The sequence below is a fragment of the Allobosea sp. CS1GBMeth4 genome, from assembly GCF_900185715.1.
GTDB lineage: Bacteria > Pseudomonadota > Alphaproteobacteria > Rhizobiales > Beijerinckiaceae > Allobosea.
On the sequence record NZ_FYAS01000003.1, the window covers coordinates 56,828 to 164,780 of the forward strand.

The following is a 107,953-nucleotide window of genomic DNA, read 5'->3' on the forward strand; positions in this document are numbered from 1 at the left end:
CGGCGGTCTCCTCCGGCTCGGCGCTCGCGAGAGCGCCCAGAACCAGGCGGGCCGTGGCGCGGCCGATGCGAGGATCGTCCTCGAGCGGATCCTGGTTGAGGAAGTCTGTCATGGCCGTTTCAATCGCCCTTGATAGCGCTGCGAGAAGACGTCGGTGAACCGCGCCTCGTCGCTGGCGGCCTGGGCGACCAGGTCCGTCGTTTCGCCAAAGCGCTTCTGTTGCCTGTTGATCCGGTGCAGGGCTGCTGCGACCGTCCTCAGTGCTCCCCCATGCCTTGCGAAGATCAGCGCCAGTTTCGCATCCTCGATCCGGAAACTGGCGCGGTCATGCCGCCAGCGCCGCAACAGCTTCTGCCCTTCCGCGAGCGCCGCCTCGCTCCGCGGCCCTTCGATCGCCTCCAGCGCATTGCCGATCAGCAGCAGCTCGTCGAGCCGCCGGCCCAGCGCCGCGAGGCCGCCGGCGATGGCGGCATAGTCGAAGGGCTCCGGGCTCTGGTCGACCTGGCCGCGATTGGAGCCGGCGATGCGGCGGCTCGCCTCGACCAGCCGGTTCTCCCAGGGCGCCACCGCGCGCGAGCGGACCAGCGTCAACGGCTGCTCATGCGCCAAAGGCAGCAGGGCCAGGGCCCGGCCGATCGATTCCCGTTCCTCCTTGTTGAGGAATTTCGGCTCGGCCGGCAGACGCATCAGCGCGGCATAGACGCGCTCGCGCACGACGCCGTCCTCGTCCTCCTCCTCCTCCGGCTCGTCGTCCTCGCCGACCTCCTCCGGCTCGAGCTCGCCGAGCAGGGCCTGATGGTCGAGCCAGGCGATCAGCGCCTCCTCCGGGTTCTCCGAGGGCTGGCGCGCCATGAGCGTGTCGATCGAAGCCGGCGCCATGAAGTCGCGGCGCCCGACGCTGCCGCGTTCCTCGCGGATGAGGGCCCCGAAGCGCTCGGCGAAGCGGGCGAAGCTCCAGGTCTCGCCATGCAGCAGGGCGAAGCTCCAGAGCGCGACGAGATCGTCCGGATCGAACTCGCGCTGCCGCTCGCGCCGGCCGCTGGCATTGAGGAAGGCCTCGCGCTGGCGGATCAGGTCGGCGAAGGCGAGCAGGGGCAGGTGGCGCCGGCGCCAGGCCCGCATGAACCGCGCCGGCTCCTGGACCGCCCGCTTCAACCCGTCCTCGTCGAAGGCGGGCAGCGCGAACACCGCGTCGAGCGCCGTGCGCAGCGCAGCGAGCCCGCCTTCGCCGCGCTCGTCCGCTTCGGCGGCGAAGAGAAAATCGGCGAGGCCGAGCGCGCGCCTGATCCGGCTCCAGGAGAAGGAGCGGGTCTTCGCCTCCCCCTTGCCGCCGCCATAGGACAGCACGATCTCGGCCGCCGAGGCTTCGATGCTCGCGCCGGCGAGCTCGGCACGCACCGGGCTGCCCTGACGCAACGGCCGCAGCAGGATTCCGCTCTCGTCGAGCATGCAGCCGATGGCCGCGTCGCGGGCCGGCATGCGCGGATTGGCCGTCAGGGCGCCGAGCGCGAACAGCACCTGCAGCATGTCCCAGAGCGGCAGGTCGGCGTTCTCGGAGCTTCCCCCGGTGATCGCGAGGACGAACTTCTCCGTATCCCGCGCTGAAAACCGGCGCGAAGACGCAATCGTGCTGATCTCCGCGACCCGTGCCGGGTCTATCCCCCAATCCATATCTCAAATATCCGCATCGAACACCGGCGTCATCGCGACGAACGGAAGCCCAGCTTTCCCGCTCGCGCCGCACCGGCGCATATTGCTGCCGACCGCAAAGTAACAAGCCGCCCGGTCGATGTCGACCGGGCGGCGTTTCGTAAAGTTGCGCCTGGATTTATGGTTACCTCGCGGTTCCGCTGCGATCAGCGGGTCACAACCTTGCTGACGACCAGACGGTTGCCGGCGAAGGTGACCTGCCCGTTGAGGCCGATCAGTTCCAGCATCAGCCGGAAGTTGCGGGTCAGGCGGGCCGAATCAGCCGAGGTCGAGTAGAAGAAATCGGCGGAGGTCGTCGTCATCTGCGTCACGCGGTGGGCGCGGTAGCAGCCCCAGCGGACGATTTCGCTCTCGATCCGGTCGACTTCCGCGGCGGTGAACTCGCGCAGCTGAATGGCGAAGTCGGTCGGGAGGTTGCCGCAGCCGTCGCCGGCGGCCTGCGCGACCGGAGCGCCGCCACCGCCGCCGAGGACGATGCCGTCCTTGCCGACCGCCGCGCTGCCCCCCGCCGAGGGACGGGCGAAGCCCTCGAGCTTCTGGGCGATCGCCGCGCCGAGATCGGTGGCGAGGATGCGCGAATGGGTACCGACCGTCTCGAGCAGGCATTCGGCGCCGCAAGGGTTGGGCAGCGCCGGCAGCTGGAAGCCGCCGACCTCGAAGGCCGCGATGAACTGGCCGGAGCGCACGTTCAGCACGCGGCCGGCGATGCGGATCTCGGGAAAGCGGATGTCGGCGGCGACGGCGCGGCGCGCCGAGGCGTAGATCTGGTAGACCACCATGGCGTCCACCGGGGTCGAGACGGCGCGGGCGATCTCGATCAGCTCGGCGTCGCGACGGCGCACCCGGGTGGTCGGGGCAATGCCGAGCGCGAGGCTGGTCTCGTCATAGACCTGGAAGCCGCGGGTGTTCAGATACTCCGAAAGCTGGAGCTGAACCCGGTTGAAGATGCGGTTGTTGCGCGGAACCGTGTCCGGATCGGCGTCGTCCGACATCACCAGCAGGTTGATGCGGGAATTCGGCGATTGGGCGGCGGCGGCGGCTGCGAAGGACAGCAGCAACGCGAGGCCGAGCATGAGACGCTTGAACAAAGCCATGACGGTGACCCCTGGAACAGGCGGTTGATTCTGGAAGGCGGCAGGCTCAGCCAGTGATGGCGATGACCTCGACGCGGCGATTGACGGGCGAATAGGGGCTGCGCGGATTGCGCAGCATGTCCGGGCCAAAGCCATGCGCGACAAGGCGTCCGGATGCGATCTCGCCATAGGAGACCAGCCAGTCGCGCACCGCGGCCGCCCGGTCCTGCGACAGCTCGACATTGTGGTCGTAGCCGCCCTCGGCGCTGGTATGGCCGGCGATCAGGAAGCGCTGATCCAGCAGGACGGGATGCCGCAGCGCCAGCGCCAGGCGCAGCAGCGTGGCCTCCGCCCCGGAGCGCAGGGCCGCGGAATCGTTGTCGAAGAAGACGGTGACCTCGACGCGGCGGCTGAGGTCGATCTCGATGTCCTGGCCGTAGCCGCCGCGTGTCTGGACCCGGCGGCGGACCGGCGCGGCGCGGCGTGCCACGACGCGGCCGCCGCTGCCTCCGGGAGCCCGGTCGTGCGGCGCCAAGGAGCGCAGGATATTGGTCGCGGCCTGGTCGGTCTGAGCCGATGCCGGAACGACGCTCAGCAGCGGCAGCGACAAGACCAGTCCACCCAGCGCACGGCGGGACATCATCTGGGGAAGGTCGACATTGTCCTTGCGCTCATCTGCATTATTCATGGCCAGACCCCCTGTTTACCCTCTCTTCGCATAGTCCTGTAGCCTCGACAATGCGACGGCCGACCCGGATGAGGCGGTACGCAGCAATGGCGTTGCCCGAGCCTTGCCGCCGTCTGCCGCTTTTTCGCTCCAGGCCGTGTTTTTTCCGACGGGAGCCGGCGAAACCACGCGCCCCCCTCGCGCGCGGGTGCTATTCGCGACGGCTTCCGCACCGGTGTCGCGAAACCGGCTCAGGGCCGGCCAAGGGCAGGACAACGTGCCCCGCACACTCGTTCCATGAGGAGACCCGCAATGGGCTTCCAGCTCGACCAGACCGCCCGCCGGCGCCGCAATCGCCAGCGCCTCGCCATGGCGGCGCTCGCCATGATCGTCTCGGCCGGCGCGGCCCTTGCCCAGGCCGACCGCGACGGCGCCGCCGCGCCCGCGGCGGGCGAGGCGGCGCAGGGCCGCAGCGGAGCCGACGCGCCGAAGGTCGCCGAGCGGCCGCAATCGCTGAAGCTGGAATTCGCCTCGCGCACGGTCTCGCTCGGTGTCGCCCAGGCGGCGCGGGAGATCGTGACGACCCGCCAGATCCCGTTCGCGCCCGGCAGCTGGGAGGTTACGTCGGAGGCGCGCCGCGCCATCAGCCAATTGCGCGACGTCTTCCGCGGCAACGCCCCCAAGGGCGCGCCCTTCGCCATCCTGGTCTCGGGCGGCGACGAGGTGGTCAACTACCGCCGCGCCCGCGGCCTGCGCACGGCGCTGATCGAGATGCAGATCGAGGACGCCGCCAAGGTCGTGATCGCGGCCCGCGCCGCGGGCGAGGGCCAGGCCAGCGATGACGGCAAGGCGCGCGTCGACCTCGTCCCGCTCGACCCGGCTCGCTGCGGCGGCTGCGGCGACGTCCCGTTCCGGACGCTCGTCCTCGATACCGGCGTCCAGAAGCTGGTGCGCGCCACCGCCGAGGACGTGCTCGTTCCGGCCGCGCAGGTCGCCGGCAAGGAGACCGCTGACATCGCGACGGCGCCGCTGCCGCCGGTGCGCCAGCAGGCCGGGGAGAAGCCGGCGGAGCGGAGCCAGGCCGCGCGCCAGGCCCCGAAGCCGGCACTGGAGCGGCCATGGCAGCCGCGCCAGGAGGCCCGCACGGTCTGGACCGCGCCCGACGACTACGCGCAGCCGCGGCGCCGCGCCGTCCGCGGCAGCGGCCGCGGCGGCTGCCCGCTGCCGGACATCATCATCGACGACTATTATCCGGGCGGCCCGCTCGTCGGTTGCGACGGGGCCTACGGGCCGCGCCCGCGCTGGTGAGCGGCGAGCGGCTCAGACGATCTGGTTGAGGAGCGCGCTCTCGCCGCGCTCGAGCCGGCCGAGATTGTCGAGCAGGATGTCGACGACATTGCTCTCATAGGCGCGGGTCTCGCCCGCGCTATGCGGCGTCAACAGCACCTGCGGCAGCGCCCAGAGCGGCGAATCCGCCGGAAGCGGCTCCTCATGGACGCAGTCTATGCCGGCACCGGCGAGACGGCCGGCCTCGAGCGCGGCGATCAGGGCCGGCTCGTCGACGACACGGCCGCGCGCGACATTGATCAGGAAGGCGGACGGCTTCATCGCCGCGAGCGCGGCGGCATCGATCAGCCCTTCGGTCTCCGGCGTCAGCGGGCAGGTCAGCGCGACGAAATCGGCCTGCGCCAGCGCGCCGCGCAGCTCGGCCGGCGGCACGATCTGCTCGACATTGGGCTCGGCGCCCGGCCTGCGGCGCACGCCGATCACGCGCATGCCGAAAGCGGAGGCGAGCGCCGCGAGCCGCAGGCCGATGCGGCCGAGGCCGACGATGACCAGCGTGCGGCCCCCGAGCTCGTCCTCGCGGCGCGAGCGCTCGCCGATCATCGGCCGCCAGAACCGCCTGGCCTGGTTGTCGCGGGCGAGATGGAGCTGGCGCGCCAGGGCCAGGATCAGCGAGATCGCATGCTCGGCGACGGCGCGCTCATTGCCGCCCTGGGCGCTGGCGAGCCGGATGCCGGACGCAGCCAGCTTCTGCTTGTCGAACTGGTCGGTGCCGGCGCTGATCGACTGGATGAAGCGCAGCCTGCCGAGCCCCTCCAGCATGTCGTTGCGCCACAAGCCGGATACGACAAGCACATCGGCCTCGGACGCGCGGGCCCTGAGATCGTCCACCGTGCGGACCTCGAAGCTCGCCGCCTCGCCATTGCGGGCCAGATACTCGTCGCGCAGCTGATAGGCCGCATGGGCGAAGCCGATGGTGAGGGCTGACTGCTTCGGCCAAGGCTGCATGCGTCTTATCTCCGGTAGGGTGGGAATCGGCTGACGATAGCCCGGCGGCGGACGCCCGTCTCACGCCGATCCGCATGCACCGGCTGCGAGCGCCGCGGAGCGGGGCTCAGGCCGGCGCGAGCGCCTGCGCCAGACGGAGCCAGGCGGCCTCGCCGCCCGGCAGGCCGAAACGCAGGCGCGAGGGATCGTGCCGGAAGCGGCGGACATAGATCCCGGCGCGGCCGAGCCGCTCGAACAGGGCGGACGCCCGCGGCGTCTCGAGCAGGCGATAGAGCGCCGTGCCGCCGAGGATCCGGCCATGCGGAGCGAGAAGGGCGTCGAGCCGCACGCTGTCGGCTGCGCGCGCCGCGCCCGCGCTCGACAGCCATTGCGCATCGGCGAGGGCGAGAGCGCCGATATGCAGCGCCGGGCCCGCCACCGCCCAGGGGCCGAGCATCGCCTGCAAGGCCGCGGTCAGGCGCGGCTCGCCGACCGCGAAGCCGAGCCTGAGGCCGGCGAGCCCATAGGCCTTGCCGAAGGAGCGCAGCACGAGCGCCCCTTCCGGCAAGGCCGGCAGAAGGCTCGCCTGCGGCGCGAAATCGGCGAAGGCCTCGTCGACGACCAGCAGGCCTCCCCGCTTCGCGAGAGCGCCGGCGAGGCCGATCAGCCGCTCCAGCGGGACAACGCGACCATCGGGGTTGTTCGGGTTGACCAGCACGACGACGCTGGCGTCGCAGGCTTCAGCGAGATCGGCGATCTCGCGAACCTCGGCACCGGCCTTGCGCCAGGCCGGCGCATGCTCGCCATAGGTCGGCCCGAGGACGGCGACGCGCGCCTGCGGCACGAGGCGCGGCAGCAGCTCGATCAGGATCTGCGTCCCCGGCGCGGCGACGAGGCCACTTTGGGGAGGAATGCGATAGGCCTGGCGGGCGGCCGCGAGCAGCGCCGCTTCCTCGGCCCGGCCGGGCAGGCGCTGCCACAGGCTTAACGGCAGCTCCGGAAGCGGATAGGGGATCGGATTGATGCCGGTCGAGAGATCGATCCAGGGCTCGGGCGCCTGCGGGAACAGCGCCCTGGCCGTGGCGAGGTCGCCGCCGTGCCAGATCGCTTCCTTCGTCTCCCCGGCCGCCATGTCGCTCTCCGCCAGCCTGCCGCTCCTCCTCGCCGCCCTCCTGATCGAGGCGGCGATCGGCTATCCGGCGCGCCTGTTCGCATGGATCGGCCATCCCGTCACCTGGATCGGTGCGCTGATCGGCGGGCTCGACCGCGGACTCAACCGCGAGAGCATGAGCTTCGCGATGCGCCGGCTCACCGGAGTTCTCGCGCTCCTGATCCTGCTCGCTGCGACGCTCGCCGCCGCGCTCGTCCCCGTCGCCCTCTGCCGCCTCGCCGGGCCGCTCGCGCTGCTGCCGCTGGCGCTCCTGGCCTCGACCCTGCTGGCGCAGCGCAGCCTGCACGAACATGTCGCCCGCGTCGCCGAGGGGCTGGAGCAGGGCGGACTCGCCGGGGGACGCAGGGCGGTCGCGATGATCGTCGGGCGCGATCCTGACAGTCTCGACGAGGCCGGCGTGGCGCGGGCCGCGATCGAGAGCCTCGCCGAGAATTTTTCCGACGGGATCGTCGCGCCCGCCTTCTGGCTCGGCCTCGGCGGCCTGCCGGGCGGCGCGCTCTACAAGGCGATCAACACCGCCGATTCGATGATCGGCCATAGATCGCCGCGCCACCTCGCCTTCGGCTGGGCGGCGGCGCGGCTCGACGATCTCGCCAACCTGCCGGCCTCGCGGCTGACAGCGCTGCTGCTCATCGCCGCCGCGGCGTTCGACCATGAGGCCGATGCCGGCGGGGCTTGGCGCGCCGTGCGCCGCGACGCCCGCCACCATCGCTCGCTCAACGCCGGCTGGCCCGAGGCGGCGATGGCCGGCGCGCTCGGGCTCCGCCTCGCCGGCCCGCGCGTCTACGGCGCGGTCAGGGTCGAGGATGGCTGGATGGGCGACGGCAGAGCGGAAGCCATGGCGGCCGATATCCGGCGGGCGCTGTCGCTGTATCGGCGCGCCTGCCTGCTGCTCTGGGGGTTGGCGGCGGCCGGGAGTCTTTTCGCGCTCGCCCTCTAGAACTCGATCCCCTCCTGCGCCTTCACGCCGGCCGCGAAATGATGCTTCACCAGCGTCATTTCGGTGACGAGGTCTGCGGCCGCAACCAGCTCAGGCCTGGCGTTGCGGCCGGTGACGACGATGTGGAGATCGGGGCGGCGCGCTTGCAGCACCGCCAGCACCTCGGCCAGCGGCAGATAGTCGTAGCGCAGGGCGATGTTGAGTTCATCCAGCACCAGCAGCCGGATGCTGTCGTCGGCCATCAGTTCCTTCGCCTTGTCGAAGGCTCTCGTCGCGGCGGCGATGTCGCGGGCCTTGTCCTGCGTCTCCCAGGTGAAGCCCTCGCCCATGGCATGCCAGGAGACCTGGTCGCCGAAGGCTTCCAGCGCCTTGCGCTCGCCGGTCGACCAGGCGCCCTTGATGAACTGGACGACGCCGACGCGCCAGCCATGGCCCAGCGCCCGCAGCATCAGGCCGAAGCCGGCGGTCGATTTGCCCTTGCCCGGGCCAGTATTGACGATCAGCAGGCCCTTTTCCAGCGTCTTGCCGGCGACCTCGGCGTCCTGAACCGCCTTGCGCTTCGCCATCTTCGCCTTGTGACGGGCGGCGTCCTCGGCCTCGTCGGTCATCTTCACTTCACCTGCATGGGCAGCCCCGCGACCATGAAGACCACGCGCCCGGCCTGCGACGCAAGGCGCTGGTGCAGGCGCCCGGCCTCGTCGCGGAAGCGGCGGGCGAGGGCGTTGTCCGGCACAATGCCGAGGCCGACCTCGCTGGAGACCAGCACCAGCGGCGCGCTCGCGGCACGGCAGGCGGCGACGAGCTCGCCGGTCGCGATCGCGATATCGCGCTCGGCGAGCAGCAGATTGGTCAGCCAGAGCGTCAGGCAATCGACCAGGATGGCCTGCCCCGCCGGGACATTGCGGATCGCCTCGGGCAGCGCCACCGGCGCGTCGACCGTCTGCCAGTCGCGCGAGCGCCGGGCGCGGTGCTCGGCGATGCGGGCGCGCATCTCGTCGTCATAGGCCTGCGCCGTCGCGATATAGATCCAGGGCGGCGGCAGCGCCTCGATCAGCGCCTCGGCATGACGGCTCTTGCCGGAGCGGGCGCCGCCGAGGACGAGGGTGAGCGGGGGAAGGGGCATGGCGCAGTCTCCGCGTCATGCTCGGGCGCAGACCCGAGCATCTCTGTCAGGAGGTTCCCGGCTCTCCGCTTCGCTCCGGCCGAGAATGACGGCACTGCATTGCACAGCGCCTCGCGGATGGCTAATGATCATCGCCGACGGTGCCTCGGCGACGAGGTGAAAAGGGAACGCGGTGAAAGGCCGCGGCTGCCCCCGCAACTGTAAGCGGCGAGTTCCGCGCCATCGGCCACTGGTTCGACCGGGAAGGCGGCGCAGGATTTTGACCCGCGAGCCAGGAGACCTGCCGTCGTTCGATGTCGTCCAGCAGGCTGCCGGTGGGGTGGCCAAGGAGAACCTGATGAACACGGCTACCGTCACCAGCCAGGCCAGCGTCTCGGAGCGGGCGAAGGCCGTCGCCGCCGCGCTGATCCTCAGCTTCGTGCTGATCTACACCGTCGGCTTCGCCGCCTCGTCCACCGTCCACAACGCGGCGCACGACACCCGTCACGGCCTCGCCTTCCCCTGCCACTGACGGGGGAACCGACATGGTCACGCGTGTTCTCACGGTCAGCCTCCTGGCCGGGCTTCTGGCTGGGCTGCTGATCTCGGCGCTCCAGCACGTCACCACCACCCCCCTGATCCTCAAGGCCGAGACCTATGAGGCGGCGCTGCGGGCGCAAGCCGCGCCGATGCAGGCCGCCTTTGCCGGCGAGGCCCGCCTCCAGCTCGCGCACGGCCCGGCCGACCATGCCGGCGAGCATGAGTGGAAGCCACGGGACGGCTTGCAGCGCACCGCCTTCACCAGCCTGGTGACGATCGGCACCGCGATCGGCTTCGCCGCGCTCCTGCTCGCCGGGATGATCGCGGCGGACGAACGGATCGACCAGCGCCGGGCCCTGGCCTGGGCGGCCTGCGGCTTCTTCGCCTTCGGGCTCGCCCCGGCGATGGGGCTGGCACCGGAACTGCCGGGCGCCGCCGCGGCCGAACTGCAGCAGCGCCAGCTCTGGTGGCTGCTGACGGCGGTGGTCACGGCCGGAGCGCTGTTCGTCTTCCTGCGGGCAGAGGTCTCCTGGGCGCGGGCGCTCGCCGTGCTGGCGCTGCTGGTGCCGCATCTGATCGGCGCGCCGCATCCCGCCGCACCGGAAAGCCGGGTGCCGGCCGAGATCGCCGCGCATTTCGCCGCGCTCTCGCTCGCCGTCCAGGCCGCGCTCTGGCTCGCCACCGGCTTCGCCGTCGGCGTGCTCTGGCCCTGGGCCACACGCCGCAGCGCCGCGACCGCAGCGGCCTGACGCCTCGCGCGGTCGGAAACGGCCGCGCCAGAACAAGGAGGCGTCTCATGCCCGCAGGCGATCTCGCCCTTGCCACCGAGGCCCGGCAGCAGCCGGGCTGCACCATCCATGTCTGCACCGCCTGCCGACGCCAACGCGAGGACCTGCCGGAGGGTTACGACCAGCCGGGCCTCGCCCTGGCCGAAGCGCTGGGCGCGCGCATGACCGGCAGCGGCATCGCCGTCGTCCCGGTCGAGTGCCTCGCCGTCTGCAAGCGGCCCTGCACGATCGCGCTCGCGGCCGACGGCAAATGGACCTATCTGATCGGCGATCTCGACGCCGGTCTTCATCTCGACGAGATCGTCGGCGCGGCGGAGAGCTTCGCCGCCAGCGCCAACGGCATCGTTCCCTGGAAGGAAAGACCCGCCTCGTTCCGCAAGGGCGTGGTCGCGCGCGTGCCCCCTCTGCGCGCTTTCCGTTCGACCGGCATCGGTCGAACGACACGAATTCGCGCCCACGAGATTCTTTGAGCATGTTCCGCCCTTCGAGCGGAACATGCTCTCGGCCAAGAAGGATCAGACCGATGAACGCTCCGCAGACCACGGCGCTCGGCAAGGTGCCGTGCACGATCATCACCGGCTTCCTCGGCGCCGGCAAAACCACCCTGGTCCGTCATCTGCTCGAGAATGCCGGCGGCAGGCGCCTCGCCGTGCTGGTCAACGAGTTCGGCGATCTCGGCTTCGACGGCTCCTTCATCGCCGGCTGCGGCATCGAGGGCTGCACGAGCGAGGACATCGTCGAGCTGCCGAACGGCTGCATCTGCTGCACGGTCGCCGACGATTTCGTGCCGGCGCTGGAGAGCCTGCTCGACCGGCCGAACCCGCCGCAGCACATCCTGATCGAGACCTCCGGCCTCGCTCTGCCGAAGCCGCTGGTCAAGGCCTTCAACTGGCCGGCGATCCGCTCGCGCGTCACCGTCGACGGCGTCATCGCCGTGGTCGACGGTCCGGCGGTGGCCGAGGGCCAGTTCGCGGATGATCCCGAGGCGCTGAAGGCGCAGGCCGCTCAGGACCAGGCCGTCGATCACGACAACCCGCTGGAAGAGGTGTTCGAGGACCAGATCCTCTGCGCCGACCTGATCCTGATCAACAAGAGCGACCTCGTCGACGCGGACGGCCGCGAGCGGGTCAAGGCCGAGATCGGCCGGCACCTGCCGAGGGCGGTCAAGCTGGTCGAAACCGCCCATGGCAAGGTCGAGCCGGCGCTGATCATCGGGCTCGGCGCCGCGGCCGAGGCCGATCTTTCCGCCCGCCCCTCGCATCACGGCGAGGGCGAGGATCACGACCATGACGATTTCGACAGCGTGGCGCTGCCGCTGCCGCAGGCCGCCTCGCCGGAGGACCTCGTCGCCCGCCTCGCCCGGGCGGCCGAGGCCGACGGCGTGCTCCGCCTCAAGGGTTTCGCCGGCATCCCCGGGAAGCCGATGCGGCTCGTGGTGCAGGGCGTCGGACGGCGCATCGCGCATCATTTCGACCGGGCCTGGGGCGCGGAGGAAGCGCGCGACGGACGGCTCGTGGTGATCGGCCTCAAGGGTTTCGACCGCGCCGCCGTGGAAGCGGCCCTCGCCGAATAATGCCGCAATGCATCTTCTCCCGACCAGCGAGGTGAGGCTCGACGACGGCGAAGACGCCGTCGACCTCGCTCTGCCGCCGGGAGACCTCGTCGCGCTCTCCTTCAGCGACAGCGACCTTTCGGCGCTGGCGGCGGCCTATTCGTCATGGCCGGGCCTGCCAGCACAGGCGCCTCCCTCCCCCCTTGCGGGGAAGGGTATGGGGTTGGGGGGCGTTCCGCTTGGCGAGCGCTCACCTGGTCGTTCGCCCCCCACCCCTGCCCCTCCCCGCAAGGGGGAGGGGTTCGCAATTCGCCTCGTGCCGCTCCGGCGCTTCAGGCATCCGCTCTCGATCGACCTGCTGATCGAGAAGACCCTCGCCAGCTCGCGCTTCGTGCTGCTGCGCTGCCTCGGCGGGCTCGACTATCTCCGCTACGGCGTCGAGCAGATCGCCGGCGCCTGCCGGCAGCACGGCGTCGCGCTGGCGGTGCTGCCGGGCGACGACCGGGCGGATGAGCGACTGGCCGGCTACGGCACTGTGCCGGCAGAGCTCGCCGAGGAACTGCTCGGCTATTTCCACGCCGGCGGCGGTGCCGAGAACATGCGGCGGCTGCTGGGGCGCGTAGAGGGCTATCTGCAAGCGCAGCGCAACCCCTCATCCGCCTCGGCTTCGCCGAGCCACCTTCTCCCGCAAGGTGAGAAGGGCGGAGCGGCGACGTCAGCCCCCTTCTCCCCTTGCGGGAGAAGGGCGCGGCAGGGGGATGAGGGGTCGCGCGACGCCTCCGACCTCGCTCCCATCCCGCTCCTCACCCTCTTCGCCCTCGGCCCGAACGCCGCCCCCCGGCCCTGGCGCGAAGCGCTCGCGGCCCTGCCCGACGGCGCCCCGCTCGTTCCCGTCCTCGTCTACCGCTCCGGCGTCGCGGCCGGCGATACCGCGATGGTCGAGGCGATCGCGGCAGCTCTCGCCGAGCGTGGCCTCGCAGCCCTGCCCCTCGCCCTGACCAGCCTCAAGGACGAGAACGTCGCAACCGAGCTCGCCGCGCTGATCGCGGCACGCAAGCCCGCCCTGATCGTCTCCAGCACGGCCTTCTCGGCGCGCGATGGCGACGGCTTCGTGCTCGACGCCGCCGATTGCCCGATCCTGCAGGCCGTGCCGGTCGGCAGCGCCCGCGAGGCCTGGGAAGCCTCGCCGCGCGGGCTCTCCACCGCCGACCTCGCCATGCAGGCGGCCCTTCCCGAATTCGACGGCCGGCTCGGCGCCATCCCCGTCGCCTACAAGGAGGAGCGCGTCGAGCGCACCACCGGACTGCCGCTGCGCCGGTTCGCACCCGACGCCGACGGCATCGCAGCGCTGGCCGATCTCGCGGCGAACTGGGTCGCGCTCGGCCGCACGCCGCGGAGCGAGCGCCGGCTCGCTTTGGTGATGTCCGACTATCCCGCCCGCGGCGGCCGCGCCGGCTTCGCCGTCGGCCTCGACACGCAGGCGAGCGCGCTCGCGATCCGGGAGTTGCTCGGCCAGGCGGGGTATGATGTTGCGCAGGAACCTCCGTCGTTCCGGACACGCCGCGCCAGCGGCGCAGCTCCGGAATCCATCGAAGGGCTCCAGTGCTCTACGATGGATTCCGGCGCTCCGCTTGGCTCCGGCCGGAACGACGGCGTTGAATTGATGAAGGCGCTGACAAGCGGCCCCGCCGATTTCGCCGTCCCGCTCGCCAGCTACCGCGCCTGGCTCGCCACCATCCCGGCCAGCGCGCGCAATGCGCTCCTCGCGAGCCAAGGCGTGCCCGAAGCCGACCCCGCCTGCGACGGCGAGGCCTTTCGTTTCCGGCTCGTGCGCTTCGGCAAGCTCGCCATCGCGCTGCAGCCGCCGCGCGGCGCAGCGCCCGATCGCAAGGCGCGCTATCACGATCCCGATGCGCCGCCGGGCCACGGCTATCTCGCCTTCTATCTCGGCCTGCGCGAGGTCTTCCGCGCCGATGCGCTGATCCATCTCGGCACGCATGGCACCACCGAATGGCTGCCCGGCAAGGCGGTGGCGCTGTCTGCCGGCTGCTGGCCGCGGCTCGCGATCGGCTCGCTGCCGGTCGTCTATCCCTATGTCGTCGACGATCCCGGCGAGGCGGCGCCGGCCAAGCGCCGGCTCGGCGCCCTGACGCTCGGCCATCTGCCGCCGCCGCTGGCGAGCCATGACGCAGCGGGCGAGGCGGCTCTGCTGCGCGATCTGGTCGAGGAATACGCGCAGGCGCAGGTGCTCGACCCGCGCCGGGCCGGGCTGGTCGCGCGCGAGATCCTCGACCGGGCCGAGCGCTCCGGCCTCGCCGCGGCGAGCGGCGTCACGCCGGAGCAGGACATGCCGAGCGCGCTCGCGGCGCTCGACGCCCATCTCTGCGACCTCGCCGAGACCGCCTTCCGCGACGGGCTTCATGTCTTCGGCTCCTCCGCGGCCGACCCGGCGTCGGCCGAGAGCGAGCGCCGCAACCTGCTGAAGGCGCTCGATGCCGGCTTCGTGCCGCCCGGCCCGGCCGGCGCGCCGCATCGCGGCCGGCCCGACGTGCTGCCGAGCGGACGCAATCTCTCCACGCTCGACCCGCGCGCCCTGCCGACCCGTGCGGCCGCCAGGCTCGGCGCCAAGGCGGCACAGGCCGTCATCGCCCGCCATCTCCAGGACGAGGGCGACTATCCGCGCCGGATCGTGATGGATCTCTGGGCCTCGCCGACCCTGCGCTCGGGCGGCGAGGACATCGCCCATGCCCTGCATCTGATGGGCGTCGAGCCGGTCTGGGACCATGGCTCGGCGCGCGTGACCGGCTTCGCGATCATCCCGCAGGCCAAGCTCGCGGCGCCGCGCGCCGACGTCACCATCCGCATCTCCGGCGCCTTCCGCGACACATTCCCGGCGCAGATCGCCCTGCTCGACGGAGCGGCGCGCGCCGTCGCGGCGCTCGACGAGCCCGACGAGTGGAACGAACCGGCAGCGGCCCGCCGCCGCGGCGAGTCGGGCGCGCGCATCTTCGGCGCCGCCCCGGGCCGCTACGGCGCCGCCATGGCCGACCGCGCACTCGACGGCGACTGGCAGGCGCGCGCAGAGCTCGGCGACGCCTATCTCGCCGCGACCAGCCACGCCTATGGCGGGGCGGAGGGCGCGGCAGCGCCGGATAGCGGCTTTGCCGATCGCGTCGCGGAAGCCCAGGCCTTCGTCCATGTCAGCGACACGGCCGGACGCGACATCCTCGAGGCGACCAGCGCCGCCGATGCGATCGGCGGCTTCGTCGCGGCGATGCAGGCCAGGGGCGGCGAGGCGGCGCTCTACAGCCTCGACACCTCCGATCCCGACAGGCCGAGGGCACGCAGCCTTTCCGAGGACATGTCGCGCATCGTCCACGGCCGGCTCTGCCACCCCAGGTGGATCGAGAGCCATCTCGCGCATGGCTGGCGCGGCGCGGCCGAGCTCGCCGAGGCAGTCGATGCGCTCTTCGTCTATGCCGCCAGCACCGATGCGGTCCCGGACGCCCTGTTCGACGCGGTGTTCCAGGCCTATTGCGGCGACCCCACCACCTGGCGGGCGCTGGAGCAGGCGAATGCGCCGGCCGCCACCTCGATCCGCTCGCGCCTCACCGAGGCCCAAGAGCGCGGGCTCTGGCAGAGCCGGCTGAACTCGGCAGCGATGCTGACCGGAGAGGAGGTCGCCGAATGACCGTCCCGGTTCGCGAGACGATGCGGCGCGGCTGGTGCCCCGGCACCTTGCGGCCGATGCAGACGGGCGATGGCCTGCTGGTGCGCCTGCATCCGCCGCGCAACGCGCTGACGCCCGGCCAGCTCGCCGACATCGCCGGGCTCGCCGGCCGCTACGGGAACGGCCAGGTCGAGATCTCGAGCCGCGGCAAGCTGCAATTGCGCGGCATCCGCGCCGAGGCCCATCCGGCGCTGGTCGACGAGCTGCTGGCGGCAGGCCTCGTCGACGAAGCCGGGGGCGATGGCCCCAACAAGCTGGTGCTCGCCTCGCCGCTCGCCGGACGGGCGGCGGACGAGCTGGTCGACGCCGCCGTGCTGGCGGAGGCGGTCGAGCAAGCCGGCCGCGCCATCGCCGGGCTGCCGGCGAAAGTCTCGATCGCCGTCGACGGTGGCGGAGCTCTGGCGCTCGACGGCTTCGCCGTCGATCTGAGATTGCGGGCGATCTCGGCCGAGGCGGTCGGCTTCAGCCTGCCGGGCGGGCGCTGGCTCGGGCCGGTCGCCCTGGCCGAGGCGCCCGGGCGGGCAGCCCGGCTGCTCGGCGGCTTCGCGGCGATCTGCCGCCGCTCCGAGTTGGTGCGGCGCATGCGCGATCTCGAGCCGGACGCGCTGGCGGCGCTGGCCGATGCTTGCGGACTGCCGGCGCTGGCCGCACCCGCGCTCCGGGTACGGCCCGAACCCGTCGGCCTCGTTCGGGAGCGCGACGGCTGCGTCGCCCTGCTGGTCTCTCTTCCCTTCGGCCGCACGGATGCCGAGGGACTGGGCCGGATCGCCGATCTCGCCGACACGGCCGGCACGGACGAGATCAGGCTCTCGCCCTGGCGTGGGTTCGCTTTCTGCGGACTCTCCGCCGGTGCGGCGGACGCCCTGCGCGATGCCCTGCGGGGCGCAGGGCTCATCACCAAGGCCGGCGATCCGCGCCTCGCGGTCGCCGCCTGCTCCGGCGCACCGGCCTGCGCGCGCGGCGAGGTCCCGGCCCTGGCCGACGCCGCGCCGCTGACCGGCGCGCTCGCTGCGCTGCTGTCGGACGGGCTCTCGCTGCACGTGTCGGGATGCGTGAAGTCCTGTGCCCGGCCCGGCAGCGCCGATCTCACCCTGGTCGGCCGCGAGGGGCGCTACGAGGTGATCCTGGGCGGCGACACCCGCGCCGCCGCGACCGCCAGCCTCAGCCTCCCGGACCTTGTGCGCCGGCTCGAACCGGGTCAGGACATCCGCGCGCGCCTGGAAGCGGCACGCCACCACCAGCAGGTCGAACGTTGAACACGCGCCACGCCTATATCCGCGACGGAGCCGCGATCTACGAGCGCTCCTTCGCCATCATCCGGGCCGAATCCGACCTGTCGCGCTTTTCGGGGGCGGCGGAGCGGATCGTGGTGCGGATGATCCACGCCTGCGGCATGACCGACCTGCCGAAGGACGTGGCGATGTCGCCGGATTTCGCCGAGGTCGCCGAGGCGACGCTGGCGAAGGGCGCGCCGATCCTGTGCGACGCGCGCATGGTCGCCGACGGGATCACCCGCGCGCGCCTGCCGGCGAAGAACGCCGTGATCTGCACGCTTGCCGACGCGGCCGTGCCGCAGCTCGCCAGGGAGATGGGCACGACCCGCTCGGCCGCGGCGATGGAGCTGTGGCGCCCGCATCTCGACGGCAGCCTCGTCGTCATCGGCAACGCGCCGACCTCGCTGTTCCGCCTGCTCGACATGCTCGACGAGGGCGCGCCAAAGCCGGCGGCGGTGATCGGCATTCCCGTCGGCTTCGTCGGCGCGGCCGAATCGAAGGAAGCGCTGGCGCAGGACGGGCGCGTGCCCTTCCTCGTCGTTCATGGCCGGCGCGGCGGCTCGGCCATGGCGGCTGCGGCCGTCAACGCGCTGGCACAGGTGAAGGAATGAGCGGCGTGAGCGAACAGACGCCCCGCACCCTGCTCTACGGCGTCGGCCTCGGCCCGGGCGATCCCGACTATATGACCGTGCGCGCCCGCGACGTGATCCGCGAGGCCGACCGGCTCGTGCACTTCTGCAAGCGCGGCAAGCGCGGCAATGCCCGCGTCACCGCCGACGCCGTCATCGCGCCCGACCCGGCCCGCGAGATCGCGCTCGCCTTCCCGGTGACGATCGAGGTCCCGGTCGAGGACGAGGGCTATACCGGCCCGATCGCGGCTTTCTACGACGAAGCGGCCGAGCGGCTCGCCGGCGAGATGGCGCAAGGCCGCAGCGTCGCCGTGCTGTGCGACGGCGATCCGTTCTTCTACGGCTCCTTCATGCATCTGTGGCGCCGCCTGGCGCATCGCTTTCCGACCGAGGTGGTGCCGGGCGTGACCGGCATGGCCGGGGCCTGGGCCCGCGCGGACGCTCCGATCAGCTGGGGCGACGACGTGATGACGGTGGTGCCCGGCACGCTCGCCGAAGGCGAGCTGACGCGCCGGCTGGTCGATACGGACGCCGCCGTGATCATGAAGCTCGGCCGCAACCTGCCCAAGGTGCGCCGCGCCCTGCAGGCGGCGGGGCTGATCGAACGCGCGATCTATGTCGAGCGCGCCACCATGGCGGGCCAGGTGGTGACGCGCCTCGCCGACAAGAGCGACGACGAAGCGCCCTATTTCTCGATGATCCTCGTCCCCGGCGAAGGGCGGCGGCTGTGAGGGATATTCAACACGCAGTCGTTGTTCGAGAGAGCGATGACAGGCGCGACCCACCCGCTTCCCCCTTGCGGAAGAGGGCTGGGGTGAGGGCGCGCGCGACCCTTCCGCGTCATGGTCGGGCTTGTCCCGACCATCCACGTCTTCCTCCACGCGATGCGGCGTTCAAGATGTGGATGCTCGCCACAAGGGCGAGCATGACGGATAGACCTTTGCGACCCCTCATCCGGCCCTTCGGGCCACCTTCTCCCGCAAGGGGAGAAGGGAAGAGCGGAGCCCGCCCATGACCGGCTCGCTCGCCATCATCGGCCTCGGCCCGGGCGAGGCGCGCTATCTGACGCCCTCGGCACAGGCGGCGCTCGAGGCCGCCAGCGATCTCGTCGGCTACGGGCCCTATCTCGAGCGCGTGCCGGCGCGCGCCGGCCAGACCAAGCACGCCTCCGACAACCGCGTCGAGGTCGAGCGCGCGCGGCATGCGCTGGCGCTCGCAGCCGAGGGCAAGGCCGTCGCGGTCGTCTCGGGCGGCGATCCCGGCGTCTTCGCCATGGCGGCGGCGGTGTTCGAGGCGCTCGAAGCGGGGGAGCCGTCCTGGCGCAGGCTTCCGATCACGGTCGAGCCGGGCGTCACCGCGATGCTGGCGGCGGCGGCCAGGGCCGGCGCGCCGCTCGGCGGCGATTTCTGCGCGATCTCGCTCTCGGACAATCTCAAGCCCTGGGAGGTCGTCACGGCGCGGCTGCTGGCGGCGCTCACGGCCGATTTCGTGATCGCGCTCTACAACCCGATCTCGAAGGCGAGGCCCTGGCAGCTCGGCAGGGCGCTGGAGCTGGCCGCGACGATCCGCGCGCCGGAGACGCCGGTGATCTTCGCCCGCGCGGTCGGGCGGCCCGACGAGAGCTTGCGGATCCTCGGCCTCGCCGACGCCGTCGCTGCGGCCGGTAGCGCCGATATGGCGACCCTGGTGATGATCGGCGCCGCCGCGACGCGCCTGATCCCGCGCGAGGGAACGAGCCCGATCGTCTATACGCCGCGCTCGGTGACGAAGAGCCCCTGCGCCACCAGCCAGGGCAGGACCTGATCGATATGCTCGACGGTCTCGACATCGGGCTTGGGCGGCCGCTCGATCATGATCACCGGCAAGGAGAGGCGGCGCGCCGCGACGAGCTTGCCGAGGGTCATCGGCCCGCCGGCATTCTTGCTGACGAGGATTTCGATGCTCTCCTCGCGCATCAGCGCTTCCTCGGCGTCCGCCTCGAAGGGCCCGCGCTGCTGCAGCACCCTGGCGTGCGGCAGCGGCAGATCGCCGACCGGCTCGATCACCCGGATCAGATAATGGTGCTGCGGAGCGGCGAAGAAATGCGGCAGCTCGAGCCGGCCGATGGTCAGGAAGACGCGGCGCGGCGCGTCGCCGAGCGCCTCGACCGCGGCATCGATGTCGGGCACGCTCTTCCAGCGGTCGCCGGCCTGCGGCTTCCAGGATGCGCGCCTGATCGCGAGCAGCGGCACGCCTTCCGCCTTGCAGGCGGCCTGCGCGTGATAGGGCATGATCGCGGCGAAGGGATGGGTCGCGTCGATGACCGCCACGACGCGCTCCTCGACGAGATACTGCCTGAGACCGGCGATGCCGCCGAAACCGCCGGTGCGGGTCGGCAAGGACAGGGGGCGCGGATCGGACGTATGGCCCGCGAGCGAGATCACGGCGCGAATCTCGGGTGCCTGCTCAGCCAGGAGCTGATCGAGTGCTGCCGCTTCGCTGGTGCCGCCGAGGATGAGGACCGTCATGCAGCAGTTTTCGCCTGAAACGACCGAACTGTCGAGCAGGCCGGCCGGACCCTGGCTTTCGCTGGTCGGTCTCGGCGAGGACGGCCGGGCCGGTCTCTGCGCCGAGGCGCTGGCCGCGCTGGAGGGCGCCGAGATCGTCTTCGGCGGCGAGCGCCATCTCAAGCTGATCGGCGCCGTCCCGGGCGAGGCGCGGCCCTGGCCGCAGCCCTTCCGCAACGCGCTGCCGGCGATCCTGGCCGAGCGCGGCCGCGCCGTCTGCGTGCTCGCGACCAGCGACCCGTTCCATTATGGCATCGGCGCCGGGCTGACCAAGGCGGTCCCGGCGGCGGAGATGCGCGTCATCCCGCAGCTCTCCTCCTTCTCGATGGCCTGCACCCGCATGCGCTGGCCGCAGGAGGAATGCGGGCTGGTGTCGCTGCACGGCCGGGCGCTGCAGCGGATCATCCCTTTTCTGCAGCCGGGAGCGCGGGTGCTGGCGCTGTCCTGGGACGATTCGACGCCGCTCGCCGTCGCCCAGCTGATGAGCGCGCGCGGCTTCGGCGAGAGCGCGATCACCGTGCTGGAATCGCTCGGCGGCCCGAACGAGCGCATTCGCGAGGCGCACGCCGATTCCTTCGCACTCGACGGCATCGTGCCGCTCAACATGCTCGCGATCGAGGTCGTCGCCAGCCGCGACGCCCGCATCCTGCCGCTGGCGACCGGCCTGTCCGACGACTGGTTCGAGCATGACGGGCAGCTCACCAAGGCTGATATCCGCGCGATCACGCTCTCGGCCCTGGCGCCGCGGGCCGGGGAGCTGCTCTGGGACGTCGGGGCGGGCTCGGGCTCGGTCGGCATCGAATGGAGCCTGCGCCATCGCCACAACCGCGCCATCGCCTTCGAGGAACGGCCGGAGCGCGCCGCCCGCATCGCCCGCAACCGTCTGGCCCTCGGCGCGCCGCCGCTGGAGGTCGTCGACGGCAAGGCGCCGGAGAGCTTCGCCGGCAAGCCGTCCCCGGACGCCGTGTTCATCGGCGGCGGGCTGACCGATCCCGGCGTCTTCGAAGCCGCCTTCGCGGCGCTGAAGCCGCGCGGTCGGCTGGTGGCGAACGCGGTGACGATCGAGGGCGAGGCCAGGCTCGCCGCGCTGTTCTCGGCCCATGGCGGGAATCTGCGCCGCATCGGCGTCTCGCATCTCGACCCGATCGGCACGATGCATGGCTGGCGCGCCGCGATGGCGGTGACGCAATGGCGGGTGGTGAAGCCGTGAGGGTTGCCTCCCCTCCCCGTCATTCCGGGGCGCGGCAAAGCCGCGAGGCCGGAAGCCATGACCAAGGTCGCATTCATGGGTTCCGGGCTCAGGCCTGCGGCCTGCCCCGGAAAGACAGCCGCGAGGAGAGTGACGGATGACGACGATCGTCGTCGGCATCGGCCTGCGGCCCGGCACCTCCGAGGCGGATATCGAAGCCTGCCTGGCGCAGACGCTCGCCGCCGCCAACCTGCCCGGAGATGCGATCGGACGCCTCGCCACTCTGGCCTCGCGCCGCAACGAGCCGGGCCTTGCGGCCGTGGCACAGGCCCGTGAACTGACGCTCGTCGCCGTTCCCGACGAGGCGCTCGCCGGCTTCGAGGCCGCCTGCGCCACGCGCTCGACGCGGATATCCGGGCTCTACGGTGTCGGCTCGGTGGCGGAGGCGGCGGCGCTGGCCGCGGCCGGGCCGGGAGCAGAACTGATCCAGCCGCGCATCGCCACGGCCCGGGTCACCTGCGCGCTGGCGAGGAACCTCGGATGACCGTGCATTTCATCGGCGCCGGCCCCGGCGCGGTCGATCTCATCACCTTGCGCGGACGCGAGCTGATCGGCGCCTGCCCGGTCTGTCTCTACGCCGGCTCGCTGATCCCCAGGGCGATGCTCGGCTGGTGCCCACCGGGCGCGCGCATCGTCGACACTGCCCCGCTCGACCTCGACGCCATCATCGCCGAGATCGAGAGCGCGCACTCGCAGGGAAAGGACGTCGCGCGGCTGCATTCCGGCGACATCTCGATCTGGAGCGCGACGGGAGAACAGATGCGCCGGCTGGATCGGCTCGGCATCCCCTACGAGATCACGCCGGGCGTGCCGGCCTTCGCTGCGGCCGCCGCCGCGCTGAAACGCGAGCTGACCCTGCCCGGCGTCGTGCAGTCGCTGGTGCTGACGCGCACCTCCGGCCGTGCCTCGGCCATGCCCGAAACGGAAAAGCTCGCGACCTTCGCGGCCTCGGGCGCGACGCTCGCCATCCATCTCTCGATCCATGTGATCGAGCAGGTCGTCGCCGAGCTGACGCCTTTCTACGGCGCCGGCTGCCCGGTCGCGATCGTTTTCCGCGCGTCATGGCCGGAGGAGCGCATCCTGCGCGGGCGGCTCGCCGACATCGCCGACAAGGTGCGGGCGGCGGAGCTCGAGCGCACGGCGCTGATCCTGGTCGGCCCGGCGCTGGCGAGCTCCGACTTCGGTGAAAGCGCGCTCTACTCGGCCGGCTACGACCGCCGCTTCCGGCCGGGGGGCGGGATCTGATGATCAGCCGCCACTGCGAGCGAAGCGCCCAGGAGAACTCGCTCGACGGCCCCTGGATTGCTTCGTCGGCTACTCCTCCTCGCGTTGACGGGGAGGGCTGCCGATGACAGCCCGCGGACTCCTCGTCGCCGCGCCGCGCTCCGGCTCAGGCAAGACCACGATCACCCTCGGCCTGCAGCGGGCGCTCGCCCGCCGCGGCTTCAGGGTGCGCGGGCTGAAATGCGGGCCTGACTATATCGATCCCGCCTTCCACGCCGCGGCGACGGCTGCGCCGAGCGCCAATCTCGACAGCTATGCGATGCCCGACGCGCTGCTTCGCCAGATCGCGAGCGAAGCGGCCGGGACCGCGGACATCGTGATCGCCGAGGGCTCGATGGGGCTGTTCGACGGCGTGCCGGGTCCTGACGGCCATACCGGCGCCAGCGCCGACATCGCCGCCTTCATGGGATGGCCGGTCGCGCTCGTCGTCGACGTCTCCGGCCAGGCGCAGACGGCTGGAGCGGTGGCGCTCGGCTGCATGGCTTACGACCGGCGCATCCGCATCGCCGGCGTCATCCTCAACAAGGTGGCGAGCGAGCGCCATCGCCGGCTGGCGGCCGCCGGCATGGAGAAGATCGGCCTGCCGGTCCTCGGCGCGTTGCCGCGCGAAGCGAGCCTGATCCTGCCCGAGCGCCATCTCGGCCTGGTCCAGGCCGGCGAGACCGAGGACCTGCATCAGCGCCTCGATGCGCTGGCCGAGGCCGTCGCGGCGGCGGTCGATCTCGACGCCGTCATCGCAGCCGCCGGCGCTACTGATTTGCCGGCTTATGAACGGATGGCGACGGCGCTGCCGGCGCCCGGCAAGCGTCTCGCCATCGCCCGCGACGCCGCCTTCAGCTTCGTCTATCCGCATGTCGAAGCCGGCTGGCGAGCGCTAGGGGCGAAGCTCGTGCCGTTCTCGCCGCTCGCCGACGAGCCGCCCCCGGAGAGCTGCGACGCCTGCTGGCTGCCCGGAGGCTATCCCGAACTGCATGCCGGCCGGCTCGCAGCCGCCTCGCGCTTCCTCGGCGGCCTGCGCGATTTCGCCCGGACGCGCCCCGTCCACGGCGAGTGCGGCGGCTATATGGTGCTGGGCAGAAGCCTGATCGACGCGGACGGCGTCCGCCATGCCATGGCCGGGCTGCTCTCGGTCGAAACCAGCTTCGCCAGGCGCCGGATGAATCTCGGCTATCGCAACGCCGTGCTCGCCTCGGACGGCGCGCTCGGCCGCGCCGGAGACCGCCTGAGCGGACACGAATTCCACTACGCCACGGTGGTTTCGCCGGGCGAGGACCCGCCCTTCGCCATGGTCACCGATCCGCATGGCGCGGCGCCCGCGCCAGCCGGCAGCCGAAGCGGCCTGGTTTCGGGCTCCTTCTTCCACGCGATCGCGGTGCGGGACAGATGAGCCGCTCGCCGACCTCAGGCCGGGACCGACCGGTGCCCCCTGTCTTCGGCGACGGCTTCCGCGACACGCTCGCCGAGCTGATCGCCTGGCGCCGCGACGTCCGGTGCTTTCGCCGCGAGCCGGTGCCGGAGACGCTGCTGGCGACCCTGCTCGATCTGATGCGGCTTGCGCCCTCCGTCGGCCATTCGCAGCCCTGGCGCTGGCTGAGGATCGACGATCCCGATCAGCGCCTCGCGGTGCAGGCGAGCTTTTCCCGCTGCAATGCAGACGCCCTGGCCGAATACGAGGGCGAGCGGGCCGCGCTCTATGCCCGGCTCAAGCTCGAAGGTCTGCGCGAGGCGCCGGTGCAGTTCGCCGTATTCTGCGATCATGGCACGGCACAGGGCCACGGCCTCGGCCGACGGACCATGCCGGAGATGCTCGACTATTCGGTGGTGGCGGCGATCACGCAGTTCTGGCTCGCCGCCCGCGCGCATGGGCTCGGCGTAGGCTGGGTCTCGATCCTCGATCCGGCCGAGATCGCCGCGATCACCGGCGCAGCGCCGGAATGGAAGCTGATCGGCTATCTCTGCCTCGGCTATCCCGAGGAGGAGCACGACATTCCCGAACTCGTGCGTGCCGGCTGGGAAGGCGATCCGCGGCTGGCCGGACGGAGCTAGAGACCATTTTACCGATCAGATTGATTCAATCTGATCCGATCCGGCTCTAGGCCGACCGGCGGAGCGCGCCGCGCAGTGCGAGCGCCGTCGCGGTCGCCAGCAGCGCCGCCGTGCCGACCAGCCATGCCGCCGCCGGCCAGCCGAACGCCTCGATGATGCCTCCGACCGCCACCGGCCCGGCCACCTGGCCGAGATTGCTGCCCTGCATGAGCAGGCCGACGACGACCGGAGTCAGCGCCGCCGCCGGCGCCAGGACCGGCGCCGAAGCGAGCAGGGTCGCCGGGATCAGCCCGCCGACCAGCGAGAACAGCAGGCAGAGCAGATAGGTCGCGGCGTCCGGCAGCAGGCCGAGGAAGATGCCGACGGCCGAGAGCCCCATGACCAGATTCGCGCTGACGATCAGGCCCGGCCGCGAGACGCCGCGCGCCAGCAGCAGACCGGCCACGAGGTTGCCGATGATGTTGACGGCGCCGGCGAGCGCGCTGAGCTGGCCCGCGCTGGTGAAGGAGGCCTGCATGCGCTGCATCAGCAGCACCGGCAGGAAGCTGAACAGGGCGAAGAACATCAGCGCGTAGAGCACGAAGCAGAGCGCCAGCAACTGCGGACCGCGCGCCGAGAGCACGGTGCCGGCGTCCTCCGCAAGCCGGCCGGGAGACGGCCGGCGGCCGGCTTCGACCACGGGCACGGTCAGCGCGGCCAGCGCCATCGCCGCGACGGCGAGGCCGCCCGTGACCTGCCAGACGACGCGCCAATCGGCGAACCATGGCCCGGCGAGCATGGCGAGCGCCATGCCGGCCGGCATGAAGCAGCTCCACAGCGCCATGGCGATGTCGCGGCGCGCGGCACTGGCGACGCGCTGCAGGATCGCCGGCCCGGCGACGACGATCAGCAGGAAGCCGAGGCCCTCGACCACACGCGAGGCCAGCAGCAGCGGAAAGCCCGGCGCAGCCGCACCGAGGAAGGAGCCGACGCCGGCCGCCAGCAGGCCGAGCAGGAGGACGCGGCGCGCGCCGACGCCGACGGCGACCGTGCCGGCCGGGATGCCGCCGAGCATGCCGAGCACGGCGAAGATCGAGGCGAGCCAGCCGAGCGTCGCGAGATCGAGCCCGAACTCGGCCTGCAGCAAGGGCATCGCGATCGGCGCCTTGCCGACCTGCAGCGCGGCGACGATCCCCGCCGCCACGACGACGCCCACGGCGAGCCAGTCGGTTCGGGGCCGGGGCGAGTTTGCTCCGATGCCGAGCTGGGCATCCGGAGCGGAGGAGGCGGAATCCTGGCGATCGAGCATGAGACGTCCCGTGGCTATGTGCCGTGTCGAGATGGGGGCTCGGCACGATCGCTGGAACTGAGATAATTTGCATCGAGTCGATCAAGGAAACCGATCATGCTCGATGCCCTCACGCTCGATCAGATGCGCGTCTTCCTCGCCGTGGCCGAGGCGGGCAGCTTCCGTGCCGCCGCGGTGCGGCTGTCGCGGGTGCAGTCGGCGGTGAGCCACGCCATCGCCAATCTCGAGGCCGAGCTCGGCATCGCGCTGTTCGATCGGAGCGGCCACCGCCCGGCACTGACGCCGGAAGGGCAGGCGGTGCTCGCCAACATGCGCGAGATCCTGCTGCGCGTCGGCGCCTTGCGGGCACGTGCCCGCGGGCTCGGCGAGGGTGTCGAGATCGAGCTCGCCCTGACGATCGACGTGCTCTTCCCGCTGCCGCTCATCGGCGCGGCTCTCGCCGAGGTCCGCGCGCGCTATCCCTCGGTGTCGATCCGGGTCGCGGTCGAGCCGCTGGGCGGGCCGATCGCCGCGCTGCTGGCGCGGCGCAGCGCGCTGGCAATCACCGTCGGCGAGGATTTCCGCGATCCGCGCATCGCCGTCGAGGCGCTGATGGGCGTCGAGATGATCGCGGTCGTGGCGCCCGCCCATCCGCTCGCCAGGGCGGGAGATGGCGGAACGCTGACCCGCTCCGAGCTCGCCGAGCATCTGCAGATCGTCCAGATCGACCCGACGCCGCTTTCGGGCCAGCGCGATTTCGGCGTGCTCTCGCCGCAGACCTGCCGCGTCACCGGGCAGGACAGCAAGCATGCGATGATCCTGGCCGGGCTCGGCTGGGGCCGGCTGCCGCGCTGGCTGATCGAGCGTGACCTGGCCGAGGGCAGGCTGGTCAGGCTCGCGACCAGGGCGCTCGGCCGCCGCGCGCAGTTGCCGGCCGAGACCTATCTCGCCCACCGCCTCGACGAGGCGATGGGCCCGGCCGCGCGCGCCTTCGCCGAAGCGCTGCGGCGGCTCTGTGCGGAGGATTAGAGCGCGACCTTGAACGGCGCTTCGGTCCTGCTCTTGATCTCGTCGAGCGAGACGCCCTCGGCGAGCTCGATCAGCGTCATGCCGCCGCCGTTCTCGTCGATCGCGAAGACGCCGAGATCCGTGATCACCATATCGACGACGCCGGCGCCGGTGAGCGGCAGATCGCACTTCTTGAGCAGCTTCGGCGATTCCGAGCCGTCCTTGTTCTTGGCGACGTGCTCCATCACCACGACGACCTTCTTGACGCCGGCGACGAGGTCCATGGCGCCGCCCATGCCCTTCACCATCTTGCCGGGGATCATCCAGTTGGCGAGGTCGCCATTCTCCGCCACCTGCATGGCGCCGAGGATGGAGAGATCGATATGGCCGCCGCGGATCATGCCGAAGGAATCCGACGAGGAGAAATAGCTCGTCGTCGGCAATTCGGTGATGGTCTGCTTGCCGGCATTGATCAGGTCCGGGTCCTCCTCGCCCTCATAGGGGAAGGGCCCCATGCCGAGCATGCCGTTCTCCGACTGGAGCTGCACGCTCATGCCGGCGGGGATGTAGTTCGAGACGAGCGTCGGGATGCCGATGCCGAGATTGACGTAGAAGCCGTCCTTCAGCTCCTTGGCGGCGCGAGCGGCGATCTGTTCACGGGTCCAGGCCATGTGCGTGATCTCCTTCTCAGGCCGTTTCGCGCTTGCGCGTGGTGCGCTGCTCGATGCGCTTCACCGGATTGGCGACGTGCACGATGCGCTTCACGAAGATGCCGGGCGTGTGGATATGGTCGGGATCGATCTCGCCGGCCGGCACCAGATGCTCGACCTCGGCGACCGTGAAGCGGGAGGCGGTCGCCATCATCGGATTGAAGTTGCGGGCCGTCTTCCGGTAGACGAGGTTGCCCTCGGTATCGCCCTTCCAGGCGTGGACGATCGAGATGTCGGCGAAGAGGCCGCGCTCCATGATGTAGCGCTCGCCGTCGAACTCGCGCTCCTCCTTGCCCTCGGCGATCAGCGTGCCGACGCCGGTCTTGGTGAAGAAGGCCGGGATGCCGGCGCCGCCGGCGCGGATGCGCTCGGCCAGCGTGCCCTGCGGGTTGAACTCGAGTTCGAGCTGGCCGGAGAGGTACTGCTCGGCGAAGAGCTTGTTCTCGCCGACATAGGAGCTGATCATCTTCCTGATCTGGCGGGTCTCGAGCAGGACCCCGAGGCCGGCACCGTCGACGCCGGCATTGTTGGAGATGAAGGTCAGGTCCTTCGCCCCGGATTCGCGGATCGCCTCGATCAGCGTATCGGGAATGCCGCAGAGGCCGAAGCCGCCGGCCATGATGGTCATGCCGTCCTTGACGACGCCGGCGAGCGCCGCCCTGGCGTCGGGATAAACCTTCTTCATCGGGATGCCTTCGTCGCTGGAATTCGGTGAGGGAGAGCCCGGGAACAACTAGCCGAGCCCATGGTGCGGTTGCAACATGCCGACGCGCCCGCCGTCGCAGCGATGCAGCGCCTCGCGCCGGCCGAGACATGACAGCGCGGGCCGGCCGATGCTACCAAGCTGGCGTCCCGCATCCGGAGCCAAGCCCTTGCCCGCCTCCCGCTCCATCCTGCTGATCATCGGCGGCGGCATCGCCGCCTACAAGTGCCTGGAACTGATCCGGCGCCTGAAGGACCACGGCATCGCCTGCCGCTGCATCCTGACCAGGGCGGGCGAGCAGTTCGTCACGCCGCTCGCCGTCTCCTCGCTCGCCGGCGAGAAATGCTTCACCGACCTGTTCTCGCTGACCGACGAGGCCGATATCGGCCACATCGCCCTGTCGCGCTCTACTGACCTCGTGGTCGTGGCGCCCGCCACCGCCGACCTGATCGCCAAGATGGCGAACGGCCATGCCGACGATCTGGCGTCTACAGCGCTGCTGGCGACGGATAAACGCATCCTGATCGCCCCGGCGATGAATCCGAGGATGTGGGAGCATCCGGCGACGCGCCGCAACATGGCGACGCTGCAGAAGGACGGCGTCCTCGTCGTCGGCCCCAATTCAGGCGCCATGGCCGAGCGCGGCGAAAGCGGCCCCGGCCGCATGGCCGAGCCGCACGAGATCCTGGCCGCGATCGAACTGGCCCTCGCCGGCGAAGCCCGCCATCTTCCCTCGATCGGCTTCCTCGGCCGGCTGCCCGGCGGCGCCGCCACGGGGCCGGGGCCGCTCGCCGGCAAGCGCGTGCTGGTCACCTCCGGCCCGACGCACGAGCCGATCGATCCGGTGCGCTACATCGCCAACCGGTCCTCCGGCAAGCAGGGCCACGCCATCGCCGCCGCCGCCGCCGCGGCGGGCGCGGAGGTGACGCTGGTCTCCGGCCCTGTCTCCCTTCCCGATCCGGACGGGGTCTCCACCATCCATGTCGAGAGCGCCCGCGACATGCTGGCCGCGACGGAAGCGGCCCTGCCGGCCGATATCGCGATCTTCGCCGCCGCCGTCGCCGACTGGCGCACCGCCGACGCGGTCGGCCAGAAGATGAAGAAGGGCGGAGGCGGCCCGCCCCACCTCGCCCTGGTCGAGAATCCCGACATCCTCGCCACCATCGCCGCACGCGAGATCGACCGCCCGACCCTCGTCGTCGGCTTCGCCGCCGAAACCCAGAACGTCGTCGACTATGCCCGCGCCAAGCTGGCCAAGAAGGGCTGCGACCTGATCGTCGCCAACGATGTCGGCGGCACCGGCGTGATGGGCGGCGACGCCAACACCGTTCACCTGGTCAGCGCCGAGGCCGTCGAGACCTGGCCGACCCTGCCCAAGGCGGAGGTGGCGGCACGGCTGGTCGCGCATTTCGCCGAGCTGCTGGCGCAGAAGGGCTGAGACGATGGCGACGCTGCGCATCCAACGCCTGCCGCATGCGCGGGACCTGAATCTGCCTGCCTACGAGACGGCCGGCGCCGCCGGCCTCGACCTGCGCGCCGCTCTGTCCGACGGCCCGCTGGTGCTGGAGCCGGGCGCCCGCCTGCTGGTGCCGACCGGATTGGTGCTGGAGCTGCCGCCGGGCAGCGAGGGGCAGGTCAGGCCGCGCTCCGGGCTGGCGCTACGCCATGGCGTCACCGTGCTGAACGCCCCCGGCACGATCGACGCCGACTATCGTGGCGAGCTCAAGGTGCTGCTGGTCAACCTCGGCGAGGCGCCGTTCATCATCGGTCATGGCGACCGCATCGCCCAGCTCGTCGTCGCCCCGGTGCTGCAGGCGACCGTCCAGGCGGCCGAGGAGCTGACTGGCACCCGGCGCGGCAGCGGAGGCTTCGGCTCGACCGGGGTCAGCGATGCGGCACCGCGCCGGGCCGCAGGGGGCAAGGCATGATCCAGACCTCGCGCCGCAGCCTGCTCGCCGTCGCCGCCGTGGTCGACATCGCCCTGCATGCGCGCCCGGCGCCGGTCGCGGCCAAGGCGTTGGCGGCGCGGCACGAATTGCCGCCGCGCCATCTCGAAACCGTGCTGCAGGCCCTGGTCCGGGCCGGCATCCTCAAAGGCGTGCGCGGGCCGCGCGGCGGCTACGAGCTCGCCAAGGAACGCCGCCGCATCACCGCCGGTGAGATCGTGCGCGCCGCGATGCAGGCGAATGCCGACGAAACCCTGCCGCCGCTGCCGCGTTCCGCCCTGGTCGACGCCGTGATCGGGCCGACGATGCAGCGCGCCATGGACGCCTGGCTGGCCGCGCTCGACGCCGTCACCGTGGCCGATCTCTGCCGCGACGCCGAAGCGCGCGCCGCCACCGGCAAGACCGCGATCACCGCAGATTTCACGATATGATATGTAGATTTCTCTATTACTCGACATATTTCGTGATTTGATGCTAGGCTGACAGCGAGGTTCACGCCACACGGATCAGAAGCAGGGAGGGCCGCCATGGCCGATTCAGCGCAGAAGCCCGGTACCGCCCATGTCCCCGGCCGCGGCCGCGTCTACAATTCGATCACCGACACGATCGGCGACACGCCGCTGGTCCGCCTGAACCGGCTCCCGGCCGAGCGCGGCGTCAAGGCGACGATCCTGGCCAAGCTCGAATTCTTCAACCCGATCTCGAGCGTCAAGGACCGCATCGGCGTCGCGATGATCGACGCGCTCGAAGCCTCCGGGGCGCTCAAGCCGGGCGGCACGCTGATCGAGCCGACCTCGGGCAATACCGGGATCGCGCTCGCCTTCGTCGCCGCCGCGCGCGGCTACCGGCTGATCCTGGTGATGCCCGAGACGATGTCGCTGGAGCGACGCAAGATGCTGGCCTTCCTCGGCGCCGAGCTCGTGCTGACGCCCGGCCCCGGCGGCATGCGCGGCGCGGTCGCCAGGGCCGAGGAGCTCAAGAACGAGATTCCGGGCGCGATCATCCCGCAACAGTTCGAGAACCCGGCCAATCCCGCGATCCACCGCAAGACCACAGCCGAGGAGATCTGGAACGACACCGACGGCGCGGTCGACATCGTGATCTCCGGCGTCGGCACCGGCGGCACCATCACCGGCGTCGGCCAGGTCCTGAAGGCGAAGAAGCCGTCCGTGACGATGATCGCGGTCGAGCCCGAGGATTCGCCGGTCCTGTCCGGCGGCCAGCCCGGCCCGCACAAGATCCAGGGGATCGGCGCCGGCTTCGTGCCGGGGATCCTCGACCGCGGCATCATCGACGAGGTCGTCACCGTCGGCAACCAGACCGCCTTCGAGACCTCGCGCGCACTCGCCAAGGCCGAGGGCATCCCGGCCGGCATTTCCTCGGGCGCGGCGATCGCCGCGGCGCTCGAGGTCGGTGCGCGGGCGGAGAACGCCGGGAAGACCATCGTGGCGATCATCCCCTCCTTCGCCGAGCGCTATATTTCGAGCGCGCTGTTCGAAGGGCTGTGATCCCGGCCTCCGTGCAGATCGTCCGGCTGAGCGAGGCTCTGCCGGGCGATCTGTCCGCGCTGCAGGAGGAAGCGGCGGCCGAGGGCTACCGTTTCGTCGAGGGCGTGCTGGAGGAATGGGATGCCGGCCGCTATGCGGGCACCGACGAGCGCAGCGCCCTCTTCGCAGCCTATCGGAACGGGGCCCTGGCGGCGGTCGGAGCGGTGACGCCCGACCCGTACGATCCGGCTCCCGACCTCCTGCGCATCCGCCATGTCTATGTCCGGCCGGGCTGCCGGCGCGAGGGCGTCGGCCGTGTCCTCGCCGGCGCATTGATCCAGCAGGGCCTCGCGCTGGCCCCGCGGCTGTCGCTCAACGCCGCCGATGCCGGCGCCGCCGCATTCTGGGAAGCGATGGGTTTCCGCCCGGACAGCGGCGGCACACGCCGCAGTCATCTCCTGGCCCGCTAAAGCAGTTTTCGATCAGGTAGCAGCGCGCGAACCCTCGCTGCGAGGGAGCGCAGCGACGAAGCAATCCAGCGGCAGCAGGCCTCCTTCCGGATTGCTTCGCTGCGCTCGCAATGGCGATTCGGTCCGATCGACAGGCGCTCCAGGGCGCTCAGCGCCGGAGCGTGATGCGGTTGCCCCAGGGATCGGCGGCGGAGGCGGCGTCGCCGCCGGCGGCCGCCATGCGCCGGCTGAGGGCGGCATAGGCCTCCTCGTCGCGCGCGACCAGCTCGAAACTCGACAGGCCGGCCTCGCCCTCCCGGCGCGGCCCGGCGCCGCGGCTGTGCCAGACATTGGCGGCGATGTGGTGATGGTAGCCGCCGGACGCCAGGAAGCTCGCGCCCGGATAATGCACCATCACGTCGAAGCCGAGCGCGTCGCGGTAGAACTTTTCCGCCAGCGCCACATCGCCGACGCGCAGATGGATGTGGCCCATCACCGTGCCCTCCGGCATGCCCGCATAGGGCCGGCCGTCGCCCTCGCGCAGCAGGGCGTCGAGATCGAGCCGTTCGGTCGCCATGGCGATGCCGCCGCCGTCGCGGCGCGGCCATTCGGCGCGGCGACGATCGCGATAGATCTCGATGCCGTTGCCTTCGGGGTCGGAGAGATAGAGCGCCTCGCTGACGAGATGGTCCGAGGCGCCTTCCAGCGGCACCGATGTCTCGGCCGCGTGGCGCAGCCAGTTGCCGAGCTCGCGACGCGAGGGCAGCAGGATCGCCATGTGGAACAATCCGGCGGCGGAGGACGGGTGCTGCGCCCCGGCTTCGAGCGTCACCAGCGCCTCGCCTCCGGCGCCGAGCACGGCCCGGCGGGCGTCTTGGCCGATCACCGAGAGCCCGATCGCATCGCGATAGAAGGCCGTCAGTCCGGCGAGGTCGCGCACGCGCAGCGAGACCGCGCCGATATGAACGGGCGCATCGAGCGCCTCGTTGCGGCTCTGACGAGCGAGGGTCTCCGCGGTTTCCGACATGATCTGCTCCGGATCTGCGGCCGCACGGCCGCTCCCCGCTAGATGGCGCTTCCGCCGGCGCTTGTCTTCCCCAAGCGGGACAAGACCGGGATTGCACCGACGCAATCGCACGACGCATGGCTGGCCCGGCCATGCCGCCCCCCCGGATTCCGGGGGCACTGCTCAGGTGGTACGGCCGACTTCGCGCGCGACTTCCGAGAACGCGCGCATCCCGCCTTCCGGGCGGGTCGCGATCGACAGGAAGCGGGCGGCGAAGGCCAGCGAGTCGCGCTGGCTCGGGCTGAGCTGCCCGCAGCGCTGCCGGTCCGCCAGCCCGGCCTGCTCCGCCTCCGCCAGGGCGGCCTCGAGCTGCGCCTCGCTCAGCGCGCCCGACGCCACCAGCGAGCGCAGCACGGCCGTGAAGGCCAGCAGCACCCCTTCGAGCTGTAGATTGGCGACGTTCATCTCGTCCTCCACCAGCCAGCGCCGGGCCTGTCCGGCGCCGCCATCGTTGCACGCTTCGGCCGGTCTTGTGACCGGCCCCGAAGCAACCCGCCCGGCGGAAAATTGTTCGATGGCGGAGGCCGGCCCGGCGCGGCCGGAACCGCGCGGCGCCCGCAAGGACTCAAGCCGCCTGCGACTGCTCGGCGGCCGGCAGATAGGCGTTCTGGAAGGTCGTCATCACATGCGCGACCATGTTGCGGGCAACATGGAGCTGGTCGTCCTCGAAGGCGATCGCCCGCGGCGAGTTGAGTACGATCTCGTAGCTCGGGAAGTAGTCGACGAAGTCGAAGCGGCGGAAGAGCTCTTCCGCGACGGCGCGCAGCACCGATTTCGAGGCGCTGTTGGCGACGATCACGTCGGCGTCCTTGAAGGTCGCGCCGAACGGCACCGGCGAGACGGTGACGACGAAGCGCATCTCCGGATGGCAGTGCTCGCGGATCAGCCCGATCATGTCGAGCATGTCGGCCAGGGTGGCGTCGTAGCCGTAATCGACGAAACGGAAACGCTCCGGCATGCGCTGCAGCCAGTTCGGCCCCGGATGGGCGTTCATGGCGATGCCGGTCTGCGCGTCGAGCCAGGTCTCGGTCAGGCCGAGCGTGAAGAAGCACAGGCGCGCCTGCCTGATCGTCGCCGTCGCCTGGGCGAGGCGCTTGCGGTTGGCGAAGGCGCTGTCGCGGTCGAGCAGCTTCAGGCCGCTGGCATGCGGGTCGAACCATTGCCCGGGGGCGAGCTCGATCAGGCCGTCATCGGGGTAGCTTTCGCCGCGCAGGACGCGCTTCAGCTCATGCGCCATCGAGCGCACGGAGTATTTGTTGAGCGCGCCGCGGGAGAGTTCGCCGCGATTGGCGCCGCCACCCCGGCCGGTCTCCTCGTTCCAGGTCTCGAAATGCTCGGCCGGCACGCCATGGCCGTCGAGCAGCAGCGACAGGCCGCGCGCCATCAGGATGTTCTCGACCTCGCGCGCGAAGCACGACCCCATGGTGAAGATCGGCCAGGACGGATCGATCTGGAATTTCGGCTTGTGCTCGACCGAGAGATAGCCGCCGGTGGTCAGCCGCTCCCGGGCCATCTTCTCGGGCTTGCCCGAGATCCAGCCGCGCACCGGATTGGCGCGCATGATGGCGAGGGCGGTGCCGGCATCGTATTCGATCTTCATGACCGTCTCCTGGGTTCGGTGAAACCATTCGGGCTCGGTACGTCGCGGACTTCGCAAGTCAGGGCCCGCGGCGCTCGCCGGGGCCCGGAGAGCTCCGGGGCGCTTCCCTGCAGCCGGCGCGATCTCCGTCGCGCCGATCCTTGCCTCTCACATGCGGTGGGGGATGCCGTTGCGGTCGAGGAAACCGCGCATGCGGTCATAGGAGCCGGCATAGCTCCTCGCGAGCGCGTTCAGCGCCGCCTCCTGGTAGACGGCGCGCCAGCCGCCTTCGGCCAGCGCCGCCTCCGGCACGACGGGGATCTTCAGCGTCTCGGCGAGTTCCTGGCTGCGGGTGTCGTAGGCGACGAGCACGCCCGGGACGCCATGCGCGACGGCCGGCAAGACGCCATGGACGCGGTAGCCGACGGCGAGATCGAGCGAGCGGGCGAATTCGTCGTAGCGCTCGACGTCGAAGAAGGAGAACAGCTGGTTCTCGTAGATGCGCCGCATCGGCGAGTCGTCCGGGCCGTCCCACCACCCGGTCCTGACGAATTCGGCGACCGCCTTCTCCTTCGCCGCGGCGTCGCGCAGGAAGAAGGCCTTCTCCTCCTGCTCGCCATGCGAGGACATCACCATCTCGCTCTGGGCGTCGACCTTGAGCAGGGCGGCCTTCTGGTTGCGCAGATAGGCTTCGGGATCGGCGGTGTAGCTCTTGTCGGCCTCACGGCGCAGGCTGAAGGCGACCTTGCGGATCTCGCGCTGATCGGGGACCCGGATCCTGAGGTCGCGATTGCGCGTGCGGAAGATCGAGGGGCAGCCGACGACCTCGACATTGCGGATGCCGTTCTGGCGCAGGGTCTCGGCGCTGAAGGCGCCGCGCACGCCGATCGAGGCGCAGCGCTCGGCGACGATCGACCAGAAGCGCCTGGAGGGTTCGGGCAGCTCGATCCTGCGGTTCTGGCTGGCCTGCGCGCCGACGCCGATGGCGTAGACCGGCAGCTTGACCTTCTCCAGCACCTCGACGGCGCGGAACCATTCCATGTTCTCGTGGATGAAGTTCGAGCCGCGCACGAAGACGAAGTCGAACTCGCTGGCATAGCGCTCGATGTCGGCTTCCGTCGGGGACATGATCTTCATCGGCTCGAGATGCGCATAGCGCAGGAGCTTCAGCGTCGAATCGTAGACGATCATGTCGCCGATGTTGAAATAGTCGCTGAGCAGCTTCTCCATCGGCGCGCGATACCAGCGCACCTTGTCGTGCTCATGGACCTCGCCGGCGGGATAGATCACCAGCGCGCGCAGCTTGGTCTCGGTCGCGATCGGACGCAGGTTCGAGCCCGGGGCGAGCGTGCCTGTGGCTGCATCGGCGACCGCGACCGAGTGGGGACGCCCGGCGGGCAGGCGCGGCAGCGGGATCGTCAGTTCGGCGAGATCGGCCTCGCCGGTGACGATCGCGCCGGGATGGATGGTGGCGTAATCCTGCCCGTCCAGCATCAGCCTGAGCGCCGGCCAGCTCCGATCGGGCCGGCGCCCGACGGCGACGACGACCTCGCCGGTGGTGGCGCGCAGGATCCTGGTGGCGTTGTCGGCCGAGACCACCTGGCCGAGATCGAGCACGGGCGCGTTCATGACCCCTCCTTGACGAACTGCACCTTGAGACGGACCAGGTCACGATCGGGGCCGAGCTTGCAGTCGGCGACCTTCATCCTGGTCATGAAGAGATAGGCCTCGTCGCCGGTCGTCTCGAAATTGCGCGAGCGCGAGGCGGGATCGGCGAGCGCGCCATAGCCGTAGCGCAGCCGGTCGCTGCAGTTCCTGCTCCACATGGTCGGATGCACCATCAGCGTCTGCAGCGGCGACCAGCGGACGAGGTCGTCGGACCAGCTATAGGCGACGCGGCCGCCGGCGATGTTCTGGCCGGGGTCTGGCCCGAGATGGAAGAGGGCGAGCCATTTCCCGCTCGGCTCGTGCCGGGTCAGCGAACCGACTGTGGTCGGCAGCGGCTTCAGCGTCTGGCAGGGCCGCGCCTGGCTGAGATCGTCGCGATAGGGATCGACCGCGCGGATGGTGAAATCCTGGCCGTCGAAGGCGCGCCAGGAGGTCGGATCCTTGATGTTGGTCGACCGGAACAGGCAGACACCGTTCTTCTGCCCCTCGCCGCCGGTCGTCATGATCAGCGCGTACCAGGCGCCGTCCTTCTGGACGATGTTGGAGGGATTGAAGAAGCCGCGATGCCGGCCCTGGCCGACCTCCTGGGGAAAGCCGGGCGCCGCTACCAGCGCGCGCGGCTCGTCGGTCCTGAAGCTCAGGCCGCCATCGCTCGACCGGGCCGCGGTGACGACGTTGTACCAGCAGCTCATCGCATCCTTGAAGCGGCAGGCGCCGGGATGCTTGTCGGCATGGTATTCGGCGTGCACCAGCGCCTCGACATTGCGGCCATCGCCGGTCCAGGTCGCGGCGATCCAGCTCTTGTCGCTGAACTGGCTCGGATCGGCGCTGTTCCTCGCCTCGAAGGAGACCGCGCAGCTCTTGCGGATCGTGGCGAGGCTGCCGCCGATCAACGGCCGGCTGCGGTAATGGCTGGCGAAGGCGACGACCTCGCCCTTGCTGTCGCGGAAGGCGCGCAGCGGCGCGTCCGGCAGGTCCCATTCCTCGCAGCGCTCGCGCGCCCAGGAGACGACCGTCTCCTCCTTCGCGTCGGGCGCGATCTCCAGCCGATAGTTCGGCGCCCGGGTTTGCGCAGCCGCGGGCGCCGCCAGCAGCAGAGCGACGGGCAGCAGCCAGGCCCGGGCGAGGCGGGCGCTCCTCATGCCACCTTCCTTTCCGGCTCCTTGGCCGTGGGGGCAGGCGGGACCGGCGCGGCCGCCTGCGGCTGCACCATCTTGTGAGGGATCCTGTTCTCGCTGAGGAAGGCGCTCATCGCGCCGTAGACGCGGGCATAGGCCGCGTTGAAGCGGTCGAAGCGCGCCTGGTCCCAGTAGTCCTCGAGGCTGAACGGCGTGTCGCCGAAGACGTCGACGCTCGGGATCTGGAAGGTCTCGGCGAATTCGACGGTCCGACTGTCATAGGTGAAGTAGATCGCCGGCGTGCCGTTGGCGAGCGCCATCAGATTGCCGTGCAGCCGGTAGCCGAGGACGAGATCGAGCTTGCGGACGAGCTGCTCGTAATCGGCGACCACGTCCGAATAGAACATCCGGTCGCGGTAGAGCCCTTCCATGCGCTCGTCGAGATACCATTCTGCCGCCCAGCCGTTCTCGCGCAGGGCGGCCATGCCTTCCAGCTTCTGCTCGGGTGTGCCGAGGGCGAGCTTCTTCTCCTCGACCTCGCCCTGGGACATGAGGGTGACCTCGAAGCGCTCCGCCATCGCCTTCACCAGATCGCGGTGGAAGGTGAGATAGCGCTTGATGTCCTTGGCGTAGAGCTTGGAGACCTCGCGACGCAGCGTGACGCCGACCTGCTTGACCGCGTCGAGCGCCGGCAGGCGGATGGCGAGGTCGGGCCGGTTGCTGCGGAAGGCGGTCGGGCAGCCGATGATCCGGACGTTGCGGATGCCGAGCCCGTTCATCACCTCGGCCGAATAGGTGCCGCGCACCCCGAGCGAGGCGGTCGAGTCCGCGATCAGCCTGAGGACGGTCTTGCTGTCCTCGCTGAGCTCGAGCCTGCCGCTGACCGGCGCCTGCGCCCCGATGCCGAAGGCGATCACCGGCAGCTTCAGCCGGCGCAGCACCTCGGCGGTGCGGCTCCAGTCCATCTGGGCGTGCACATAGTTCGAGCCGCGCAGGAAGACATAGTCGAACTCGGCGTTGAACCGGTCGATCTGCGCCTGGTCGACGCTGGTGATCGGCAATTCCTCGATCGTCTCGAAATCGAGCAGCTTCAGCGAGGAATCGAAGACGAAGGCGTCGCCGATATTGTGGTAGTGGTCGATATGGCTCTGCAGCCGGGCGTGCTCGTACCAGCGCACATTGTCGTGGTCGTAGACCTCCCCCGACGGGCTCATCACGAGGATGCGGGCCATGGGTGCGTTCTCCCTTGTTATCTGCGCGCAGCTCACGCGATCATCGGCGCGGCGACGCGATTGGCCGAAGCCGGCGTGCCCCGCTCGGCGATCAGGCGCTGATAGAGCGCAAGATGCCGGTCGGCGCAGTCGACATGGCTGAGCGGCTTCCTGATGCCTGCGCGCAGGCGCTCCCAGAGCCCGGGCTCGCTCAATGCCCGGGTCATGCAGTCGACGAGATCCTCCGGGCTGCCGGAGCGGAAATGCAGGCCGTCGACCTCGTCGGTGATCTTCTCGGCCATGCCGCCGAGATTGCTGGAGAGGATCGGGCGGCCGTGGAAGAAGGCCTCCTGGATCACGATTGGCGAGTTCTCCCACCAGACCGAGGGCATCACCACCCAGTCGACCGAGCGCATCAGGTCGGGCATCTCGTGGTTCTGGAAGGCTCCGCAGAAGCGCACGCGCCGGCCGGCGGCCTCGACCAGCTCGGCGAATTTCTTCTTGTAGGCCTCCGGCTGCCGGTCGAGATTGCCGCCATAGACCAGCAGCACGCTGTCCTCGCCCCAGACCTGCTCCGGGATGCGGGTGACGGCGTCGAGCAGCACGTCCGCGCCCTTGTAGGGCGTGAGCTGGCCGAAATAGGCGAAGCGCGAGCGCCGTTTCTCGCCCTCCGGCAGGGGTCGCGGCGGCGCCGCCTCGGCGACGTCGATGCCGTTCTCGATCACCGAGAAGCGCTCGGCCGCGAGCCCCCATTGCTGGTAGCGCTCGGCCAGGAAGCGGCTCGGCGAGACGAAATGGTCGGCGAGATTGAGGATGCCCTTGATGAAGGTCTCCCGCGCCAGGAAGCGCGAGGGCGCGATGTCGGGGAAGCAGGCGTTGCAGTCGCTCGGCGAGGCCCGGTAGCAGAGCTTGAAGGCGCCGGTCTTCACCATCTGCCCGTGATGGTGGCAGATCGACAGATATTCGTGGAAGGTCACGACGATCAGCGCGTCCGGCAGCGTGTCGCGCACCGCGAACAGGCATTCGAGGCCGAGGCCGATGAAGTGGTGAAAATGCACCACATCCGGCTTGAGATCGCGCAGCACGCGCACGAAGTCGCGCTCGATCTCCTCGGTCGCCCGGTTCGACAGCAGGAAATGGTCGTAGTCCTCGGCGTAGTAGAGCAGTTCGCCGCCGCGCTGGCGCAGGCTCATCAGGGCCGTGCCGGCATGGCGCGGCGTCGGCGCGCCGACCCGGGCGAGATAGTGGGTGTCGACCTCCGGCCTGGCCTGGAAGCCCTTGTGCAGGTTGTAGGAGGCGATCTCGGCGCCACCGAGCGAGAAGGAGGGGTGGCCGTGCGAGACGACGAGGATACGCATGCTCATCCTCTCATGTTGGAAATGGCGAGGGCCCAGCGCCGGTCGAAGCTCGCGCGGTCGGCGAGGCTGATCAGCGCGCCGACATGCGGCCGGGACTCGGCGTCCTCGACGACATAGACCTCGACCTCCGGGACCCAGAGCGAGGGCACTCCGTTCATCCGGAGCTTCAGGCAGAGATCGAGGCCCTTCTCGCCGGTGGTGAAGTAGCCGCGCGAGAAGCCGTCCGCCTCGAGGAAGGCGTTGCGCGACATGACGCAGCATTCGGTGGCGCCGGCGGCGACCTCCATCGGCCCGAGGCTGCCGATCGCATCCAGCGGATAGCCGACGAAGCGATTGTAGACACGCCGTCCGGCGCCCTCGCCCTCGAGCCAGGCGCCGGCCCAGCGGATGGAATTGTCCTCGAACAGCAAGGTCGGGCTGGCGACGCAGTGCCCGCCGCGGCCGCGATAGGCGCGCTCGAGCCGCCCGAGCCAGCCGGGCATGCGGATCTGGGCCGCACCGGACAGCAGCGCCACCGTCTGGAACCGGCAGGCGCGCACGCCGGCTTCGAGCGCGTCGCACGTATCCTCGACGCCCTCGACCAGGACGAGCCGGAGCTGGAGCCCGTAGAAGCGCGCCAGCCGGCGCGCCTCGGCGCCGAGCCGGTCGAAGCTCTCGCCGGGAGCGGCGACCACGATCGGCAGCGACCTCACCTCCGGGTCGATCGCGAGCAGGGCGAACAGGCTGGAAAGCTCGCGCTGGCGCTGGTCGAGGCCGATCACCAGGCCCAGCGCCGCATCGGCGTTGAAGCTGCCGGTGTCATGCGTCTCGATCGCCCTGGGCGGCGCGATCTCGGCGGCCTGCAACGCCGGCGCGATCTGCTTCTCGACCACGGCCGCGGCGGTCGAGGAGCGCGGATCGAGCAGGCCGAAGACCCGCTCCAGCGCACGCCGCGCCGGGCTGCGCCCGGGCGCGAGCGGCAGGAAGGCCGGCCCATGCCCCGCGACCTCGAATTCGAGATAGAGCGGCTGGCCCGGCTCCGGCAGCAGCTTCGGGGCGAAGACGATGAAGCCGTGGCTGTTGCGCCGGCTCGCCATGGCCGGGCCGAAGCGCGGATCCTCGGCGAAGGCGGCGGTGACGTCCGGCCGCGCCGCCCGCGTCCAGATCTTGTCGACGGCGCAGGATTGCGTGCCGCTGCGCAGCATGACCTCGCCGGTGAGGCGATCGGGATCGAACAGCCAGCCGATCACGAGCACGCCGGAGCCCTCGACGATGGTGGCGTCGTCGATACCGGCGCGCACCGGCTGGTCGAGGAAGGAGACGGTGTCGCGCCCGTCGAAGCGCTGCGAGGCCTGCTTCAACTTCTCCGCGGTCGCCGGCGGCGCCGTGCCGCGCTGCAGCCCGTCGCGGAGATGGCCGGGTACGGTGATCTGCTCGAGCAGGACATGGCGGTCATAGACCTCGAGCGCGCGCCAGCCGTCATTGGCGCGGAAGAACAGCCGCTCGATCTCGCTGGGGTGGCGGATGACGCAGTCCTCCAGCAGCCCGAAGAAGCCGCGCGCGCCCTCGCCGAGATCGTCGCGCTCGAAGGTCCCGGCCTCCAGCACCGCCGGCGAGAGCCCGCCATGGGCGATCAGCAGCTTGGTCCGGCCGGCGGCGAAGTTGGAGGTCCAGCCCTGCAGGAAGATGCCGTCGTCGAGCGGCCCCATCACCTCGACGAAGCCGCCCGGCTTGGCCACCGATTGCAGCAGCATGCCGACGGCGCGCAGGCGCCGCGGATTCGGCTTGCCGGACAGGAGCACCTCGAGCAGGCCGTCGACGACGGTCGGGAAGGCATGGCCGGACTCGTCGGCGAGCATGCCGAGGAAGGTCTGCAGCGGCATCGGCTTCGGCGCGAGGATCAGCCGCAGCGGCCGTCCGGGCCGACCGAGCAGGATCGCGCCGGCACCGGCACGGTCCGGCGCGGGGGCGGGCGCCAGGCAGAGGAACCCGACCGCCTGCGTCGCGTCGGCCTGGGGCCGGCGCCAGGTCAGCGCCATGGTCTCGACCTTGTTGCGCGGATTGCCGTCGACCGCGACCGGCACCTTGCCGGGCAGCGCGTCGCAGGCGCTCATCACCAGGATCGCGTTCTCGCCCAGCGGGGTCCAGGCGACGGTCGGCGCCGGGCTGACCCTGGTCCGCTCGGGAATGATGACCTCGTTCATCGCTTCACCCGCCCATCAGAGTGACGGCCAGCGTGGCGAAGGAGAGCAGTGCCGCCAGGCCCGACAGGAAGCCGAGGACGACCGTGACCTGCCGAAGCGGCGCCTTGGCTTCCTTGCGGATCGCGACGAGCCGGTCGTCGAAGGCGCGCAGCGTCTGGTCGAAGCGCATCTGGAAGACATCGAGCTCGGCGAGCCGCGCCGCGATCGCGCCGTGTCCCTCGGCCTCTTCGGATTGCTTCGCCTGCGCCTCGCGCTGGCGGTGTTCCGTCAGGCGCTCACCGAGCTCGCCGACCTTGTCGAGCAGCTCCTTCTGGGTCAGCTGCGAGCGCCGCTGCAGCGCGATCAGCGCCTCGACCCGGTCGAAGAAGCGAGCGAGCGGCACTGCGATCGCCGCCTCCGCCGCGAGCTCGGCCGGCGGCGGCAGACGCAGCTCGAGCTCGGCGCCGGTGCTCGGCGAGACGCCGACGATGGTCAGCGCCTCGCGCGCCGCGGCCGTGCGGTCGTCGAGCTCCATCGCGAAGGCGTGCTTGCCGTCGCCGATGCCGTTGCGGCGCAGGTCGATGCGGCCCTGGTCGGCCACCGCCTCCTGCACCGTGACGCCGTCGCGCAGCAGGCGCACGGCGAGCCGCTCCTCGGGACGCGCCTCGTCCCAGATCCAGCCGTGCAGCCGGTTGCCGTCGAGCGCGTCGACGCGCCCGTTGAGCCGGGCCGGGGTAAGGCTCGCCTCGGGCACCGTTCCGTCCGGACTGTGCATCGTCGTCATGCCGGTCATGCCGCCTCCGCCAGCTTGAGTTGATCGAACAGGGCAAGATGCGCCTGCGCGCAGACCTCCATGCCGGGACTAGGCTCGATGCCGTCGACGAGGCGGCGCCAGAGCCCGTCCTCGCGCGCGGCCCGCTGCATCACCTGCGCGAGATGGCGCGGATCGCCCGGGCGGGCATGCAGCCCGTCGACGCCGTCGCGGACCATCTCGGCCATGCCGCCGATATTGCTGGCGATCACCGGCCGCAGCTGCTGGAAGGCTTCCTGGATGACGAGGGGCGCGTTCTCGTACCAGATAGAGGGCATCACCACCCAGTCGATCTCGGCCATCAGCGCCGGCATCTCGTCGCGGCGATAGGGCCCGCAATGCACCACCTCGGCGCCGGCTCCGGCCAGCGCCTCGTCCAGGGCGGAGATGAAAGCTTCGCTCTGGAACGGCGCGCCGCCATGGATGCGGAGCTCGAAACCGTCGGCGCCCTGCCCGCGCATGAGCTTCGCCGCTTCCAGCAGCGGCAGCACGCCCTTCCACGGGTTGAGGTTGCCGAAATAGCCGAAGCGGTTGCGGGCGCCATGGGTGTGCCGGTGCGGCACCGGGTTCCGGGCCGGGCGCGCATTGGCGACGACCTCGATCTTGTCGCCCGGCAGGCCCCAGTCGACATAGCGCTGACGCAGGAAACGGCTCGGCGCGACGAAGCGGTCGACGGCGGCGAGATGCGTCTTGAGGAAGCGCTCGCGCAGCAGGAAGCGGTCCGGCCCGATCTCCGGGAAGCAGCCATGGCAATTGGCGGGCGAGGCGCCGGGGCAGCGCTGGCGGTCGCTCGCCCGCAGCATCAGCCCGTCATGATGGCAGATCGGATAGTAGTCATGCAGTGTCATCACGATCGACGCCTGCGGCAGGAGCCGCCGCGCCAGCGCCAGGAACTCGGCGCCGATCAGCACGAGATGGTGGACGTGGACGACGTCCGGCCGGAACTCGGTCAGCAGCGCGCCGAGATCCTGCAAGGTGCCGTAATGATCGATCTGGCTGAGATGGAAGCGGTCGAAATGGCCGCTCCACAACAGCAGGTCGCCATCCGCGCCGGTGGCCTGGAAGGCGGTGCCGGGATGCGGCTCGCGGTGGACTGCGTTGGTCGCGCCGAGGAAGAGCACCTCGCAGCCCTCGGCGCGATAGGCTCTCGCCAGATCATGGGCAAAGATCTCGGTACCGCCGGGATGGAGATCCGGGTGATTATGGGCGACGACCAGGATGCGCCGGCTCATCGCGCGCCTCCCGGCTTCACCGCGACCAGCAGATCCTGGTAATGGGCGGCGTTCCGGCCGCGCCAATGGCCGGGGTCGAGCCGCTCCACGGCGAAGCCCGCTCGCGTCGCATGCTCGAGCAGGAAGCCGGCATCGATGCCGGCCGCGGCCAGGGGGGCCTCCTCGATCGCGTACCAGCCCGGCCCCTCGCCCCAGCGCCGGAATTTCAGGCGCTCCTGGCCGGTGATCTGCCCGTCGAGCGCGAAGGCGGTGAGGAAGAGACGTCCGCCCGGGGCCAGCAGCCGCGCCGCCTCGTCGAGATAGACCACGAGTTCGTCCGGCGGCAGGTGCGTCGCCACCGAGATCATGGTGATGAAGTCGAAGCTCTGGTTTGCGAAACCGAAGCGCACCTCGTTGCCCGGCAGCGAGCCCTGCGGGTTGTAGAGCGGATGGGCGATGTCGAGGCGCTGGAAACGAAAACGCGGATAGGCGGGCGTGATCGTCTGGGCGCACCAGAGGATGCCGTCCATCACCGGATCGACGCCGTCATAGCTGCCGCGTTCCGGGTCGAGATACTGCGTCAGCGGCACCGCCATGCGGCCGATGCCGCAGCCGATGTCGAAGACGCGCTCATGCGGCTGCAGCCTGCCGATGCGGACGAAATGGCCGAGGAACTCGGCGCCGATGGCGCGATAGTCGCCGTCGCCGACGAAGATCGAATCCGGCGGCGGGTGCGGCAGGAAGCGGTTCGTCTGGACATGGGCCATGAGCCAGGCGAGCTCGGGCGTCGCCGGCGCGGGGGCGGAAGCCGGATCCGGCATGGTCTGTCGCAAGGCCAGGGTCGCCGTCATGCCGCTGTCGCCCTCCTGAGATTGGCGCGGGAGAGAAGAAATTCGGGATCGGGACGCAGGCCCGGCGCCGGCACGGACTGCTGCTGCGGTGCCGGGTTGTCGACCGCCGCCATCAGCGCCGCGATCTCGCTGTCCCAGCGCCTGGTCTGGAGCCAGGAATTGTGCTGCGAGGCGACGCCGCGCGTGTAGTCGAGGCTCTTCGAGATCGACTGGCGCTCGAGGTGGTAGAGCTGGACGCTCGGGACATAGACCACGCCGAGTCCGGCGCGGGCGATCTTCAGGCAGAGATCGCTGTCCTCGTAATCGCCGATGACATAGGCGTCGTCGAAGCCGCCGATCTCCATGAACAGCGCCCGCGGCAGGACGATGCAGGCGCCGGTGACGCCGGGAACCGGGCGCTCGACATTGGCCGGAGCATAATGGCCCGGCATGCCCTTGAAGTAATGATGGTTGAGCCAGGTGCCTTTGCTGTCGCGCTTGAAGTAGAGGCCGGCATGCTGCAGCGAGCCGTCGTCATAGAGCAGCTTCGGGCCGACCGCGCCGGTGCGCCGATGCGGCTCGAGCCGCTGCAGCAGCGCCGGCAGCCAGCCTTCGCCGGTCGGGATCACGTCCGAATTGACGAAGGCGAGCGCTTGGCCGCGCGAGACCCGGGCGCCCGCGTTGCAAGCGGCCGAGAAGCCGCCATTGCGGCCCATCACCACGAGCTGCATCGGCAGGCCATAGGCGAGGAAGAGCCCGCCGAGCAGGTGGTGGACCTCGGCCTCGTGCTCGGGCGAATCGAGCACGTAGACCAGCTCGGCCTTCTCGGCGAACCAGCGATCGGCGGCGAAGGCCGAGACCTGGACGCGCAGGAAATCGTAGACGCGGTAGAGCGGAATCACCACCGAGACGGCCGGGCTGGCCGGCCCCTTGCCGAAGCTCCTCAGCCGCGGCTCCGGCAGGGTCTCGCGCAACGCCTGCTGGCATTCGGCCAATACCGGCGCGATGGTGCGTTCCAGCATCCGCGCATCGAGGTGCTGCGGCGGAATCGCGGCCAGAGCGCGGGCGCGGACCGCCGTCGCATCGACCGGCTGCACCGCCGGGCGCAGGAACAGGGAGGTGCCCGATTTCAGCCTGAGCTCCACCCGCGGCTGCAGCACGGGCGCGCCGGAAGCGTAGCCGGGCACGAACGCCGCAAAGCCGGTGGCCCGCTTCACATCGCCTGTGGATCCGGCCGGCAGCAGCGCCGGGAAGCGGTCGAGCCGCTCGAGTACCGCCATCGGCTCGCCCTCGGAGCGATGCAGCAGCATCTCGTCGAGCAGGCCGTCGGGATCGCGATACCAGCCGCCGAGCAGCAGGCCGGCGGGCGTCGTCACCGCGAGGTCGAGCTCGGCGGAAGTCAGGTCGTCATTGCGCCGGACGCTCTGGACCGGCAGCGGCAGCCGCCGCTGCATCTCGACCGCCAGCAGACGCCCCTGCTCCGAGAGGCCGGCGAGCTGCTCGACGAGCCAGCTGCGCAGGCCGTCGCGGCTGCTCGCCTTGCTGTTCCACCAGCGCCCGAGCGAGGGAACGTCCTGCCGGGCGGTCACGGTGCGAACGATGAGGCCGGCCTCGCTCTGCAGGATCAGCGTGCCGCCGGCCTGCGGCGGGAACTCGTCGACGATCAGGTGCAGGGCGCGATTGCCGGCGCGGTCGGCACGGCCGAGCCGCGGGCGGGCAGAGAGGCGCGACAGCCCGCCCGGATCGAGACGGTAGCAGGCGCGCACTCCGGTGAGGCGGCCCGGCACCGAGGATTCCAGCAGCACCTTGCCGTCGGCGAGCCTGGCGACGGGCGTAGCCGACGCCGGCTTGTGCGCGAGGATCAGCAGGAACTGGCGCAGGAATCCGAGATAGCCCGCACTCTCGCCCAAGCCGAACAGGCCGGGCCAATGGCCGACCAGCGCGTTCGCCAGCGTGCGGCGCGCATCCGGCGTGGCGTCGCGGAGGAGGTCCTCCGCATCGGCCATGCCGTGGACCAGATCCGGGTCGAAGCGGGCCGTGGTGTCGCCGGCGGGATTGTCGTCCGACAGCGTCGCGACGACCTCGCCGGGACCGCCATGACGGAAGGCGGCGACGGCGCGCAGGCGCCCGTCGCCGAGCGCGAGGACGACCGAGGCCGAGACGAGCCGCCTGTCACGCGCCGCGAGGGCGATGCGGGGCCGCGCGAGCACGGGCGTTTCGATGGTCCAGCTCAGCAGGAAGACCGAGCCGCTCAGCCTGGACAGATGCAGTTGCGGACTCAGACCGTCCGCCACCGACAAAGGCGCGAGAGAGAGCATGGGCGCTGTGTTCCGTGAGGACATGGGGCGGCGCCGGCCGGATGGGGCCGGCGCCGCGTTGCGTCAGGCGACCGTGAAGTAGGAGTTCGGATCGGCCTGGATGTCCTCGGCAGTGACGCCGACGATGGTCACGGTGTCGCCATGGCCGAGATCGACGACGGCATTGCCGTTGACGGTGACGGCGCGCGCCGCCACGTCGGCCGCGGAGCCGATGTCGGTGCCGTTGATGCCGTTGGCGATCTGCAGCAGATCCTGCCCGGCCTCGAAATCGAGCACGAGGTCGTTGCCGCCGCCGCCGTTGAAGACGAAGACGTCGTCGCCCGCGCGGCCGGCGAGAACGTCGTCGCCCGCGCCGCCGAACAGCAGATCCTCGCCCGCGCCGCCCTGGAGGATGTCGTTGCCGGCACCGCCCTGGAGGATGTCGCTGCCCGCGCCGCCCTGCAGGACGTCGTCGCCACGCCCGCCGAGCAGGACGTCGTCGCCGAGGCCGCCACGGAGCACGTCGTCACCGTTGCCGCCGGCCAGGACATCGTCACCCGCGCCGCCAGTGAGGACGTCCTCGCCATTGCCGCCGGAGAGGAAGTCGTCGCCATCGCCGCCGAGCAGGGCATCATCGCCATTGCCGCCGAAGAGGGCGTCGTCGCCCGCGCCACCGGAGAGGAAATCGTCGCCGCCATCACCGAAGATGATGTCGTCGCCGTCCTCACCGAAAGCCGTGTCGTCGCCGTTGCCGCTTCTGACGAAGTCATCGCCGGCGCCAGCATGGACCACGTCACTGAAGCGTGTCCCAATCAAGAAATCGTCGAATGCGCTGCCTTCGATCGTGGCCATTCGTCACCTCCTGGGTGGATCTGAGAGCACCGCCAGAATAATGGGCGTCGTTTGTCGCCTACTCTGGCTCGTGGTGCAGTTCTGACGGCGAACCAAAGCCCGCCATCGTTCGACGACCGGGAGAGTAGCCAATATATGTGTCGCATCAAGCAATCTATTATGACTTTTTTGCGATGCAGCAATATTTTTGTCTTTTAATCTCTTATTGCTTGCGTAATTATACAGCAAAGTTGCTATGACTTTCAAAGTATTTTGTTCGTGATAAGACTCTCTTCGTCTTCACCTTCTATTTTCGCGCGCTAGCCCGACAGATGAAGCTCAATCCTCCCGGAAGGCGCGGTTGAAGCTGTCGCGGAGCGGCGAGAGCAGGTAATCGGCGGCGAAGCGCCTGCCGTTGACGATCAGCACCTCGGCGGCCATGCCGGCGTGCAGGGTCACCTTATTCTCGCTCAGGCTCTCCGGCGTGATCTCGGCGCGGACGACGAAGAAGGCGTTGCCGGTTTTTTCATCGACCAGTTGGTCGGCTGCGACATAGCTGACCTTCGCCAGGAGCGGGGGCAGGAGCCGCGCGTTGAAGGCGGTGAGCCGGACCTGCGTCTCGGCGCCGACGCGGACCGAGTCGATGTCGCGGGGATCGACCTTGGCCTCGACGATCAGCGGCTCCTGCTCGGGCACGATGTCGAGGATCGCCTCGCCGGCGGCGACGACGCTGCCGGCGGTGCGCATGCGGATATTGGCGACGACGCCCTCCTGCGGCGCGGTCACGACCAGCCGGCGCAGCACGTCCTGCGCCTGGACGATGCGCTCGACCACCTCGGAGAGCTGGAGCTGGCTGTCCTGGAGCTCCTTGGCGATCTCGCTCTGGCGATCGAGGCTGATCGCCTTGATCTCGAGCTCGGCGCCGGCGACGGCCTGCTCGGCCTTGGCCTTGCGCGCCGCCATCTCGCCGGCGCGCCCGGTCAGCTCGCTCTGCCGCGTCTGCAGCTCGACGAGCTGGGAGCGCTTGGCGTAGCGCTTCTCGTAGAGGTCGGCGATCGTCCTCACCTCCTCGTCGATCAGCGTGCGCTGGTGGCGCACCGCGTCGATCTGCGCCTGCAACGCCTCGGCCTCGGCCTGATGCTGCTCGATGACGCGCTGCTGGATGCGGGTCTTGCCGTCATAGACCTGGGCGCGGGCGCGGAAGAGCGCACGCTCGGCCTTGACGACCTCGCGCGCGATCGGCGTGGGCGCCTTCTCGATATCGTCGGGAAAATCGATCTGGGCCGCGTCGCTCTGCTCGGCGCGCAGCCGGGCGAGCCGGGCCTCGAGGCCGACGCGCTTGCCTTCGAGCTGCTGCAGCTCGGCGCGGGCGCGGGCGTCCTCCAGCAGGAGCAGCGGCTCGTCCTTGACCACACGCTCGCCCTCGGCCTTGAGCAGGGTCTTGAGGATGCCGCCCTCGAGATGGCTGACGGTCTTGCGCCGGCTGTCGACGATCACGGTGCCCTGCGCGACGGCGGCGTTGTCGAGCCGGGCCGTCACCGCCCAGGCGCCGAAGCCGCCGAAGCCGATCGCGACGGCGGCCACGCCGGCGAGGATCAGGTTGCGCAGCGAAGGCATGCGCTCCTCGGGCTCGGCCTCGGCCTTCAGGGGCACGAGCGCGCGATCGGGCCGGCGCAGCATCGGCAGCTCGTTCATGCGCTCACCTCGCGGACCTGCGGAACCTGCTTCGCCGGATCGAGCTCGACGACGCCGCCGGGGGTGATCATGCCGGCGATGGCAGAGCGCGGGCCGAACTGGGCGACGCGGCCCTCGCGCAGCACCAGGATCTTGTCGACGACCTGCATCACCGAGGGGCGGTGCGCGATCAGGACCACGATCGCACCGCTCTCGCGCGCCGCCTGGATGGCACGGATCAGGCTCTGCTCGCCCTCGGCGTCGAGATTGGCGTTGGGCTCGTCGAGCACGATCAGGCGCGGCATGCCGTAGAGGGCCCGCGCCAGGCCGATGCGCTGGCGCTGACCGCCGGAGAGCTTGAAGTCGCTGTCGGCGACGTTGGTATCGTAGCCGAGCGGCAGACGGCCGATCAGCTCGTGCACGCCGGCGATCCGCGCCGCCTCGAGGATGGCGTGCGGGTCCGGCCTGCGCATGCGGGCGATGTTCTCGGCGATGGTGCCGTCGAGCAGCGAGACCGATTGCGGCAGGTAGCCGACCATGTCGCCGAAGGAGCCGCGCTCCCAGAGATAGGTGTTGTGGCCGTCGAGATAGACGCCGCCGACATTCGGCTTGAGCACGCCGACGAGCAGGCGCGCGAGCGTCGATTTGCCGGCTCCGGACGGCCCGATCAGACCGAGCACCTCCCCCGGAGCGAGCATGAAGGAGACGCCCTTGATCACCGTCTGCTCGCCACCTTTCGGGGCATAGACCAGCCGGTCGATGACGAGGTCGCCCTCCGTCGCCGGCGTCGGGACGCTCTGGCGCTGGGAGCTCTGCGACTGCAGCAGCTCGCGCACACGCTTCCACGCCGCAGCGGCCAGAACCCATTGCCGCCAGTCGGAGATCATCGAATCGAACGGCGCCAGCAGCCGGCCGAGCAGGATGCTCGCCGCCATCAGCGTGCCGGCCGTGACCTCGTGCTTGATGATCAGCACCGCACCCGTCGCATAGATGGCGAGCTGCATGGTCATGCGGCTGGAGCGGGTCACCGCCGCGACGAACTTGCCGCGACGCGTGCCGAGATCGAGATGCTCCAGCATGGCGATCTGCCTGGTGCGCCAGCGGCTGGACAGCGCCGGCAGCATGCCCATCGCCTCGATCGTCTCGGCATGGCGCAGGGTGGAGCTGATCTCGTTGATCGAGGCGACGCCCTCCTCGTTCGCCTCCTTCAGCGCGCGCCGGGTCAGCATGTCGGAGAGGACGCCGAGCAGCAGCAGGATCAGCAGCGAGGCGAGGCCGACGAGGCCGTAGATCCAGTGGAAGGCGAAGAGCACGGCGAGGAAGATCGGCGACCACATCGCCTCCAGCGGCGTCGCGATCGCCGAGCTCGCAACGAAATAGCGGATCTCGTTGAGGTCGCGGATCGCCTGCGTCGCCTGGCCGGATCCCTTTTCGAGCGAGGTCGCGACCGCCGCCTGCAGGGCGGGGAGGTTGAGCCGCCGCGCGAAGATGCTCGCCATCGCCTGGAAGGTGAGCGAGCGGATGAATTCGACCACCCCGTAGAGCGCCAGCCCTCCGACCGCGATCACGAGCAGCATGGTCAGCGTGTCGTAGCTGCGGCTGACGATGACGCGATCCTGGATCTGCATCATGAACAGCGGCACGGTCAGCAGCAGGATGTTCACGCACAGGCTGAGGAAGCCCGCATAGGCCAGCCCGCCGGCGAAAGCGCGCTGGAGCGTTCGAATCAGAACGTCGGCGGACTGGGTCGCAACCTTCATGCGGATCTCCGAATGGGGGCGGCCATCAGAAGGCGCCGAACGCGCCTGAGGCGACAAGGTGAGATGTTCGAGTTATTATGAGGGTGTCACACAACTCGTGTCTATATTATGACAGATGAGAGATTGTGAAATATAGGTATTTATCGAGAATATGGCAGAACGGTGCTATATTTCAAAATTTGAAACAGTTCATGACTATGCCGCAATCAATAAAAACTTAATCCCACCCCATTTGGGGTGGCATGTGCTTTGCGTATAGGCTATTCGTCAACCGAGGAGGCTCGGAGGGCTGACTGCTCATTTCGAGATCAGGCGGAGTAGGGAATGCATCTAAAACCCCATGACGGCGCTCGATTCCTAGGCAATGCCTTCAACGGAGATGCGCGCGACGGCGTGCGCGCTCTCGAACCCGAATCAGGTCCGGCCCGGGCGCCGGTGTCGCAGCTCGATCTCGCCCGGATGATCGAGCGGGTCAGCCGGCGCTTCCTCGACTATCTCAGGCTGGAGCTCAGCAAGCTCGGCGTCGACGACATCTCGCCGTCGCAAGTGATGGTGCTGTTCACGATCGGCTCGGGCGAGATCGCGGTGCGCGACCTGCTCGACCGCGGCCACTATGTCGGCTCGAACGCTTCCTACAATCTCAAGCAGCTGGTCGAGAGCGGCTATCTGGAGCGCGGGGCCTCGCCGCGTGACCGCCGCCTCGCCCGGATTTCGCTCTCGCCGAAGGGGCAGCTCCTCGTCGAGCGATTGAAGCTCCTCGACGAGACCAGCCAGTTCGGCCAGGGCCTCGACATCGACATCGAGGCCGACCTCCAGACCACCCACGACACCTTGCGCCGCCTCGAACAATGGTGGGGCGACGCGCTGCGTTACGGCGGGATCCTGCTGGCCTCATGCACGTCCTATTCGTTCATCGTTCAGGATCTGGTCAGTTCGCTCACCTGATCGCGCGCCTCGTCGCCGATGGCGGCGAGGTGACGCTGGTGACGGAGAGGCCCGAGCCCGAGCGCCCAGGAATCAGGCAGATCGCCTATGCCGTCGGCGAGCCGGCGACGGCGCATGCGACGCTGGCGGCGACCGACTATCATGTCCGCACCGGCGAGGCGGTCGCGGCGGAGCTGACGCGGCTGCGCCGGCACGACCGCCCCGACGCGATCGTCGGCCATGTCGGCTGGGGCGGCATGCTCTTCGCCAAGGACGCGATGCCGGGCGTGCCGCTGATCGGCTATTGCGAGTATTTCTACAACGCCGCCGGCTCGGATCTCGATTTCGACCCGGCCTTCACCGTGCCGGAGGCGGAGCGGCGCCGGATCCGCATGCGCAACGCCGCGCAGCTGGTGACGCTGCAGACGCTCGACTTCGCCTATGCGCCGACCCGCTGGCAGCAGCAGCAATACCCGCGCGCGCTGCAGCAGCGCATCGCGGTCTGCCATGACGGCATCGACGTCCAGCTCTGCCGGCCCGATGCGCAGGCGGCCTTCACCCTCCCGGACGGACGCGTGCTGCGCCCCGGCGATCCCGTGGTCACCTTCGCGGCCCGCGACCTCGACCCCTATCGCGGCTACCCGCAATTCATGCGGGCGGCGGCGCGGATCGCGGAGGCGCGGCCGGAGGCGCTGTTCGTCGCGGTGGGCGGCGATGGCGCCGGCTATGGCCGGCCGCGCCCCGATGGCCGGCTCTGGCGCGAGGTCATGCTCGAGGAGACCGGGCTCGGGGACCGGATCGTCCACCTCCCCTGGCTGGCCCATGCCGACCTGGTCAGGCTGTTCCAGGTCTCGGCCGCCCATGTCTATCTGAGCGTCCCCTTCGTGCTGTCCTGGTCGCTGCTGGAGGCGATGGCCTGCGGCGCGCTGATCGTCGGCTCGGCGACGCCGCCGGTCCAGGAGGTGGTCCGGCACGGCGTCAACGGTCTGCTCGCGCCCTTCTTCGACGAGGCGAGGCTGGCGAAGACGGTGATCGCGGCGCTCGACAGAGGGCCCGAACTGACGCCGCTGCGGACGGCCGCGCGCCAGACCGTCGCCGCACGCTACGAGCGGGAGGCCTGCGTCGATCGCCAGCTCGGCTTCATCGGCAGGCTCGTCGCCGATGACGATCTCCTGGCGGCGCAGTAGCGGGCGTTCCGATCCCGCCGGGTCCTCACGATCGCCAGCGGCGATCAGCGATCGAGACGAGTCGCTCCGCGGCGCAAGCTTTCAGCCTGTCGCCTCATAGGCCCAGCTGCCTTCGGTCGCGATCGCCGAACGGACCGAATTGGCCAGGAAGCAGTTCGCATGCGCGTCGTGATGCAACGCCTGCACGGCGGCCTCGTCCGGCGCCTGCGGGCCGCCGAAGACGACATGCGGCCTGAGCGTCACGGTCGCGACCCATTCCTTGCCCTCGGCGTTCTTCAGCATCACGCCCTCGGCGGCGTCGGCATAGCTGTCGATCCGGAAGCCGCGCAGCGCCGCCAGATTGAGGAACCAGAGCATGTGGCAGCTCGACAGGGCGGCGACGTAGGCCTCCTCCGGATCGACATTGGCCGGATCGGAGAAGGGCGCGCGCACCACATGCGGCGAGCTCGAGGCCGGCACCTCCAGGCCGCCGTCGAAGCGCCAGCGATGGGCACGGCTGTAGCGGTTGTCGACGAAGACCTCGTCGCCGCGCTGCCAGGTGATCGTCGCGCCATGCGTCGCCATCAGCTCTCTCCCTGTCCGGCGCAGGCCGCGAGCACGACCGCGCGCGTTGCCTGCAGATGTCCTTCGAGAATGGTCCCGGCCGCCGCCGCGTCGCCCGCCGCGACGGCGGCGATCAGCTGGCGGTGCTCGTCGGCCCAGCCCTGCTTGCGCGAGCGGGGCCCGAGCGCTTGCACGCTGAACCGGTCGATCGGCGCGCGCAGCTGGCGGAACAGGGCAAGGCTGCGCGGGCGCTGCGCCGGCCCGTAGAGCGCCTGGTGGAAGGCGATGTCCCCGGCGATCCAGCCGAGCCGGTCATCGGCATCGTCCAGCGCATCCTGCAACCGCTTCAGCTCGCGCAGCGAGCGCTGGTCGTGCCGGCCGAGCGCCCGCGCCAGCAAATCGCCCTCGATCATCAGCCTGAGATCGAACAGCTCGTCGATCTCCTCGGGCCGCGGCCGGCTGACCCGCGCGCCGCGATAATGCGCGACCTCGAGCAGGCCCTCGCTCTGCAACTGCGCCAGCGCCTCGCGCACCGGGATGCGGCTGACGCCGTATTCGGCGGCGATCTGCTCCTGGCGCAGAAGTTCGCCCGGACGCCACCGCCCGGCATCGATCGCCTCGCGCAGGCGCCCGGCAAGCGCGGACGCGGTCGTGGCCGGGGCGAGGCGGGCTGTCGTCATAGGATAATTGTATCCGAAATTCGGGCAGCCGCAAGCAGCCTCGGTTCGGCGCTGTTGTCAGGGCCTCGCCGGGCCCGCTACAAGCAGCCCGAACGAGAGGTTCGTTCGCGCATGACATTCGAGATCGCCGCCACACCGCGTGAGGCCGTCGACCGGCTGGAGCTGCTGTACGGCCAGGCGCGGACGGCGCTGCGCAACGATCTGCAGCGCTTCTTCCTGACGGCGCAGCCGCCGACCCCGGAGGAGCGGACGCTCTACCGCTACCCGATGCTGCGCGTCACCTACGAGCCGTCCAAGCTGCCGACGGCGACGCGGCGCGGTTATGCGAAATTCGCCATGCCCGGCGTCTACTCGACCACGGTGACGCAGCCGGCCGAGTTCCGCGCCTATCTGCTCGACCAGCTCCAGCCGCTGGTCGAGGATTATGGCGCGACGATCGAGACGGGCATCAGCAACCAGGAGATCCCCTACCCCTACGCACTCGACGGCGGCGACGAGCTCGGCCGCGGCACGGTCACAGCCGCAGAGCTCGCCCGGCATTTTCCGACGCCGCTGCTGGCGCTGGTCGGCGACGAGATCGCCGACGGCACGTTCGAGATCGTCGAGGGCGAGCCGCGGCCGCTCTCGCTGTTCGACGCCGTCCGGGTCGACTACTCGCTGCGGCGGCTGGTCCACTACACCGGTACGGACTGGCGCGCCGTGCAGCCCTGGGTGCTGCTGACCAACTACCACCGCTATGTCGACCAGTTCGTCCGCCTCGCCCTGGCCGAGATCGAGGCCGGCACCGCGCAGGCCCTGATCGCGCCGGGCGGCATCCGCATCGACCGCGACGGCATCGACGTCAGCGCCGCCGAGCGGGTGATGTCGGCGCCCTGGCACCGCTTCCAGATGCCGGCCTATCACCTGGTCCGGACGGAAGGCGAGGGCGTCACTTTGGTCAATATCGGCGTCGGCCCCTCCAACGCCAAGAACATCACCGACCATCTCGCGGTGCTGCGGCCCAATTGCTGGCTGATGGTCGGCCATTGCGGCGGCCTGCGGCAGACGCAGATCATCGGGGACTACGTGCTCGCCCATGCCTATCTCCGGCAGGACGGCATCCTCGACGAGCTGGTGCCGCCCGACGTGCCGATCCCGGCGCTGGCCGAGGTCCAGGTCGCGCTGCAGCAAGCGGCCGCCGAGGTGACCGGCGAGAAGGGCGACCGGCTGAAGCAGCGCCTGCGCACCGGAACCGTCGTCACCCAGGACGACCGCAACTGGGAGCTGCGCTGGAGCAAGGAGCGCAAGCGCATCAACCTGTCGCGCGCCATCGCGATCGACATGGAATCAGGCACCATCGCGGCGCAGGGCTACCGGCTGCGCGTGCCCTACGGCACCCTGCTCTGCGTCTCCGACAAGCCGCTCCATGGCGAGATCAAGCTGCCGGGCGCCGCCAACGCCTTCTACGAGCGCGCCGTCGGCGAGCATCTCAAGATCGGCCTCGCCGCGCTGGAGAAGCTCAAGGAGGCGGGCGCCTCGATCCACTCGCGCAAGCTCAGGAGCTTCGACGAGCCGCCGTTCCGATAGCTTGCCGGCCCTTCCCGTCATTGCGAGGAACGTAGCGACGAAGCAATCCAGGAGTGGCAGGGCGCAGCGCCAGGTCCTCCTGGATTGCTTCGCTGCGCTCGCAATGACGGCAGCGCCTACACCGCCGGGCAGGCCGCCCCGCTATCGACCCAGGCCTGCATCAATTCGCCGAACTGCGCATTCGTGCCCGGCGCCGGTTCGCGGCCTTTGCCGGGATTCCAGCCCCAGAGCACCAGCGTGTCGGCGGTGACATGCCTGACGATCGCCGCGAGGTCGCGGCTGCCATTGCGGTTCAGGTCCTTGAGCTGCTCGCAGATCTGGCCGAGCGTCCTGCCTTCCCAGGCCATCGCGGCCGGGGCGAGTGCCCAGTGACCGTCGCCAGGGATGCCGGCCGGGTCGAAATTCTGCTTGCCGTGGCAGGTGGCGCAGGCGAGGCCCGGCGCGCCATGCCCGTCCTTGCCGCGCACCACCATCGGCTGATGCAGCCGCCGCGCATCGCCCTGGCGCGGCCGCTCCGTTGCCGGATGACAGTTCACGCAGCGCGGATGCAGCAGCACCTTGCCGATCTCGTTGAACAGCGCGACCGAGCGGTCGCGCTGATCGGCGATGCCGGCGAAGCTCGACGCCGGACGCAGATCGGCGCCCGGCTGCGGCGCCGGCGCCGACTGCGCCAGCGCGGATGCCGCGCCGAGCAGCAGTGCCGCGGCCGCGGCAGCGCCGGCCCGCCCCGGCATCACACGCTTCCCCCGACCATCGGCAACGAGAGCGGCCGCTCGCGCCCGAGCCGCGCCAGCGCGTTGGCGACCGCCGGGCCGATCGGCGGCACGCCGGGCTCGCCGACGCCGGTCGGCTTCTCGCTCGAGGGCACGATCGCGACCTCGATCTCCGGCATCTCGTTGATGCGCAGCGAGCGGTAGCTGTCGAAATTGGTCTGGACCGGCCGGCCCTGGTCGAGCGTCAGCTCGCCATAGAGGACATGGCCGAGCCCGAAGCCGATACCACCCTCGATCTGCGCCCGGATGATGTCGGGATTGACCGCGACCCCGCAATCGATGGCGCACCAGACCTTGTGCACCTTGGGTTCGCCGCCCTCGCCGAGCGAGACCTCGGCGATCTGCGCGACATAGGAGCCGAAGCTCTCGACCACGCCGACACCGCGGGCCCGGCCGCCGACCGGGCCCGGCCCGTTCCATTTCGCCAGGTCCGCCACCGCCTTGAGCACAGTGGCGAGGCGCTGCTGCTTGCCCATCAGGGCGAGCCGCCCCGCGACCGGATCCTGCCCGGCCTCCTGCAGCAGCCGGTCGACGAAGCACTCGACCGCGTAGCCGGTATGGGTGTGGCCGACCGAGCGCCACCAGAGGGTCGGCACGCCGACATCGACCGTGTGCAGATCGCAACGAAAATCGGCGATCTCGTAGGGCAGCTCGCTGGCGCCCTCGACCATCACCGGATCGACCCCGTCCTTGATCATCGCCTCGAAGGGCGAGCCCTTCAGGAAGGACTGGCCGACGATCGCGGCGCTCCAGGCGGTGATCCTGCCATCCTTCAGCACGCCGCGCATGCGGTGCAGGAAGAGCGGGCGGTAATAGCCGCCGGAGAGGTCGTCCTCGCGGGTGCGCACCAGCTTGACCGGACGGTTCGGCCCGATCGCCTTCGCCGCCTCGGCGAGCTCGGCCGCGAGCTCGGAGGTCGGCTGCGCCCGGCGCCCGAAGCTCCCGCCGCCGAGCAGGGTCTCGACCCGGACCTTTTCCGGACCGAGGCCGAGCACCTTGGCGATGACCTGGTGGTCGATGGTCTGGAGCTGGCTGCCGAGCCGCGCGAGCGCACCCTGCCCGTTCCATTCGAGATAGCCGTCGAGCGGCTCCATCGGCGCGTGGGCCAGATAGGGGAAGACGAACTCGGCCTCGATCACCTTGTCGGCCCTGGCGAGCACCGCTTCGGCGTCGCCATGCCGGCCGGCGACGGTGCCCTCCGTGCGCGCGAGCCTGCGATACTCGGCGATCAGTTCGCGGCTGCCCCGCGTCTCGGCGCCGCTCTCGTCCCAGGCGACCTTCAGCGCCTCGCGGCCCTTCAGCGCCGGCCAGGTCCCGGTGGCATAGACGGCGACACCGGACGGAATCTGCCTGACGTCGACGACGCCCTTGACCTTCCTGGCCTCGGTGGCGTCGAAGGAGGCGACCTTGCCACCGAAGCGCGGCGGCCGGGCGACGACCACGGTCAGCATGTCCGGCGTGCGGATGTCGATGGTGAACTGCGCCTTGCCGGTCGACTTGCCGAGGCTGTCGAGGCGGGGGGTCGTGCCGTCCTTGCCGATCAGTTTGAACCGAGCGGGATCCTTGAGCGGGACCTCGGCCGGGGCCTGCAGCCTGGAGGCGGCCTCGGCGAACTCGCCGAAACGGCCCTGCTTGCCGGAAGCGTGCTTCAGCACGCCCCTCTCGACCGTGATCTCGGCCGCCGGAACCTTCCAGGCCTGCGCCGCCGCCTGCACCAGCATGGCGCGCGCCGTGGCGCCGGCCCTGCGCATCTGCTCGAAGGAATTGGCGATCGCGGTGGAGCCGCCGGTGCCCTGGATGCCGAAGGCGAGGTTGGCGTAGAGCTTGGCGTCGGCCGGAGCGTGCTCGGCCCGCATCTGGCCCCAGTCGGCGTCGAGCTCCTCGGCGACGAGCGTGGCGAGGCCGGTGAACGGGCCCTGGCCGAACTCGATATGCTTGACCAGCACCGTGACCGTGTCGTCGGCAGCGATCCGGACGAAGGCGTTCGGCGCGAAGGCGGCGGCGCCGCCGGGGCTGAAGACCTGCGCGGCGCCGGATTGCGCCCGGCCGGCCTGCGGCAGGCTGAGCCCGATGACGAGGGCGCCGGCGCCCTTGAGCAGGTTGCGGCGCGAAAGCGAGATGTCGTGCGCGGTCATGGCTCAGCCCTCCAAGGTGCGTGCGGCGTCGTGGATCGCGGCGCGGATGCGCACATAGGTGGTGCAGCGGCAGAGATTGCCGGTCATGGCGAGATCGATGTCGCGGTCGGTCGGCTTGCGGATCTCCTTGAGCAGCGCGATCGCGCTCATCACCTGGCCTGACTGGCAATAGCCGCATTGCGGCACGTCATGCTTGACCCAGGCCGCCTGAACGGCCTCGGCCTCCTTGCCGGCAAGCGCCTCGATGGTGGTGATCCTGGCATCGCCGACGGCCGAGACCGGCAGCGAGCAGGAGCGCAAGGGCTGGCCGTCCATGTAGACGGTGCAGGCGCCGCATTGGGCGACTCCGCAGCCGAATTTGGTGCCGGTCAGGCCGAGATTGTCGCGCAGGACCCAGAGAAGCGGGGTGTCGTCGTCGACATCGACGCGGTGCGTCGTTCCGTTGACGTTGATCGAATGAACCATGGCGGCCTCGCGGGATGGCTGGACGCCGCGCGGCACCATGGTCGCCGGATCGAGGCTTGCTCGCAGCATCCGATTCCGAACTCCGCCGCCGACCGAGGTCGGGCGGATGTCCGAAGCGAAACTCTGGAGCCTCTCGGGCTTTCCGGCGTCGTTTTCGATTTCGAAGTTCGCGCCGCGCCTGATATCAAGCGAGGCGGTTTCGAGATCGCGACGCCGGGCCCGTTTCCGACAGGTCGGAACCGGGCGGGCGATCCGTCGTCTGGGGTCGCACGACTAGACGAGTTAGACAATTTGAGTCTAGTTAGGATGGTCGCCGACAGTTTGGATTTTGTCAAGACTGCGATGAGCGACGTGAACGACAGCGCCGCCACGTCCGGCGAGGACGGCAAGGGCCGCATCGAGCAGATCGCGGAAGCGGCCCTGCGCCGTTTCGCCCGCTACGGCTACAAGCGCAGCTCGATGGACGACATCGCGCGCGAGGCCGGCGTCGCTCGCGCCACGCTCTACCTCCATTTCAAAGGCAAGGACGATGTCTTCCGGGCCATGCTCGCCGGCCTCGGCCAGCGTGTCGAAACACGTTGCCGCGAGGTCCTCGCGATGCGGGCGCCTTTCGGCAAGCGGCTGGAAGCGCTGCTCGAGGCCCATCACGGCACTGCCTTCGGCGCGCTCGGGGCCGGCGAGCATCTCGGCGAGCTCAAGGCGGTGATGCTCAGCATCGCGGGGGCGGAGCTGGCCGCGTTCGAGGCGATCTTCGTCGGCTTCGCCCGCCGCCTGTTCGAGGAGGCCGATGGGCGTGGCGAGATCGCCATCGCGCGCAGCGGACTGCCGCTCGACACGCTGATCGCGACCCTGCTGCGTGCCACGGCCGGGGCGAAATATGGCGAGCTGCCCTCCTGCGAGCAGTATCTGCTCCGCCTGCGCGAGATCGCCACCGTCTTTGCCGCCGCCGTGGCCCCTCCCGCGCCTTGAGCCCAAGGCCAGGGCCGACAGCCCGTTCGGCGTAAGTCTTTCGTCTAACGACGCCGGCCCCGCTGGCGGGCGCAGCCGGTCCGCGCACGCCCGCGCCGTTGACATGGTCGATATGCGCGGTGCAGCATGCCGCCCGGGGAAACGAACAAACCAAAAATGGCCAAGGTTAAGGGTGGATGTCTGAGGATATTATTCTGTCGACATCAGGCCTGACGAAGCAATTTGCCGGCTTCACTGCCGTCAACAGCGTCGATCTGAAGGTCAAACGCGGATCGATTCATGCCCTGATCGGTCCCAACGGAGCAGGCAAGACGACCTGCTTCAACCTGCTGACGAAGTTCCTGCCGCCGACACGGGGGCAGATCGTCTACAATGGGCGCGACATCACGCGAGAGAAGCCGGCGGAGATCGCGCGGCTCGGCCTGGTGCGCTCATTCCAGATCTCGGCCGTGTTTCCGCAGCTCTCGGTCAAGACCAATGTCCGCGTCGCGCTGCAGCGCAAGCGTGGCGACAGCTTCGATTTCTGGCGCTCGGAGAAGGTGCTCGGCTCGCTCGACGCCGAGGCGCTGGGCCTCGTCGACGCGGTCGGGCTCTCGGCCTTCGCCGAGCTGCCGGCCGGCGAGCTCTCCTATGGCCGCAAGCGCGCGCTGGAGATCGCGACGACGCTCGCGCTCGACCCGGAGATGCTGCTGCTCGACGAGCCGATGGCCGGGATGGGCCGCGAGGATATCGAGCGCATCGAGGCGCTGATCCGCAAGGTCTCGAAGGACCGCACCATCCTGATGGTGGAGCACAACCTGTCCGTGGTCGCCTCGCTCTGCGACCGCATCACCGTGCTCGCCCGCGGCCAGGTCCTGGCCGAGGGCGACTACGCCACCGTCTCGAAGGATCCGCGCGTGGTCGAGGCCTATATCGGATCGGGGGTCGGCCATGGTCACTGAGACCGCCGCCGGAACGGTGGAGCGCCCGGCCGCGGCCGCGCCCGGCGCGCCGTTGCTGGCGGTGCGCGGCCTCGAGGCCTGGTATGGCGAGAGCCATGTCCTGCACGGCATCAACCTCGATGTCGGCGAGGGCGAGGTGGTGACGCTGCTCGGCCGCAACGGCGCCGGCAAGACCACGACGCTGAAATCGATCATGGGCGTGATCGGCAAGCGCAGGGGCTCGGTCACCTTCGCCGGGCAGGAGACGATCCAGCTGCCCTCGCGCGCGATCGCGCGGCTCGGCATCGGCTATGTGCCGGAGGAGCGCGGCATCTACTCGACCCTCTCGGTCGAGGAGAACCTGATGCTGCCGCCGCAGGTGAAGCCGGGCGGGCTCTCGACCCAGCAGATCTTCACGCTCTTCCCCAACCTCAAGGAGCGGCTGCGCAGCCAGGGCACGAAGCTCTCCGGCGGCGAGCAGCAGATGCTGGCGATCGGGCGCATCCTGCGCACCGGGGCCAACCTGCTGCTGCTCGACGAGCCGACCGAGGGGCTCGCGCCGGTCATCATCGACCAGATCGGCGCCACGATCCGCATGCTGAAGAACCAGGGCTTCACCATCGTCCTGGTCGAGCAGAACTTCCGCTTCGCCCAGACCGTCGCCGACCGCCATTACGTCGTCGAGCAGGGCAAGGTCATCGACATGATCCCGAACGCAGAGCTCGACGCCAATATCGACAAGCTCCACGGCTATCTCGGAGTGTGAGGCACGGCGTCCAACAAGAACCGCAAGCCAGGCAGAGATTTCCCAGGGAGAGAAGACATGAAGCTCAGGACATTGCTCGCGGCCACGGCGCTCGGCGCGCTGATGGCGGCCCCGGCGCTGGCGCAGCAGCTCTCGGTCAAGATCGGCGTGCTCAACGACCGCTCCGGCCTCTACTCCGACATCACCGGCGAGGGCTCGGTGATCGCCGCGCGCCTCGCGGTCGAGGACTTCAAGGCGGCCGAGAAGGGCCTCAAGGTCGAGATCGTCTCGGCCGACCATCAGAACAAGCCCGATGTCGGCTCGACCATCGCCCGGCAGTGGTACGATCAGGACGGCGTCGACGTGATCATGGACGTGCCGACCTCCTCGGTCGCGCTGGCGATCAACCAGATCACCCGCGAGAAGAACAAGATCCACATCAACTCCGGCGCGGCCTCCTCCGATCTGACCGGCAAGGCCTGCTCGCCCAACACGGTGCACTGGACCTACGACACCTATGCGCTTGCCCAGGGCACCGGCGGTGCCATGGTCAAGGCCGGCGGCGACAGCTGGTTCTTCCTGACCGCCGACTATGCCTTCGGCCACGCGCTCGAGCGCGACACGGCCGCCGTCGTGACCAAGGCCGGCGGCAAGGTCCTCGGCGCGGTCCGCACCCCCTTCCCGGGCACCGACTTCTCCTCCTTCCTGCTGCAGGCGCAGGCCTCCAAGGCCAAGGTCGTCGGCCTCGCCAATGCCGGCGGCGACACGATCAACTCGATCAAGCAGGCCGGCGAGTTCGGCATCGTCGCCGGCGGGCAGAAGCTCGGCGGGCTGCTCGTCTTCATCAACGACGTGCATGCGCTCGGCCTGCAGACGGCGCAGGGCCTGGTCCTGACCGAATCCTTCTACTGGGATCTGAACGACCAGACCCGCGCCTGGTCGGACCGCTACGCCAAGCTGGCCGGCGGCAAGAAGCCTTCGATGATTCAGGCCGGCGTCTATGCCGGCCTGCTGCACTATCTCAAGGCGGTCGAGGCCACCAAGGGCAAGGACCCGGCGGCGGTGATGGCCAAGATGAAGGAGATGCCGACCGACGACCCGCTCTTCGGCAAGGGCTCCGTCCGTGCCGACGGCCGCAAGATGCACGACATGTATCTGTTCGAGGTCAAGAAGCCGTCGGAATCGAAGGGGCCCTGGGACTATTACAAGCAGGTCGCGATGCTGAAGGCCGACGAGGCTTTCAAGCCGCTTTCCGAGAGCGAGTGCCCGCTCGTCAAGAAGTGACGGCCGGGCAAGCCAGCCGACACGACGCACTCTGCCGGGGCCGAGGCGGCCCCGGACCAGCTTTCACGGAACGGTCGATCGCATGTTCGAGCTCTTGGGTGTCCCGCCGCAGGCCCTGTTCGGTCAGCTCCTGCTCGGCCTGATCAACGGCTCGTTCTACGCGATCCTCAGCCTCGGGCTGGCGGTGATCTTCGGGCTGCTCAACATCATCAACTTCACCCATGGCGCCCAGTACATGATGGGCGCCTTCGTCGCCTGGATGTGCCTGAACTATCTCGGCATCAACTATTGGGCGGCGCTGCTGCTGGCGCCGATCGTCGTCGGCGCCAGCGGCGTGGTGATCGAGCGCTTCCTGTTGAAGCGCATCGCCCATGTCGACCATCTCTACGGCCTGCTGCTGACCTTCGGCCTGGCGCTGATCATCCAGGGCCTGTTCCGCAACCAGTACGGCTCGTCGGGCCTGCCCTACCAGATCCCGGCCGAGCTGCGTGGCGGCACCAATCTCGGCTTCATGTTCCTGCCGACCTATCGCGGCTGGGTGGTCATCGCCTCGCTCATCGTCTGTCTCGCCACCTGGTTCATGATCGAGAAGACCAAGCTCGGCTCCTACCTGCGCGCCGCCACCGAGAACCCGACGCTGACCCAGGCCTTCGGCATCAACGTACCGCTGCTGGTGACGCTGACCTACGGCTTCGGCGTCGCGCTCGCCGCCTTCGCCGGCGTGCTGGCGGCGCCGATCTATTCGGTCAATCCGAACATGGGCGCCGACCTGATCATCGTCGTCTTCGCGGTGGTGGTGATCGGCGGCATGGGCTCGATCATGGGCGCGATCGTCACCGGCTTCTCGCTCGGCCTCGTCGAAGGCCTGACCAAGGTGTTCTATCCGGAAGCCTCGGCGACCGTGATCTTCATCATCATGGCGATCGTGCTCCTGGTGAAGCCGGCCGGCCTGTTCGGGCGGGCCGCGTGAGCGCCGCCGCCCTCGCGAGGAGTTGAAGATGGCAGACATCGCTTCCACCGACGCTTCCGCCGCCGGCCTCGCCATCGCCGAGACCGACGACAGCACCGCCCGGCTGCATCGCAACCTGTTCATCGGCATCGCCGTCGTGCTCGCGATAGCGCCCTTCGTCGCCTATCCCGTCTTCGTGATGAAGGTCCTGTGCTTCGCGCTGTTCGCGCTCGCCTTCAACCTGCTGCTCGGCTATGGCGGCCTGCTCTCCTTCGGCCACGCCGCCTATTTCGGCATGGCGAGCTATGTCAGCGCCTATACGGCCAAGCATTGGGGCCTGACGCCCGAGCTCGCCATCGTCGCCGGCACCGGGGTCGCGGCGATCCTCGGCCTGGCCTTCGGCTCGCTCGCCATCCGCCGCCAGGGCATCTACTTCGCCATGATCACGCTGGCGCTGGCGCAGATGGCCTTCTTCTTCTCGCTGCAGACGCCGCGCTTCACCGGCGGCGAGGACGGCATCCAGGCGGTGCCGCGCGGCAAGCTGCTCGGACTCGTCAGCCTCGCCGACGACCGCACGCTCTATTGGCTCGTCGCCGCGATCTTCCTCGGCGGGCTGCTGCTGATCTATCGCATCATCCATTCGCCCTTCGGACAGGTCTGCAAGGCGATCCGCGACAACGAACCGCGCGCCATCTCGCTCGGCTACCGCGCCAACCGCTACAAGCTCGCCGTCTTCGTGCTCTCGGCCGGGCTCGCCGGGCTCGCCGGCGCCACCAAGGCGATCGTCTTCCAGCTCGCCTCGCTCACCGACGTGCACTGGTCGATGTCCGGCGAAGTCGTGCTGATGACGCTGGTCGGCGGACTCGGCACCGTCTTCGGCCCGATCGTCGGGGCGCTGGTCATCGTCTCCATGCAGAATTTCCTGGCGACGCTCGGGGCCTGGGTCACCGTAGTGCAGGGCGTGATCTTCGTCGCCTGCGTCCTGCTCTTCCGCGAGGGCATCCTCGGCCTCGTCGCGAAATGGATCAGGAAGCCGCTGTGAGGCGCGGCTACCGGCCGAGCAGATAGTCCGCCACGGCCGCCCGATCCGCCTGGCCCAGCCCGGCGGGCGGGCTCATCCAGCCGCCGGGCACGACGGCATCGGGGTCGGCGAGATAGGCGATGAGGCGGTCCCTGTTCCAGACCAGCCCGCGCGCCTGCGCGGCCCTGAACGCCGGCGAATAGTCGAAGCCGGCCGCCGCGCCGAGCGGGCGCCCGTTCAGCCCGGCGAGATGCGGGCCGGCCATGCCGGGCCTGGCGGGATCGAGGCTGTGGCAGGCCTGGCAGGCCCGGAAGACGACGGCCCCGGCCGGCTCCTGCGCATCGGCCCGGGCGGCCAGGGCCGAGGCCAGCGCGACAAGCGCCGCGAGCGGTGCCCTCACGCCGGCTTCACCGTCTGGATGCGCACCAGCCGGTTGGTGCCGCTCTCGCCGCCCCAGGCCTCGCCGGTGCGCCCGTCCATCTGCCGGACATTGGCGCCCGGCCGGTCGCTCGGGAAGCTGTTGAACTCCTCGCTCAGCGGGTCGAAGCGGACGATGCTGTTGAGGGCGAAATCGGTGAGCCAGACCTTGTCGGCGTCGTCGACATAGACCGAATAGGTCCGCGGCTTCTGGCCGGGCAGCTTCCAGCCCTTCCAGCTGCCGCTCTCGGGATCGTAGGACGAGACCTGGCCCGAGTTCCATTCGCTGACCCAGATCCGGTTCTTCGAATCCGACCAGACGCGACGCGCGCCCTGCCCCTCGGTCGGCGGATCGACCACGGTGAAGGCTGCGGTCTGCGTGTTGATCCGGGCGATGTAGTTGCCGGCGAGCGAGGCGAACCAGATCTCGCCCGCGGGCGTGCGCGTCATGCCATAAGGGCCGGCGCCGCGCGGCGCATCGAAGATCTCCATCTTGCCCGATGCCGGCTCGAGCCGGCCGACGATGCCGTTCTGGCCGGTGAACCAGAGGATGCCGGCCTTGTCGAAGACCGGCGTGTTGAGATTGGCGCGCTCGCGCCCCTGGGGCAGCCTGAACAGATCGACCTTGAAGGTCTTGTCGTCGACGCGGGCGATGGCGTTCTGGCCGCCCTCGGTGACCCAGGCGGCACCGTCCGGCCCACGCACCACGCCATGCGGGGCGGCGCCGTCGCCGAGCGGGATCACCTGGGTCTGCCCGGTGCGCGGGTCGAAGCGGCCGAGCACGCCGTTGCGCTGGCCGCAGACCCAGATGGTGCCGTCGCCGGCATCGGTCACGTCGCGCGAGCCCTTGATCTCCGGCACCTCGAAATAGGTGACGATGAACGGGTTGCCGGGCTGCGGCTGCCCGGTCGCGCGCGCGCTGCGCAGGACGAGATTCGGTGCGGCAAGGCCGGCAATGCCGAATTTCAGGAATGATCGGCGCAGCATCGGCGTCTCCTTTCGGTGTCGGCCGCTGGATGATCAGCCTCGGTGCCGCATCCGTAAACCGACAACTTCGTGAAACTGTGGCCGGCGTCGCGCGGTTCCCTCGCCGCGAATCATGTCTCCCGCCGGCTTTCCGCCGGAACGGCCGCCCGCACGCCATGGCCCCGCGACCGGCACCTGGCAGGACGGAGCGGGATTACCGGATCAACCTCGCCGCGGCGCGGAACTGGGGATGCTCGGCGGTGCGCAGCCATTCGAATACCACCATCTCAGTGGTGACGATCTCCGCGCCGTTCCGCTCCAGCCGGCGCAGGCCGACCTCCTTGCTTTCGGGCGCGCGCGAGCCGACCGCGTCCTGCACCACGAGCACGCGGCGCTTGTATTCGAGCAGGGAGAGCGCGGTCTGGCCGACGCAGACATGCGCCTCGCAGCCGCAGAGGATGAGGTCGTCGTCGCCGGCGATGGCGTCGAGAAAGGCGGGAGCAGCGCAGGAATCGAAGCTCATCTTGGCGATCGCCGGCGCGGCCCCGGCGAGCTCGGGAACCGTCGCGCCGAGCCCGGCGGGATTCTGCTCCGTCATCACGATCGGCACGTCGAGGAGCCTCGCCGCCTCGACGAGCCTGACGGCATTGGCGAGCAGGCGCGGCCCGTCATGGATCGCCGGCATCAGACGGGCCTGGAAATCGATGACGACGAGACGGGCCCGCCTGGCATTCATCAGATGCATCGCACTCACCTCCGCGACAGCCGGTCGAGCTCGGTTTCCAGATGGCGCTCCATCAGCGCACGCGGCGAGGCGCCGAACATGCGGATGCGCCGGGTATGCGCCAGCAACAGCACGCCGGCAGCATGGGCGAAGGCATCGGCGGTGATCAAGCCGGCCCGCGCCGCATCGGCGCCCAGGGCGAGCGCGGCGTCCCGGACCGGCGCGAGCGCCGCCTCCAGCGCCTCGTTCAGCGCCCTGTCGCGCTCGCGGCCGAGGCCATGCGGGCGCATGCCGCCCCGGAACAGGTAGAAGCCGAGATCGAGATCGCGCGGGTTCTCCGCATAGAAATCGAAGAAGGCGAGCGCGGCGGCGCGAAAGCGCTCGGCCGGGGTGCCTGCGGTCGCGACGGCCGCATCGACCGCCGCCTGCAGCGCGGCGAGCGAGCGGCCGAGCACCTCGGCATAGAGCGCCTCCTTCGAATCGAAGTGGAAATAGAGCGCCGCCGGCGTGTAGCCGGCCTGCGCCGCGATGGCCCGCAGCGACGCGCCCTCCAGCCCCTCGCGCTCGAAGACCGTGCGCGCCGCGGCGAGGATGCCCTCGCGCTTGGCCTCCGTCGCGGCGTAGCGGCCGCGCTTCCGGCCCGCCTGTCCCTCGCTCACCGTCGGTCCGCTCCCACTGACTTGACGAAAATCTAACGCCGTTCGACTTTAGCCGCAACGACAAGCACTCGGGAGGAGGCCGCCATGCTGATGGACGCCGCCGGCTATCGCGAATCCCTGCGCGCCTATTGTCCGCGCGTCTTCGTCAACGGGCAACGGATCGAGGGCGTCGCCGATGCGCCCCTGCTGCTGCCGGGCATCGCCGGCATCGGCGTGACCTACGACCTCGCGCATGACGAGGCCTGCCGGCCGATCATGACGGCGCTGCAAGGCTCCTCCGGCCGGACCGTCAACCGCATGCTCCATATCGACGCCTCCTCCAGCGATCTCCTCGCCAAGCTCGAAGCGGTGCGCCTGGTCTGCCGGATCTCCGGCTGCGCCCAGCGCTATCTGACGCACGACGCCTTCAACGGCATCCTCCAGGCGACGGCCCGGGCCGACGCCAATCACGGCACCGACTATCGCGATCGCTTCCTCGCCTACATGCACCGCATCCAGGACGAGGACCTGACCTGCGGCGTGGCGATGACCGACGCCAAGGGCGACCGCTCGCGGCGGCCGGGCCTGCAGGCCAATCGCGATTCTTACGTCCACATCAAGGAGCGCCGGCCGGACGGCATCGTCATCCGCGGCACCAAGGCGATCGTCACCGGCGCGCCTTACGTCCACGAGTTCCTGGTGATGCCCTGCCGCACCCACGCCAAGGGCGACGAGGATTTCGCCCTGTGCTGCGCCGTGCCCTGCGATGCGGAAGGGATCACCATCGTGGCGCGCCCGGCCGGACGGCCGGGCGATCCGGCGGCGAAGTTCTCGGCGAAATACGGGCAGTCGACCGGCGCGGTGATGTTCGACGACGTCTTCGTGCCCTGGGACCGGGTGTTCATGGCCGGCGAGACCGAGGAGGCCGGCTATCTCACCACCAGCTACGCCACCCATCACCGCCATAGCTGCATCGCCGCCCGGGCCGGCTTCGGCGACCTGCTGATCGGCGCCGGCGCGCTGATGACCCAGGCCAACGGCCTCGATGCCGACAGGCACGCCCATATCCGCGAGCAGCTGGTCGAGCTGATCACCATCACCGAGAGCGTCTTCGCCTGCGGCGTCGCGGCCTCCGTCTACTGCCAGAAGGACGCCTCGGGGGTTGCGATGCCGGACGCAGTTTTCGCCAATATCGGCAAGCTGCTCCTGGCTACCAGAATCTACGACATGCACCGCATCGCCCATTACGTCTCCGGCGGCCTCGTCGTCGCCCTGCCCGGCCCGGACGAGGACCACAATCCCGAGACCTCGGCCTCGCTCGCGGCCGTGCTCACGGGGCGGCCGGACATCCCCTATGAGCAGCGCGTGGAGGTCGCCCGCCTCATCGAGGACCTCACCGTCTCCAAGGAGGCCGGCTGGTATTCGGTGATCTCGCTGCATGGCGGCGGCTCGCCCGAGGCGATGAAGCGCGAGATCTGGCGCAACTATCCGGTGATGGACAAGGTCGCGCTGGTCGAGAGCCTGCTCGATCGCGGCGTGCTCGCCGACGGCTCGCGCGTCAGCAAGCAGCCCGGCCGCTGCTGCGTCACCGGCTGCGAGGTGCCTGAACGCATGACGACGCAGGAGGCGGCGGAATGACCATTCACGCCCACGCCACCCATCAGGTCCTCAACCAGGCGCGGCCCGCCACCGGGTGGAACGCCTTCTCCGGCGATGCGGTGCTGCAGGGGGTGGTGGCGCGCGGCGCAGCCTGGGTCGCGGACAAGGCGGCCGCGCTCGGAGCCCAGGCCGGCGATGGCGAAGTGCAGGAGCTCGCCCGCCTCGCCAACCGCCACGGTCCGGAGCTCCGGACACATGACCGCTACGGCAATCGCGTCGACTGGGTCGAGTTCCACCCGGCCTGGCACGAGCTGATGGGCCTCGCCTTCGCCCATCAGGTGCCCTCACTCGCCTGGACGACGACGCAGCCGAGCGGCCATCTCGCCCGTGCGGTGATGTCCTATCTCTTGAACCAGATCGAGCATGGCGTCGGCTGCCCGACGGGCATGACCTATGCCGCCTTCCCCGGCCTCGCCCAGCCGGAGTTCGCGCTCTGGCGGCAGAGGATCACGTCGGGGCGCTACGACAAGCGTCCGCTGCCGGTGGCGCAGAAGACCGGCGCCAGCATCGGCTATGCGATGACCGAGAAGCAGGGCGGCTCGGACCTGCGCCAGACCCAGACCACGGCGCGCTTCCTCGAGGAGACGCGCGAGGGCCGGGTCTATCTGATCACCGGCCACAAATAGTTCTTCTCGGTGCCGCAATCGGACGGGTTCTTCACCCTGGCGCGGACCGAAAGCGGGGTCTCTTGCCTGTTCTGCCCCGGCTTCCTGCCCGATGGCAGCCGCAACCGGCTGCAGATCCAGCGCCTCAAGGACAAGGCAGGCAACCGCTCGAACGCCTCCTCCGAGGTCGAGTTCCGCGACTGCCTCGGCTGGCTGGTCGGCGAGGAGGGGGCGGGCATCAAGGAAATCCTCAGCCACGCCCATCTGACGCGGCTCGATTTCGCCGTCGGTTCGGCCGGGCTGATGCGCCAGGCGCTGACGCTGGCGCTGAACCATGCCCAGTCCCGCCGAGGCTTCGGCTCGGCGCTGGCCGAGCAGCCGATGATGACCAACATCCTCGCCGATCTCGCCATCGACTCGGAAGCCTCGACGCTGATGGCCTTCCGCGTCGCCGCCGCGACCGATGCGATGGAAACGAGCGAGCAGGAGCGCCATCTCGCCCGCGTCACCACGCCGCTGGCGAAGTTCTGGAACTGCAAGCGCGCCGCCGCCTTCGTCGTCGAGGCACTGGAATGCCATGGCGGCAACGGCTTCATCGAGGAGAACCCGATGGCGCGGCTCTATCGCGAAGCTCCGCTCAACGCGATCTGGGAGGGCACCTCGAACATGATGTGCATGGACGTGCTGCGCGCCTTCAACCGCGAGCCGCGCACCAGGGAGGCCTTCATGACCGAAGTCGGCGCCGCGCGCGGCGCCAATCGCGCCCTCGACCGCTGGCTCGACCGGCTCGGCGACGAAGCGGCGAAGCCGCGCAACGACGACGGCCATGGCCGCCGCCTCGCCGATCTCATGGCCTATGCGCTGCAGGCGTCGGAGCTGAGCAAGCATGCCGACGAGGCGGTGTTCGAGACGTTCTGCCGGTCGCGGCTCGACGCCGACTGGGGCTATGTCTTCGGCACGCTCGATCCCGCGCCGGAGCTGGCGGGGATCATGCGGCGGGCGACGGTCGCCCTGGGCTAGCTGTCATTGCGAGCGCAGCTAAGCAATCCAGTGGGACGTCGAGCTCTGCCGCACCTGGATTGCTTCGTCGCATCCGCTCCTCGCAATGACGCCAGGCTGCCGGACTACCGGAAAAACACGCGCCCCAAGCCCGTTCCCTGCCGGGAGCGGGCATCCCACCGACCCTATGCGCGTGATCCGGCTCGCAGCGCTCAGGCGGCGCAGCAGGCGTGAGCCTTCGGCTCGTCGCCGTATTCGTCGTGGCGCTTGACGAAGCTCAGCGTCGAGGTCTCGTTGCGGCCCTTCGGCGCGCGGTCGAGGATCATCAGCGTCGTCAGCATCTCCTCGCCGCCGCGGGCATAGGACGAGTAGGTGTGGAAGACCTCACCGGCCTCGTCGCGGACGAAGGCGCTGAAGCCGGGCAGCTCGTCATGCGCCTGCTCCGACGGGGTGCGCGTGAAATTGTAGAGCACCGCGCCCTCGGCCAGCTCATCCTTGCTGAAGGAGACGTGATAGTCGCGGTTGAACGCGCTGCCGAAGGACGAGACCCAGGGCACCGCCCAGCCCATGCGCGCCCGGTAGGCCTCGATCCTGGCGAGCGGCGCGCGCGAGACCATGACGAGCGTGACGTCGTGATGGTTGAGATGCGCCAGCGTGCCGTCGAAATGGTCGGCCATGAAGGAGCAGCCGGGACAGCCCGCCTCCCAGTCCGGCCCGAACATGAAATGGTAGATCACGAGCTGGCTGCGGCCGTCGAACAGATCCGCGAGCGTCCTCCTGCCCGCTTGCGTGTCGAAGACGTAGGTCCCGTCGACCTTGACCCAGGGCAGCGCCAGCCGCTCGGCATTGACCTCGTCCCGCAAGCGTGTGAGCGCCTTCTCGCGGGCGAGCAGGGCCTTGCGCGCCTCCAGCCATTCGGACCGGGAAACAACCTGATGCTCCATCATCGCCTCCTTGCAGCATCCAGCCCCTCAGCCTAAATTCATTCTGTTGATATCAACATATCTGAACGATGTCAAAATCTCCTGAAGCCCCGCACGACTCCGTCCCCTTCGCCACCACGCTGCATGTGCGCGACCATTGCCTGTGCCTGCATGTCCAGCGCGCGGCGCGGGCGCTGGCGCGGCTCTTCGACGAGGCGCTGCGCCCTGTCGAGCTGACCAACCAGCAATTCTCCCTGCTGATGTCGCTGAACCGGCCGGAGCCGCCGCCGATCGGCCCGGTCGCCAACCTGCTCGGCCTGGACCGCACCACGCTGACCGCGGCGCTGAAGCCGCTCGAGCGCCGCGGCCTCGTCGTCGTGACCGCAGGCGAGAAGGACCGCCGCAGCCGGCTCCTGGCGATCACGCCGGAGGGGCTTGCCCTGCTGGCGCGGGCCCTGCCGATCTGGCGGCGCACGCATGAAGCGCTCGATGCCCGCCTCGACGCCGCCGGCCCGGTCGACCTCCGGCAGGCGCTGCTGACGCTGTCATAGCCGCGCTGAACCGCGCGCAATAGCAAGACTGGTCGAGGGACAAGCTCCGACCGGTCGATCGAAGCCATCCTCGGGAATCGGGGGCGCGGCATTGCTGCCGCGCCCCTTTCGCGCTGCCGAGTCGGGAGGAGGGGGACTCAGCCGCGCTTGGGAGGAGACGCCGGCCAGCTCTTGATCAGCGTGTCGTAGTCGATCGTCTCGCCCTTCGGCTTCTCGTTCGCGAGCTTGCGCTGCGGCGCCAGCGTCCCGGCCTTCTCGGCCTTGGCGAACCACTCCTCGGCCGAAGTCTTCGGGTTGAGCTTGGGCCCGCACTCGCCCTGCACGCCGGAGCGCTCCAGCCGCTCCATCACCGAATCCTGCGCCGCCGCGAGCGCGTCCATCGCCGCCTGGGGCGTCTTGGCGCCGGAGGAGGCGTCGCCGATGTTCTGCCACCAGAGCTGGGCGAGGCGCGGATAGTCCGGCACGTTGTTGCCGGTCGGGGTCCACTGCACGCGCGCCGGCGAGCGGTAGAACTCGATCAGCCCGCCGAGCTGCGGGGCGCGCTCGGTGAAGCTCTTGTCCCAGATGTCGCTCTCGCGGATGAAGGTCAGGCCGACATGGCTCTTCTTCAGGCTGACCGTCTTGGAGACGATGAACTGCAGGTAGAGCCAGGCCGCCTTGCGGCGCTCGACCGGGGTCGAGTTCAGCAGCGTCGCCGAGCCGGCGTCCTGGTAGCCGAGCTTCATGCCGTCCTTCCAGTAGGCGCCCTTCGGGGAGGGAGCCATGCGCCATTTCGGCTTGCCGTCCGCGCTCATCACCGGCAGGCCGGGCTTGACCATGTCGGCGGTGAAGGCGGTGTACCAGAAGATCTGCTGGGCGATGGACCCCTGCGCCGGCACCGGGCCGGATTCGCCGAAGGTCATGCCCTGCGCCTGCGGCGGCGCGTATTTCTTCAGCCAGTCGACATATTTGGTGATCGAGTAGACCGCGGCCGGGCCGTTGGTGTCGCCGCCGCGCTCGACCGAGGAGCCGACCGGGCGGCAGCCCTCCATGCGGATGCCCCATTCGTCGACCGGCAGGCCGTTCGGAATGCCCTTGTCGCCATTGCCGGCCATGGAGAGCCAAGCGTCGGTGAAGCGCCAGCCGAGCGAGGGGTCCTTCTTGCCATAGTCCATATGGCCGTAGACCTTGGTGCCGTCGATCTCCTTGACGTCGTTGGTGAAGAACTCGGCGATGTCCTCATAGGCCGACCAGTTCACGGGAACGCCGAGCTCGTAGCCGTATTTGGCCTTGAACTTCTCCTTGAGGTCGGCGCGCTGGAACCAGTCGTAGCGGAACCAGTAGAGGTTCGCGAACTGCTGCACCGGCAGCTGGTAGAGCTTGCCGTCCGGCCCGGTGCCGAAGGACTTGCCGATGAAGTCGTCGATGTCGAGGCCAGGATTGGTCACGTCCTTGCCGGGACCCGCCATCCAGTCGGTGAGGTTGGTCGCCTGCTTGTAGCGGAAATGCGTGCCGATCAGGTCGGAGTCGTTGATCCAGCCATCATAGATGTTCTTGCCGGACTGCATCTGCGTCTGGATTTTCTCGACCACGTCGCCTTCCTGGATCAGGTCGTGAGTCAGCTTGATGCCGGTGATCTCACTGAAGGCCTTGGCCAGGGTCTTGGCCTCGTATTCATGCGTGGTGATCGTCTCCGAGACGATGTTGATCTCCATGCCGGCGAAGGGCTTCGCCGCATTGATGAACCATTCCATCTCCTTGAGCTGCTGCTCCTTGGAGAGCGTCGAGGGCTGGAACTCGCTGTCGATCCATTTGCGCGCCTCCTCGATGCCGGCGAGGGCCGGCCCGGCGGCGAGCGTCAGCGCGAACAGGCTGGCGCCGGAAAGGCTGGTAAGGGTCCTGCTGAGCGTCGTCATCGTTGTCCTCCGACGTTTCCCTTGGGGTGCCGCCCCTTCTTTCGGGGCCGGTCGTTTCTTGTTGTTGGGCCTGGCCCTCTAGACGAAGCGGAAGACCGCCGCGGCATAGAGGAGCGCGAGGCCGGAAGCCCACCAGAGCGGCTGGCCGACGATGCCGAGCCAGGCGAGGTGAATGAAGGCGCTGCCGAGCAGCGAGATGAAGAGCCGGTCGCCGCGGGTGGTGGCGATGCCGAGCACGCCGACGCGCTCGGTCTCGGGCCGGACGACCGCGAGCAGGATCATGATCAGGAGCAGGCCGGCGATCCCGGCGAAGAACACGCCGGTCTGCCAGGTCCAGGCCATCCAGGCGAGTTCCATCACGTCCTCCTGTCGGCTTTCGCCGCCGGAGCCCGGCAGGTGCGGGCTCGCGATCCGCCCGGCTCGAGCCAGCGTGCAGCGGCCTCGCCTTCGTCGAGACGCAGGCCCAGCAACCGATCGATCGTCACGCCGCCAGCCTCGCGGGCACAGGCGACGATCAGGTGAAAGCGCAGATACTGCCCCGAGCGCTCCGGCCACAGGCGCGCATCGTCGGCGGCGAGCTCGCCGGCGATCCGCACGGCCTGCCCTTCGCCCAGCGCGACGTAGTCGGCGACGCCTTCGCGCAGCCAGCGCGGCATGGTGAAGAAGGCGAGCAGCCCGGTCCGCTCCCAGGTCAGCCCGTGGGCCAGCTCATGGGCCGCATAATAGGCCAGCGTGCGGGGCGGCTCCGCGGCCTTGCCGGAATGCCCGAACAGCCGGTCGGCGGCAATGTCGGCGCGGCGCAGGAAGGCGTGGCGCGTGGCCGGAAGGATGTTCACTCCCGCGGCGCCATAGGCCCAGAGGAAGAACAGACGCTCGCGCCAGGCCGTGTTGGCGATGAAGATGCGCCGGGGCCCGGCGGCCGGGCCGAGATCGGAACGGGCGAGCCGGTCCTCGACATCGGCGAGCAGGCGCCGGCCGTCGGCCGGATCGAACGGCAGGTCGCTCCAGAGCTCGAAGCCGCCCTGCTGCAGATGATGCGGAAAGAAGGGCTGAGGCGCGGCCACGAGGCCGGTGACCGCGGCGCCCGTGAGGCCGCAGACGGCGAGGCCGAGTAGTGCGACCCGGCGCAAACCCAAGACGAAGGCACGAAGGCGACCGGGCATCACACCCTCCCCAGGGCGAAGCCCTTGGCGATGTAGTTGCGGACGAACCAGATCACGAGCGCGCCGGGGATCAGCGTCAGCACGCCGGCCGCGGCGAGGACGCCCCAATCCATGCCGGCGGCCGAGACGGTGCGGGTCATGGTCGCCGCGATCGGCTTGGCGCTGACGCTGGTCAGCGTGCGCGCCAGCAGGAGCTCGACCCAGGAGAACATGAAGCAGAAGAAGGCGGCGACGCCGATGCCCGACGCGATCAGCGGCATGAAGATCTTCACGAAGAAGCGCGGGAAGGAATAGCCGTCGATCGCGGCGGTCTCGTCGATCTCGCGCGGCACGCCGGACATGAAACCCTCGAGGATCCAGACCGCCAGCGGCACGTTGAACAGGCAGTGGGCGAGCGCCACCGCGAGCGGCGTGTCGAACAGGCCGATCGCCGAATAGAGGTTGAAGAAGGGCAGCGCGAACACCGCCGGCGGCGCCATCCGGTTCGAGAGCAGCCAGAAGAAGAGGTGCTTGTCGCCGAGGAAGCGGTAGCGCGAGAAGGCATAGGCCGCCGGCAGGGCGAAGGCGAGCGAGAGCAGGGTGTTCAGGGCGACGTATTGCAGCGAGTTGATATAGCCGGAATACCAGCTCGGATCGGTGAAGATCTTGACGTAGTTGTCGAGCGTGAAGCGATGCGGCCAGAGCGTCAGCGCCCCGGTGATCTCGGTATTGGTCTTGAAGCTCATGTTGACGAGCCAGTAGATCGGCAACATCAGCGCGACGAGATAGAGGGCGAGGATCAGCCGGCCGCCGCGCATCAGCCCCTCCCCGCGTCGATGTCGGCCCGCGCATCGGCGGCGGTCATCACCGTGTAGAACACCCAGCACACGGCGAGGATGATCAGGTTGTAGACGATCGAGAGCGCTGCCGCCTTGCCGAGGTCGAACTGGCCGAGCGCCAGCTTGACCAGTTCGATCGACAGGAAGGTGGTCGAGTTGCCGGGGCCGCCGCCGGTGACGACGAAGGGCTCGGTGTAGATCATGAACGAATCCATGAAGCGCAGCAGCACGGCGATCAGAAGCACGCGGCTCATCTTCGGCAGCTGGATGGTGCGGAACACGGCCCAGCGCGAGGCGCCGTCGATGCGCGCCGCCTGATAATAGGCGGCGGGGATCGACTTCAGGCCGGCATAGCAGAGCAGCGCGACCAGCGAGGTCCAGTGCCAGACATCCATCACGATGATGGTGATCCAGGCCGCCACCGGGTTGGCGACATAGTTGTAGTCGATGCCGAGCGCGTTCACCGCTGCGCCGAACAGGCCGATGTCGCCGCGCGCGAAGATCTGCCAGATCGTGCCGACCACGTTCCACGGGATCAGCAGCGGCAGCGCCATCAGCACCAGCGTCGCCGAGACCTGCCAGCCCTGGCGCGGCATCGACAGCGCGACGAGGATGCCGAGCGGAATCTCGATGGCCAGGATGATCGCGGAGAAGGCGAGATTGCGCCAGAGCGAGTCGTAGAAGCGCGAGCCGAGATCGCTCTTCGGATCGAGCAGTTCGGCGAACCAGCCGACGCCGTTCCAGAAGAACTGGTTGTTGCCGAAGGAATCCTGGACGGAATAGTTCACCACCGTCATCAGCGGGATCACCGCCGAGAAGGCGACGATCAGCAGCACCGGCAGGACGAGGAACCAGGCCTTCTGGTCGACCGGCTTCATGGCTGGCCCCCCGGCAGCGCTTCGCCCTTCACCAGATGGCCGTCGCTGTAGATGTGGATTTGGCCGGTCTGCAGCGACAGCGCGGCCTCGTCGCCGTCGAAGCTCGCGCCTTCCGGCACGCTCGCGGCGAGCTTCAGGCCATCGAGCTCGACGCGTGCGATGCGGGCGCGGCCGATATCGTCGATGCGGGCGATCCTGACCGGCAGCCCGGCGCCGCGCGGGGCGAGCGTCGCATATTCCGGCCGGATGCCGAGCTCGACCTTGCCGGCGAGCGCCGGATAGTGCCGGGCCAGCGCGATCTCCTGCCCTGCGAGGCTCGCTTGCGCGCCCTCGACCTTGCAGGGCAGCACGTTCATGCCGGGCGAGCCGATGAAATGGCCGACGAAGGTGTGGGCCGGGTGCTGGAACAATTCCTCCGGCGTGCCGGTCTGCACCACGCCGCCATCATGCATCACCACCACGGTGTCGGCGAAGGTCAGTGCCTCCGTCTGGTCATGGGTGACATAGATCATGGTGAGGTCGAGCTTGCGGTGCAGCTCCTTCAGCATCGAGCGCAACTGCCATTTCAGATGCGGGTCGATGACGGTCAGCGGCTCGTCGAACAGGATCGCCGCGACATCGGGCCGGACCAGGCCGCGCCCGAGCGAGATCTTCTGCTTGGCGTCGGCCCCGAGCCGGCTCGCCTTGCGGTCGAGCGCCGCGGTCAGATCGAGCAGGCCGGCGATCTCGGCCACCCGGGCCTCGATCTGCGCCCGCGCGACGCCGCGATTCCGCAGCGGGAAGGCGAGGTTCTCGCGCACCGTCATCGTGTCGTAGACGACCGGGAACTGGAAGACCTGGGCGATGTTGCGCGCCTCGGTCGGCGCTTGCGTCACGTCCCTGTCGTCGAACAGGATGCGCCCGGCCGTCGGCACGACGAGGCCCGAGATGATGTTGAGCAGCGTGGTCTTGCCGCAGCCGGAGGGGCCGAGCAGCGCATAGGCGCCGCCCTGGCGCCAGACATGGTCGATCTCGCGCAGGGCGTAGTCCTGCGGCCCCTGCGGATCGGGCTTGTAGGAATGCGCCAGCCTGTCGAGCGTGATCCTCGCCATGTCACGCCGCCTTTGCCGGAGCGGCCGCCGCCAGCCTTCCGGCAGCGTCGAACAGGAAGATGCGGGCGGGATCGAGCCAGGCCGTGACAGCGGCATTCGGCTCCAGGCGCCGCACGCCCGGCACCAGCGCGACGAGGCGATGGCTGCCGACATCGAGATGGACATAGGATTCCGAGCCCGTGATCTCGGAAACGGAGACGTTCGCCTGCAATGCGATCGCCGGAGCGGGCAGCGCATCCAGCGCGAGGTGATGGGCGCGGAAGCCGATCGTGTAGGCGCCGTCCGGCACATCGGCGAAGGCTCCGGCGGCGGAGACGCTCGCGCCGGTCGAGAGCCTGACCTCGCCGCCCTGCTTGACGCCGGAGAGCGTGTTGAGCGGCGGGTCGGAGAAGACCTGCGCGGTGACGAGGTCATCAGGCTGGCGATAGACCTGAGCCGTCCGGCCGAACTGCGTAACGCGTCCCTGGAACAGCGTCGCGGTATTGCCGCCGAGCAGCAGCGCCTCGCTCGGCTCGGTGGTGGCGTAGACGAAGATCGCTCCCGATTCGGCGAAGATGCGCGGCAACTCCTCGCGCAGCTCCTCGCGCAGCTTGTAGTCGAGATTGGCGAGCGGCTCGTCGAGCAGGACGAGTTCGGCGCGCTTCACCAGCGCGCGGGCGATTGCCGTGCGCTGCTGCTGGCCGCCGGAGAGCTCGAGCGGCTTGCGCTGGAGATAGGGCTCGAGCCGCAGCAGCGCCGCAGCGCTCTTCACCCTCGCCGCGATCTCGCCCGCCGGCAGGCCGGCGACCCGCAGGGGCGAGGCGATGTTCTCGTAAACCGAGAGCGCCGGGTAGTTGATGAACTGCTGATAGACCATCGCGACGTTGCGCTTCTGCACCGGCAGCCCGGTGACGTCGCGGCCTTCGATCAGGACCTTGCCACTACTGGGCGCGTCGAGGCCGGCCATCAGCCGCATCAGCGAGGTCTTGCCGGCGAGCGTCGCGCCGAGCAGCACGTTGAGCGAGCCTCTCTCCAGCGTCAGCGAGATGTCGGCGAGCAGGATCTGCGCGCCGCGCGTCAGGCCGATGCTGTCGAGCGTCAGGCTCATCCGCGCGCCTCCATCCTGGCGGAGGCGGGTGGCGAAGCCTTCGCCGCCATGTAGTCGCCGAGCGCCCGGCGCTGCTCGGGCGAGAAGCGCAGGCCGAGCTTGCTGCGCCGGTAGAGGACGTCCTCGGCGCTGACGGCCCATTCCTGGCTCATCAGCCAGGCGACCTCACGCTCGGTGAGGTCGGCGCCGAAGACGCGGCCGAGATCGGCCATCGCCCTGGCGCCTTCGAGCAGGGCGTCGGCGCGGGTGCCGTAGGCGCGGGCGAGCCGGCGCGCGAGCTTGCGGTCGAGCCAGGGACGGGGGGCAGAGATGCGCTCGACCAGTCCTTCGAAGCCCTCGACCGGAAAATCGCCGCCCGGCAGATGCGCCGCGGCGGTCCAGGACGGGGCGCGCAGGGCCGGAACGGCCGCGGCGAGCTTCTCGACGGCCGCTTCCGCCAGCCGGCGCGCAGTGGTGATCTTGCCGCCGAAGACCGAGAGCAGCGGCGCCGCGCCGGCCGGCTCGTCCAGCGTCAGCACATAGTCGCGCGTCGCTTCCTGCGCCTTGCTGGCACCGTCGTCATAGAGCGGGCGGACGCCGGAATAGGTCCAGACCACGTCCTCGCGCCGGACCGGCTTGCGGAAATACTCGCTCGCGGCGGCGCAGAGATAGGCGATCTCGTCCTCGCCGGCGGCGACCTCGGCCGGGTCGCCGTGATAGTCCTTGTCGGTGGTGCCGATCAGGGTCAGGTCGCCCTCATAGGGGATGGCGAAGATGATGCGGCCGTCGGCGTTCTGGAAGATGTAGCAGCGCTCGTGCTCGAACAGGCGCGGCACGACGATGTGGCTGCCCTGGACCAGCCGCACCGAGGCCGGGCGGTTGCTGGCGACGATGCCGTTCAGCACGTCCGCGACCCAGGGACCGGCGGCGTTGACGAGCACGCGCGCGCTGGTCTCGGCCCGGGTGCCGTCCGCAGCTTCCGTCGACACCAGCCAGAGGTCGCCCTGGCGGCGCGCGCCGACGACCTTGGTCCGCGGCAGGATCGAGGCGCCGCGCTCGGCCGCGTCGCGGGCGTTGAGCACGACGAGGCGGGCATCCTCGACCCAGCAGTCGGAATATTCGAAGGCGCGGCCGAAGCGCGGCTGCAGCGGCTCGCCGGCGCCGTCGCGCCTGAGGTCGAGCGAGCGCGTCGGCGGCAGGAGGCGGCGCCCGCCGAGATGATCGTAGAGGAACAGGCCGAGCCGAAGCATCCACCAGGGCCTGAGGCCGGCATGATGCGGCAGCACGAAACGCAGCGGCCGGATGATGTGCGGCGCAGCGCGCCACATCACCTCGCGCTCGGTCAGCGCCTCGCGCACCAGCCGGAATTCGTAATATTCGAGATAGCGCAGGCCGCCATGGATCAGCTTGGTCGAGGCCGAGGAGGTCGCGCTGGCCAGGTCACCCTGCTCGAACAGCACGACCGAGGCGCCGCGCCCCGCCGCGTCGCGCGCGATGCCGCAGCCGTTCACGCCGCCGCCGATGATGGCGATGTCGAACACCGGAGCCGTCACGCGATCCTCCCGCAGGCACTCCTGCGAGCGCCACTTCAGCAAACGGTAGAGCGTGTTTTTATTGCGCGCAACGGCAAAACGAAAGCCAAAACGAAAATCCTAGCTTTCGCTTTCATTTCGCATTGCAGCATCAGCCGCCGATCCGGTTTCGACGACAGCGATTCCCTCGCTGCGGCAGAGCTCGCGCAGCGGCGGCGGGCCGAGCCGGTCGGTGACGAAGAGATCGACGTCGCGCAGATGGCCGATGCGCACCGGGGCGGAGCGTTCGAACTTGGTGCTGTCGGCGACGAGGAGGCATTGCCTGGCGTTCTCGATGATCGCCTGCGAAACCCTGACCTCGCGATAGTCGAAATCGAGCAGCGCCCCGTCCTCGTCGATGGCGGAGGTGCCGATCACGGCGTAGTCGACCTTGAACTGGCGGATCAGGTCGACCGCGGCGGCGCCGATCACGCCGCCGTCCGAGCGCCGCACCGGGCCGCCGGCGACGATGACCTCGATGCTCTGATGCGGGTAGAGCAGCGCCGCGACATGCAGGTTGTTGGTGATGACGAGCAGGCCGTGATGGTCGGTGAGCGCGCGTGCCACCTCCTCCGTGGTGGTGCCGATGTTGATGAAGAGCGAGGCGTCGTTCGGGATCAGAGCCGCCGCGGCCCGGCCGATCGCCGCCTTCTCGTCGCGGGCGATGAAGCGGCGCGCCTCGTAGGCGAGGTTCTCGACGCCCGACGCCACCACCGCCCCGCCATGCACGCGCGACATGATGCGCTGCTCGCAGAGCTGGTTCAGGTCCTTGCGGATGGTCTGGGCGCTGACCTCGTAACGCGCCGCGAGCTCCTCGACATTGACGCGCCCCTGCGCCCGGGCCAGCGCCACGATCTCGCGCTGGCGCGGGGTGATGGTCTCCATGTCCGGCTCCTCGTGACGTGGCGCCAAGCTGACGGCGCCGGCCGGCAGCGTCAACCACACGCGGTTCGGCGGCTAGACCCCGAGCCGGACTGTCAAAAGACATGTGCGTTTGACAGAGGCTGCGCTAGCGGTCGAACTGTATCGTCTTCACCCTGACCGGAAGGCCCGACGTGCCGACGCAGCTCGACAAGGATGCCCGTTTCCTGCGCGCCGTGCTGGCGGCCTCGGACGATTGCATCAAGGTCCTCGACCTCGCGGGCCGGATCGACTTCATCAGCGAGGGCGGGCTGCGCGGCCTCGAGATCGCCGATTCCGAGGTCGTCCGCGGCCGGCCCTGGGTCGACCTCTGGGAGGGCGACGGCAAGACCGAGGCACTGGCGGCGCTCGCCGCGGCCCGAGCCGGAGGTAATGCCCGTTTCCAGGGCGTGATCGCGACCGCCGCGGGCAATCCGCGTTATTGGGACGTCCAGGTCTCGCCGATCATCGCGCCCGACGGCAGGCCGGAGGCGATCCTGTGCGTCTCGCGCGACATCACCGAACTGCACGCCGTCCAGGAACGCTACCGGCTGCTCGCCGGCGAGCTCAATCACCGCATCAAGAACCTGCTCGCCATGGTCTCGGGCATCGTCAACCAGTCGCTGCGCGGCCCGGACGAGCCGCTCGAGGCCTTAAAGCAGCGCCTCGCCGACCGGCTGCAGGCGCTGTCGGCGGCGCAGGACGTGCTGATGGCGGCGAGCCGCCACGGCGCCGACCTCACCCGGCTGGTCGAGGCCGTGCTGGCGCCGCATCGCGTCGGCCAGCGCATCTCGATCGGCGGACCGCTGGTCACGCTCTCGTCGAAATGCGCTCTGGCGATGGCGCTGGCCCTGCACGAGCTCGGCACCAATGCGGTCAAGTACGGCGCACTCTCGCGGAACGGCGGGCATGTCGACGTGTCCTGGCGCAACGAGGCGGGCATGTTCCGGTTCCGCTGGCAGGAATCCGGCGGGCCGCCGGTGGCGCCGCCGCAGCGGCGCGGCTTCGGCCTGCAGATGATCGAAAAGGTGCTGGGCGGCTATTTCGCCGGTACGGCGCAGATCGATTTTTCGCCCGGCGGCATCGTGCTCACGCTCGACGCGCCGACCGCGGCGCTGGCGGAAGGTTAGCCGCGCCTGCCCCCGCGTGATCGCGCGATCGTTCCAATCTTCTCCGCAGCGGGCTCCAGGGGCCGAATCATGGCAGCCATGCCGGCTCCGCTTTCGGCAGCCGGGCGCGGTAGACTCGCTGCCAGCCGTCGCTCCCGAGCGCGGTGCCCTTGCATGGGAGGTCGGCGAGGCGCGTGCCGTTGCGGGTGACGAGCACGCCCTCGCGCTCGCCGCGCCCTTTCACGATGATCGAATAGAGCGTGTAGCCGATCTCGCCGCGGCTGAAGCGAAGGATGTCGCCCGCCGAACCGGCATCGCCGACGACGGCGGCGCTGAAGGCCTGGTCCGGCGGCAGGGGTGCGGCCGGATGCGTCAGCTCGACCGCGCCCTTGCGGCCGAAGCGATAAGTCAGGCTACCCCGGCCCGGACCGATCTCGGCGGATGCGCAGAGCGAGGCGATCTTGCCGCCGGTCGCGCAGGAGAACACCGCCGCCTCGCCAGCCAGGCACAAGGAAGGCCGCGTATCGCCCAATGCCGGCAGCGAGGCGAGGAGCAGCGGCAGAACGAGAGAGGCGCGCATTGAGGGTCCCGGACGAGAGAGCCTCATGCTAGCGCGCTTTGCGTTCGACCGGAATCGGTCGAACCTGAAGATGCGCCCAAGATCGGCCGGCGCCGGGCTGCGCTCACTTCGCAGCGGCCCTGCATCCCCGACTCTGGCGCATGGCGGCGACGGCGGCCTATCCTCCGGCATTCCCCATGCACAGAACAGGGCATCTGCCGATGGACAAGCGGGTCGAGACGCCGCCGACGCAGGCCGCGCTGTCCCACGCCGATATTCGGTCGATCCTGATCGGGATCATGCTCGCCATGTTCCTGGCGGCCCTGGACCAGACCATCGTCGCGACCGCGATGCCGACGATCGGCCGCGAGCTCGGCGACGTCGCACATCTGCCCTGGGTGGTGACCTCCTATCTGCTCGCCTCGACCGCGGTGACGCCGCTCTACGGCAAGTTCGCCGACATCCACGGCCGCCGCGTCACCCTGCTCGGCGGCATCGCGATCTTCGTGCTCGGCTCGCTCGCCTGCGCGCTCGCGCCCTCGCTCTGGCTGCTGATCGTCGCGCGCTTCGTGCAGGGGCTCGGCGGCGGCGGACTGATCGCCATGGCGCAGACCATCATCGCCGACATGGTCCCGCCGCGGGAACGCGGCAGATATCAGGTCTACATCGCCAGCGTCTTCTTCAGCTCCTCGCTGCTCGGCCCGGTGCTGGGCGGCGTGATCGCCGAAGCGCTGCACTGGTCGGTGATCTTCTGGATCAACCTGCCGCTCGGGCTCGGCGCCTATTGGATGACCGACCGGGCCCTGCGGCGCCTGCCGCGGCACGAGCGGCCGCACAGGCTCGACGTGCTCGGCGCGCTGCTGATGACCGGTGCGACGATGACCCTGCTGCTGGCGCTGTCCTGGGGCGGCACCCACTACGCCTGGGCGTCGGGGCCGATCCTGTCGCTCGTCGCCGGCTCGGCGCTGCTCTGGCTCGCCTTCGCCTGGCGGCTGCGGAGCGCCGCAGAGCCCTTGATCCCGCTCGCCATCCTCGCCAATCCGGTGGTCCGCGACGGCACCATCGCCGCCGGCTTCGGCATGGGCACCTTCATCGGGCTCACCATCTATCTGCCGCTCTATTTCGAGACCGTGGTCGGCCTCTCCGCCGCCAATTCCGGTCTCGGCCTGATTCCGCTCACCTGCGGCACCGTCCTCGGCGCCACGGCGTCGGGCCGGGCGATGACCCGGCTCGACCACTACAAGCGGGTGCCGGTGGTCGGGCTGAGCCTGGCGCTTCTCGGCACCGCCATCCTGATCGTCATGGCCGGACGACTGCCGCTCCTCCCCTTCGCGCTGCTGCTCGGGCTGATCAGCATCTGCTTCGGCACGCTGCTGCCGGTCGCGACGGTCTCGATCCAGAACGCCGTCGCTCCGCACCAGCTCGGCACCGCCACCGGCACGGCGAACTTCTTCCGGCAGATCGGCGGGGCGCTGATCGTCGCCATCTTCGGGGCGATCGTGCTCGGCGGTCTCGGCGCGAGCGGCGTCGGGCTCTCGGCCGAGACGCTGAAGGCCGGAGCGGTCGACCGCGCCACCATGGTCGGGCTGTTCCGCTACGTGTTCGCCGCAAGCTTCGCGGGCTTCGCCCTGGCGCTGCTCTTCCTGCTACGCATGACCGAGCTACCCTTGCGCGGCTCGGCCATCGCCGCCGCGAAGGAGGTGGCCGGGGAATGACGGAACGTGGGGGTTCGCCGCGCGTTTGCCGCAGGCCCGTCACAGAGCGCCGGCAGGCTGAGCCGTCGCGTCAGAGGAGTGCGCCATGTCCGATCTCGTCGTCATCGTCTATCCGACCGAGGCCAAGGCCGAGGAAATGCGGCAGAGGATCATCGGCCTGCAGAAGGAATACCTGATCCAGATCAGCGATGCCGCGATCGCGGTCATGCACGAGGGCGGCAAGATCAAGCTCAACCAGCTGCTCAACACCACCGCGCTGGGCGCCGCCTCGGGCGGCTTCTGGGGCCTGCTGATCGGTGCGATCTTCCTGATGCCGGTCTTCGGCGCGGCGATCGGCGCCGCCTCCGGCGCGCTCGGCGGGGCCCTCACCGACTACGGCGTCAATGACGGCTTCATGAAGGAGCTCGCCGCCAATCTGCAGCCGGGCAATGCCGCGCTCTTCGTGCTGATCCAGAAGATGACGGGCGACAAGGTGCTCGAGGCGCTGAAGGGCACCGGTGGCGTGGTGCTCAAGACCTCGCTCGACCATTCCCAGGAGCAGAGGCTGCGCGACGCGCTCGCCGCCTCGCCGGCGGCGCAGCGGCAGGAACTGCCACCGGCCTCGCCGACCGAGCCCTCGCCGAATCCGATCCCCGGCGCCTGAGCCCGCATCGGCGGGCGGACCGGACGGTGCCCTCGCGCTCTATCGTCGCCTGAAGCCCTGCTTGGCGATGGTGAGCGCGATCGTGCGTCCGCTCTCGCTGGAGCCTTCCATGCTGTGCGCCTTCAGCTCCGCGCCGATCCCGGTGAGGCGCGCCCCGGCCGGATCGTCAGGCAGGCTCCAGCTCTGCGTGTCGGCATGGAAGGTCAGCGGCTGGTCGAAGCGCCCGCCGGCCCCCGGCAGGAAGGCGTTGATCTGGCCGACCGTGCCGGCCTTGGTCTGGTCGAGCCTGACGCGATAGAGCGCGCGCCGGCCGAGCAGCTCGAGCTCGACCCCGACGACGAGATGCTCGGCCGGATGGCGCGTGAAGATGCTCGTCGACGAGACACTGCGGCGGTCGATCGTCGCCTCGGCCGTCAGGCGCACGACGCCGGCGGCGTCGGTCGACAGGCGCTGGCCGGCTCCCGGAGCGCTGGCCTCGGCCTCCGAGCCGATCGCGACCCGCAGCGGCTGGCCCGCCAGCGGCTTTCCGGCCTCGTCGACGAGCTTCAGCGTCAGGCTGACCGGCTCCGCCCGCGCCTGCTGCGTGGAGAGGGTGACGATCGAGAGGGCTGCGGCGCTCAGAAGGCTCTTCAAGGGCTCCGCCTCCGTCGCTCTCAGTCACGCAGCAAGTCGTTGATGCCGGTCTTGGCGCGGGTCTGGGCGTCGACCGTCTTGACGATCACGGCGCAGTAGAGCGAGGGACCGGGCGTGCCGTCGGGCAGCGGCTTGCCCGGCAGAGAGCCGGCGACGACGACGGAATAGGGCGGCACCCTGCCGATATGGACCTGGCCGGTGGCGCGGTCGACGATCTTGGTCGTCGCCGAGATGAAGACGCCCATGGCGAGCACCGAGCCCTCGCCGACGACCACGCCCTCGACCACCTCCGAACGGGCGCCGATGAAGCAATTGTCCTCGATGATGGTCGGATTGGCCTGCAGCGGCTCGAGCACGCCGCCGATGCCGACGCCGCCCGACAGATGCACGTTCTTGCCGATCTGGGCACAGGAGCCGACCGTCGCCCAGGTATCGACCATGGTGCCGGCGTCGACATAGGCGCCGATGTTGACGAAGGACGGCATCAGGATGACGTTCGGCGCGAGGTAGGAGCCCCTGCGCGCGGCCGCCGGCGGCACGACGCGGAAGCCGGCGGCGCGGAAGCGGTTCTCGCCCCAGCCGGCGAACTTCGAGGGCACCTTGTCCCAGAACACGCCCTCGCCGGGGCCGTGCGCCATGACCTCGTTGTCGGCGAGCCGGAAGGAGAGCAGCACCGCCTTCTTGAGCCATTGATTCGTGACCCATTCGCCGCCGATCTTCTCTGCGACGCGGGCCTCGCCGGAATCGAGCAGCTCGATCGCCTGCTCGACCGCCTCGCGCACGGCACCCTTCGTGCCGATGCCGATCTCGGCCCGGTTCTCCCAGGCGGCGTCGATGGTGGCGGCGAGATCGGTCGGAATCGGCATGGCTCACTCTCTCGTCATGGTCGGCCTCGCGCCGACCATCCACGACCTGCGGCGTGGATGAAAGGAAGGACGTGGATGCGCCGGAGCGGGCCCGGGCATGACAGGGTGAGCGATGGCGGAAGCGTGCGGCGCCGTCAAGGCAAAGCGGAACGCCGACGACCCGGGCATGTTACAATGCCTTCCGGCGCACGCAGCGGAGGCCAAAGATGACCCGGATCCTGATCACCCTTCTCGCTTTCGGCCTCGCCGGCACGGCGCTGGCCCAGGGACGCCCGCAGACTCCGGAGCGCAGCTGCGCCGCCAACCGCCAGAGCGTCCTCGCCAATGGCGCGATCGTGCTCGGCACCGGCGGCTACACCTATGACCGCTTCGTGCGCGACCGCTCCTTCTGCCAGTTCGACGAATATGCCGATCCGGCCTGGGTCCCGGCCCGGGACACGCCGCAATGCTTCGTCGGCTATCGCTGCAAGAGCGGGCCGTTCTGGAACGATTGAACGGCTCAGAATCCGGTGCGCTGGCGGATCGCCGCCGCCAGCGTGCCGTCGTCGAGATAGTCGAGCTCGCCGCCGACCGGCACGCCATGGGCGAGCTTGGTCACCTTGACCGGCAGATGCGCCAGCAGGTCGGTGATGAAATGCGCCGTGGTCTGGCCCTCGACCGTGGCGTTGAGCGCGAGGATCACCTCTTTCACGGCCGGATCGGCGGCGCGCGCCACCAGCGCGTCGAGCGACAGGTTCTCGGGCCTGATGCCGTCGAGCGCCGAGAGCACGCCGCCGAGCACGTGATAGCGCCCGCCGACCGCGCCGGAGCGCTCCAGCGCCCAGAGATCGGCGATGTCCGCGACGACGACGATCAGGCCGTCGTCGCGGCGTGGGTCGCGGCAGAGCCCGCACGGGTCGCTGGTGTCGACATTGCCGCAGGTCGAGCAGACGACGATGCGCTCGCGCGCGACCGCCATCGCCTCCGCCAGCGGGCCGAGCAATTGCTCGCGCTTCTTGACGAGATGCAGCGCGGCGCGCCTCGCCGAGCGGGGGCCCAGGCCCGGCAGCTTGGCCAGGAGCTGGATCAGGCGCTCGATCTCGGGGCCGGCGATGGTGCGGGACATGTCTCTTAGACGAAGATGCGTCCACCGTCATTCCGGCCGCAGCGAAGCGGAGCGCCGGAATCCATCGTAGGGCTCTGGTGCCCTTCGATGGATCCCGGAGCTGCGCCGCTGACGCGGCTTGTCCGGAATGACGATGCGCGTGGCAATGCGGTCAGAACAGCTTGGGCATGCCGGGCGGGATCGGCAGGCCGCGGGTGACCTCGGCCATCCTCTCCTGCACGGCGCGCTCGGCCTTGGTGCGGGCGTCGTTGCTGGCGGAGATGACGAGATCCTCGAGGATCTCCTCCTCGCCCTGCACCATCAGGCTCGGATCGATCTTCACCGATTTCAGCACGTTCTTGGCGGTCATGACCACCTTGACCAGGCCGCCGCCGGCCGAGCCCTCGAATTCGAGCGCATCGAGCTGGGCCTGCATGTCGGCCATCTTCTTCTGCATCTCCTGCGCCTGTTTCATCAGGCCCATCATGTCGCGCATTGCGGCGCTCCTTTGCGGTCAGTTGTCCGTCCAGAACTCGACGCCGTCGAAATCGGGCTCGCTGTCGTCGAAGAGCGGCTCGAACTCGGGCAGATCCCCGTCGCCGCCCGCGGCGGAGGCCGGCATGTCGCTCTCCTGCGCCCGCGGGTCGCGCACGTCGACGATGCGCGCGCCAGGGAAGCGCTCCAGCACGGCGCGCACGGCGGGGTGATTGGCGGCGTCGTTCTCGCGCTTGTCGCGCGCCGCCGCCGCCTGCTCGCGCAGGGTCGCCGCGCCCTCGGCGTTGACGACCGCCACCAGCCAGGTCTGGCCGGTCCATTCCTTCAGCCGCTTCGACAGGTCGTTGGCGAGAAGACGGTTGCCGTTCGCCGCCAGCGCGAACTCGATCCGGCCCTGCTCGAAGCGCACCAGCCGGACGTCGCGCTCCAGCGCCAGCTTCATGGTGATGTCGCGATGACGCGAGGCGAGCGCGACGACCTCCTCGAAGCTCTGCGGCTGCGGCAGGGCGCCGGCACGCGGCTGTGCGGCCGGCGCCGCGGCGGGCATCGGGTTGGCGCTGGCGAGCACGGGGCGGGCCGCGAGCGCCGTCGCGCCCCCGCCGGAGGGCGGGCGCGGCGCGGCCGAGCCGTTCCCGCCGACGGCCCCGCCGCCGTCGCGCAGCATCCTGAGCGCCTCGTCGGGCGTCGGCAGGTCGGCGGCGTGGGCGAGACGGACCAGCGCCATCTCGGCCGCCATCACCGGCCGGTCGGCCTGGCGGACTTCACCGATCGCCTTCAGCAGCATCTGCCAGGCGCGGGCCAGAACGCGGATCGACAGGCGCTGGGCGAAATCGGCGCCGCGCACCCGTTCGGCCTGGGAGAGGCTGGTGTCCCTGGCGGCGTCCGGCACCAGCTTGAGCCGCGTCACCAGATGGCTGAACTCGGCGAGGTCGGCGAGCACCACCGCCGGGTCGGCGCCGGCATCGTATTGCGCCCTGAGCTCCGTCAGCGCGCCGGCGATGTCGCCCTTCATGACGAGCTCGAACAGGTCGATGACGCGCGCCCGGTCGGAGAGGCCGAGCATGCTGCGGACCTCTTCCAGCGTGATCCTGCCGCCGGCATGGGCGATCGCCTGGTCGAGGATCGAGAGCGAATCGCGGACCGAGCCCTCGGCGGCGCGGGCCACGGCGGCGAGCGCCTCCTCCTCGGCCTCGATCCCTTCCGCCCGGCAGATCCGGTCGAGATGGCCGACCAGCAGCGCCGCGTCGACGCGGCGCAGGTCGAAGCGCTGGCAGCGCGAGAGCACCGTCACCGGCACCTTGCGGATCTCGGTGGTGGCGAAGATGAACTTGGCGTGCGGCGGCGGCTCCTCCAGCGTCTTCAGGAAGGCGTTGAAGGCGCCTCCCGAGAGCATGTGAACCTCGTCGATGATGTAGACCTTGTAGCGGGCCGAGACCGGGGCGTAGCGCACCGCGTCATTGATCTGGCGGACATTGTCGACGCCGTTGTTCGAGGCGGCGTCGATCTCCATCACGTCGATGTGCCGGCCCTCGACGATCGCCTGGCAGTGCACGCCGAAATTCGTCAGGTCCGTGGTCGGCGCGCCGCTGCCGTCGGCGTTCTGGTAGTTCAGCGCCCGGGCCAGGATGCGCGCCGTCGTGGTCTTGCCGACGCCGCGGACGCCGGTCAGCATCCAGGCCTGCGGGATGCGGCCGGCGGCGAAGGCGTTGGTCAGCGTCCGGACCATGGCGTCCTGGCCGATCAGGTCGCCGAAATGCGCCGGCCGGTATTTGCGCGCCAGCACGCGATAGCCGGCAGGTGCCGCCGCCGGGGCGGGCGCCAGGGACATGCCGGGGAAGCCCGGCTCGTCGGCGGGGACGATCTCGTCGGTCATGTCCCTGCTTTCGCCAATCGCGGCGCGGCGGTCAACGCCGCATCTGCCGCAGGGCGCGCGAACGCGTCAGCAATGTGAGAGAAGGCACGCGCATTCGCGCGGAGAGCTTCGGCTTGCGCGAAGGTGGGAGGCTGGACGAAGACCCGTTCGGTCTCGTTACGGCTGCTTCCTTCCGGACCTGACCGGGTTGGCGAGTGAGACGTCCCTCGCCAACCTCCCGCCGGCTATATCGGCGCTTTGGCCCGGGAGTGCAAGCCCGCCGCGAACGCCGGCGCCGCGACGGCGCGGCGCAGGCGTTTCGGCATTGACTTCACCTCCCCCATCCGCCATAAGCCCGCGACCTGCGCTGCCTACCGGGCGGCGCGGACCCTTTTTGCACGACAGGCCTGGCTGGCATCGGCTTTCCCGCGAAAGCTGCGCTCGCCCTGCCGATCAAGGCCCCGGAGACGGACCGTGAAGAGAACCTATCAACCCAGCAAGCTGGTGCGTAAGCGCCGCCATGGCTACCGCGCCCGCATGGCGACCAAGGGTGGCCGCAAGGTCATCGCCGCCCGTCGCGCCCACGGCCGCAAGCGCCTGTCGGCCTGATGAGCTCAAGGCGCGCGATCGCTGCGCGCCCGTTCCGGAAGACTGGCCAACCGCCATGCGCCTCGCCCGTCTGACGCAACGCAAGGACTTTCTCGCGGCGGCCGAGCACGGCCGCCGTTTTCGTTCGTCCGCCTTCACCGTGCAGGTGCTCGACAAGCCGGAGCAGGAGGGCCTGCGCCTCGGCCTGACGGCCTCGCGCAAGACCGGCAACGCCGTGGTACGCAACCGCATCCGCCGCCGCCTGCGCGCCGCGGCCGCGCTCGCCCTGACGAAGCAGGCCGGCCGCCCCTGCGACCTCGTGATCGTCGCCCGGCCCGAGACCGTCGGCGCCGCCTTCACCACCATGATCGACGATCTTTCGGTCGCGCTCGACCGCGCCCGCCCCGCCGGCGGCGGCAAGCGCCGCCCCGACAGGCGCTCCTCTTCGCGCCCAGCCTCATAGACGCCCGCCAGGGCCGCCAGCGAGACCGTTTCCTGACCATGAAGATGAAAGAAGACAACCGCAACCTGCTGCTGGCGATCGCTCTCTCGGTCGTCGTGCTGCTCGGCTGGCAGTATTTCTACGGGCTGCCGCAGGCCGAGAAGCAGAAGCAGATCGCCCAGCAGAACCAGCAGACGCAGAGCCAGCAGGCACCCGGCCAGCAGGCGGGGCAGCCCGCAGGGGCGCCGGCGGCGCCCGGCACGGCTCCGGTTCCGGGCGGCACCGCACCGGCACAGCCCGGCCAGGCCCCGGTCACGGCCGCGCCCGCCGCGGCGACCCGGGAGGCGGCGCTCGCCGCCGGCCCACGCCTGCGGATCGACACGGCCAAGATCGCCGGCTCGCTCTCGCTCGCCGGCGCGCGGATCGACGACGTCTCGCTCAAGGCCTATCACGAGACGGTCGACCCGAAGAGCCCGATCATCGTGCTGCTCTCGCCGGCCGGCGGGCCGAACGCCTATTATTCCGATTTCGGCTGGGTCGCCGGGCCGGGCGCCACTATTGCGCTGCCGAATGCCGCCACGGTCTGGAGCGCCGACAGCGACGTCCTGACCGCGGCCAAGCCGGTGACGCTGACCTGGGACAACGGCCAGGGCCTCGTCTTCAAGCGCACCATCTCGGTCGACGACAACGCGATGTTCTCGATCCGCGACGAGGTCGAGAACAAGGGCGCCAGCCCGGTTTCGCTCTATCCCTATGGCCAGGTCGTGCGCGTCGGCAAGCCGGCGACGCTCGGCTACTACGTGCTGCACGAGGGCATGATCGGCTCGCTCGGCGAGCAGGGCCTGCAGGAATACACCTACGACGCCATCGACAAGGAGCCGGCGCTCGGCTCGGCGACGCATGGCAAGGCCTGGAAGGACGTGGTCGGCGGTTTCGTCGGCATCACCGACAAGTACTGGGCCGCCGCCGCGATCCCGGACCAGGGCAGGAAATACGAGGGCCGCTACTCCTCGGTCCAGACCGGGCCGGTGCGGACCTACCAGGCCGACTTCCTCGGCGAGGCGGTCAGCGTCGCGCCGGGCGCCTCGGCCAGCGCCTCCTCGCGCCTGTTCGCCGGCGCCAAGGAAGTCGCCGCGATCGACGGATACGAGAAGAACCTCGGCATCAAGCGCTTCGAGCTGATGATCGACTGGGGCTGGTTCTACTTCATCACGAAGCCGATGTTCTACGTGATGGACTGGGTCTACAAGCATGTCGGCAATTTCGGCATCGCCATCCTGGTCGTCACCGTCCTGCTGAAGCTTCTGTTCTTCCCGCTCGCCAACAAGTCCTACGCCTCGATGGCGAAGATGAAGGCGGTGCAGCCGGAGATGATGGCGATCCGCGAGCGCTATGCCGACGACAAGATGAAGCAGCAGCAGGCGCTGATGGAGCTGTACAAGACCCAGAAGATCAACCCGCTCGCCGGCTGCTGGCCGGTGCTGGTGCAGATCCCGGTCTTCTTCGCGCTCTACAAGATCCTGTTCATCACCATCGAGATGCGGCACGCGCCGTTCTATGGCTGGATCCGCGACCTCGCCGCGCCCGACCCGACCAATCTCTTCAACCTGTTCGGCCTCCTGCCGTTCACGCCGCCGGCGATGCTGCATCTCGGCATCTGGCCGATCATCATGGGCGTGACGATGTTCGTGCAGATGAAGATGAACCCGGAGCCGCCGGATCCGGTCCAGAAGACGATGTTCACCTGGATGCCGGTGTTCTTCACCTTCCTGCTCGGCTCGTTCCCGGCCGGCCTGGTGATCTACTGGAGCTGGAACAACCTGCTCTCGGTCGCCCAGCAGGGCTTCATCATGAAGAAGCACGGCGTGAAGATCGAATTATGGGACAACCTCAAGGGCCTGTTCGGCAAGAAGCCGGCCGCTGCGACCGCCGGCGCCGCGCCGCCCAAGCCCGCGAACAGCAACAAGAAGTGAGGCGTTGGACGTGTAGGCGTCCAACATTGACGATGTCATCCCGGGCGACCGAAGGTCGACCCGGGATCCATGCCTGAACCTCTCCGATCCAGGCCCCGGCATGGATCCCGGCTCTTCGCCGAGTTCATCCTTGGGCCGACCGAAGGTCGGACCCGAGGGTTTGGTCGGGATGACCGTGAGGTTCTTCGATGCCCCTGCCCGATCCGAAAACCCGCCATCCGATCGCCGGCTGGAAGGGCACGGCCTTCCTCAAGGCCGTCGTCGACCATCCGCTCGTCGAGGTCGGCGACTACTCCTATTATGACGATTCGCGCGGGCCCGAGCATTTCCTCGCCCGCTGCGTGCGCTATCATTTCGACTTCATCGGTGACCGGCTGATCATCGGCAAGTTCGTCGCGATCGCCCAGGCGGCGCAGTTCATCATGAACGGCGCCAACCACCCGATGAGCGGCTTCTCGACCTATCCGTTCGGCATGTTCGGCTTCGAGAACGTGCCCGATTTCACCCGCGACGGCCTGCCGCTGCGCGGCGACACCGTGATCGGCAACGATGTCTGGATCGGCCGCGAGGCGGTGATCATGCCGGGCATCACCATCGGCGACGGCGCGATCATCGGCACCCGCGCCCAGGTCTCGCGCGACGTGCCGCCCTATGCGATCGTCGTCGGCAATCCCGGCCGCGTCGTGAAGCTGCGCTTTGCGCCGGAGGTGGTCGCGGCGCTGCTCGCGATCCGCTGGTGGGATTGGGAACCCGAGAAGATCGCGCGCAACCTGCCCCTGATCGCCGGCGCGGACATCGACGCGCTGCGCGCCGCCGTGTAGGCAGGGGCGATGACCTCAGATCAGACCACGCCCTTCAGCGACGACGAGCTCGAATCCGCCCGCAAGCTCTTCGAGGGGCCGTGGGAGTTCGTCTGGGCCTCGACCCGGATCGACGACCTGCCGCCCATGGTCGGCCAGGAGATCGCCTTCGCCGGCCGCTCGAATGTCGGCAAATCGAGCCTGATCAACGCGCTGACCCGCCGCAACGCGCTGGCGCGGACCTCGCACACGCCGGGCCGGACCCAGCAGCTCAACTTCTTCCGGCAGGTCGGCCATGACGAGCGGCTGACGATCGTCGACATGCCGGGCTACGGCTATGCCGCCGTCGGCAAGGAGAAGGTCGCGGCCTGGACCAGGCTGATCCACGACTATCTGCGCGGCCGCGCCAATCTGATGCGCGTCTATGTGCTGATCGACGCCCGCCACGGGCTGAAGGACGTCGACGGCGCCGTGCTGGAGACGCTCGACAAGGCGGCGGTGTCCTACCAAATCGTCCTGACCAAGGGCGATGCCCTCAAGGCCTCCGAGCAGGAGGCGATGGTCGAGGCGACGGCCGCGAAGATCAGGCGGCGCCCGGCGGCCTTCCCCGAGGTGCTGCTGACCTCCAGCGAGAAGGGGCTCGGCATCCCGGAGTTCCGGGCGGCGATCGCACGGGCGCTGGCGGAACGCGCATAGCTGATCAGGGCAGGTTCTCGCGCAGCACGATCTCGATGCCGGGCCTGGCCGTGCCCTCGGCCGCGGGCCTTCCGGCGCGCAGATTGGCGAAGATCGCAACGCAGCTCATCAGCGTCGCCTGCGGCTGCTGGGTGATGACCGCGTCCATCGTGCCGTCGACGAGAAGGGCGCGCGTCTCCGGCGTCAGCCCGTGCCCGACGAAGACGACGTCCTGCCGCCCCGCCTCCTTCAGCGCCCTTGCGATGCCTTCCGGCCCGCCGCCGATATTGTAGATGCCGGCCAGACCCGGATGCTGGCCGAGCAGCATCCGGGTCTGGCGATAGTTCTTGGCCTCGTCGTCATGGCCCTCGCGCAGGCCGACGACCTCGATGTCCGGATAGAGCTCCTCGAACAGGTGCAGGAAGCCCATTTCGCGCTCCTCATGGGCGCGATAGCTGAGGCTGCCGGCGATCATCGCCACCTTCGCCCGGCGCGGCCCGATGAAGCGGGCGATGAGCTGGCCGGCGGTGCGCCCGGCGGCGCGATTGTCGAGCCCGACATAGGCGGCGCGGGCGGTGTTGGCGATGTCAGAGATCAGTGTGACGCTCGGCACGCCGCGCTCGGCCAGGAAATCCACCGCTTCGCGCACGGTCGGATGCTCCAGCGCCATGAAGGCGACGCCGTCGACCTCGCGGCCGATCCGGCGGAGCTCATGGGCGAGCAGCTCGGGCTTGAAGCTCTCGATATGCTCGACCCTTGCGCGCATGTTGAATGAGGCGAGCTGGTCGTGCGAGCCTGCGATCAGCCGGCCGAGCAGGCCGAGGAAGCGATTGTTCCCGGCCGGCAGCAGGAAGGCGAGCCGCAGCGGCCGCAGCGCGCTCGCCGGCAGCGCGCCCTCCATGACATAGCCGAGCTCTCCGGCCGCCCTGAGCACGCGCTGCACCGTAGCCGGCCTGACGCCCGGGCGCTGGTTCAGGACCCGGTCGACCGTCGCGGTCGAGACCCCCGCCAACCGCGCCACGTCCTCGATCCGCGCCATCTGGCGGCGGCGTGGCGCGGATGCTTCGGCCCCCTCGGCGGCCTTGAAGGTTGGCGCATTCATTCCATCAAAAACCATCAGAAAATGAGCTTGAAAGCCATCAGATGCGATTTCTATGCTGAGCGTCAAGCACGCAAGAGCGATCAAATCGCATCACGTCCGCAAGGGAGGACATCATGACCGGACCGAGCCGCCGCACCCTCGTCAAGGGCCTTGCCGCCGCCCCCGCCGCATCGCTGATCGGCATGCCGATGATCGCGCGCGCCGCCGAGATCGAGCTGAAATACGGCAACAACCTGCCGCTCAGCCACCCGCTGAACATCCGCGCCCAGCAGGCGGCCGACCGGGTCGCGAAGGAGACCAACGGGCGCGTCGAGATCAAGATCTTCCCGAACAACCAGCTCGGCGGCGACACCGACATGCTGAGCCAGGTCCGCAATGGCGGCATCACCTTCTTCACCCCCTCGGCACTGGTGATCGCGACTTTGGTGCCGGTCGCGGCGATCAACGCGGTCGGCTTCGCCTTCGCCGATTACGACCAGGTCTGGAAGGCGATGGACGGGCCGGTCGGCGCGCATGTCCGCGCCGCGATCGAGAAGGTCAATCTCCACGCCTTCGAGAAGATGTGGGACAATGGCTTCCGGCAGATGACCACCTCGGGCAAGGCGATCGAGCAGGCGGCCGACATGGCCTCGCTCAAGATCCGCGTGCCGGTGTCGCCGCTCTCGATCTCGATGTTCAAGGCCCTGGGCGCCGCGCCGGCCAGCCTGCAGTTCTCCGAGGTCTATTCGGCGCTGCAGACCAAGGTGGTCGACGCGCAGGAGAATCCACTGCCGATCATCCAGGTCGCCAAGCTCTACGAGGTCCAGAAGAGCTGCGCGGTCTCGAACCATATCTGGGACGGCTTCTGGTTCATCGCCAATGGCCGGGCCTGGCGCGGACTGCCGCCGGACATCCAGAAGATCGTCGCCGCCGCGATCAACGATGCCGGCGTCGCCCAGCGCGGCGACATCAAGAGCCTCAACGAAACCGTGCAGGCCGACCTGCAAGCAAAGGGGCTCGCCTTCAACAGGACCAATCCCGACAGCTTCCGGGCCAGGCTGCGCGAGGGCGGGTTCTACAAGGAATGGCAGGAGCGCTTCGGCGCCGAGGCCTGGGGCCTGCTCGAGGGGGCGGTCGGCAAGCTCGCCTGAGGCTCGCCGGGACCGGATCTCGAGGACACGCCATGGACGCTCACGCCGCCACCCTGCCGCCGCCGGCCCTGCCGGCGACCGGCCTCGGCCGCCTCGCCGGCAGGCTCGACCGCGCCGTCGGCACGGCGGTCGAGCTCGTCGCGGCCGTGCTCGTCCTCGCCGAGATCGTCATCCTCGGAGCCGGCGTCACCGCCCGCTACGTCTTCCACGCGCCGCTGGTCTGGTCGGACGAGCTCGCCTCGATCCTGTTCCTCTGGCTCTCCATGCTCGGCGCGGTCGTGGCGCTGCGCCGCGGCGAGCACATGCGCATGACCGGGCTCGTCAGCCGCGTCGGCCCGCAGGCGCGTACCCTGCTCGAAGCGCTCGCCATCACCGCCGCGATCGCCTTCCTGGCGATGATCCTGCCGGACGCGCTCGACTATGCCGAGGACGAGCGCTTCATCGTCACGCCCGCGCTGGAGATCGCCAATTCCTGGCGCGCCGCGGCGCTGCCGATCGGCATCGTGCTGATGCTGTTCGCCGCCTTCTGCCGGCTGCTGCGCTTCGGCGCCTGGAAGACCGTCATGCTGGCGATCACGATCACGGCGGCGCTCACCGTGCTGTTCTGGGTGCTCGGCCCGGTGCTGAAGCCGCTCGGCAAGCTCAACCTGGTGATCTTCTTCGTCGGCATCGTCGCGACCAACGTCTTCGCCGGGGTGCCGATCGCCTTCTCCTTCGCGCTCGCCACCTTCGGCTATCTCTCGCTGACGACCTCGACGCCGATGGTCGTCATGGTCGGCCGGCTCGACGAAGGCATGAGCCATCTCATCCTGCTCGCCGTGCCGCTGTTCATCTTCCTCGGTGCGCTGATCGAGATGACCGGCATGGCGCGCGCCATGATCCAGTTCCTCGCCTCGCTGCTCGGCCATGTCCGCGGCGGGCTGTCCTATGTGCTGGTCGGCGCGATGTACCTGGTCTCCGGTATTTCCGGCTCGAAGATCGCCGACATGGCGGCGATCGCCCCGGTGCTGTTCCCAGAGATGCAGAAGCGCGGCGCCAAGCCGGGCGACCTCGTCGCGCTGCTCTCGGCAACGGGCGCGCAGACCGAGACGATCCCGCCCTCGATCGTGCTGATCACCATCGGCTCGGTCACCGGCGTCTCGATCGCGGCGCTGTTCACCGGCGGCATGCTGCCGGCGGTCGTGCTCGGCATCGCGCTCTGCCTCGTCGTCTGGTGGCGCAACCGGGGCGAGGACCTCGGCCATGTCGTCAAACATTCGAAGCGCGAGATCGCCCGGCTGTGCCTGATCGCCGCTCCCGCCATCGCGCTCCCCTTCGTCATCCGCGCCGCGGTCGTGGAAGGCGTCGCCACCGCGACCGAGGTCTCGACCATCGGCATCGCCTATGCGGTGCTGGCCGGCCTCCTGATCTACCGCCGCTTCGAGTGGCGCCGGCTCGGGCGCATGCTGGTCGACACCGCCTCGCTCACCGGCGCGATCATCTTCATCATCGGCTGCGCCACGGCCATGGCCTGGGGCCTGACCCAATCGGGCTTCTCGCAGGACCTCGCCAGGGTGATGGCGGCTGTGCCCGGCGGAAGCTGGGGTTTCCTCGCCATCTCGATCGTCGCTTTCGTCATCCTCGGCAGCGTGCTCGAGGGCATCCCGGCGATCGTGCTGTTCGGGCCCCTGCTCTTCCCGATCGCCAGGCAGATCGGCGTGCACGAGGTGCATTACGCCATGGTCGTGATCTTCGCGATGGGCATCGGGCTTTTCGCCCCGCCCTTCGGCGTCGGCTATTACGGCGCCTGCGCGATCTCGAAGATCAATCCCGACGAGGGCCTGAGGTACATCTGGGCCTATGTCGCCGCCCTCCTGATCGGCCTCGTCGTCGTCGCCGCCGTGCCGTGGTTCTCCACCGGCTTCCTCTAGCGCTCAACCACCGATCTTCGCAGGAAAGCACCATGAGCCGTCATTTTGGCCAGATCCGTCAGGCCGGCTATGTCGTCCCCGATATCGAGGCGGCGATGGACTATTGGAGCCGGGTGCTCGGCGTCGGGCCGTTCTTCTACAATCCCAGGGTCCCGATCCGGAACTACCGCTACAAGGGCGAGGCCTATGAGCCGCACAACTCGGTGGCGCTCGCCAATTCCGGCCCGCTGCAGATCGAATTGATCCAGTGCCGCAACGCGGTGCCGTCCATGTACAAGGACTTCACCGATGCTGGCCATAGCGGCCTGCAGCACGTCGCCTACTGGACCTCCGATTACGACGCCGATCTGGAGCGGCTCCTGGCCGAGGGCTTCGAGCCGGTGATGTCGGGCGAGGTCGGCGAACGCGGCCGTTTCGTCTATTTCGACACGCACTACCATCCCGGCACGGTGATCGAGCTTTCCGAGGTCGCCGGGCCGAAGGGCGAGATGTTCCGGCTGATCCGGGAGGCCGCGGACAACTGGGACGGCAGGGACCCGGTGCGTCCGTTCCCCGATCTCGGCAAGCTCTGAGCGACCATGGCGACCTCTCGTCATTGCGAGGAGGCGAAGCCGACGAAGCAATCCAGAAGGATTGCGCGAGACCTCCTGGATTGCTTCGCTACGCTCGCAACGTCGGAAGCGACGACTTCGGAAAATGACGATGGCTGCTGAACGGTTCGAAGCCACCTATCTGATCGAGACGCCGCTCGAGCCCCGCAAGGTCGCCGAGGTGATGGCCGGCGAGCAGTCGAGCGGCACCTTCACCCGCGTCGCCGGCGAGACCGACGAGTTGCGCGACCGCACGCGCGCCGTGGTCATCGCGGTCGAGGAGCTGGAGAGCGCCGCCGAGCCGAGCCTGCCCAATGCCTGGCTGGCGCGGAAAGGCGCAGAAGGCCCCTGGCGGCGGGCCCGGGTCAGCCTCTCCTTCCCCGTCGACAATGTCGGAGCCAATCTGCCGACCCTGGCCGCGATCGTCGCCGGCAACCTGTTTGATCTCGGCGAAGTCACCGGCCTCCGGCTGGAGAGCATGGCCCTGCCGGCCGCCTATCGCCGCCGGTTTCCGTTGCCGGCGCGCGGCATCGCCGGCACCCGCCGGGCGACCGGCGTGGCGCGGGGGCCGATGATCGGCTCGATCATCAAGCCCAATGTCGGCCTGCGCCCGCACGAGACCGCCGAACTGGTCGGCCGGCTCTGCGCCGCCGGGCTCGACTTCATCAAGGACGACGAGATCTGCGCCGATCCGATGCACGCGCCGCTGGCCCTGCGCGTCCCCGCGGTGATGGCCGCGGTGCGCCGCCATCAGGACCGCACCGGCAAGGCGGTGATGGTCGCCTTCAACATCACCGCCGAGACCGACCAGATGCGCCGCCATGCCGAGCTGGTCGAGCGCGAGGGCGGCTCCTGCGTCATGGTCAGCCTGAACTGGTGCGGCTTTTCGGCGGTCGAGACGCTGCGCCGCTCGACCAGCCTCGCCCTGCACGGCCATCGTAACGGCTTCGGCGCGCTCTCGCGCCATCCTCTGCTCGGCATCGGCTTCCAGGCCTACCAGACGCTGTGGCGTCTCGCCGGCGTCGACCACATGCATGTCCATGGCCTGCAGGGCAAGTTCGCGCAGGAGGACGAGGAGGTGGTGAGTTCGGCCAGGGACTGCGTCACGCCGCTGGCGGACGGCGTCGACGACCGCGTGCTGCCGGCCTTCTCCTCCGGCCAATGGGCGGGCACCGCCCAGCCGACCTGGGACGCGATCGGCCATGACGACCTGCTCTTCATGGCGGGCGGCGGCATCCTCGCCCATCCGGGCGGCGCGGCGGCCGGCGTCGCCAGCATCCGCCAGGCCTGGGAGGCTGTCGCGGCGGGCGAGCCGCTGAGCGAGGCGGCGAAGGCACACCGCGAGCTCGCGCAGGCGCTCGCCTTCTTCGGCAAGGGTTCCGGCTGAGCATGGTCGACGAGGCGCCCCGCTACGGCTGGTATGGCGACGACTTCACCGGCGCCACCGACACGCTCGCCACGCTTGCGGAAGCGGGCCGGCGGGCCCTGCTGTTCCTGCGCATCCCGACCCCGACGCAGCTCGCCAGCGCCGGCCCGCTCGAGGCGGTCGGCATCGCCGGTGCGACGCGGGCGATGGCGCCGGAGGCGATGGCCCTGGAGCTGGACGAGGCCGGCCGCTTCTTCGCCCGCCTCGGGGTCGGCCTGCTGCACTACAAATGCTGCTCGACCTTCGACAGCGCGCCCGGCACCGGCAGCCTCGGCGCAGCGGCGCGCGCCCTGAAGCCCCATTTCCCCAATCGGCTCCTGCCGATCATCGGCGGCCAGCCCAATCTCGGGCGCTACTGCCTGTTCGGCCATCTCTTCGCCGCGGCGGGGGCCGGCGGCAGCGTCCACCGCATCGATCGCCATCCGACGATGAGCGTGCATCCGGTGACGCCGATGGGGGAGGCCGATCTGCGCCGGCATCTGGCAGCGCAGGGGATGGAGCGCATCGCGCTGGTCGACTATCGCAGCCATGACGGCGACGGAGCCGGTCAGGCCCTCGATGCGGCGCTCGCCGACAAGCCCGATTCCGTGCTCTTCGACGTCTCGCGGCCTTCCGATCTCATGGCGATCGGCGCTTTGCTGCGCGAGCGGATGGAGGCGGGGCCGATGCTCGCGATCGGCGCCAGTTCGGTGGCGCAGGCCTTCGCCGGCTTCCCCCAGGCTGCGCGAATGGGGATGCCGAGGCTGGCGCGTCCCGAGTCGGGCGGCAACCTGCTCGCGCTGGTCGGCAGCCTCTCGCCTGTGACCCGCGCGCAGGTCGAACTCGCCGCTGGCTATGCGCGGATCGCGATCGACCCGGCACGGTTGACCGGCGAGCCCGCCTATCTGGACGCGCTATGCAGCGAGACGCTGACTCGCCTGGAGCGGCGCAACGTCATGCTGATCACCGACAGGCCGGCCGGCGCGCCCGCCGAGACCGGCAAGGTCGCGGCCGCGACCGGGGCGCTGCTGCGCGCCATCATGGCCGAGGCGCGGATCGCGCGGCTGGTCGTCGCCGGCGGCGACACCTCGACGCTGGCGATCCGCTCGCTCGCTCTCTGGGGCCTGTCCTATCGCTCGCCCTGCACGCCGGGCGCGCCGCTCTGCCGCGCCCATAGCGACGATCCCGGCCTCGACGGCCTCGACATCGTGCTGAAGGGCGGCCAGATGGGCACGCCCGACTTCTTCAACCATGTCGCCGAGACGGGCTGAGCCGTCCGCGCTCACGGGCAGACGTAGCCGCCCTGATTGTCAGGTACGCAGCGCGAGCCGTTCGGCAGGTTGAGCGCGCCGGAACGGTCGCGCCGGACATAGGCCCCGTTCGGCAGGGTGAAGCCGCCGCTCTGATCGGTCTGGACGCGCGTTCCGTCCGGCAATTGCAGGCCGCCGGCGCCGTCGCTGACGATCCGCTTGGTCATCGCGGTGCCACCCGGCGCCGGCCCGGGCGTCGGTGCGCCAAAGCGCTGCGGCTGCGAGCAACCCGCCACGATGCCGGCGAAACCGAGGGCTCCGGCCACGAACACTGCGCGCTTCATGCCAATCCGCCTCCTCAATATAGCTTCCTCAAATCCGCAATCTCCGACAAGGCCGGGGCGCGGTCCAGCAAGCCCGCCGCGCGGGCAAGCCCGCGGCAGCATCGACCAGCGATTGTGCCGCTTTCATGACGGGCGGCTCAGCCCCCGACGCATGGCCGGGAGGATTGCCTAGCCGCCCCCTTATCCGCGACAGTTCCATCCGGGACGGATCGCCGGGACGAGACGCGCATGGTCGACTGGACGAGAGGGCGCAGCGAGGCACAGGCGATCACCGAGCCGTGGACACGCCAGGGTGGGCCGGGCGGCGCCGTCGTGCTGTTCGACCGCGAGGGCGTGCGCGAGAGCGCGAGCGGCGGCTTTGCCGTGATCGAGCATCGCCTGCCCTTCACTCCCGACACGCAGAACCGGCTGGCCTCGATCAGCAAGCATATCTGTGCCGCCGTGCTGCTGCGCGAGGGCGTGCCGCTGGACGAGGCGCTCGGCAGCGTCCTGCCCGAACTGCCGGCCCCGCTCGGCGCCGTCCCGCTCGGCCGGGCGCTCGACATGACCGGGGCGCTGCCGGACATGATGGAGGCGCTCTGGCAGCAAGGCACGCCCTTCACGGCGAGCCTTTCCGCCGCCGAGATTCTCGCGGCCGCCCGCCGCCTGCCGGGGCTCAACGCCGAGCCCGGCACCGAGATGGCGTATTCCAACACCGGCTGGCGGCTGGCGCAGGCGATCCTCGAGCGCAGGACCGGCAAGCGCTACGCGCAGTTGATCGACGAGCTGATGGCACCGGACTCGCTGCCGATCCGCTTCGTCTCGGACGAGACCGAAGCGGTCCCTGGTCTCGCCACCGGCTATTGGCATGACGGGAAGGCCTGGCGGCGCGGCCAGTACGGCTTCAACTTCTCGGCCTCCGGCGGCATGGCCGGCAGCGCGGCCGGGCTGGCGCGCTGGGCCGCCGCGCTGATGGCCGGGCGCGGCACTCATGCCGGGCTGCTCGACCGGCTGGCGGCGCCACGCCGGTTTGCCGATGGCGGCGAGAGCGGCTACCGGCTCGGCCTGGTCGCGAGCCGGCTCGGCGGTATCAGCATCATCGGCCATGGCGGCTCGCTCACCGGCTATCGCAACCATATGCTGATCGCTCCGGAGCAGGGCGTCGGCGTCGTCGTTCTGACCAATCGTGAGGAGGATGCGCTCTGGCCGGCGCTGCGCGTGCTGGCGGCCCTGCTCGGCGAGGCCCTGCCGAGCGACCCCGAGACCCTGCCGAACGGGCTCTACGCGACCGAGCAGGGGCCGTTCTGGGCCGAGTTCGCCGGCGGTGCGATCAGCTTCATGGGCGGCTACGAGAAGCTGGTCGCGGATGGCGCTGGCGGCCTGCGCAGCCTGCCGGCCTATCTCGAGATCGCCCTGAAGCCCGAGGCCGGCGGCGCGCTCGCCGGCCGGATCGGCGGCGTGTCGCGCCGGCTGCTGCCGGTGCCGGCCGAGACGAGGCTCGACGAGCGCCTGGTCGGGCGCTGGCGCGATGCTCGCCTCGGGGTCGAGGTCACGATACGCGCCGACGGCACGGCGTCCTGGCCTTGGGCCGGAACGATCGGCCGCGAGACGCGGCTGACGCCGCTGCCCGGCGGGCGGGCGCTGGCCGATCTGACGCACGGCCCCTGGCGGCACCGGCCCTGCCTCTGGCTGCAGCCGGACGGCAGCCTGCGGCTCGCCAGCCATCGTTCGCGCATCTTGCATTTCCAACGCATCGACCAGGGAGGCCAGCCATGATCCGATCCCGTCTCGCCACGGCGCTCATCGGCGCGACCGCGCTCGTTCTCGCGGCCGGCGCACAGGCGCAGCCGGCGCCGAAGAGCGTGCTGCGGGTCGCTCCGCATGCCGACCTCAAGACGCTCGACCCCGTCGCCGCCTCGATCGTGATCACCCGCATGCACGGGCTGATGATCTACGAGACGCTGTTCGCCTGGGACGCCAACCTCCAGCCGAAGCCGCAGATGGTCGAGAGCTTCGCGACTGCGTCCGACGGGCTGTCGTGGAGCTTCACCTTGCGGCCGGGCCTGAAGTTCCATGACGGCCAGCCGGTGACGACGCGCGACGTCGTCGCCTCGCTGAAGCGCTGGATGGCGCGCGACACGATCGGCGGCAAGCTCGGCGAATACACGGAGGCGATGGAGGCGAAGGACGAGCGGACCTTCGTGCTCAGGCTGAAGAAGCCCATGGCGCTGGTGCCCTTCGCGCTCGGCTCGGCCGTCGGCCAGATCCCGGTGATCATGCGCGAGGCCGACGCGGCGACCGACCCGATGAAGCCGGTGACCGAGACGATCGGCTCCGGGCCGTTCCGGTTCAATCGCGCCGAATGGCGCAGCGGCGCCAAGGTCGTCTACGACCGGAACCCGGACTATGTGCCGCGCTCCGAGCCGGCCGACGGGCTCGCCGGCGGACGCGTCGTCAAGGTCGACCGGGTCGAATGGGTGATCATGCCCGACCCGGCGACCGCCGCCGCCGCGCTGCAGACCGGCGAGATCGATATCTGGGAACAGCCGAGCCAGGACCTGATCCCCGTGGTCGCGGCGGCCAGGGACGTCAAGGTCGAGCGCTATTCCAACCTCGCCAACCAGGTGATGCTGCGGCCGAACAGCCTGCACCCGCCGTTCAACGATCCGAAGGCGCGCCTCGCCCTCGCCTACGCCACCGACCAGGCCGAGTTCCTGGCCGGCGGCTTCGGGGACGAGCAATGGTGGAAGCGCTGCAACGCCTATTTCATCTGCGGCGGACCGAACGGCACCCAGGCCGGCACGGAGGGCTACGCCCGGCCCGACCTGGAGAGGGCGAAGCAACTCCTGGCGGAAGCCGGCTACAAGGGCGAGAAGCTGGTGCTCAGCACCAGCAACGACATCGCCCCGATCGGCCGCATGGCCGAGGTCGCGGCGGCGCAGCTCAAGAAGGTCGGCGTCAATGTCGACGTCCAGTTCTCGGACTGGGGCACCGTCACCACGCGCCAGCAGAACAGGAACCCGCCGGACCAGGGCGGCTGGAATCTGTTCGTGACCTATGCCTCGGGTGCGACCATGCAGTCGCCGATGACCAATATCGGCACCAACATGGCTTGCGAGAAGGCCTGGGCCGGCTGGCCCTGCGACGCCGAGGCGGAAAGGCTGCGCGGGGCGGTGATCGACGCGCCCGACGATGCTGCCCGCAAGGCCGCCGTCGAGGCGCTGCACAAGCGGCTGGCCGAGATGCAGCCCTATCGCGTGCTCGGCCAGTTCGACCAGCCCTATGCCAGGCGCACGAACGTCTCCGGCGTGCTGGCGGCACCGGTGATGCTGTTCTGGAACGTCGAGAAGAAATGAGGCCGCACCGCGATCCCAGGATCGGGCGTTAACCGGTTCCTGACCGATTGCGGACGAGACTCAGGTGCAACGATTCGCCTTCAGTCTCGTGAGACGCGTAATGGGTCAGGTCTTGATGGGTCAGGTCTTGCAGTTCCGTTTGAAGCCGCCGGCCGTCGCGCACGAGGGCGATGCGCTCGATCTGCTGTCGGCGATCGACTTCGCCCTGCGCGACCTCGCCGACATCACGCCGCATATCGTGCACGAGCCCAGCCGTGAGCAGGCGCGGCAGTGCCGACAGATGCTGCAGGACGCCTTCGACGCCGCCCTGCGGGCCGGCTAACCTCAGTCGCGCCTGACCTCGACGACATAGCCGCGATCGTCGACGACGACACTGATGTCGTAGCCATCGTCGTCGGTGCCCGAGACGATCCAGACGCCGCGGCCGCGGCGGACGCCTTCGACATCGACGACGCCGCGGCGGCGGGCGATGCGTACGGCCTCGCGGCGGCTGATGCCGTAGTCGACATCGTCCTCGTCATAAGCCGGCGCCGGCGGGCGGGGCGGACGTGGCGGCGGCGGGGCGATGTCGGGCCCCGGCACGCCCGCCGGTGGCGGCACGGCCCGCGGCGGCGCGCCGGGACCGCCGCTCAAGGCCTGGGCGAGGACCGGCGTCGCCGGGACGAGGCCGAGGCAGGCGGTGAGGACGAAGCGGCGGGTCAGCATGGCTC

At 69.8% G+C, this 107,953-nt stretch carries 107 protein-coding genes, 1 other RNA gene and 1 riboswitch (1 of these 109 only partly in view); of the genes, 52 read left to right on the plus strand and 56 right to left on the minus strand.

Annotated features, from left to right (window positions below; all coding sequences use genetic code 11):
* From CS1GBM4_RS01615 to CS1GBM4_RS01630, 4 genes are all read right to left on the minus strand, one after another.
* Window positions 1-112, minus strand: the 5' end (the start) of a protein-coding gene (locus CS1GBM4_RS01615) for a hypothetical protein (RefSeq protein WP_186416933.1). The gene continues 446 nt to the left of window position 1, outside the view; only the first 112 of its 558 coding nucleotides appear in the window; it begins with the start codon at window positions 110-112; its stop codon lies off the left edge, out of view.
* Window positions 109-1,671, minus strand: coding sequence for a hypothetical protein (locus CS1GBM4_RS01620; protein WP_186416934.1), 1,563 nt, complete (start codon window positions 1,669-1,671; stop codon window positions 109-111). Before CS1GBM4_RS01620 ends, CS1GBM4_RS01615 begins: the two co-directional genes overlap by 4 nt.
* Before the next feature lie 185 nt (window positions 1,672-1,856).
* Window positions 1,857-2,804, minus strand: coding sequence for a hypothetical protein (locus tag CS1GBM4_RS01625; RefSeq protein ID WP_186416935.1), 948 nt, complete (start codon window positions 2,802-2,804; stop codon window positions 1,857-1,859).
* A gap of 46 nt (window positions 2,805-2,850) precedes the next feature.
* On the minus strand, window positions 2,851-3,471 hold the full coding sequence (locus tag CS1GBM4_RS01630; protein ID WP_186416936.1) for an OmpA family protein: 621 nt from the start codon (window positions 3,469-3,471) through the stop codon (window positions 2,851-2,853).
* A gap of 291 nt (window positions 3,472-3,762) precedes the next feature.
* Between CS1GBM4_RS01630 and CS1GBM4_RS01635 the strand changes: the two genes are divergently transcribed.
* The gene (locus CS1GBM4_RS01635) at window positions 3,763-4,758 is read left to right on the plus strand and encodes a hypothetical protein (protein ID WP_186416937.1); all 996 of its coding nucleotides are present in this window, start codon (window positions 3,763-3,765) and stop codon (window positions 4,756-4,758) included.
* 12 nt (window positions 4,759-4,770) lie between these two features.
* On the opposite strand, the gene CS1GBM4_RS01640 is transcribed toward CS1GBM4_RS01635, so the two are convergent.
* Window positions 4,771-5,742 (minus strand): D-2-hydroxyacid dehydrogenase, encoded by a 972-nt coding sequence (locus CS1GBM4_RS01640; RefSeq protein ID WP_186416938.1) that lies wholly within the window; start codon window positions 5,740-5,742, stop codon window positions 4,771-4,773.
* Between the two features lie 106 nt (window positions 5,743-5,848).
* Window positions 5,849-6,853 carry a threonine-phosphate decarboxylase CobD gene (gene cobD, locus CS1GBM4_RS01645; RefSeq protein ID WP_186416939.1) on the minus strand — a complete coding sequence of 335 codons (1,005 nt, stop codon included), beginning with the start codon at window positions 6,851-6,853 and terminating at the stop codon, window positions 5,849-5,851.
* Here cobD and cbiB point away from each other — a divergent pair.
* Complete coding sequence (gene cbiB, locus CS1GBM4_RS01650; RefSeq protein ID WP_186416940.1) at window positions 6,852-7,832, plus strand: adenosylcobinamide-phosphate synthase CbiB; 981 nt, start codon at window positions 6,852-6,854, stop codon at window positions 7,830-7,832. The two genes, cobD and cbiB, sit on opposite strands and share 2 nt — an antisense overlap.
* Here cbiB and cobO read toward each other — a convergent pair.
* Entirely contained in the window at window positions 7,829-8,440 is a 612-nt protein-coding gene (gene cobO, locus CS1GBM4_RS01655; RefSeq protein WP_186416941.1) for a cob(I)yrinic acid a,c-diamide adenosyltransferase, read from the minus strand. The two genes, cbiB and cobO, sit on opposite strands and share 4 nt — an antisense overlap.
* A gap of 2 nt (window positions 8,441-8,442) precedes the next feature.
* Window positions 8,443-8,955, minus strand: a complete 513-nt coding sequence (cobU, locus tag CS1GBM4_RS01660; RefSeq protein WP_186416942.1) for a bifunctional adenosylcobinamide kinase/adenosylcobinamide-phosphate guanylyltransferase — start codon at window positions 8,953-8,955, stop codon at window positions 8,443-8,445.
* 121 nt (window positions 8,956-9,076) lie between these two features.
* Window positions 9,077-9,258, plus strand: a riboswitch (cobalamin riboswitch).
* A gap of 34 nt (window positions 9,259-9,292) precedes the next feature.
* Between cobU and CS1GBM4_RS01665 the strand changes: the two genes are divergently transcribed.
* From CS1GBM4_RS01665 to cobJ, 9 genes are all read left to right on the plus strand, one after another.
* Entirely contained in the window at window positions 9,293-9,466 is a 174-nt protein-coding gene (locus CS1GBM4_RS01665; protein WP_186416943.1) for a CbtB domain-containing protein, read from the plus strand.
* 13 nt (window positions 9,467-9,479) lie between these two features.
* Entirely contained in the window at window positions 9,480-10,223 is a 744-nt protein-coding gene (locus CS1GBM4_RS01670; protein ID WP_186416944.1) for a CbtA family protein, read from the plus strand.
* Between the two features lie 47 nt (window positions 10,224-10,270).
* The gene (locus CS1GBM4_RS01675; protein WP_186416945.1) at window positions 10,271-10,732 is read left to right on the plus strand and encodes a DUF1636 domain-containing protein; all 462 of its coding nucleotides are present in this window, start codon (window positions 10,271-10,273) and stop codon (window positions 10,730-10,732) included.
* 53 nt (window positions 10,733-10,785) lie between these two features.
* A complete protein-coding gene (gene cobW / locus CS1GBM4_RS01680) occupies window positions 10,786-11,835 on the plus strand; it encodes a cobalamin biosynthesis protein CobW (RefSeq protein WP_186416946.1) in 1,050 nt (349 codons plus the stop codon).
* Window positions 11,836-12,121: 286 nt separating this feature from the next.
* Window positions 12,122-15,505 carry a cobaltochelatase subunit CobN gene (gene cobN / locus CS1GBM4_RS01685; protein ID WP_244607001.1) on the plus strand — a complete coding sequence of 1,128 codons (3,384 nt, stop codon included), beginning with the start codon at window positions 12,122-12,124 and terminating at the stop codon, window positions 15,503-15,505.
* Window positions 15,502-16,800 carry a precorrin-3B synthase gene (gene cobG / locus CS1GBM4_RS01690; RefSeq protein ID WP_186416947.1) on the plus strand — a complete coding sequence of 433 codons (1,299 nt, stop codon included), beginning with the start codon at window positions 15,502-15,504 and terminating at the stop codon, window positions 16,798-16,800. The genes cobN and cobG overlap by 4 nt, the downstream gene beginning before the upstream one ends.
* Window positions 16,797-17,429: a precorrin-8X methylmutase gene (locus tag CS1GBM4_RS01695; protein WP_186416948.1), complete on the plus strand. Its 633-nt coding sequence runs from the start codon at window positions 16,797-16,799 to the stop codon at window positions 17,427-17,429. The genes cobG and CS1GBM4_RS01695 overlap by 4 nt, the downstream gene beginning before the upstream one ends.
* Window positions 17,426-18,178 carry a precorrin-2 C(20)-methyltransferase gene (locus tag CS1GBM4_RS01700; RefSeq protein ID WP_186416949.1) on the plus strand — a complete coding sequence of 251 codons (753 nt, stop codon included), beginning with the start codon at window positions 17,426-17,428 and terminating at the stop codon, window positions 18,176-18,178. The genes CS1GBM4_RS01695 and CS1GBM4_RS01700 overlap by 4 nt, the downstream gene beginning before the upstream one ends.
* A gap of 280 nt (window positions 18,179-18,458) precedes the next feature.
* Window positions 18,459-19,250, plus strand: coding sequence for a precorrin-3B C(17)-methyltransferase (cobJ, locus tag CS1GBM4_RS01705; RefSeq protein ID WP_186416950.1), 792 nt, complete (start codon window positions 18,459-18,461; stop codon window positions 19,248-19,250).
* On the opposite strand, the gene CS1GBM4_RS01710 is transcribed toward cobJ, so the two are convergent.
* Window positions 19,193-19,954: a cobalt-precorrin-6A reductase gene (locus tag CS1GBM4_RS01710; protein ID WP_186416951.1), complete on the minus strand. Its 762-nt coding sequence runs from the start codon at window positions 19,952-19,954 to the stop codon at window positions 19,193-19,195. The genes cobJ and CS1GBM4_RS01710 overlap by 58 nt on opposite strands.
* Between CS1GBM4_RS01710 and cbiE the strand changes: the two genes are divergently transcribed.
* The 5 genes from cbiE (at window position 19,953) to bluB (ending at window position 24,572) form a co-directional block, all read left to right on the plus strand.
* Complete coding sequence (gene cbiE / locus CS1GBM4_RS01715; protein ID WP_186416952.1) at window positions 19,953-21,203, plus strand: precorrin-6y C5,15-methyltransferase (decarboxylating) subunit CbiE; 1,251 nt, start codon at window positions 19,953-19,955, stop codon at window positions 21,201-21,203. The genes CS1GBM4_RS01710 and cbiE overlap by 2 nt on opposite strands.
* 136 nt (window positions 21,204-21,339) lie before the next feature.
* Window positions 21,340-21,726, plus strand: a complete 387-nt coding sequence (locus tag CS1GBM4_RS01720) for a cobalamin biosynthesis protein (RefSeq protein ID WP_186416953.1) — start codon at window positions 21,340-21,342, stop codon at window positions 21,724-21,726.
* Window positions 21,723-22,487, plus strand: coding sequence for a precorrin-4 C(11)-methyltransferase (gene cobM / locus CS1GBM4_RS01725; RefSeq protein ID WP_186416954.1), 765 nt, complete (start codon window positions 21,723-21,725; stop codon window positions 22,485-22,487). Before CS1GBM4_RS01720 ends, cobM begins: the two co-directional genes overlap by 4 nt.
* Window positions 22,488-22,590: 103 nt before the next feature.
* Entirely contained in the window at window positions 22,591-23,913 is a 1,323-nt protein-coding gene (locus CS1GBM4_RS01730) for a cobyrinate a,c-diamide synthase (RefSeq protein WP_186416955.1), read from the plus strand.
* The gene (gene bluB / locus CS1GBM4_RS01735; protein ID WP_186416956.1) at window positions 23,910-24,572 is read left to right on the plus strand and encodes a 5,6-dimethylbenzimidazole synthase; all 663 of its coding nucleotides are present in this window, start codon (window positions 23,910-23,912) and stop codon (window positions 24,570-24,572) included. Before CS1GBM4_RS01730 ends, bluB begins: the two co-directional genes overlap by 4 nt.
* Window positions 24,573-24,618: 46 nt before the next feature.
* Here the strand turns inward: bluB and CS1GBM4_RS01740 are convergent, their stop codons facing one another.
* Window positions 24,619-25,860, minus strand: coding sequence for an MFS transporter (locus tag CS1GBM4_RS01740; protein WP_186416957.1), 1,242 nt, complete (start codon window positions 25,858-25,860; stop codon window positions 24,619-24,621).
* A gap of 96 nt (window positions 25,861-25,956) precedes the next feature.
* Between CS1GBM4_RS01740 and CS1GBM4_RS01745 the strand changes: the two genes are divergently transcribed.
* Window positions 25,957-26,868: a LysR family transcriptional regulator gene (locus tag CS1GBM4_RS01745; protein ID WP_186416958.1), complete on the plus strand. Its 912-nt coding sequence runs from the start codon at window positions 25,957-25,959 to the stop codon at window positions 26,866-26,868.
* On the opposite strand, the gene CS1GBM4_RS01750 is transcribed toward CS1GBM4_RS01745, so the two are convergent.
* On the minus strand, window positions 26,865-27,518 hold the full coding sequence (locus CS1GBM4_RS01750) for a CoA transferase subunit B (protein WP_186416959.1): 654 nt from the start codon (window positions 27,516-27,518) through the stop codon (window positions 26,865-26,867). The genes CS1GBM4_RS01745 and CS1GBM4_RS01750 overlap by 4 nt on opposite strands.
* A 16-nt stretch (window positions 27,519-27,534) precedes the next feature.
* Window positions 27,535-28,242, minus strand: coding sequence for a CoA transferase subunit A (locus CS1GBM4_RS01755; protein WP_186416960.1), 708 nt, complete (start codon window positions 28,240-28,242; stop codon window positions 27,535-27,537).
* Window positions 28,243-28,390: 148 nt separating this feature from the next.
* Here CS1GBM4_RS01755 and CS1GBM4_RS01760 point away from each other — a divergent pair, with 148 nt between their 5' ends.
* The 5 genes from CS1GBM4_RS01760 (at window position 28,391) to CS1GBM4_RS01780 (ending at window position 32,163) form a co-directional block, all read left to right on the plus strand.
* Window positions 28,391-29,698, plus strand: a complete 1,308-nt coding sequence (locus CS1GBM4_RS01760; protein WP_186416961.1) for a phosphopantothenoylcysteine decarboxylase — start codon at window positions 28,391-28,393, stop codon at window positions 29,696-29,698.
* 4 nt (window positions 29,699-29,702) lie between these two features.
* Complete coding sequence (gene dut / locus CS1GBM4_RS01765; RefSeq protein ID WP_186416962.1) at window positions 29,703-30,188, plus strand: dUTP diphosphatase; 486 nt, start codon at window positions 29,703-29,705, stop codon at window positions 30,186-30,188.
* Window positions 30,185-30,637: an Rrf2 family transcriptional regulator gene (locus CS1GBM4_RS01770; RefSeq protein ID WP_186416963.1), complete on the plus strand. Its 453-nt coding sequence runs from the start codon at window positions 30,185-30,187 to the stop codon at window positions 30,635-30,637. The genes dut and CS1GBM4_RS01770 overlap by 4 nt, the downstream gene beginning before the upstream one ends.
* A 96-nt stretch (window positions 30,638-30,733) precedes the next feature.
* Window positions 30,734-31,714, plus strand: a complete 981-nt coding sequence (cysK, locus tag CS1GBM4_RS01775) for a cysteine synthase A (RefSeq protein WP_186416964.1) — start codon at window positions 30,734-30,736, stop codon at window positions 31,712-31,714.
* On the plus strand, window positions 31,711-32,163 hold the full coding sequence (locus CS1GBM4_RS01780; RefSeq protein WP_186416965.1) for a GNAT family N-acetyltransferase: 453 nt from the start codon (window positions 31,711-31,713) through the stop codon (window positions 32,161-32,163). The genes cysK and CS1GBM4_RS01780 overlap by 4 nt, the downstream gene beginning before the upstream one ends.
* A gap of 148 nt (window positions 32,164-32,311) precedes the next feature.
* Here the strand turns inward: CS1GBM4_RS01780 and CS1GBM4_RS01785 are convergent, their stop codons facing one another.
* From CS1GBM4_RS01785 to CS1GBM4_RS01855, 15 genes are all read right to left on the minus strand, one after another.
* Window positions 32,312-33,169 carry a VOC family protein gene (locus tag CS1GBM4_RS01785; protein WP_186416966.1) on the minus strand — a complete coding sequence of 286 codons (858 nt, stop codon included), beginning with the start codon at window positions 33,167-33,169 and terminating at the stop codon, window positions 32,312-32,314.
* Window positions 33,170-33,331: 162 nt separating this feature from the next.
* Window positions 33,332-33,613: a hypothetical protein gene (locus CS1GBM4_RS01790; RefSeq protein WP_186416967.1), complete on the minus strand. Its 282-nt coding sequence runs from the start codon at window positions 33,611-33,613 to the stop codon at window positions 33,332-33,334.
* Between the two features lie 160 nt (window positions 33,614-33,773).
* A complete protein-coding gene (locus CS1GBM4_RS01795) occupies window positions 33,774-34,808 on the minus strand; it encodes a GSCFA domain-containing protein (RefSeq protein WP_186416968.1) in 1,035 nt (344 codons plus the stop codon).
* A 147-nt stretch (window positions 34,809-34,955) separates the two neighbouring features.
* Window positions 34,956-36,416 (minus strand): polysaccharide pyruvyl transferase family protein, encoded by a 1,461-nt coding sequence (locus CS1GBM4_RS01800; protein ID WP_186416969.1) that lies wholly within the window; start codon window positions 36,414-36,416, stop codon window positions 34,956-34,958.
* The gene (locus CS1GBM4_RS01805) at window positions 36,413-37,597 is read right to left on the minus strand and encodes a hypothetical protein (protein ID WP_186416970.1); all 1,185 of its coding nucleotides are present in this window, start codon (window positions 37,595-37,597) and stop codon (window positions 36,413-36,415) included. Before CS1GBM4_RS01805 ends, CS1GBM4_RS01800 begins: the two co-directional genes overlap by 4 nt.
* Window positions 37,594-38,805, minus strand: a complete 1,212-nt coding sequence (locus CS1GBM4_RS01810) for a polysaccharide pyruvyl transferase family protein (RefSeq protein ID WP_186416971.1) — start codon at window positions 38,803-38,805, stop codon at window positions 37,594-37,596. Before CS1GBM4_RS01810 ends, CS1GBM4_RS01805 begins: the two co-directional genes overlap by 4 nt.
* A 32-nt stretch (window positions 38,806-38,837) precedes the next feature.
* A complete protein-coding gene (locus tag CS1GBM4_RS01815; protein WP_186416972.1) occupies window positions 38,838-40,148 on the minus strand; it encodes a glycosyltransferase family 4 protein in 1,311 nt (436 codons plus the stop codon).
* Window positions 40,145-42,325 (minus strand): hypothetical protein, encoded by a 2,181-nt coding sequence (locus CS1GBM4_RS01820; RefSeq protein WP_186416973.1) that lies wholly within the window; start codon window positions 42,323-42,325, stop codon window positions 40,145-40,147. The genes CS1GBM4_RS01815 and CS1GBM4_RS01820 overlap by 4 nt, the downstream gene beginning before the upstream one ends.
* Before the next feature lie 4 nt (window positions 42,326-42,329).
* Window positions 42,330-43,097 (minus strand): hypothetical protein, encoded by a 768-nt coding sequence (locus CS1GBM4_RS01825; protein ID WP_186416974.1) that lies wholly within the window; start codon window positions 43,095-43,097, stop codon window positions 42,330-42,332.
* On the minus strand, window positions 43,094-44,347 hold the full coding sequence (locus CS1GBM4_RS01830) for a glycosyltransferase family 4 protein (RefSeq protein WP_186416975.1): 1,254 nt from the start codon (window positions 44,345-44,347) through the stop codon (window positions 43,094-43,096). Before CS1GBM4_RS01830 ends, CS1GBM4_RS01825 begins: the two co-directional genes overlap by 4 nt.
* The gene (locus CS1GBM4_RS01835; RefSeq protein WP_186416976.1) at window positions 44,344-45,177 is read right to left on the minus strand and encodes a class I SAM-dependent methyltransferase; all 834 of its coding nucleotides are present in this window, start codon (window positions 45,175-45,177) and stop codon (window positions 44,344-44,346) included. Before CS1GBM4_RS01835 ends, CS1GBM4_RS01830 begins: the two co-directional genes overlap by 4 nt.
* The gene (locus CS1GBM4_RS01840; RefSeq protein WP_186416977.1) at window positions 45,174-47,474 is read right to left on the minus strand and encodes a glycosyltransferase family 2 protein; all 2,301 of its coding nucleotides are present in this window, start codon (window positions 47,472-47,474) and stop codon (window positions 45,174-45,176) included. The genes CS1GBM4_RS01835 and CS1GBM4_RS01840 overlap by 4 nt, the downstream gene beginning before the upstream one ends.
* Before the next feature lie 63 nt (window positions 47,475-47,537).
* A complete protein-coding gene (locus CS1GBM4_RS01845) occupies window positions 47,538-48,305 on the minus strand; it encodes a calcium-binding protein (RefSeq protein ID WP_186416978.1) in 768 nt (255 codons plus the stop codon).
* 318 nt (window positions 48,306-48,623) lie between these two features.
* Entirely contained in the window at window positions 48,624-49,979 is a 1,356-nt protein-coding gene (locus CS1GBM4_RS01850; RefSeq protein ID WP_186416979.1) for an HlyD family type I secretion periplasmic adaptor subunit, read from the minus strand.
* A complete protein-coding gene (locus CS1GBM4_RS01855) occupies window positions 49,976-51,718 on the minus strand; it encodes a type I secretion system permease/ATPase (RefSeq protein ID WP_186416980.1) in 1,743 nt (580 codons plus the stop codon). The genes CS1GBM4_RS01850 and CS1GBM4_RS01855 overlap by 4 nt, the downstream gene beginning before the upstream one ends.
* 393 nt (window positions 51,719-52,111) lie before the next feature.
* Between CS1GBM4_RS01855 and CS1GBM4_RS01860 the strand changes: the two genes are divergently transcribed.
* Window positions 52,112-52,663, plus strand: coding sequence for a MarR family transcriptional regulator (locus CS1GBM4_RS01860; protein WP_244606999.1), 552 nt, complete (start codon window positions 52,112-52,114; stop codon window positions 52,661-52,663).
* Entirely contained in the window at window positions 52,612-53,829 is a 1,218-nt protein-coding gene (locus tag CS1GBM4_RS01865; RefSeq protein ID WP_186416982.1) for a glycosyltransferase, read from the plus strand. The genes CS1GBM4_RS01860 and CS1GBM4_RS01865 overlap by 52 nt, the downstream gene beginning before the upstream one ends.
* 81 nt (window positions 53,830-53,910) lie before the next feature.
* Here CS1GBM4_RS01865 and CS1GBM4_RS01870 read toward each other — a convergent pair whose 3' ends face one another.
* Together CS1GBM4_RS01870 and CS1GBM4_RS01875 are read right to left on the minus strand one after the other, a co-directional pair.
* On the minus strand, window positions 53,911-54,393 hold the full coding sequence (locus CS1GBM4_RS01870; RefSeq protein ID WP_186416983.1) for an OsmC family protein: 483 nt from the start codon (window positions 54,391-54,393) through the stop codon (window positions 53,911-53,913).
* The gene (locus CS1GBM4_RS01875; RefSeq protein ID WP_186416984.1) at window positions 54,393-55,052 is read right to left on the minus strand and encodes a GntR family transcriptional regulator; all 660 of its coding nucleotides are present in this window, start codon (window positions 55,050-55,052) and stop codon (window positions 54,393-54,395) included. Before CS1GBM4_RS01875 ends, CS1GBM4_RS01870 begins: the two co-directional genes overlap by 1 nt.
* A 111-nt stretch (window positions 55,053-55,163) precedes the next feature.
* Between CS1GBM4_RS01875 and CS1GBM4_RS01880 the strand changes: the two genes are divergently transcribed.
* Window positions 55,164-56,618 carry an AMP nucleosidase gene (locus CS1GBM4_RS01880; RefSeq protein WP_186416985.1) on the plus strand — a complete coding sequence of 485 codons (1,455 nt, stop codon included), beginning with the start codon at window positions 55,164-55,166 and terminating at the stop codon, window positions 56,616-56,618.
* Window positions 56,619-56,734: 116 nt separating this feature from the next.
* Here CS1GBM4_RS01880 and CS1GBM4_RS01885 read toward each other — a convergent pair whose 3' ends face one another.
* Genes CS1GBM4_RS01885 through CS1GBM4_RS01895 form a run of 3 tightly spaced genes read right to left on the minus strand, consistent with a single transcriptional unit; the run spans window position 56,735 to window position 59,991 of the window.
* Window positions 56,735-57,352 carry an Isoquinoline 1-oxidoreductase subunit gene (locus tag CS1GBM4_RS01885; RefSeq protein WP_186416986.1) on the minus strand — a complete coding sequence of 206 codons (618 nt, stop codon included), beginning with the start codon at window positions 57,350-57,352 and terminating at the stop codon, window positions 56,735-56,737.
* On the minus strand, window positions 57,352-59,526 hold the full coding sequence (locus CS1GBM4_RS01890) for a xanthine dehydrogenase family protein molybdopterin-binding subunit (RefSeq protein ID WP_186416987.1): 2,175 nt from the start codon (window positions 59,524-59,526) through the stop codon (window positions 57,352-57,354). The genes CS1GBM4_RS01885 and CS1GBM4_RS01890 overlap by 1 nt, the downstream gene beginning before the upstream one ends.
* A 3-nt stretch (window positions 59,527-59,529) precedes the next feature.
* Window positions 59,530-59,991: a (2Fe-2S)-binding protein gene (locus CS1GBM4_RS01895; protein WP_186416988.1), complete on the minus strand. Its 462-nt coding sequence runs from the start codon at window positions 59,989-59,991 to the stop codon at window positions 59,530-59,532.
* On the opposite strand from CS1GBM4_RS01895, the gene CS1GBM4_RS01900 reads away from it, so the two are divergent.
* From CS1GBM4_RS01900 to CS1GBM4_RS01925, 6 genes are all read left to right on the plus strand, one after another.
* Window positions 59,983-60,960 carry a TetR/AcrR family transcriptional regulator gene (locus CS1GBM4_RS01900; protein ID WP_186416989.1) on the plus strand — a complete coding sequence of 326 codons (978 nt, stop codon included), beginning with the start codon at window positions 59,983-59,985 and terminating at the stop codon, window positions 60,958-60,960. The two genes, CS1GBM4_RS01895 and CS1GBM4_RS01900, sit on opposite strands and share 9 nt — an antisense overlap.
* Window positions 60,961-61,136: 176 nt before the next feature.
* Window positions 61,137-61,901, plus strand: a complete 765-nt coding sequence (locus tag CS1GBM4_RS01905; protein WP_186416990.1) for an ABC transporter ATP-binding protein — start codon at window positions 61,137-61,139, stop codon at window positions 61,899-61,901.
* On the plus strand, window positions 61,891-62,646 hold the full coding sequence (locus CS1GBM4_RS01910) for an ABC transporter ATP-binding protein (protein WP_186416991.1): 756 nt from the start codon (window positions 61,891-61,893) through the stop codon (window positions 62,644-62,646). The genes CS1GBM4_RS01905 and CS1GBM4_RS01910 overlap by 11 nt, the downstream gene beginning before the upstream one ends.
* Window positions 62,647-62,703: 57 nt before the next feature.
* On the plus strand, window positions 62,704-63,909 hold the full coding sequence (locus CS1GBM4_RS01915) for an ABC transporter substrate-binding protein (protein ID WP_186416992.1): 1,206 nt from the start codon (window positions 62,704-62,706) through the stop codon (window positions 63,907-63,909).
* A gap of 82 nt (window positions 63,910-63,991) precedes the next feature.
* Window positions 63,992-64,879 (plus strand): branched-chain amino acid ABC transporter permease, encoded by an 888-nt coding sequence (locus tag CS1GBM4_RS01920; protein ID WP_186416993.1) that lies wholly within the window; start codon window positions 63,992-63,994, stop codon window positions 64,877-64,879.
* A 28-nt stretch (window positions 64,880-64,907) separates the two neighbouring features.
* Window positions 64,908-65,900, plus strand: coding sequence for a branched-chain amino acid ABC transporter permease (locus CS1GBM4_RS01925; RefSeq protein ID WP_186416994.1), 993 nt, complete (start codon window positions 64,908-64,910; stop codon window positions 65,898-65,900).
* 7 nt (window positions 65,901-65,907) lie between these two features.
* On the opposite strand, the gene CS1GBM4_RS01930 is transcribed toward CS1GBM4_RS01925, so the two are convergent.
* The 4 genes from CS1GBM4_RS01930 to CS1GBM4_RS01945 form a co-directional block, all read right to left on the minus strand.
* A complete protein-coding gene (locus CS1GBM4_RS01930; RefSeq protein ID WP_186416995.1) occupies window positions 65,908-66,279 on the minus strand; it encodes a c-type cytochrome in 372 nt (123 codons plus the stop codon).
* Window positions 66,276-67,283, minus strand: coding sequence for a lyase (locus CS1GBM4_RS01935; RefSeq protein ID WP_186416996.1), 1,008 nt, complete (start codon window positions 67,281-67,283; stop codon window positions 66,276-66,278). The genes CS1GBM4_RS01930 and CS1GBM4_RS01935 overlap by 4 nt, the downstream gene beginning before the upstream one ends.
* A gap of 193 nt (window positions 67,284-67,476) precedes the next feature.
* Window positions 67,477-68,007: a hydrolase gene (locus CS1GBM4_RS01940; protein WP_186416997.1), complete on the minus strand. Its 531-nt coding sequence runs from the start codon at window positions 68,005-68,007 to the stop codon at window positions 67,477-67,479.
* A gap of 5 nt (window positions 68,008-68,012) precedes the next feature.
* Entirely contained in the window at window positions 68,013-68,645 is a 633-nt protein-coding gene (locus CS1GBM4_RS01945; protein ID WP_186416998.1) for a TetR/AcrR family transcriptional regulator, read from the minus strand.
* Between the two features lie 84 nt (window positions 68,646-68,729).
* On the opposite strand from CS1GBM4_RS01945, the gene CS1GBM4_RS01950 reads away from it, so the two are divergent.
* From CS1GBM4_RS01950 to CS1GBM4_RS24415, 3 genes are read left to right on the plus strand one after another with little or no spacing between them, the layout of a single operon-like run.
* Window positions 68,730-70,262 (plus strand): 4-hydroxyphenylacetate 3-hydroxylase N-terminal domain-containing protein, encoded by a 1,533-nt coding sequence (locus tag CS1GBM4_RS01950; RefSeq protein ID WP_186416999.1) that lies wholly within the window; start codon window positions 68,730-68,732, stop codon window positions 70,260-70,262.
* The gene (locus CS1GBM4_RS24410; protein WP_210201513.1) at window positions 70,259-70,909 is read left to right on the plus strand and encodes a hypothetical protein; all 651 of its coding nucleotides are present in this window, start codon (window positions 70,259-70,261) and stop codon (window positions 70,907-70,909) included. Before CS1GBM4_RS01950 ends, CS1GBM4_RS24410 begins: the two co-directional genes overlap by 4 nt.
* A 9-nt stretch (window positions 70,910-70,918) precedes the next feature.
* Window positions 70,919-71,908 carry an acyl-CoA dehydrogenase family protein gene (locus tag CS1GBM4_RS24415; protein WP_210201514.1) on the plus strand — a complete coding sequence of 330 codons (990 nt, stop codon included), beginning with the start codon at window positions 70,919-70,921 and terminating at the stop codon, window positions 71,906-71,908.
* A 191-nt stretch (window positions 71,909-72,099) separates the two neighbouring features.
* On the opposite strand, the gene CS1GBM4_RS01960 is transcribed toward CS1GBM4_RS24415, so the two are convergent.
* Window positions 72,100-72,831 carry a thioredoxin family protein gene (locus tag CS1GBM4_RS01960; protein ID WP_186417000.1) on the minus strand — a complete coding sequence of 244 codons (732 nt, stop codon included), beginning with the start codon at window positions 72,829-72,831 and terminating at the stop codon, window positions 72,100-72,102.
* 68 nt (window positions 72,832-72,899) lie between these two features.
* Here CS1GBM4_RS01960 and CS1GBM4_RS01965 point away from each other — a divergent pair, with 68 nt between their 5' ends.
* Window positions 72,900-73,361 carry a MarR family transcriptional regulator gene (locus CS1GBM4_RS01965; RefSeq protein ID WP_186417001.1) on the plus strand — a complete coding sequence of 154 codons (462 nt, stop codon included), beginning with the start codon at window positions 72,900-72,902 and terminating at the stop codon, window positions 73,359-73,361.
* 137 nt (window positions 73,362-73,498) lie between these two features.
* Here the strand turns inward: CS1GBM4_RS01965 and CS1GBM4_RS01970 are convergent, their stop codons facing one another.
* From CS1GBM4_RS01970 to CS1GBM4_RS02010, 9 genes are all read right to left on the minus strand, one after another.
* The gene (locus CS1GBM4_RS01970) at window positions 73,499-75,256 is read right to left on the minus strand and encodes an ABC transporter substrate-binding protein (RefSeq protein WP_186417002.1); all 1,758 of its coding nucleotides are present in this window, start codon (window positions 75,254-75,256) and stop codon (window positions 73,499-73,501) included.
* Between the two features lie 78 nt (window positions 75,257-75,334).
* Window positions 75,335-75,613: a DUF2160 domain-containing protein gene (locus tag CS1GBM4_RS01975; protein WP_186417003.1), complete on the minus strand. Its 279-nt coding sequence runs from the start codon at window positions 75,611-75,613 to the stop codon at window positions 75,335-75,337.
* Window positions 75,613-76,419, minus strand: a complete 807-nt coding sequence (locus tag CS1GBM4_RS01980; RefSeq protein WP_186417004.1) for a hypothetical protein — start codon at window positions 76,417-76,419, stop codon at window positions 75,613-75,615. Before CS1GBM4_RS01980 ends, CS1GBM4_RS01975 begins: the two co-directional genes overlap by 1 nt.
* Complete coding sequence (locus CS1GBM4_RS01985) at window positions 76,419-77,216, minus strand: carbohydrate ABC transporter permease (protein ID WP_186417005.1); 798 nt, start codon at window positions 77,214-77,216, stop codon at window positions 76,419-76,421. The genes CS1GBM4_RS01980 and CS1GBM4_RS01985 overlap by 1 nt, the downstream gene beginning before the upstream one ends.
* Window positions 77,216-78,115, minus strand: a complete 900-nt coding sequence (locus CS1GBM4_RS01990; protein WP_186417006.1) for a sugar ABC transporter permease — start codon at window positions 78,113-78,115, stop codon at window positions 77,216-77,218. The genes CS1GBM4_RS01985 and CS1GBM4_RS01990 overlap by 1 nt, the downstream gene beginning before the upstream one ends.
* The gene (locus tag CS1GBM4_RS01995) at window positions 78,112-79,206 is read right to left on the minus strand and encodes an ABC transporter ATP-binding protein (protein WP_186417007.1); all 1,095 of its coding nucleotides are present in this window, start codon (window positions 79,204-79,206) and stop codon (window positions 78,112-78,114) included. The genes CS1GBM4_RS01990 and CS1GBM4_RS01995 overlap by 4 nt, the downstream gene beginning before the upstream one ends.
* 1 nt (window position 79,207) lies before the next feature.
* Window positions 79,208-80,293, minus strand: a complete 1,086-nt coding sequence (locus CS1GBM4_RS02000) for an ABC transporter ATP-binding protein (protein ID WP_186417008.1) — start codon at window positions 80,291-80,293, stop codon at window positions 79,208-79,210.
* Window positions 80,290-81,825 (minus strand): glycerol-3-phosphate dehydrogenase, encoded by a 1,536-nt coding sequence (locus CS1GBM4_RS02005; RefSeq protein ID WP_186417009.1) that lies wholly within the window; start codon window positions 81,823-81,825, stop codon window positions 80,290-80,292. The genes CS1GBM4_RS02000 and CS1GBM4_RS02005 overlap by 4 nt, the downstream gene beginning before the upstream one ends.
* 99 nt (window positions 81,826-81,924) lie before the next feature.
* On the minus strand, window positions 81,925-82,728 hold the full coding sequence (locus CS1GBM4_RS02010; RefSeq protein WP_186417010.1) for a DeoR/GlpR family DNA-binding transcription regulator: 804 nt from the start codon (window positions 82,726-82,728) through the stop codon (window positions 81,925-81,927).
* Window positions 82,729-82,898: 170 nt separating this feature from the next.
* Between CS1GBM4_RS02010 and CS1GBM4_RS02015 the strand changes: the two genes are divergently transcribed.
* Window positions 82,899-83,873 (plus strand): HWE histidine kinase domain-containing protein, encoded by a 975-nt coding sequence (locus CS1GBM4_RS02015; protein WP_186417011.1) that lies wholly within the window; start codon window positions 82,899-82,901, stop codon window positions 83,871-83,873.
* 67 nt (window positions 83,874-83,940) lie between these two features.
* Here the strand turns inward: CS1GBM4_RS02015 and CS1GBM4_RS02020 are convergent, their stop codons facing one another.
* Window positions 83,941-84,432, minus strand: coding sequence for a hypothetical protein (locus tag CS1GBM4_RS02020; RefSeq protein WP_186417012.1), 492 nt, complete (start codon window positions 84,430-84,432; stop codon window positions 83,941-83,943).
* A 176-nt stretch (window positions 84,433-84,608) separates the two neighbouring features.
* On the opposite strand from CS1GBM4_RS02020, the gene CS1GBM4_RS02025 reads away from it, so the two are divergent.
* Window positions 84,609-86,126 (plus strand): MDR family MFS transporter, encoded by a 1,518-nt coding sequence (locus CS1GBM4_RS02025; RefSeq protein WP_244607000.1) that lies wholly within the window; start codon window positions 84,609-84,611, stop codon window positions 86,124-86,126.
* Between the two features lie 85 nt (window positions 86,127-86,211).
* The gene (locus tag CS1GBM4_RS02030; protein ID WP_186417013.1) at window positions 86,212-86,769 is read left to right on the plus strand and encodes a DUF1269 domain-containing protein; all 558 of its coding nucleotides are present in this window, start codon (window positions 86,212-86,214) and stop codon (window positions 86,767-86,769) included.
* Window positions 86,770-86,808: 39 nt separating this feature from the next.
* On the opposite strand, the gene CS1GBM4_RS02035 is transcribed toward CS1GBM4_RS02030, so the two are convergent.
* Both CS1GBM4_RS02035 and dapD read right to left on the minus strand, forming a co-directional pair.
* On the minus strand, window positions 86,809-87,402 hold the full coding sequence (locus CS1GBM4_RS02035) for a hypothetical protein (protein ID WP_186417014.1): 594 nt from the start codon (window positions 87,400-87,402) through the stop codon (window positions 86,809-86,811).
* A 20-nt stretch (window positions 87,403-87,422) separates the two neighbouring features.
* A complete protein-coding gene (gene dapD / locus CS1GBM4_RS02040) occupies window positions 87,423-88,268 on the minus strand; it encodes a 2,3,4,5-tetrahydropyridine-2,6-dicarboxylate N-succinyltransferase (protein ID WP_186417015.1) in 846 nt (281 codons plus the stop codon).
* A 206-nt stretch (window positions 88,269-88,474) separates the two neighbouring features.
* On the opposite strand from dapD, the gene CS1GBM4_RS02045 reads away from it, so the two are divergent.
* The gene (locus tag CS1GBM4_RS02045) at window positions 88,475-88,762 is read left to right on the plus strand and encodes a hypothetical protein (protein WP_186417016.1); all 288 of its coding nucleotides are present in this window, start codon (window positions 88,475-88,477) and stop codon (window positions 88,760-88,762) included.
* A gap of 5 nt (window positions 88,763-88,767) precedes the next feature.
* On the opposite strand, the gene recR is transcribed toward CS1GBM4_RS02045, so the two are convergent.
* From recR to ffs, 4 genes are all read right to left on the minus strand, one after another.
* Complete coding sequence (recR, locus tag CS1GBM4_RS02050; RefSeq protein ID WP_186417017.1) at window positions 88,768-89,373, minus strand: recombination mediator RecR; 606 nt, start codon at window positions 89,371-89,373, stop codon at window positions 88,768-88,770.
* A 151-nt stretch (window positions 89,374-89,524) separates the two neighbouring features.
* Window positions 89,525-89,848: a YbaB/EbfC family nucleoid-associated protein gene (locus CS1GBM4_RS02055; protein WP_186417018.1), complete on the minus strand. Its 324-nt coding sequence runs from the start codon at window positions 89,846-89,848 to the stop codon at window positions 89,525-89,527.
* 18 nt (window positions 89,849-89,866) lie between these two features.
* Window positions 89,867-91,720, minus strand: a complete 1,854-nt coding sequence (locus tag CS1GBM4_RS02060; RefSeq protein WP_186417019.1) for a DNA polymerase III subunit gamma/tau — start codon at window positions 91,718-91,720, stop codon at window positions 89,867-89,869.
* 121 nt (window positions 91,721-91,841) lie between these two features.
* An RNA gene (gene ffs, locus CS1GBM4_RS02065) (signal recognition particle sRNA small type) lies at window positions 91,842-91,940 on the minus strand.
* Window positions 91,941-92,173: 233 nt separating this feature from the next.
* On the opposite strand from ffs, the gene rpmH reads away from it, so the two are divergent.
* The 5 genes from rpmH (at window position 92,174) to yihA (ending at window position 96,198) form a co-directional block, all read left to right on the plus strand.
* Window positions 92,174-92,308, plus strand: coding sequence for a 50S ribosomal protein L34 (gene rpmH, locus CS1GBM4_RS02070; protein WP_038364779.1), 135 nt, complete (start codon window positions 92,174-92,176; stop codon window positions 92,306-92,308).
* Window positions 92,309-92,363: 55 nt separating this feature from the next.
* Entirely contained in the window at window positions 92,364-92,750 is a 387-nt protein-coding gene (gene rnpA, locus CS1GBM4_RS02075) for a ribonuclease P protein component (RefSeq protein ID WP_186417020.1), read from the plus strand.
* A 44-nt stretch (window positions 92,751-92,794) separates the two neighbouring features.
* Window positions 92,795-94,702, plus strand: a complete 1,908-nt coding sequence (yidC, locus tag CS1GBM4_RS02080) for a membrane protein insertase YidC (protein ID WP_186417041.1) — start codon at window positions 92,795-92,797, stop codon at window positions 94,700-94,702.
* 188 nt (window positions 94,703-94,890) lie between these two features.
* Entirely contained in the window at window positions 94,891-95,523 is a 633-nt protein-coding gene (locus tag CS1GBM4_RS02085) for a CatB-related O-acetyltransferase (protein WP_186417021.1), read from the plus strand.
* A 9-nt stretch (window positions 95,524-95,532) separates the two neighbouring features.
* Window positions 95,533-96,198, plus strand: a complete 666-nt coding sequence (gene yihA / locus CS1GBM4_RS02090) for a ribosome biogenesis GTP-binding protein YihA/YsxC (RefSeq protein ID WP_186417022.1) — start codon at window positions 95,533-95,535, stop codon at window positions 96,196-96,198.
* Between the two features lie 4 nt (window positions 96,199-96,202).
* On the opposite strand, the gene CS1GBM4_RS02095 is transcribed toward yihA, so the two are convergent.
* Window positions 96,203-97,279 carry a LacI family DNA-binding transcriptional regulator gene (locus CS1GBM4_RS02095; RefSeq protein ID WP_186417023.1) on the minus strand — a complete coding sequence of 359 codons (1,077 nt, stop codon included), beginning with the start codon at window positions 97,277-97,279 and terminating at the stop codon, window positions 96,203-96,205.
* Window positions 97,280-97,392: 113 nt separating this feature from the next.
* Here CS1GBM4_RS02095 and CS1GBM4_RS02100 point away from each other — a divergent pair, with 113 nt between their 5' ends.
* From CS1GBM4_RS02100 to CS1GBM4_RS02120, 5 genes are all read left to right on the plus strand, one after another.
* Entirely contained in the window at window positions 97,393-98,409 is a 1,017-nt protein-coding gene (locus CS1GBM4_RS02100; protein ID WP_186417024.1) for a TRAP transporter substrate-binding protein, read from the plus strand.
* Between the two features lie 32 nt (window positions 98,410-98,441).
* Window positions 98,442-100,319 (plus strand): TRAP transporter large permease subunit, encoded by a 1,878-nt coding sequence (locus tag CS1GBM4_RS02105; protein ID WP_186417025.1) that lies wholly within the window; start codon window positions 98,442-98,444, stop codon window positions 100,317-100,319.
* A 32-nt stretch (window positions 100,320-100,351) separates the two neighbouring features.
* The gene (locus CS1GBM4_RS02110) at window positions 100,352-100,891 is read left to right on the plus strand and encodes a VOC family protein (protein ID WP_186417026.1); all 540 of its coding nucleotides are present in this window, start codon (window positions 100,352-100,354) and stop codon (window positions 100,889-100,891) included.
* Between the two features lie 130 nt (window positions 100,892-101,021).
* On the plus strand, window positions 101,022-102,296 hold the full coding sequence (locus CS1GBM4_RS02115) for a ribulose-bisphosphate carboxylase large subunit family protein (protein WP_186417027.1): 1,275 nt from the start codon (window positions 101,022-101,024) through the stop codon (window positions 102,294-102,296).
* Between the two features lie 2 nt (window positions 102,297-102,298).
* Window positions 102,299-103,585, plus strand: a complete 1,287-nt coding sequence (locus tag CS1GBM4_RS02120) for a four-carbon acid sugar kinase family protein (RefSeq protein ID WP_186417028.1) — start codon at window positions 102,299-102,301, stop codon at window positions 103,583-103,585.
* 11 nt (window positions 103,586-103,596) lie between these two features.
* On the opposite strand, the gene CS1GBM4_RS02125 is transcribed toward CS1GBM4_RS02120, so the two are convergent.
* On the minus strand, window positions 103,597-103,908 hold the full coding sequence (locus CS1GBM4_RS02125) for a hypothetical protein (protein ID WP_186417029.1): 312 nt from the start codon (window positions 103,906-103,908) through the stop codon (window positions 103,597-103,599).
* Window positions 103,909-104,136: 228 nt separating this feature from the next.
* Here CS1GBM4_RS02125 and CS1GBM4_RS02130 point away from each other — a divergent pair, with 228 nt between their 5' ends.
* The 3 genes from CS1GBM4_RS02130 to CS1GBM4_RS02140 all read left to right on the plus strand — a co-directional run bounded on the left by CS1GBM4_RS02130 (window position 104,137) and on the right by CS1GBM4_RS02140 (window position 107,565).
* A complete protein-coding gene (locus CS1GBM4_RS02130) occupies window positions 104,137-105,663 on the plus strand; it encodes a serine hydrolase domain-containing protein (protein WP_186417030.1) in 1,527 nt (508 codons plus the stop codon).
* Window positions 105,660-107,243, plus strand: coding sequence for an ABC transporter substrate-binding protein (locus CS1GBM4_RS02135; RefSeq protein WP_186417031.1), 1,584 nt, complete (start codon window positions 105,660-105,662; stop codon window positions 107,241-107,243). Before CS1GBM4_RS02130 ends, CS1GBM4_RS02135 begins: the two co-directional genes overlap by 4 nt.
* 115 nt (window positions 107,244-107,358) lie before the next feature.
* Window positions 107,359-107,565 (plus strand): hypothetical protein, encoded by a 207-nt coding sequence (locus CS1GBM4_RS02140; RefSeq protein ID WP_186417032.1) that lies wholly within the window; start codon window positions 107,359-107,361, stop codon window positions 107,563-107,565.
* Window positions 107,566-107,567: 2 nt separating this feature from the next.
* Here the strand turns inward: CS1GBM4_RS02140 and CS1GBM4_RS02145 are convergent.
* Window positions 107,568-107,953 (minus strand): hypothetical protein (locus CS1GBM4_RS02145; protein WP_186417033.1); only part of this gene is annotated, 386 nt, incomplete at its 5' end.

Coding starts and splice junctions, on each gene's coding strand:
- CS1GBM4_RS01820 (WP_186416973.1), bottom strand. CDS start 42,325: ATGAACGAGGTCATCATTCCCGAGCGGACCAGGGTCAGCCCGGCGCCG.
- CS1GBM4_RS01995 (WP_186417007.1), bottom strand. CDS start 79,206: ATGGCGAGGATCACGCTCGACAGGCTGGCGCATTCCTACAAGCCCGAT.
- CS1GBM4_RS01815 (WP_186416972.1), bottom strand. CDS start 40,148: ATGAGCATGCGTATCCTCGTCGTCTCGCACGGCCACCCCTCCTTCTCG.
- CS1GBM4_RS01940 (WP_186416997.1), bottom strand. CDS start 68,007: ATGCATCTGATGAATGCCAGGCGGGCCCGTCTCGTCGTCATCGATTTC.
- CS1GBM4_RS01885 (WP_186416986.1), bottom strand. CDS start 57,352: ATGCCGGGGCGGGCCGGCGCTGCCGCGGCCGCGGCACTGCTGCTCGGC.
- CS1GBM4_RS02095 (WP_186417023.1), bottom strand. CDS start 97,279: ATGAATGCGCCAACCTTCAAGGCCGCCGAGGGGGCCGAAGCATCCGCG.
- cobG (WP_186416947.1), top strand. CDS start 15,502: ATGACCGTCCCGGTTCGCGAGACGATGCGGCGCGGCTGGTGCCCCGGC.
- yidC (WP_186417041.1), top strand. CDS start 92,795: ATGAAAGAAGACAACCGCAACCTGCTGCTGGCGATCGCTCTCTCGGTC.
- CS1GBM4_RS02055 (WP_186417018.1), bottom strand. CDS start 89,848: ATGCGCGACATGATGGGCCTGATGAAACAGGCGCAGGAGATGCAGAAG.
- CS1GBM4_RS01810 (WP_186416971.1), bottom strand. CDS start 38,805: ATGGCCCGCATCCTCGTGATGAGCCCGTCGGGGGAGGTCTACGACCAC.
- CS1GBM4_RS02110 (WP_186417026.1), top strand. CDS start 100,352: ATGAGCCGTCATTTTGGCCAGATCCGTCAGGCCGGCTATGTCGTCCCC.
- CS1GBM4_RS01770 (WP_186416963.1), top strand. CDS start 30,185: ATGATCCAGACCTCGCGCCGCAGCCTGCTCGCCGTCGCCGCCGTGGTC.
- CS1GBM4_RS02000 (WP_186417008.1), bottom strand. CDS start 80,293: ATGAGCCTGACGCTCGACAGCATCGGCCTGACGCGCGGCGCGCAGATC.
- CS1GBM4_RS01990 (WP_186417006.1), bottom strand. CDS start 78,115: ATGAAGCCGGTCGACCAGAAGGCCTGGTTCCTCGTCCTGCCGGTGCTG.
- dapD (WP_186417015.1), bottom strand. CDS start 88,268: ATGCCGATTCCGACCGATCTCGCCGCCACCATCGACGCCGCCTGGGAG.
- cobO (WP_186416941.1), bottom strand. CDS start 8,440: ATGACCGACGAGGCCGAGGACGCCGCCCGTCACAAGGCGAAGATGGCG.
- CS1GBM4_RS01975 (WP_186417003.1), bottom strand. CDS start 75,613: ATGGAACTCGCCTGGATGGCCTGGACCTGGCAGACCGGCGTGTTCTTC.
- CS1GBM4_RS01825 (WP_186416974.1), bottom strand. CDS start 43,097: ATGACCGGCATGACGACGATGCACAGTCCGGACGGAACGGTGCCCGAG.
- dut (WP_186416962.1), top strand. CDS start 29,703: ATGGCGACGCTGCGCATCCAACGCCTGCCGCATGCGCGGGACCTGAAT.
- cysK (WP_186416964.1), top strand. CDS start 30,734: ATGGCCGATTCAGCGCAGAAGCCCGGTACCGCCCATGTCCCCGGCCGC.
- CS1GBM4_RS01795 (WP_186416968.1), bottom strand. CDS start 34,808: ATGAAGATCGAATACGATGCCGGCACCGCCCTCGCCATCATGCGCGCC.
- CS1GBM4_RS02140 (WP_186417032.1), top strand. CDS start 107,359: ATGGGTCAGGTCTTGCAGTTCCGTTTGAAGCCGCCGGCCGTCGCGCAC.
- CS1GBM4_RS02020 (WP_186417012.1), bottom strand. CDS start 84,432: ATGCGCGCCTCTCTCGTTCTGCCGCTGCTCCTCGCCTCGCTGCCGGCA.
- CS1GBM4_RS01745 (WP_186416958.1), top strand. CDS start 25,957: ATGCTCGATGCCCTCACGCTCGATCAGATGCGCGTCTTCCTCGCCGTG.
- CS1GBM4_RS01625 (WP_186416935.1), bottom strand. CDS start 2,804: ATGGCTTTGTTCAAGCGTCTCATGCTCGGCCTCGCGTTGCTGCTGTCC.
- CS1GBM4_RS01960 (WP_186417000.1), bottom strand. CDS start 72,831: ATGGAGCATCAGGTTGTTTCCCGGTCCGAATGGCTGGAGGCGCGCAAG.
- CS1GBM4_RS01985 (WP_186417005.1), bottom strand. CDS start 77,216: ATGCGCGGCGGCCGGCTGATCCTCGCCCTCTATCTCGTCGCGCTGATG.
- CS1GBM4_RS02045 (WP_186417016.1), top strand. CDS start 88,475: ATGACCCGGATCCTGATCACCCTTCTCGCTTTCGGCCTCGCCGGCACG.
- CS1GBM4_RS01900 (WP_186416989.1), top strand. CDS start 59,983: ATGAACCATGGCGGCCTCGCGGGATGGCTGGACGCCGCGCGGCACCAT.
- CS1GBM4_RS01845 (WP_186416978.1), bottom strand. CDS start 48,305: ATGGCCACGATCGAAGGCAGCGCATTCGACGATTTCTTGATTGGGACA.
- CS1GBM4_RS24410 (WP_210201513.1), top strand. CDS start 70,259: ATGACCATTCACGCCCACGCCACCCATCAGGTCCTCAACCAGGCGCGG.
- CS1GBM4_RS02085 (WP_186417021.1), top strand. CDS start 94,891: ATGCCCCTGCCCGATCCGAAAACCCGCCATCCGATCGCCGGCTGGAAG.
- cbiE (WP_186416952.1), top strand. CDS start 19,953: ATGCAGCAGTTTTCGCCTGAAACGACCGAACTGTCGAGCAGGCCGGCC.
- CS1GBM4_RS01720 (WP_186416953.1), top strand. CDS start 21,340: ATGACGACGATCGTCGTCGGCATCGGCCTGCGGCCCGGCACCTCCGAG.
- CS1GBM4_RS01640 (WP_186416938.1), bottom strand. CDS start 5,742: ATGCAGCCTTGGCCGAAGCAGTCAGCCCTCACCATCGGCTTCGCCCAT.
- CS1GBM4_RS01740 (WP_186416957.1), bottom strand. CDS start 25,860: ATGCTCGATCGCCAGGATTCCGCCTCCTCCGCTCCGGATGCCCAGCTC.
- rnpA (WP_186417020.1), top strand. CDS start 92,364: ATGCGCCTCGCCCGTCTGACGCAACGCAAGGACTTTCTCGCGGCGGCC.
- CS1GBM4_RS01840 (WP_186416977.1), bottom strand. CDS start 47,474: ATGCTCTCTCTCGCGCCTTTGTCGGTGGCGGACGGTCTGAGTCCGCAA.
- CS1GBM4_RS01675 (WP_186416945.1), top strand. CDS start 10,271: ATGCCCGCAGGCGATCTCGCCCTTGCCACCGAGGCCCGGCAGCAGCCG.
- CS1GBM4_RS02130 (WP_186417030.1), top strand. CDS start 104,137: ATGGTCGACTGGACGAGAGGGCGCAGCGAGGCACAGGCGATCACCGAG.
- CS1GBM4_RS01855 (WP_186416980.1), bottom strand. CDS start 51,718: ATGAAGGTTGCGACCCAGTCCGCCGACGTTCTGATTCGAACGCTCCAG.
- yihA (WP_186417022.1), top strand. CDS start 95,533: ATGACCTCAGATCAGACCACGCCCTTCAGCGACGACGAGCTCGAATCC.
- CS1GBM4_RS02010 (WP_186417010.1), bottom strand. CDS start 82,728: ATGGAGACCATCACCCCGCGCCAGCGCGAGATCGTGGCGCTGGCCCGG.
- CS1GBM4_RS02030 (WP_186417013.1), top strand. CDS start 86,212: ATGTCCGATCTCGTCGTCATCGTCTATCCGACCGAGGCCAAGGCCGAG.
- CS1GBM4_RS01935 (WP_186416996.1), bottom strand. CDS start 67,283: ATGCTGCGCCGATCATTCCTGAAATTCGGCATTGCCGGCCTTGCCGCA.
- CS1GBM4_RS01805 (WP_186416970.1), bottom strand. CDS start 37,597: ATGAGGAGCGCCCGCCTCGCCCGGGCCTGGCTGCTGCCCGTCGCTCTG.
- recR (WP_186417017.1), bottom strand. CDS start 89,373: ATGTCCCGCACCATCGCCGGCCCCGAGATCGAGCGCCTGATCCAGCTC.
- cbiB (WP_186416940.1), top strand. CDS start 6,852: ATGTCGCTCTCCGCCAGCCTGCCGCTCCTCCTCGCCGCCCTCCTGATC.
- CS1GBM4_RS01800 (WP_186416969.1), bottom strand. CDS start 36,416: ATGAACGCGCCCGTGCTCGATCTCGGCCAGGTGGTCTCGGCCGACAAC.
- CS1GBM4_RS01630 (WP_186416936.1), bottom strand. CDS start 3,471: ATGAATAATGCAGATGAGCGCAAGGACAATGTCGACCTTCCCCAGATG.
- CS1GBM4_RS01895 (WP_186416988.1), bottom strand. CDS start 59,991: ATGGTTCATTCGATCAACGTCAACGGAACGACGCACCGCGTCGATGTC.
- CS1GBM4_RS01970 (WP_186417002.1), bottom strand. CDS start 75,256: ATGACGACGCTCAGCAGGACCCTTACCAGCCTTTCCGGCGCCAGCCTG.
- CS1GBM4_RS01730 (WP_186416955.1), top strand. CDS start 22,591: ATGACAGCCCGCGGACTCCTCGTCGCCGCGCCGCGCTCCGGCTCAGGC.
- CS1GBM4_RS01905 (WP_186416990.1), top strand. CDS start 61,137: ATGTCTGAGGATATTATTCTGTCGACATCAGGCCTGACGAAGCAATTT.
- CS1GBM4_RS01980 (WP_186417004.1), bottom strand. CDS start 76,419: ATGCCCGGTCGCCTTCGTGCCTTCGTCTTGGGTTTGCGCCGGGTCGCA.
- cobD (WP_186416939.1), bottom strand. CDS start 6,853: ATGGCGGCCGGGGAGACGAAGGAAGCGATCTGGCACGGCGGCGACCTC.
- CS1GBM4_RS01910 (WP_186416991.1), top strand. CDS start 61,891: ATGGTCACTGAGACCGCCGCCGGAACGGTGGAGCGCCCGGCCGCGGCC.
- CS1GBM4_RS01785 (WP_186416966.1), bottom strand. CDS start 33,169: ATGTCGGAAACCGCGGAGACCCTCGCTCGTCAGAGCCGCAACGAGGCG.
- CS1GBM4_RS01670 (WP_186416944.1), top strand. CDS start 9,480: ATGGTCACGCGTGTTCTCACGGTCAGCCTCCTGGCCGGGCTTCTGGCT.
- cobU (WP_186416942.1), bottom strand. CDS start 8,955: ATGCCCCTTCCCCCGCTCACCCTCGTCCTCGGCGGCGCCCGCTCCGGC.
- CS1GBM4_RS02120 (WP_186417028.1), top strand. CDS start 102,299: ATGGTCGACGAGGCGCCCCGCTACGGCTGGTATGGCGACGACTTCACC.
- CS1GBM4_RS02115 (WP_186417027.1), top strand. CDS start 101,022: ATGGCTGCTGAACGGTTCGAAGCCACCTATCTGATCGAGACGCCGCTC.
- CS1GBM4_RS01620 (WP_186416934.1), bottom strand. CDS start 1,671: ATGGATTGGGGGATAGACCCGGCACGGGTCGCGGAGATCAGCACGATT.
- CS1GBM4_RS01915 (WP_186416992.1), top strand. CDS start 62,704: ATGAAGCTCAGGACATTGCTCGCGGCCACGGCGCTCGGCGCGCTGATG.
- CS1GBM4_RS01920 (WP_186416993.1), top strand. CDS start 63,992: ATGTTCGAGCTCTTGGGTGTCCCGCCGCAGGCCCTGTTCGGTCAGCTC.
- CS1GBM4_RS02105 (WP_186417025.1), top strand. CDS start 98,442: ATGGACGCTCACGCCGCCACCCTGCCGCCGCCGGCCCTGCCGGCGACC.
- bluB (WP_186416956.1), top strand. CDS start 23,910: ATGAGCCGCTCGCCGACCTCAGGCCGGGACCGACCGGTGCCCCCTGTC.
- CS1GBM4_RS02135 (WP_186417031.1), top strand. CDS start 105,660: ATGATCCGATCCCGTCTCGCCACGGCGCTCATCGGCGCGACCGCGCTC.
- CS1GBM4_RS01760 (WP_186416961.1), top strand. CDS start 28,391: ATGCTACCAAGCTGGCGTCCCGCATCCGGAGCCAAGCCCTTGCCCGCC.
- CS1GBM4_RS02100 (WP_186417024.1), top strand. CDS start 97,393: ATGACCGGACCGAGCCGCCGCACCCTCGTCAAGGGCCTTGCCGCCGCC.
- CS1GBM4_RS01635 (WP_186416937.1), top strand. CDS start 3,763: ATGGGCTTCCAGCTCGACCAGACCGCCCGCCGGCGCCGCAATCGCCAG.
- CS1GBM4_RS01865 (WP_186416982.1), top strand. CDS start 52,612: ATGCACGTCCTATTCGTTCATCGTTCAGGATCTGGTCAGTTCGCTCAC.
- CS1GBM4_RS01750 (WP_186416959.1), bottom strand. CDS start 27,518: ATGGCCTGGACCCGTGAACAGATCGCCGCTCGCGCCGCCAAGGAGCTG.
- cobM (WP_186416954.1), top strand. CDS start 21,723: ATGACCGTGCATTTCATCGGCGCCGGCCCCGGCGCGGTCGATCTCATC.
- CS1GBM4_RS02125 (WP_186417029.1), bottom strand. CDS start 103,908: ATGAAGCGCGCAGTGTTCGTGGCCGGAGCCCTCGGTTTCGCCGGCATC.
- CS1GBM4_RS01700 (WP_186416949.1), top strand. CDS start 17,426: ATGAGCGGCGTGAGCGAACAGACGCCCCGCACCCTGCTCTACGGCGTC.
- CS1GBM4_RS01850 (WP_186416979.1), bottom strand. CDS start 49,979: ATGAACGAGCTGCCGATGCTGCGCCGGCCCGATCGCGCGCTCGTGCCC.
- CS1GBM4_RS01925 (WP_186416994.1), top strand. CDS start 64,908: ATGGCAGACATCGCTTCCACCGACGCTTCCGCCGCCGGCCTCGCCATC.
- CS1GBM4_RS01875 (WP_186416984.1), bottom strand. CDS start 55,052: ATGACGACAGCCCGCCTCGCCCCGGCCACGACCGCGTCCGCGCTTGCC.
- CS1GBM4_RS02060 (WP_186417019.1), bottom strand. CDS start 91,720: ATGACCGACGAGATCGTCCCCGCCGACGAGCCGGGCTTCCCCGGCATG.
- CS1GBM4_RS01890 (WP_186416987.1), bottom strand. CDS start 59,526: ATGACCGCGCACGACATCTCGCTTTCGCGCCGCAACCTGCTCAAGGGC.
- CS1GBM4_RS01965 (WP_186417001.1), top strand. CDS start 72,900: ATGTCAAAATCTCCTGAAGCCCCGCACGACTCCGTCCCCTTCGCCACC.
- cobJ (WP_186416950.1), top strand. CDS start 18,459: ATGACCGGCTCGCTCGCCATCATCGGCCTCGGCCCGGGCGAGGCGCGC.
- CS1GBM4_RS01710 (WP_186416951.1), bottom strand. CDS start 19,954: ATGACGGTCCTCATCCTCGGCGGCACCAGCGAAGCGGCAGCACTCGAT.
- CS1GBM4_RS02025 (WP_244607000.1), top strand. CDS start 84,609: ATGCACAGAACAGGGCATCTGCCGATGGACAAGCGGGTCGAGACGCCG.
- CS1GBM4_RS01870 (WP_186416983.1), bottom strand. CDS start 54,393: ATGGCGACGCATGGCGCGACGATCACCTGGCAGCGCGGCGACGAGGTC.
- CS1GBM4_RS01880 (WP_186416985.1), top strand. CDS start 55,164: ATGACATTCGAGATCGCCGCCACACCGCGTGAGGCCGTCGACCGGCTG.
- CS1GBM4_RS01950 (WP_186416999.1), top strand. CDS start 68,730: ATGCTGATGGACGCCGCCGGCTATCGCGAATCCCTGCGCGCCTATTGT.
- CS1GBM4_RS01835 (WP_186416976.1), bottom strand. CDS start 45,177: ATGACGGCGACCCTGGCCTTGCGACAGACCATGCCGGATCCGGCTTCC.
- CS1GBM4_RS01755 (WP_186416960.1), bottom strand. CDS start 28,242: ATGAAGAAGGTTTATCCCGACGCCAGGGCGGCGCTCGCCGGCGTCGTC.
- cobW (WP_186416946.1), top strand. CDS start 10,786: ATGAACGCTCCGCAGACCACGGCGCTCGGCAAGGTGCCGTGCACGATC.
- CS1GBM4_RS01790 (WP_186416967.1), bottom strand. CDS start 33,613: ATGAACGTCGCCAATCTACAGCTCGAAGGGGTGCTGCTGGCCTTCACG.
- CS1GBM4_RS01665 (WP_186416943.1), top strand. CDS start 9,293: ATGAACACGGCTACCGTCACCAGCCAGGCCAGCGTCTCGGAGCGGGCG.
- CS1GBM4_RS01830 (WP_186416975.1), bottom strand. CDS start 44,347: ATGAGCCGGCGCATCCTGGTCGTCGCCCATAATCACCCGGATCTCCAT.